Source organism: Tistlia consotensis USBA 355 (genome assembly GCF_900177295.1).
Taxonomy (GTDB): domain Bacteria; phylum Pseudomonadota; class Alphaproteobacteria; order Kiloniellales; family DSM-21159; genus Tistlia; species Tistlia consotensis.
The window spans coordinates 51,677-165,306 of record NZ_FWZX01000003.1 but is presented as its reverse complement, the minus strand read 5'-3'; the positions used below and the strand labels follow the sequence as shown (position 1 = coordinate 165,306).

At 72.5% G+C, this 113,630-nt stretch carries 95 protein-coding genes and 1 pseudogene (1 of these 96 cut by a window edge); 39 read left to right on the top strand and 57 right to left on the bottom strand.

Annotated features, from left to right (window positions below; genetic code table 11):
* The 12 genes and pseudogenes from rpiA to B9O00_RS06130 form a co-directional block, all read right to left on the bottom strand.
* Positions 1–252, bottom strand: partial view of a ribose-5-phosphate isomerase RpiA gene (rpiA, locus tag B9O00_RS34110; protein WP_085121591.1) — the start only. Its footprint begins 1,008 nt before the window's first position; the window shows 252 of its 1,260 coding nt (coding positions 1–252); its start codon is at positions 250–252; its stop codon lies beyond the left edge, outside the window.
* The gene (rpe, locus tag B9O00_RS06180; RefSeq protein ID WP_085121590.1) at positions 249–932 is read right to left on the bottom strand and encodes a ribulose-phosphate 3-epimerase; all 684 of its coding nucleotides are present in this window, start codon (positions 930–932) and stop codon (positions 249–251) included. Before rpe ends, rpiA begins: the two co-directional genes overlap by 4 nt.
* A gap of 62 nt (positions 933–994) precedes the next feature.
* The gene (pgl, locus tag B9O00_RS06175; RefSeq protein ID WP_085121589.1) at positions 995–1,720 is read right to left on the bottom strand and encodes a 6-phosphogluconolactonase; all 726 of its coding nucleotides are present in this window, start codon (positions 1,718–1,720) and stop codon (positions 995–997) included.
* A complete protein-coding gene (locus B9O00_RS06170; RefSeq protein ID WP_085121588.1) occupies positions 1,717–2,547 on the bottom strand; it encodes a Cof-type HAD-IIB family hydrolase in 831 nt (276 codons plus the stop codon). The genes pgl and B9O00_RS06170 overlap by 4 nt, the downstream gene beginning before the upstream one ends.
* Before the next feature lie 130 nt (positions 2,548–2,677).
* A pseudogene (zwf, locus tag B9O00_RS06165) lies at positions 2,678–4,135 on the bottom strand (glucose-6-phosphate dehydrogenase); the annotation flags it as partial.
* Positions 4,136–4,210: 75 nt separating this feature from the next.
* On the bottom strand, positions 4,211–6,268 hold the full coding sequence (gene tkt / locus B9O00_RS06160) for a transketolase (protein WP_085121587.1): 2,058 nt from the start codon (positions 6,266–6,268) through the stop codon (positions 4,211–4,213).
* Positions 6,265–7,311 carry a phosphogluconate dehydrogenase (NAD(+)-dependent, decarboxylating) gene (gnd, locus tag B9O00_RS06155; protein WP_085121586.1) on the bottom strand — a complete coding sequence of 349 codons (1,047 nt, stop codon included), beginning with the start codon at positions 7,309–7,311 and terminating at the stop codon, positions 6,265–6,267. The genes tkt and gnd overlap by 4 nt, the downstream gene beginning before the upstream one ends.
* A 10-nt stretch (positions 7,312–7,321) precedes the next feature.
* Positions 7,322–8,290, bottom strand: a complete 969-nt coding sequence (locus B9O00_RS06150) for a 2-deoxy-5-keto-D-gluconate 6-phosphate aldolase domain-containing protein (protein WP_085121585.1) — start codon at positions 8,288–8,290, stop codon at positions 7,322–7,324.
* A complete protein-coding gene (gene pgi, locus B9O00_RS06145; RefSeq protein ID WP_085121584.1) occupies positions 8,290–9,927 on the bottom strand; it encodes a glucose-6-phosphate isomerase in 1,638 nt (545 codons plus the stop codon). The genes B9O00_RS06150 and pgi overlap by 1 nt, the downstream gene beginning before the upstream one ends.
* Before the next feature lie 54 nt (positions 9,928–9,981).
* Positions 9,982–11,073, bottom strand: coding sequence for a transaldolase (gene tal, locus B9O00_RS06140; protein WP_085121583.1), 1,092 nt, complete (start codon positions 11,071–11,073; stop codon positions 9,982–9,984).
* Positions 11,074–11,077: 4 nt separating this feature from the next.
* The gene (locus B9O00_RS06135; protein ID WP_085121582.1) at positions 11,078–11,617 is read right to left on the bottom strand and encodes a RidA family protein; all 540 of its coding nucleotides are present in this window, start codon (positions 11,615–11,617) and stop codon (positions 11,078–11,080) included.
* Between the two features lie 160 nt (positions 11,618–11,777).
* Positions 11,778–14,756: an ATP-binding protein gene (locus B9O00_RS06130; RefSeq protein WP_200808418.1), complete on the bottom strand. Its 2,979-nt coding sequence runs from the start codon at positions 14,754–14,756 to the stop codon at positions 11,778–11,780.
* An 87-nt stretch (positions 14,757–14,843) separates the two neighbouring features.
* On the opposite strand from B9O00_RS06130, the gene B9O00_RS06125 reads away from it, so the two are divergent.
* Both B9O00_RS06125 and B9O00_RS06120 read left to right on the top strand, forming a co-directional pair.
* Entirely contained in the window at positions 14,844–15,623 is a 780-nt protein-coding gene (locus B9O00_RS06125; protein ID WP_200808417.1) for a response regulator transcription factor, read from the top strand.
* Position 15,624: 1 nt separating this feature from the next.
* Positions 15,625–17,385: an MOSC and FAD-binding oxidoreductase domain-containing protein gene (locus B9O00_RS06120; protein ID WP_085121580.1), complete on the top strand. Its 1,761-nt coding sequence runs from the start codon at positions 15,625–15,627 to the stop codon at positions 17,383–17,385.
* A 47-nt stretch (positions 17,386–17,432) separates the two neighbouring features.
* Here the strand turns inward: B9O00_RS06120 and B9O00_RS06115 are convergent, their stop codons facing one another.
* The 3 genes from B9O00_RS06115 to B9O00_RS06105 are packed head-to-tail and all read right to left on the bottom strand — an operon-like array spanning position 17,433 to position 21,050.
* Entirely contained in the window at positions 17,433–18,380 is a 948-nt protein-coding gene (locus B9O00_RS06115) for an aldo/keto reductase (RefSeq protein ID WP_085121579.1), read from the bottom strand.
* Positions 18,381–18,429: 49 nt separating this feature from the next.
* A complete protein-coding gene (locus B9O00_RS06110; RefSeq protein WP_235017047.1) occupies positions 18,430–19,926 on the bottom strand; it encodes an MFS transporter in 1,497 nt (498 codons plus the stop codon).
* Entirely contained in the window at positions 19,923–21,050 is a 1,128-nt protein-coding gene (locus tag B9O00_RS06105) for an HlyD family secretion protein (RefSeq protein WP_085121578.1), read from the bottom strand. The genes B9O00_RS06110 and B9O00_RS06105 overlap by 4 nt, the downstream gene beginning before the upstream one ends.
* A gap of 234 nt (positions 21,051–21,284) precedes the next feature.
* Between B9O00_RS06105 and B9O00_RS06100 the strand changes: the two genes are divergently transcribed.
* On the top strand, positions 21,285–21,926 hold the full coding sequence (locus tag B9O00_RS06100; RefSeq protein ID WP_085121577.1) for a TetR/AcrR family transcriptional regulator: 642 nt from the start codon (positions 21,285–21,287) through the stop codon (positions 21,924–21,926).
* Between the two features lie 26 nt (positions 21,927–21,952).
* Positions 21,953–22,483 (top strand): G/U mismatch-specific DNA glycosylase, encoded by a 531-nt coding sequence (gene mug, locus B9O00_RS06095; RefSeq protein ID WP_085121707.1) that lies wholly within the window; start codon positions 21,953–21,955, stop codon positions 22,481–22,483.
* A 16-nt stretch (positions 22,484–22,499) separates the two neighbouring features.
* Here the strand turns inward: mug and B9O00_RS34340 are convergent, their stop codons facing one another.
* A complete protein-coding gene (locus B9O00_RS34340) occupies positions 22,500–25,646 on the bottom strand; it encodes an acetolactate synthase large subunit (protein WP_322111185.1) in 3,147 nt (1,048 codons plus the stop codon).
* Between the two features lie 332 nt (positions 25,647–25,978).
* Between B9O00_RS34340 and B9O00_RS06080 the strand changes: the two genes are divergently transcribed.
* The 7 genes from B9O00_RS06080 to B9O00_RS06050 all read left to right on the top strand — a co-directional run bounded on the left by B9O00_RS06080 (position 25,979) and on the right by B9O00_RS06050 (position 32,967).
* Positions 25,979–26,818: an enoyl-CoA hydratase/isomerase family protein gene (locus B9O00_RS06080; RefSeq protein WP_085121575.1), complete on the top strand. Its 840-nt coding sequence runs from the start codon at positions 25,979–25,981 to the stop codon at positions 26,816–26,818.
* A 239-nt stretch (positions 26,819–27,057) separates the two neighbouring features.
* Positions 27,058–27,528, top strand: coding sequence for a (2Fe-2S)-binding protein (locus B9O00_RS06075; RefSeq protein ID WP_085121574.1), 471 nt, complete (start codon positions 27,058–27,060; stop codon positions 27,526–27,528).
* 2 nt (positions 27,529–27,530) lie between these two features.
* Positions 27,531–29,738: a xanthine dehydrogenase family protein molybdopterin-binding subunit gene (locus tag B9O00_RS06070; protein ID WP_085121573.1), complete on the top strand. Its 2,208-nt coding sequence runs from the start codon at positions 27,531–27,533 to the stop codon at positions 29,736–29,738.
* A 53-nt stretch (positions 29,739–29,791) separates the two neighbouring features.
* Positions 29,792–30,502, top strand: coding sequence for an SDR family NAD(P)-dependent oxidoreductase (locus B9O00_RS06065; RefSeq protein ID WP_085121572.1), 711 nt, complete (start codon positions 29,792–29,794; stop codon positions 30,500–30,502).
* A 40-nt stretch (positions 30,503–30,542) separates the two neighbouring features.
* A complete protein-coding gene (locus B9O00_RS06060; protein ID WP_085121571.1) occupies positions 30,543–30,725 on the top strand; it encodes a hypothetical protein in 183 nt (60 codons plus the stop codon).
* A complete protein-coding gene (sdhA, locus tag B9O00_RS06055) occupies positions 30,722–32,518 on the top strand; it encodes a succinate dehydrogenase flavoprotein subunit (protein WP_085121570.1) in 1,797 nt (598 codons plus the stop codon). The genes B9O00_RS06060 and sdhA overlap by 4 nt, the downstream gene beginning before the upstream one ends.
* Positions 32,518–32,967: a cupin domain-containing protein gene (locus B9O00_RS06050; RefSeq protein WP_089229654.1), complete on the top strand. Its 450-nt coding sequence runs from the start codon at positions 32,518–32,520 to the stop codon at positions 32,965–32,967. The genes sdhA and B9O00_RS06050 overlap by 1 nt, the downstream gene beginning before the upstream one ends.
* A 155-nt stretch (positions 32,968–33,122) precedes the next feature.
* On the opposite strand, the gene nhaA is transcribed toward B9O00_RS06050, so the two are convergent.
* Genes nhaA through B9O00_RS06035 form a run of 3 tightly spaced genes read right to left on the bottom strand, consistent with a single transcriptional unit; the run spans position 33,123 to position 37,065 of the window.
* Positions 33,123–35,069, bottom strand: a complete 1,947-nt coding sequence (gene nhaA / locus B9O00_RS06045; protein WP_085121569.1) for a Na+/H+ antiporter NhaA — start codon at positions 35,067–35,069, stop codon at positions 33,123–33,125.
* A gap of 17 nt (positions 35,070–35,086) precedes the next feature.
* Positions 35,087–35,395 (bottom strand): UBP-type zinc finger domain-containing protein, encoded by a 309-nt coding sequence (locus tag B9O00_RS06040; protein WP_085121568.1) that lies wholly within the window; start codon positions 35,393–35,395, stop codon positions 35,087–35,089.
* Positions 35,395–37,065: an FAD-dependent oxidoreductase gene (locus B9O00_RS06035; protein WP_085121567.1), complete on the bottom strand. Its 1,671-nt coding sequence runs from the start codon at positions 37,063–37,065 to the stop codon at positions 35,395–35,397. Before B9O00_RS06035 ends, B9O00_RS06040 begins: the two co-directional genes overlap by 1 nt.
* 922 nt (positions 37,066–37,987) lie before the next feature.
* Here B9O00_RS06035 and B9O00_RS06030 point away from each other — a divergent pair.
* Positions 37,988–39,040 (top strand): sigma 54-interacting transcriptional regulator, encoded by a 1,053-nt coding sequence (locus tag B9O00_RS06030; protein WP_200808416.1) that lies wholly within the window; start codon positions 37,988–37,990, stop codon positions 39,038–39,040.
* A 117-nt stretch (positions 39,041–39,157) separates the two neighbouring features.
* On the opposite strand, the gene B9O00_RS06025 is transcribed toward B9O00_RS06030, so the two are convergent.
* Genes B9O00_RS06025 through B9O00_RS05915 form a run of 23 tightly spaced genes read right to left on the bottom strand, consistent with a single transcriptional unit; the run spans position 39,158 to position 72,118 of the window.
* On the bottom strand, positions 39,158–40,267 hold the full coding sequence (locus B9O00_RS06025; RefSeq protein ID WP_085121565.1) for a hypothetical protein: 1,110 nt from the start codon (positions 40,265–40,267) through the stop codon (positions 39,158–39,160).
* Complete coding sequence (locus B9O00_RS06020) at positions 40,264–43,122, bottom strand: eCIS core domain-containing protein (RefSeq protein ID WP_085121564.1); 2,859 nt, start codon at positions 43,120–43,122, stop codon at positions 40,264–40,266. Before B9O00_RS06020 ends, B9O00_RS06025 begins: the two co-directional genes overlap by 4 nt.
* A 42-nt stretch (positions 43,123–43,164) precedes the next feature.
* A complete protein-coding gene (locus B9O00_RS06015; protein ID WP_085121563.1) occupies positions 43,165–44,784 on the bottom strand; it encodes an eCIS core domain-containing protein in 1,620 nt (539 codons plus the stop codon).
* The gene (locus tag B9O00_RS06010) at positions 44,771–46,843 is read right to left on the bottom strand and encodes an AAA family ATPase (RefSeq protein WP_085121562.1); all 2,073 of its coding nucleotides are present in this window, start codon (positions 46,841–46,843) and stop codon (positions 44,771–44,773) included. Before B9O00_RS06010 ends, B9O00_RS06015 begins: the two co-directional genes overlap by 14 nt.
* Entirely contained in the window at positions 46,840–48,408 is a 1,569-nt protein-coding gene (locus B9O00_RS06005) for a hypothetical protein (protein ID WP_085121561.1), read from the bottom strand. Before B9O00_RS06005 ends, B9O00_RS06010 begins: the two co-directional genes overlap by 4 nt.
* Positions 48,409–48,412: 4 nt before the next feature.
* The gene (locus B9O00_RS06000) at positions 48,413–51,262 is read right to left on the bottom strand and encodes a hypothetical protein (RefSeq protein ID WP_085121560.1); all 2,850 of its coding nucleotides are present in this window, start codon (positions 51,260–51,262) and stop codon (positions 48,413–48,415) included.
* Between the two features lie 27 nt (positions 51,263–51,289).
* Positions 51,290–53,239 (bottom strand): hypothetical protein, encoded by a 1,950-nt coding sequence (locus tag B9O00_RS33420; protein WP_085121559.1) that lies wholly within the window; start codon positions 53,237–53,239, stop codon positions 51,290–51,292.
* Between the two features lie 34 nt (positions 53,240–53,273).
* Complete coding sequence (locus B9O00_RS33415; RefSeq protein WP_179243933.1) at positions 53,274–55,829, bottom strand: YncE family protein; 2,556 nt, start codon at positions 55,827–55,829, stop codon at positions 53,274–53,276.
* Positions 55,826–57,973 carry a phage tail protein gene (locus B9O00_RS05985; protein WP_085121558.1) on the bottom strand — a complete coding sequence of 716 codons (2,148 nt, stop codon included), beginning with the start codon at positions 57,971–57,973 and terminating at the stop codon, positions 55,826–55,828. Before B9O00_RS05985 ends, B9O00_RS33415 begins: the two co-directional genes overlap by 4 nt.
* Positions 57,970–59,940, bottom strand: coding sequence for a putative baseplate assembly protein (locus B9O00_RS05980; protein WP_085121557.1), 1,971 nt, complete (start codon positions 59,938–59,940; stop codon positions 57,970–57,972). The genes B9O00_RS05985 and B9O00_RS05980 overlap by 4 nt, the downstream gene beginning before the upstream one ends.
* A 3-nt stretch (positions 59,941–59,943) precedes the next feature.
* Positions 59,944–60,369, bottom strand: a complete 426-nt coding sequence (locus B9O00_RS05975) for a GPW/gp25 family protein (protein WP_085121556.1) — start codon at positions 60,367–60,369, stop codon at positions 59,944–59,946.
* Positions 60,366–61,142, bottom strand: coding sequence for a hypothetical protein (locus B9O00_RS05970; protein WP_085121555.1), 777 nt, complete (start codon positions 61,140–61,142; stop codon positions 60,366–60,368). Before B9O00_RS05970 ends, B9O00_RS05975 begins: the two co-directional genes overlap by 4 nt.
* Positions 61,143–61,157: 15 nt before the next feature.
* Positions 61,158–61,667 carry a phage baseplate assembly protein V gene (locus B9O00_RS05965; RefSeq protein WP_085121554.1) on the bottom strand — a complete coding sequence of 170 codons (510 nt, stop codon included), beginning with the start codon at positions 61,665–61,667 and terminating at the stop codon, positions 61,158–61,160.
* Positions 61,664–62,881: a phage late control D family protein gene (locus B9O00_RS05960; protein ID WP_085121553.1), complete on the bottom strand. Its 1,218-nt coding sequence runs from the start codon at positions 62,879–62,881 to the stop codon at positions 61,664–61,666. The genes B9O00_RS05965 and B9O00_RS05960 overlap by 4 nt, the downstream gene beginning before the upstream one ends.
* On the bottom strand, positions 62,878–63,600 hold the full coding sequence (locus tag B9O00_RS05955; protein ID WP_085121552.1) for a CIS tube protein: 723 nt from the start codon (positions 63,598–63,600) through the stop codon (positions 62,878–62,880). The genes B9O00_RS05960 and B9O00_RS05955 overlap by 4 nt, the downstream gene beginning before the upstream one ends.
* Positions 63,597–63,806 carry a hypothetical protein gene (locus B9O00_RS05950; RefSeq protein ID WP_085121551.1) on the bottom strand — a complete coding sequence of 70 codons (210 nt, stop codon included), beginning with the start codon at positions 63,804–63,806 and terminating at the stop codon, positions 63,597–63,599. The genes B9O00_RS05955 and B9O00_RS05950 overlap by 4 nt, the downstream gene beginning before the upstream one ends.
* A 23-nt stretch (positions 63,807–63,829) precedes the next feature.
* Positions 63,830–64,393, bottom strand: coding sequence for a phage tail protein (locus tag B9O00_RS05945; protein ID WP_085121550.1), 564 nt, complete (start codon positions 64,391–64,393; stop codon positions 63,830–63,832).
* Positions 64,393–66,345 carry a phage tail sheath C-terminal domain-containing protein gene (locus B9O00_RS05940; protein WP_085121549.1) on the bottom strand — a complete coding sequence of 651 codons (1,953 nt, stop codon included), beginning with the start codon at positions 66,343–66,345 and terminating at the stop codon, positions 64,393–64,395. The genes B9O00_RS05945 and B9O00_RS05940 overlap by 1 nt, the downstream gene beginning before the upstream one ends.
* 18 nt (positions 66,346–66,363) lie before the next feature.
* On the bottom strand, positions 66,364–66,804 hold the full coding sequence (locus B9O00_RS05935; protein WP_085121548.1) for a phage tail protein: 441 nt from the start codon (positions 66,802–66,804) through the stop codon (positions 66,364–66,366).
* A gap of 38 nt (positions 66,805–66,842) precedes the next feature.
* A complete protein-coding gene (locus tag B9O00_RS33410; protein WP_085121547.1) occupies positions 66,843–69,983 on the bottom strand; it encodes a phage tail sheath subtilisin-like domain-containing protein in 3,141 nt (1,046 codons plus the stop codon).
* Between the two features lie 60 nt (positions 69,984–70,043).
* Positions 70,044–71,195 (bottom strand): hypothetical protein, encoded by a 1,152-nt coding sequence (locus B9O00_RS05925; protein ID WP_085121546.1) that lies wholly within the window; start codon positions 71,193–71,195, stop codon positions 70,044–70,046.
* Positions 71,192–71,827 carry a Pvc16 family protein gene (locus tag B9O00_RS05920; protein WP_085121545.1) on the bottom strand — a complete coding sequence of 212 codons (636 nt, stop codon included), beginning with the start codon at positions 71,825–71,827 and terminating at the stop codon, positions 71,192–71,194. The genes B9O00_RS05925 and B9O00_RS05920 overlap by 4 nt, the downstream gene beginning before the upstream one ends.
* Positions 71,828–71,854: 27 nt before the next feature.
* A complete protein-coding gene (locus B9O00_RS05915; protein WP_143596161.1) occupies positions 71,855–72,118 on the bottom strand; it encodes a hypothetical protein in 264 nt (87 codons plus the stop codon).
* Between the two features lie 310 nt (positions 72,119–72,428).
* Here B9O00_RS05915 and B9O00_RS05910 point away from each other — a divergent pair, with 310 nt between their 5' ends.
* Positions 72,429–73,025 (top strand): GNAT family N-acetyltransferase, encoded by a 597-nt coding sequence (locus B9O00_RS05910; RefSeq protein ID WP_085121543.1) that lies wholly within the window; start codon positions 72,429–72,431, stop codon positions 73,023–73,025.
* Here the strand turns inward: B9O00_RS05910 and B9O00_RS05905 are convergent.
* Positions 73,006–73,899, bottom strand: coding sequence for an NAD(P)H-binding protein (locus B9O00_RS05905; protein ID WP_085121542.1), 894 nt, complete (start codon positions 73,897–73,899; stop codon positions 73,006–73,008). The two genes, B9O00_RS05910 and B9O00_RS05905, sit on opposite strands and share 20 nt — an antisense overlap.
* Before the next feature lie 115 nt (positions 73,900–74,014).
* Between B9O00_RS05905 and B9O00_RS05900 the strand changes: the two genes are divergently transcribed.
* Complete coding sequence (locus tag B9O00_RS05900) at positions 74,015–74,422, top strand: winged helix-turn-helix transcriptional regulator (RefSeq protein ID WP_085121541.1); 408 nt, start codon at positions 74,015–74,017, stop codon at positions 74,420–74,422.
* Positions 74,423–74,429: 7 nt separating this feature from the next.
* Here B9O00_RS05900 and B9O00_RS05895 read toward each other — a convergent pair whose 3' ends face one another.
* Complete coding sequence (locus B9O00_RS05895; protein WP_085121540.1) at positions 74,430–75,092, bottom strand: HAD family hydrolase; 663 nt, start codon at positions 75,090–75,092, stop codon at positions 74,430–74,432.
* Positions 75,089–75,763: a TetR/AcrR family transcriptional regulator gene (locus tag B9O00_RS05890; RefSeq protein ID WP_085121539.1), complete on the bottom strand. Its 675-nt coding sequence runs from the start codon at positions 75,761–75,763 to the stop codon at positions 75,089–75,091. The genes B9O00_RS05895 and B9O00_RS05890 overlap by 4 nt, the downstream gene beginning before the upstream one ends.
* 114 nt (positions 75,764–75,877) lie before the next feature.
* Between B9O00_RS05890 and B9O00_RS05885 the strand changes: the two genes are divergently transcribed.
* Positions 75,878–77,560, top strand: coding sequence for an acyl-CoA dehydrogenase family protein (locus B9O00_RS05885; RefSeq protein WP_200808415.1), 1,683 nt, complete (start codon positions 75,878–75,880; stop codon positions 77,558–77,560).
* A gap of 129 nt (positions 77,561–77,689) precedes the next feature.
* Here the strand turns inward: B9O00_RS05885 and B9O00_RS05880 are convergent, their stop codons facing one another.
* Complete coding sequence (locus B9O00_RS05880) at positions 77,690–78,346, bottom strand: glutathione S-transferase (RefSeq protein WP_085121538.1); 657 nt, start codon at positions 78,344–78,346, stop codon at positions 77,690–77,692.
* Between the two features lie 99 nt (positions 78,347–78,445).
* On the opposite strand from B9O00_RS05880, the gene B9O00_RS05875 reads away from it, so the two are divergent.
* The gene (locus B9O00_RS05875; protein ID WP_322111184.1) at positions 78,446–79,678 is read left to right on the top strand and encodes a polyhydroxyalkanoate depolymerase; all 1,233 of its coding nucleotides are present in this window, start codon (positions 78,446–78,448) and stop codon (positions 79,676–79,678) included.
* A 16-nt stretch (positions 79,679–79,694) separates the two neighbouring features.
* Here B9O00_RS05875 and B9O00_RS05870 read toward each other — a convergent pair whose 3' ends face one another.
* Both B9O00_RS05870 and B9O00_RS05865 read right to left on the bottom strand, forming a co-directional pair.
* Positions 79,695–80,042: a response regulator gene (locus B9O00_RS05870; RefSeq protein ID WP_085121536.1), complete on the bottom strand. Its 348-nt coding sequence runs from the start codon at positions 80,040–80,042 to the stop codon at positions 79,695–79,697.
* Between the two features lie 115 nt (positions 80,043–80,157).
* Positions 80,158–82,245: an ATP-dependent helicase gene (locus B9O00_RS05865; protein WP_085121535.1), complete on the bottom strand. Its 2,088-nt coding sequence runs from the start codon at positions 82,243–82,245 to the stop codon at positions 80,158–80,160.
* Between the two features lie 155 nt (positions 82,246–82,400).
* Here B9O00_RS05865 and B9O00_RS05860 point away from each other — a divergent pair, with 155 nt between their 5' ends.
* On the top strand, positions 82,401–83,219 hold the full coding sequence (locus B9O00_RS05860; protein WP_143596159.1) for a hypothetical protein: 819 nt from the start codon (positions 82,401–82,403) through the stop codon (positions 83,217–83,219).
* A gap of 94 nt (positions 83,220–83,313) precedes the next feature.
* Positions 83,314–84,894, top strand: coding sequence for a 4-hydroxyphenylacetate 3-hydroxylase family protein (locus B9O00_RS05855; protein WP_200808414.1), 1,581 nt, complete (start codon positions 83,314–83,316; stop codon positions 84,892–84,894).
* A 20-nt stretch (positions 84,895–84,914) separates the two neighbouring features.
* Here the strand turns inward: B9O00_RS05855 and B9O00_RS05850 are convergent, their stop codons facing one another.
* Together B9O00_RS05850 and B9O00_RS05845 are read right to left on the bottom strand one after the other, a co-directional pair.
* The gene (locus B9O00_RS05850) at positions 84,915–85,142 is read right to left on the bottom strand and encodes a hypothetical protein (RefSeq protein WP_085121533.1); all 228 of its coding nucleotides are present in this window, start codon (positions 85,140–85,142) and stop codon (positions 84,915–84,917) included.
* A 78-nt stretch (positions 85,143–85,220) separates the two neighbouring features.
* Complete coding sequence (locus B9O00_RS05845) at positions 85,221–85,838, bottom strand: CC0125/CC1285 family lipoprotein (RefSeq protein ID WP_085121532.1); 618 nt, start codon at positions 85,836–85,838, stop codon at positions 85,221–85,223.
* A gap of 428 nt (positions 85,839–86,266) precedes the next feature.
* On the opposite strand from B9O00_RS05845, the gene B9O00_RS05840 reads away from it, so the two are divergent.
* Positions 86,267–87,583, top strand: a complete 1,317-nt coding sequence (locus tag B9O00_RS05840; RefSeq protein WP_085121531.1) for a hypothetical protein — start codon at positions 86,267–86,269, stop codon at positions 87,581–87,583.
* 15 nt (positions 87,584–87,598) lie between these two features.
* Here the strand turns inward: B9O00_RS05840 and B9O00_RS05835 are convergent, their stop codons facing one another.
* Complete coding sequence (locus B9O00_RS05835; protein ID WP_085121530.1) at positions 87,599–87,916, bottom strand: ArsR/SmtB family transcription factor; 318 nt, start codon at positions 87,914–87,916, stop codon at positions 87,599–87,601.
* Positions 87,917–87,994: 78 nt separating this feature from the next.
* On the opposite strand from B9O00_RS05835, the gene B9O00_RS05830 reads away from it, so the two are divergent.
* Positions 87,995–89,014, top strand: a complete 1,020-nt coding sequence (locus B9O00_RS05830) for a threonine/serine dehydratase (protein ID WP_085121529.1) — start codon at positions 87,995–87,997, stop codon at positions 89,012–89,014.
* Here the strand turns inward: B9O00_RS05830 and B9O00_RS05825 are convergent.
* Positions 89,011–89,439 carry a hypothetical protein gene (locus B9O00_RS05825; RefSeq protein WP_085121528.1) on the bottom strand — a complete coding sequence of 143 codons (429 nt, stop codon included), beginning with the start codon at positions 89,437–89,439 and terminating at the stop codon, positions 89,011–89,013. The two genes, B9O00_RS05830 and B9O00_RS05825, sit on opposite strands and share 4 nt — an antisense overlap.
* Before the next feature lie 138 nt (positions 89,440–89,577).
* Entirely contained in the window at positions 89,578–90,258 is a 681-nt protein-coding gene (locus B9O00_RS05820) for a helix-turn-helix domain-containing protein (RefSeq protein ID WP_085121527.1), read from the bottom strand.
* 405 nt (positions 90,259–90,663) lie between these two features.
* Between B9O00_RS05820 and B9O00_RS05815 the strand changes: the two genes are divergently transcribed.
* Positions 90,664–91,176: a GcrA family cell cycle regulator gene (locus B9O00_RS05815; RefSeq protein WP_085121526.1), complete on the top strand. Its 513-nt coding sequence runs from the start codon at positions 90,664–90,666 to the stop codon at positions 91,174–91,176.
* Positions 91,177–91,373: 197 nt separating this feature from the next.
* Here B9O00_RS05815 and B9O00_RS05810 read toward each other — a convergent pair whose 3' ends face one another.
* A complete protein-coding gene (locus B9O00_RS05810) occupies positions 91,374–91,943 on the bottom strand; it encodes a TMEM165/GDT1 family protein (RefSeq protein WP_085121525.1) in 570 nt (189 codons plus the stop codon).
* A gap of 615 nt (positions 91,944–92,558) precedes the next feature.
* On the opposite strand from B9O00_RS05810, the gene urtA reads away from it, so the two are divergent.
* The 12 genes from urtA (at position 92,559) to ureG (ending at position 103,987) form a co-directional block, all read left to right on the top strand.
* A complete protein-coding gene (urtA, locus tag B9O00_RS05805) occupies positions 92,559–93,815 on the top strand; it encodes an urea ABC transporter substrate-binding protein (protein ID WP_322111183.1) in 1,257 nt (418 codons plus the stop codon).
* A 96-nt stretch (positions 93,816–93,911) separates the two neighbouring features.
* A complete protein-coding gene (gene urtB, locus B9O00_RS05800; protein ID WP_322111182.1) occupies positions 93,912–95,600 on the top strand; it encodes an urea ABC transporter permease subunit UrtB in 1,689 nt (562 codons plus the stop codon).
* Complete coding sequence (gene urtC / locus B9O00_RS05795) at positions 95,597–96,802, top strand: urea ABC transporter permease subunit UrtC (protein ID WP_085121523.1); 1,206 nt, start codon at positions 95,597–95,599, stop codon at positions 96,800–96,802. The genes urtB and urtC overlap by 4 nt, the downstream gene beginning before the upstream one ends.
* Complete coding sequence (gene urtD, locus B9O00_RS05790) at positions 96,799–97,575, top strand: urea ABC transporter ATP-binding protein UrtD (protein WP_085121522.1); 777 nt, start codon at positions 96,799–96,801, stop codon at positions 97,573–97,575. Before urtC ends, urtD begins: the two co-directional genes overlap by 4 nt.
* A 4-nt stretch (positions 97,576–97,579) precedes the next feature.
* Positions 97,580–98,275 (top strand): urea ABC transporter ATP-binding subunit UrtE, encoded by a 696-nt coding sequence (urtE, locus tag B9O00_RS05785; protein WP_085121521.1) that lies wholly within the window; start codon positions 97,580–97,582, stop codon positions 98,273–98,275.
* Entirely contained in the window at positions 98,250–99,140 is an 891-nt protein-coding gene (locus B9O00_RS05780) for an urease accessory protein UreD (protein WP_085121520.1), read from the top strand. Before urtE ends, B9O00_RS05780 begins: the two co-directional genes overlap by 26 nt.
* A 45-nt stretch (positions 99,141–99,185) precedes the next feature.
* On the top strand, positions 99,186–99,488 hold the full coding sequence (locus B9O00_RS05775; RefSeq protein WP_085121519.1) for an urease subunit gamma: 303 nt from the start codon (positions 99,186–99,188) through the stop codon (positions 99,486–99,488).
* Positions 99,489–99,741: 253 nt separating this feature from the next.
* Positions 99,742–100,047 carry an urease subunit beta gene (locus tag B9O00_RS05770; RefSeq protein ID WP_085121518.1) on the top strand — a complete coding sequence of 102 codons (306 nt, stop codon included), beginning with the start codon at positions 99,742–99,744 and terminating at the stop codon, positions 100,045–100,047.
* Between the two features lie 2 nt (positions 100,048–100,049).
* The gene (gene ureC / locus B9O00_RS05765) at positions 100,050–101,762 is read left to right on the top strand and encodes an urease subunit alpha (RefSeq protein ID WP_085121517.1); all 1,713 of its coding nucleotides are present in this window, start codon (positions 100,050–100,052) and stop codon (positions 101,760–101,762) included.
* A 195-nt stretch (positions 101,763–101,957) separates the two neighbouring features.
* Positions 101,958–102,464 carry an urease accessory protein UreE gene (locus tag B9O00_RS05760; protein WP_085121516.1) on the top strand — a complete coding sequence of 169 codons (507 nt, stop codon included), beginning with the start codon at positions 101,958–101,960 and terminating at the stop codon, positions 102,462–102,464.
* Positions 102,454–103,170 carry an urease accessory protein UreF gene (locus tag B9O00_RS05755; RefSeq protein WP_085121515.1) on the top strand — a complete coding sequence of 239 codons (717 nt, stop codon included), beginning with the start codon at positions 102,454–102,456 and terminating at the stop codon, positions 103,168–103,170. Before B9O00_RS05760 ends, B9O00_RS05755 begins: the two co-directional genes overlap by 11 nt.
* 187 nt (positions 103,171–103,357) lie before the next feature.
* On the top strand, positions 103,358–103,987 hold the full coding sequence (gene ureG, locus B9O00_RS05750; protein WP_085121514.1) for an urease accessory protein UreG: 630 nt from the start codon (positions 103,358–103,360) through the stop codon (positions 103,985–103,987).
* Here ureG and B9O00_RS05745 read toward each other — a convergent pair.
* The 3 genes from B9O00_RS05745 to B9O00_RS05735 form a co-directional block, all read right to left on the bottom strand.
* Entirely contained in the window at positions 103,965–104,309 is a 345-nt protein-coding gene (locus B9O00_RS05745; RefSeq protein ID WP_085121513.1) for a putative quinol monooxygenase, read from the bottom strand. The two genes, ureG and B9O00_RS05745, sit on opposite strands and share 23 nt — an antisense overlap.
* Before the next feature lie 89 nt (positions 104,310–104,398).
* Positions 104,399–105,337 (bottom strand): cation diffusion facilitator family transporter, encoded by a 939-nt coding sequence (locus tag B9O00_RS05740; protein ID WP_085121512.1) that lies wholly within the window; start codon positions 105,335–105,337, stop codon positions 104,399–104,401.
* 11 nt (positions 105,338–105,348) lie between these two features.
* A complete protein-coding gene (locus tag B9O00_RS05735; protein ID WP_085121511.1) occupies positions 105,349–106,113 on the bottom strand; it encodes a 3-keto-5-aminohexanoate cleavage protein in 765 nt (254 codons plus the stop codon).
* A 71-nt stretch (positions 106,114–106,184) separates the two neighbouring features.
* On the opposite strand from B9O00_RS05735, the gene B9O00_RS33660 reads away from it, so the two are divergent.
* The 6 genes from B9O00_RS33660 to B9O00_RS33400 form a co-directional block, all read left to right on the top strand.
* Positions 106,185–106,775, top strand: a complete 591-nt coding sequence (locus B9O00_RS33660; RefSeq protein ID WP_085121510.1) for a CGNR zinc finger domain-containing protein — start codon at positions 106,185–106,187, stop codon at positions 106,773–106,775.
* Between the two features lie 66 nt (positions 106,776–106,841).
* Positions 106,842–107,618: a TetR/AcrR family transcriptional regulator gene (locus tag B9O00_RS05725; protein WP_085121509.1), complete on the top strand. Its 777-nt coding sequence runs from the start codon at positions 106,842–106,844 to the stop codon at positions 107,616–107,618.
* The gene (locus B9O00_RS05720) at positions 107,615–108,790 is read left to right on the top strand and encodes an efflux RND transporter periplasmic adaptor subunit (protein WP_085121508.1); all 1,176 of its coding nucleotides are present in this window, start codon (positions 107,615–107,617) and stop codon (positions 108,788–108,790) included. The genes B9O00_RS05725 and B9O00_RS05720 overlap by 4 nt, the downstream gene beginning before the upstream one ends.
* On the top strand, positions 108,787–111,927 hold the full coding sequence (locus B9O00_RS05715; protein ID WP_085121507.1) for an efflux RND transporter permease subunit: 3,141 nt from the start codon (positions 108,787–108,789) through the stop codon (positions 111,925–111,927). Before B9O00_RS05720 ends, B9O00_RS05715 begins: the two co-directional genes overlap by 4 nt.
* A gap of 171 nt (positions 111,928–112,098) precedes the next feature.
* Positions 112,099–112,332, top strand: coding sequence for a hypothetical protein (locus B9O00_RS05710; RefSeq protein ID WP_085121506.1), 234 nt, complete (start codon positions 112,099–112,101; stop codon positions 112,330–112,332).
* Positions 112,333–112,610: 278 nt separating this feature from the next.
* On the top strand, positions 112,611–113,630 hold a 1,020-nt coding region (locus B9O00_RS33400), incomplete at its 3' end, for a PAS domain-containing protein (RefSeq protein ID WP_235017045.1).

The following is a 113,630-nucleotide window of genomic DNA, read 5'->3' as shown; positions in this document are numbered from 1 at the left end:
ATGCTCGGCGAAGGTCGTCAGCGGAAGGCCTGCCGCCCGCGCGGCCGCGGCCGTCCGCTCGGAGGTCGGAATGCCGAGGAAGCGCAGTCCCTGCCGGTGGCGCCGGGCGAGCGCCTCCAGCGCGAAGGCGGCCGTGGAGCCGGTGCCGAGGCCGACCACCATGCCGTTCTCGACCAGCTCGACCGCCGCTTCGGCCGCCGCGCGCTTCACGGCGTTCCGCCCCGCATCGGCCGGAGTCCCGGACGCGCTCATCGGCCAGCTCCCGCAGCCGCCGACTTCGAGCGGATCTTCTCGATGGCCGCCGGGTAGTCGCCGCTGCCGAAGATCGCGGAGCCGGCGACGATGGCGTTCGCCCCGGCCGCCGCGGCCCGTGCCGCGGTGGCTTCGTCCTCGCCGCCGTCGACCTCGATGACGGGCTCGAGGCCGGCCTCCGCGCACAAGGCCCGGACGAGCCGGATCTTCGGCAGCATTTCGGGCAGGAAGCGCTGTCCGCCGAAGCCCGGGTTGACCGTCATCACCAGGATGATGTCGCAGAGCTCCAGGACGTACTCGATGAGCGAGAGCGAGCTCGCGGGGGAGAGCACGACCCCGGCCTTCCTGCCGAGCGCACGGATCTGGCCGAGCACCCGATGCAGGTGGATCGTGGCGCCGGGCTCCGAGTGGACCAGCAGATGGTCGGCGCCGGCCTCCGCGAAGGCCTCGAGGTAGCGCTCCGGCTCGACGATCATGAGATGGACGTCGAGCGGCTTGGCCGTCGCCCGGCGGATCGCCCGGACGACGGCGGGTCCCAAGGTGATGTTGGGCACGAAGCGGCCGTCCATCACGTCGACGTGGATCCAGTCCGCGCCGGCGGCATCGACGGCCCGGACCTCCTCGGCGAGCCGACCGAAGTCGGCGGACAGGATCGAGGGGGCGACGAGAATCGACGGCATGGTGGCTTCCTCGCGTGCGCTTGTTCGAGGCGGCGGCCGGGCGGAGCCGGCGTCGGCCCGTGCTAGCCGGTGCCGGCCGCTGCCCGGTCGACGAACCAGACGAGCTCGCCCAGCGGCCTGACGCGCGCCGCCGGCAGGGAGCCGTCGCCCCTACGGATCGCCCCGAGGATCGCCGCCTTCTCCTTGCCGGAGACCAGGAAGGCGACCCGGCGGCTGGACTCGAACGCCGGGTAGGTCAGCGTCAGGCGCGCTTCGGGGCGGCCGCGGGCGACCGCCGCGACCCAGCGCAGGCGCTCGTCCAGCACCGGCTGGCCCGGCAGCAGCGAGGCCGTATGGCCGTCGTCGCCCAGCCCGAGCAGGACGATGTCGAAGAAGGGCCTGGCCGGATCCAGCGTCCTGGCGCCGTAGATCTTCTGCAGGGTGCACTGGTAGCGCGAGGCGGCCTCTTCGGGCGTGCCGTCGTCCGGCATCGCGTGAATCTTGTCCGGCGGCACCGGCGCCCGCGCGAGCATCGCCTCGTGGACCATCCGGTAGTTGCTCGCCGGATCGTCGTGGGAAATGAAGCGCTCGTCGCCCCAGAACCACGACACGCGCGGCCAGGGGAAGCGCCCGAGGAAAGGCTCCGTCGCGAGGAGCCTGTAGAGCGCCTTCGGCGTCGAGCCGCCGGCCAGCGCGATCCGGAAGTCGCCCGTCGCCGCCAGCGCCGCCGCCGTCATCCAGTCGGCGACGTGCGCCGCAAGCGACGCCGGATCCGCGAAGGTCTCGATCCGTCCCTGTATCCCGCTCATGGCGCCGCCTCGGCCGGCACCCCGAGAACGAAGCGCTCCATCGCCTTGGCGAAGCCCTCGTCCTGATGGGAATCGGTCGTCACGCTGGCCTGCGCCTTGACCGGATCCGGGGCGTTGCCCATCGCGATGGAGAGGCCGGAGCGCCTGAACATGAGCACGTCGTTGGGCTGGTCGCCGATGGTCGCGATCTCCTCGGCCGGCACGCCGAGGTGGCGCGACAGGAAGTCCACGACCGAGCCCTTGTTCGCGTCTTTGTGGGTGATGTCGAGATAGTAGGGCTGGGAGCGGCTGGCGGTTGCGCTCGCGCCGAAAGCCGCCTGGGCGGCGGCCTCGCAGCGCTGCACTCTGCCGAGGTCGTCGCCGACGCCGACGACCTTGACGATCTGGTCCAGGCGGTCGCCGACATCGGGGACGACTCTGGGCTGGAACTGGACGGTCCAGGCCTCGCGGGCGACATGGGGGGCGTCGGCCCGGCCGATCAGCCATTCGCTGTCGCGGTAGACCCAGGGGTCGAGGCCGTGGTCACGGATCAGCTCGATCGATCGGGCGGCCACTCCGCTCGCCAGCGTCCGGCGCTCGATGACGGTCAGCTCGGGCGTCACGAAGAGCCCGCCGTTGAAGCCGGCGAGCGGCGTTTCGAGGCGCAGGCTGTCCAGCAGCATCGCCATGCCGAGCGGCGGCCGTCCGCTGGTGATGGCGAAGCGGATGCCCGACTCCCGCAACGCCGAGATCGCGTCCCGGGCGCGCCTCGTCAGGACCTTCTCCTCGGTCAGCAGCGTGCCGTCGACGTCCGCTACCACGAGGGAGATCTTGCGATCGGCTGTCATCGTCGTGTTCCTTCTGCCGGTCAGGCCAGCGCGCGCCAGGCGCGCCCGTCGCGCGCCAGCAGGGCATCCGCCGCGGCCGGGCCGTCGCCGCCGGCGGCGTAGATCGGGATATGCTCGGCGGCGCCTCCGCCCAGACGTCCAGGATCGGCTGGACCGCCCGCCAGCCCGCCTCGATGTTGTCGGCGCGCTGGAACAGCGTCGCGTCGCCCGTCATGCAGTCGTAGATCAGCGTCTCGTATCCGGTGCGCGGCGCCATCTCGAAGTGGCTCCGGTAGGCGAAGTCCATGCTGACGCTGCTGAGCGCGACGGCCGGGCCGGGGCGCTTGGCGGCGAACTCCAGCGCGATGCCCTCGTCCGGCTGGATGCGCAGGATCAGCCAGTTGGGATGCATCCGCTCGACGTGCGTGCCGCGGAACAGCGTGTAGGGCGCCTGGTGGAAGCGGACGGCGATCTCCGTCCAGCGCTTTCGCATCCGTTTGCCGGTGCGCAGATAGAAGGGCACGCCGGCCCAGCGCCAGTTCTCGATCTTCAGCTTGCAGGCGACGAAGGTCTCGGTCGCCGAGTCCGGCGCCACGCCGGGCTCCCGGCGATAGGCCTCGACGGTCCTGTCGAGCACGGTTCCGGCGTCGTACTGGCCACGGACGACGTCGCGCAGCACGCGCCTCCGGCTGAGCGGGCGGATCGCCTGCAGGACCTCGGCCTTCTTGTCGCGGACGGCATCGGCGTCAAAGGAGATCGGCGGCTCCATCGCCGTCATGGCCAGGAGCTGGAAGACGTGGTTGGGCACCATGTCGCGCAGGGCGCCGGTCCGCTCGTAGAACCCGGCGCGGTGCTCGACGCCGACGGTCTCCGCCGCGGTGATCTGGACGTGGTCGATGTGCTGGCGGTTCCAGAGCGGCTCGAAGAGGCCGTTGGCGAAGCGCAGCGCCATGATGTTCTGGACCGTCTCCTTGCCCAGGAAATGGTCGATCCGGTAGATCTGGCGCTCCCGCATCATCGTCAGGATCTTGGTGTTGAGCGCCCTGGCCGACGCCAGATCGCGGCCGAACGGCTTTTCGATGACCACGCGACGCCAGCGGCCGCGCGCCTCGGCAAGCAGGCCGGCGGCGGCGAGGCCCTGGACCGCGACACCGAAGAAGCGCTCGCCGACGGCGAGGTAGAAGAGGCAGTTGCCGGCGGTGCCGGCGCTCCGCTCGAGCTCGGCGAGATGTTCGCGCAGCCGGGCGTAGGTCTCCGGATCGTTGAGGTCGCCCTCGAGATAACTCATGCGCTCGCAGAGCCAGCGCCAGGCCGTCCCGTCGATGGCCTCGGCCTGGAACTCGGCATCGCTGCCGACCGAGTCCCGCAGCTGGTCCAGAAGGCCCTGGCGCCATTCCTCGACGCTGCGCCGGTTATGGTCGACCCCGACGAGCCTGAAGCCCTCGGACAGCCGCCGCTCGCTCACCAGGTTGTAGAGCGCCGGAACGACCAGGCGCTTGGTCAGGTCGCCGGCGGCGCCGAAGACCACCAGGGTGCAGGCCGGCGCCGGCCCGTTCCCGCGCGGCGCGGCGGCGCCGGCTCTCCGACTCTGACCCTGCTTACCCGGCATGCTGTCGGTCTCCTGTGCGTCGAGGGTGCGGTCGCGCCGCGGTGAGAGTGGCCGGCCCGTGCCGCCCGCGTCCGGTCACTTGCGCCCGAGCAGGCCCGTCGCCGCGGCGACGATCCGCTCCGGCTCGAAGCCGAACCGGCGCTGCAGATCCTTGAGGGGGGCGGAGGCGCCGAAGGTCTTCATGCCGATGACCAGCCCCCCGGCGCCGACGTAGCGCTCCCAGCCCAGCGTCGAGCCCTGCTCGACGGCGATGCGCGCGGCCGGCTGCGCCGGCAGCACCTCCTGCCGATAGGCCTCCGGCTGCTGCTCGAAGATCTCCCAGGACGGCATCGACACGACCCGCGACCGGATGCCCCGGGCCGCCAGCTCCTCGTGCGCCGCGACGACCAGGCAGACCTCGCTGCCCGAGGCGATGAGGACCAGCTCCGGCTGGCCGTCCGGCGCGTCGGCCATGACGTAGGCGCCGCGCGCGAGGCCCGCGGCCGGCGCGTAGCGTCGACGGTCGAAGGTCGGCAGCGGCTGGCGCGACAGCATGACCACCGCCGGCCGGTGGCGCAGCTGCAGGACGTAGCGGTAGGCCTCGACGACCTCGTTGGCGTCGGCGGGCCGCAGCACGACCAGTCCGGGGATCGCACGCAGGGAGATCAGCTGCTCGACGGGCTGGTGGGTCGGGCCGTCCTCGCCGTCGCCCATCGCGTCGTGGGTCAGCACGAGGACGGTCGGCAGTTCCATCATGGCCGAGAGCCGGAGGGCCGGACGGGCGTAGTCGCTGAAGATCGCGAAGGTCGCCCCGAAGGCGCGCAGCTTGGAGAGCGACAGGCCGTTGACGATCGCCGCCATGGCGTGCTCCCGGACCCCGAAGTGGAGATTGCGTCCGCCGGGGCTCTCGGCGCCGAAGTCGCCGGCCCCGGGGAACGTCAGGGTGGTCCTGTTGGAGGGTCCGAGGTCGGCCGAGCCGCCGAGGAGCCAGGGAACGCGGCGGGCGAGCGCGTTCAGCACCCGGCCGGAGGCGTCGCGGCCGGCAAGGCCCCTGGCATCCGGCGGGAAGCTCGGCAGGTCGGCGTCCCAGCCGGCCGGCAGCTCGCGGCGCTGCATCTGCTCGATCTCGGCGGCGAGCTCGGGAAAGCGCTCGCGATAGGCGTCGAAGAGCGATTCCCAGCGCTGCCAGGCCTCGGCCCCGCGGGCGCCGATGCCCGCGTCGAAGTGCTCGCGGACGCCGTCCGGCACCAGGAAGCTCGCGTCCTCCGGCCAGCCGTAGGCCCGCTTGGCGAGACGGACCTCCTCCTCGCCGAGGGGCTCGCCATGGGCGGCGGCCGTGTCGATCTTGTGCGGCGAGCCGTAGCCGATGTGGCTGTCGAGGACGATCAGGGTCGGCCGGCCGCGGGTCTTCCGGAACCGGCCGAGCGCCTCCTCGATCGCGGCAAGGTCGTTGGCGTCGGCGACCTGCAGCACGTTCCAGCGGTAGGCCCGGAAGCGGCCCGCGACGTCCTCGGTGAAGGCGAGGCTGGTCGGCCCCTCGATGGTGATCCGGTTGTTGTCGTAGATCCAGCAGAGGTTCTCGAGGCCGAGGTGGCCCGCGAGCGAGGCCGCCTCCGAGCCGACCCCCTCCATCAGGCAGCCGTCGCCGCAGACCGCGTAGATGTCGTAGTCGAAGAGCGCGAAGTCCTCTCGGTTGTAGCGTTCGGCCAGCCAGCTGCGGGCGATCGCCATGCCGACGCTGGTCGCGATGCCCTGGCCGAGCGGTCCGGTCGTGGCCTCGACGCCGGACACCCAGTGGTACTCCGGATGCCCGGGCGTCCTGCTGTCGAGCTGGCGGAAGCGGCGGATGTCGTCGAGCGTGACCGACGGCTCGCCCAGACGCTCGTACTCCGCGTTCACCGCGTGGGTGCCGGACAGGTGCAGGACCGACCACAGCAGCATCGAGGCGTGGCCGTTCGACAGCACGAAGCGGTCCCGGTTCGGCCAGATCGGATCCTTGGGGTCGAACCGCATGACGCGATTCCAGATCGCGTAGACCAGCGGTGCCAGCGCCATCGGCGTGCCCGGGTGGCCCGACTTGGCCTGCTGGACCGCGTCGATCGACAGCGTGCGAATCGTCGCGATCGCGAGCTGGTCCAGGGCGTTCCCGGTCATGACCGGGATTCCTTCGCGGCCTGGCTCGGGCGGTCCCGATCCGGCCGCTTCTCCTCATGGCCGCCGAACTGGTAGCGCATCGCCGAGAGCAGCTTGTTGGCGAAGCCGGCCTCGCCACGGGAGCTGAAGCGTTCGTAGAGGGCGGCCGACAGCACGTACGCCGGCACGCCCTCGTCGATGGCCGCCTTGACCGTCCAGCGGCCCTCGCCGGAGTCGGACACGCGCCCGGCGAAGGCCGCCAGGCGCGGGTCCTGGGCCAGGGCCGCGGCGCAGAGGTCGAGCAGCCAGGACGAGATCACGCTGCCGTGGCGCCAGACCTCGGCGATCTCCGCCAGGTCGAAGTCGTAGCGGTAGTGCTCGGGATTGCGCAGCGGCGTGGTCTCGGCGTCGACGGCGCGGACCTCGTTGCCGATGTTGGCCGCCTCGAGGACGGCCATGCCCTCGGCGTAGGCCGCCATCACGCCGTACTCGATGCCGTTGTGCACCATCTTCACGAAGTGGCCGGCACCGCTCGGCCCGCAGTGCAGGTAGCCCTGCTCGGACGTCCGCTGCGGCGCCTCCGGGTCCGATGCCCCGTCCTTGCCGGGGGCGAGGGTCGCGAAGATCGGATCGAGATGCGTGACCGCGTCGCGATCACCGCCGATCATCATGCTGTAGCCCCGCTCCAGCCCCCAGACGCCGCCGCTGGTGCCGACGTCGAGGTAGCGGACGCCCCGGGCGGCGAGCGCGCCGGCGCGCCGGATGTCGTCGACGTAGTGGCTGTTGCCGCCGTCGATCAGGATGTCGCCCGGCTCGAGGTGGGGCAGCAGCGCCTCGACGGTCGCATCGACCGCCCCGACCGGCACCATGAGCCAGATCGCCCGGGGCCTTTCCAGCTGCCCGGCGAGCTGCTCGAGCGTGGTGGCGCCGGACGCCGTCTCGGCGACCAGGGCGGCGACCGCCTGCTCAGAGCGGTCGAAGACCACGCAGTCGTGGCCGCCGGCCAGCAGCCGGCGCACCATGTTCGCTCCCATCCGGCCCAGGCCGATCATTCCCAGCTGCATGCGTCGTTCCTCATTGGACAAGCGGTTGGTCGACCCGGCTCCCACGGGGCATGCCGGGCAGGCGAAGCAGGGCCTCCTTCTCGAAGAGGTCCACGAACTCGGCGAAGCGCGCTGCGATCTCCGCGACGGCCCGTTCGCGGGTCGCCTTGCCGGCGAGCCAGTCGACCAGCGGCCTCCAGAATACGGTCCGGCCGATCGCGAAGCCGACGAAGCCCGGTACGCCGGCCGCGACCGTCAGCCATTCCCGGACCTTCTCGCCGTCCGCGCCGCGCCCGAGGACGATGCAGCCGACCTTGTCCCGGCCGCCGGCGCGCGCCGCCGCGACGATGGCACGGCAATCCTCGCGGCTGTCCAGGCCCTCGACCTTCCAGAGGTCGGGCTCGACGCCGGCCTCCTGGAGCTCGTGGATCGCTTCGACCATCAGATCGGGCCTGAGCTCGCGGTCGTAGGCCTCCAGGTCGCCGCCGAGTCGCTGGAGCTGGCTCTTCTCGGCGGGCACCAGCAGCTCGAACAGGAAGCGGCTGCGGCCGCGGGCCGCGAGGAAGTCCGACAGGCGTTTCAACCGGGCGGCCTGGCGTCGGTTCAGCGCCCGGTCGCCTCCTGGGTTGTAGCGGACCAGCACCTTGCAGAAGGTCGGATCGAAGCGCTCGACGTGGCGTGGGAAGTCCTCGCCGTACTCGAAGGCGAACTCGTTGCGGCCGCTCTTTTCCTGCGGGCAGGCCGTCGCCACGCCCCTGCCGGCCGCATCGCGCAGGAGCGCCGCGCCGAACTGCTCGTCGACCAGGATGCCGGTCTTCTGCGCCGGCACGCCGCCGGCGAGCGCCCGCAGGAAGCCGTCGTAGATGATCCGCTTGGCATCGCAGACGGCAGCGGTCTGCGCCTCGTCCAGCGGCGGGTGCCACCCGAACAGCCCGGTCTGGAAGGAGCCGCGATGGTCGAACGGCAGAAGGTAGAGCGGACGCTCGTATCCCCGCGGCATCAGGCGGCTCCTCTCGTCGCGCGGTAGCGCCGGATCAGCGCGTTGGTCGAGCTGTCGTGGCCGAGCTCGGGCTCCCCGGCGCAGTCCAGCTCGGGCAGGATCCGCCGGGCGAGCACCTTGCCCAGCTCGACGCCCCACTGGTCGAAGGAGTCGATGCGCCAGATCGCGCCCTGGGTGAAGACGCTGTGCTCGTAGAGCGCGACCAGCTTGCCGAGGGCTTCCGGCGTCAGCTCGTCGAGCAGGAGCATGTTCGAGGGCCGGTTGCCCTCGAAGACGCGGTGCGGCACGAGCCGGTCGGGCGTGCCTTCGCCCCGGACCTGCTCCTCGGTCTTGCCGAAGGCCAGCGCCTCGGCCTGGGCGAAGACATTGGCGAGCAGCATGTCGTGGTGCCTGCCGAGCGGGTTCAGGGGCCTGGCGAAGGCGATGAAGTCGCAGGGCACGAGCCGGGTGCCCTGGTGGATCAGCTGGTAGAAGGAGTGCTGGCCGTTGGTCCCCGGCTCGCCCCAGTAGATCGGGCCGGTGTCGTAGTCGACGGTGGTGCCGTCGAGGGTGACGTGCTTGCCGTTGCTCTCCATGGTCAGCTGCTGGAGATAGGCCGGGAAGCGCTTCAGGTACTGCTCATAGGGCAGGACGGCGATCGTCTGGACGCCGAGGAAGTCGCAGTACCAGAGCGCGAGCAGGCCCATCAGCACCGGCAGGTTGCGCGCGAAGGGCGCGCTGCGGAAGTGCTCGTCCATCTGCCTGAAGCCATCGAGCAGGGCGCGGAAGTTTTCCGGGCCGATGGCGATCATGGTCGACAGCCCGATCGCCGAGTCCAGGGAATAGCGGCCGCCGACCCAGTCCCAGAAGCCGAACCTGTTGTCGCGGTCGATGCCGAAGCCCGCGACCGCCTCGGCATTGGTCGAGACCGCGACGAAATGCCTCGCCACTGCGGCCTCGGCGCCTTGCAGCCCCGCCAGCAGCCAGGCCCGCGCCGACTGCGCGTTGGTCATCGTTTCCTGCGTCGTGAAGGTCTTGGAAGAGACGATGAACAGCGTCTCCGCGGGATCGAGGTCCCGCAGGGCCTCGGCCAGGTCCGTGCCGTCGACGTTGGAGACGAAGCGGAAGGCGATCGCGCGATCGCTGTAGTGGCTCAGCGCCTCGTAGGCCATGGCCGGGCCGAGGTCGGAGCCGCCGATGCCGATGTTGACCACGGTCCGGATGCGCTTGCCCGTGTGGCCCTTCCAGCGCCCGTCCCGCAGCCGCTCGGCGAAGTCCGCCATCCTGTCGAGGACGCCGTGCACTTCGGGCACGACGTTGCGGCCCTCGTGCTCGATGACGGCGTCGCGCGGCGCGCGCAGCGCGACATGGAGCGCCGCACGATCCTCGGTGACGTTGATCCTGTCGCCTCCGAACATCGCCTCGATGCGGTCGTGCAGGCCCGACGCCTCGGCGAGCCGGACCAGCAGCCCGAGGGTCTCCCTCGTGACCCGGTTCTTGGAATAGTCGAGGTAGATGCCGGCGGCCTCGACGGCGAGGTGTTCCCCGCGCGCCCGGTCCTCCGCGAAGAGCTGCCGCAGGTGCAGGCCGGAGACCGCCCGGCTGTGGGTCTCCAGCGCCCTCCAGGCGGGGCAGTCCCGCAGGCTCGTCTTGCTCATCGATGGCTCCCTAGCGGTCTCGCCGCGCTGGCTGGTGGGACGGGCACCGGTCGGTCAGGCCTGGCCAGTCGCCGCGATCGCGGCGCTCTTCGATGCGATGCGGTCGAGCAGGTCGTGCCACGACGCCACGAAGGCGGCGGCGCCCTCGTCCTGGAGCCGGGCGCCGAGCGCCTCGACGTTCACGCCCGCGTCGGCGAAGCGGGCCAGGACGGCGTCGCAGTCGCCGCCGTCCGGCGGCATCAGGGCGCCGCGCGTGCCGTGGTCCGCGAAGGCGAGCAGCGTGCTCTCCGGCAGGGTGTCGACGGTGAAGGGCGCCGCGAGCGCCGTCACGTAGAGCGTGTCCGGCGCCGCCGGGTTCTTCGTGCCGGTGCTCGCCCACAGCAGGCGCTGGGCGCGGGCGCCGGCATTGGCCGCGCGCTGGAAGCGCGCCGAGGACAGCAGCTCGCGATAGCCCCTGTAGGCCTGTCCGGCAACCGCGATGCCGAGCCGGTCGAGCAGCTCCTCCGGCACATTGCCGCGGACCGCGACGTCCCAGCGGCTGACGAAGAGCGAGGCGACCGAGGCCACGGCCGGGTTGAGGCCGGCCTCGATGCGCCGCTCGATGCCGCGCAGGTAGGCTTCGGCGGCGGCGCGGTACTGGGCCGGGGTGAAGAGCAGCGTCACGTTGACCGGCACGCCGGCGAAGATCGCCTCCTCGATGGCGGGCAGGCCCTCGGCGGTCCCCGGAATCTTGATCAGGAGATTGGGCCGGGCGGCGCGCCGATGGAGGTCGACGGCGGCTGCCAGCGTGGCCTCGGTCTCGCGGGCGAGCAGGGGCGAGACCTCCAGCGACACCCACCCGTCCACGCCGTCCGTCCGTTCGAAGGTCGGGCGGAACAGGTCGGCGGCGCCGGTCACGTCGGCCAGGGCGAGCTCGAAGAACAGCGCCTCCGGGGAGCGACCGGCCGCCGCCTCGCGCCGGATCTGCTCGTCATAGCTGCCGCTGCTCCGGATCGCGTGGTCGAAGATCGTCGGGTTGGAGGTCAGGCCCGTGACCGAGAGCTCCTCGATGTAGCGCTCCAGGCTGCCGCTCTGCAGCAGCTCGCGCGTGATGTTGTCGAGCCACAGGCTCTGGCCGAGATCGTGGAGCTTCCGGGTCGGCTTCATCGGATCACCGCGAGGCCGGTGGCGGAGCCGAGCGAGACTGCTGCTCCTCGACGGCGAAGATCACCTCGAGCTCGACCGCCGCGCCGAGCGGCAGGCTGGCCACGCCGAGAACCAGCCGGCAGGGGTTCCTGTCCGCCCCGAAGACCTCCTGGAACAGCTCGGAGGCGCCGTCTGCGACCTTCGGGTGCTCGCGGAAGTCGCCCGCGGTCGCGATCGCCACGCCGAGCCGGACGACCCGCGCCACCCGGTCGAGCGAGCCGAGATGCTGCCGCGCGACGGCGAGCGCATTCAGCGCCGCCAGACGCGCCGCCTGGCGCGCCTGCTCCGGGTCGAGCTCCGCGCCGACCCGGCCCGTGAAGGTCGCCGTTCGGCCCTCGGTCGGAAGCATGCCGGTCAGGAACAGCAGCCCGCCCGCCTGCACGGATTCGACGTAGGCACCGAACGGCTCAGGGGGGCTCGGCAGCTCGATCCCGAGGCGTGCCAGGCGCCGCTCGGGGCCACCGGGAGGATCGCGGCGCGTCGGAGAGGTGGGTCTTGGCGCCATGAAAGGCCTCCTTCGAGGGTCGTGACGCCGCTGCCGGCGGCATCTCGTGTCCTCTCAAGTCGGCGCGCGACGGCACCCGGGCGATTGCACGATGGTATTGGCGACCCTTTGGTATCGGCCGATGCTCCCGACGCGTTGCCGTCGGTCCGTCGACCTGCCGTCAGGCCAACCGATCCAGCAGGGCCCTGGCTCGCTTGACCCTCGGCGCCGACAGGCCTTCGGTGAGCCGGCCGTAGACCGGGGAGAGCACCGCCCCTGCCTCTGCCTGCCGGTTGTGACGGCACAGGTGCTCCGCCAGGCTCGTGGCCGACGACAGCTCCCAGTAGGTCGCCTTCTGCGCCCGCGCCTGGGCCATCGATCTGCGGAAGAGGTCCTCGATCGGCGCCGGGTCGTCGAGCCCCCGTCGCGCGAGCAGCTCGCCCTTGATCCTCAGGATCTCCGGCACGAACCAGAGATAGCCCGACGTTTCCGCGAAGCGCAGCGCCTCGTCGATCTCGCCCAGGCCGTCGTCCAAGAGACCGCTCGCGGCCAGCGCGGCCGCCAGCTCGGCCCGAAAGAACGGATAGAACAGCAAGTAGACCGCGCGCGCCATTTCGGCGAGGCCCGACCGCAGGGGAGCCACGCCGCCCTCGGGATCGCCGCGCCGCGCCGCCAGGGCTCCCTGCACGCAGAGGCCGACCGCATGGAAGGGATGGAGCGCGTGCCTCTCGGCGTGGTCGACGAGCTCCTCGCCGCAGCCCTGCGCCAGCTCCAGCTCGTCCAGGCTCAGGAAGACGAAGCCGGCCGCCCAGGCCAGGGCGACGCAGAGCACGGTCGGCTGATTCGTGCGCCGAGCCTCCTCGATCGCGCTCATGGCCGTCTGCGACGCGGCCGCGACCAGACCCTGCGACAGCAGATTGACCGTGTTGTGACTCATGGCCGAGGCACGCAGGTCGCTGGCGAAGCGGATCATGTCCCGGCGACGCCGTTCGACCGGATAGTGGTCGATCGCCCATCGGAGCCGCTCGCCGGCTTCGTCGTGCGCGGCCAGATAGGTCTGCGGGATGCCGACCAGCCAGGCGGCCATCGCCCGGGACTGGAGACCGCGAACGCGGGCGACCTCCTCGTACTCGCGGGCGAAAGCCAGCGCGTCATCCAGCGCCATCGCGCGGGCGGAGAACAGCCAGAGACCGTAGGTCGCGCGCTGCTGATAGTCGAAGTCACCGGATTGCCGCGCGAGCGAGAGAGTGCGTATCAGGGCCTCGCGCGGCGCGGCGCCCATCCCCTGGGTGAAGATCAGGGCGAAGCCGAGACCGCACTGCAGGACCATCTCGTGATACGTTCCCGCGGCCTCGCCGAGCGCCGCCAGCGCCTTGCCGGCCCACTCGCAGCACTCGGCGACCAGCGAGACGGCGACCCAGAAATCGGTCGCCGTGGCGGCGAGCGCGACCCCCAGAGACGTGTCGCCGCACGCCGAAAAGGCCCAGCTCAGGGCCGCCCGCAGATTGTCGACTTCCCGGCGGAAGCGGGCGAGGTCGTCGATAGCGGCCTGCAGCTCGCCCTCGACGGCGAAGGGAGCGAAGAGAGACAGGCAGAATTCGGCATGGCGGCGCACGACCTGTCCCTGGTCCCCGCTGTCGGCGAGCTTCTCGAACGCATAGACGCGGACCGTCTCGAGCAGCCGCCAGCGCCGGGCGGCCTCAGATCCGTCCAGGGCGACCAGCGATTTCGTCACCAGGCTCGAGATGCCGAGCGCGACGCTCGATTCGCTGTCGCCGGAGACGGCCATCGCGGCCTCGAGCGTGAAGCCCGCCGGGAAGATCGCGAGCTGCCGCAGCAGGCGCCGCTCCGGCTCGGGCAGCAGCTCGTAGCTCCAGTCGAGCGTCGCCCGCAGGGTCTGGTGCCGCGGCAGTGCCGTGCGCCGGCCGCCGGTCAGCAGGGCCAGGCGATCGTCCAGGCGTCCGGCGACCTGCTGGATGCCGAGCGTCGCCGCGCGGGCCGCCGCGAGCTCGATGGCGAGGGGAATGCCGTCGAGCTGCCGGCAGATCGACCCGATCACCGGAAGCTTGTCGGCCTGCGGCTGGAAGTCCGACCGCAGCGATCTCGTCCTTGCGACAAAAAGCTGCACCGCGCTGTGCTCGAGCACCTCGTCCGATGCCTCCAGGTCCTCGGCCGGCACCTCCAGCGGCGGAACGCGGTAGACGACCTCGCCCTCGATGCGCAGCACCTCGCGGCTCGTCGCCAGGACTGTCGCATGTGGGCAGAGGCGCAGGAGCGTCTCCGCCATGGTCGCCGCCGCGTCGATGACATGCTCGCAGTTGTCCAGGAGCAGCAGCACCTTCCTGCCGCCGAGCGCGCGGGCAACGGCTGCCGGGGACATCTCGTCGCCGCGCAGCTGCAGATCCAGGGTCGAGGCGACGGCGGACGGCACCAGCTCCGGATCCGAGAGGGAGACGAGCTCGACGAGCAGGACGTCGCTCTCGAGGGCCGGGACCAGCCTGCGGGCCACCTCGGATGCCAGCACCGTCTTGCCGATTCCGCCCGGGCCCGCCAGCGTCACGACCCGGTAGGCGGACAGCAGGTCGCGCAGGTGCTGGACGGCGGTCTCCCGCCCGATAAGGGCCGAGGCCGCGACCGGTACGTTGGTCAGGAAGGGGTGGGAGGCCGTCCGGACCTGACTGCCCGACGGCCGCTTCGCCGGCGCGCTCCGCTCCCGGATCGTCCAGTCGCCGAGCAGCCGGTAGCCGCGGCCGGCCACGGTCTTGAGCATGCCGCGATCGGCGCCGAACGCCCTGCGGATCGCGGAGATATGGACCTGGAGCGTGTTGTCCCCGACGATCGCGCCGGGCCAGACGCGACTCATGAGATCGTCCTTGGTGACGAGCTCCCCGGCGGATCGCACCAGTGTCTCGATGATCTCGAACGCCCGGTTGCCGATCGGCACCGGGCTGCCCCGCGCGCGCAGCTCCCGCCGTGCGAGATCGATCTCCCACCCGCGGGACTCGAAAACCACTGGTTCGCACTGCGGCAAGGAGCGAGCACCCGGGGTTCTGGACCAGCAAGTTGTAGTGAAGAGGTTCCCGACGGACAAGCAGCCGTAGACCGGCTGGTCCGCGCCTCGGGCGGGCGCCGCGAGCGCCTGAACAGCATTCTTCAGCACTATTCAGGTCCGCTTCAGGACTCGCGACCGGCGACCGTCCGATGATTGGGCCGTGGAAGAGCCCTGACGCATCCGAGGAGAGTCCCGATGACCGTCATGAGCGACCTGGTTGCAGCCACCGCGACGAGCCGAGACCTGCGATTGTCGCGGGCCACGCCGACGCTCGCCCCGCCGTGCCGGATGCCGACCGTCTTCGTCGTCGGCGACAAAGTCGCGGTCCGCGACTTGCTCGGCATCCTGCTGCGCCCTTCGGGCTGGCAGGTCGAGATCTTCGCCACCCTCGAGCAGTTCCTGTCTCGTCCGCCGGTCCCGGGTCCGAGCTGTCTCGTCGTCGATGTCGCCCTTCCGGATCTCAAGGGCCTCGAGTTCCAGCACCGCATCGCGGCCGACCACCGCGAGACGCCCGTCGTCCTCGTCAGGGGCCACGGCGAGGTCTTGATGGTCGTCCAGGCGGCGAGCGACAGAGCGAGCCGGATCACCTCCGAGGGCCCCCACGGGGGCGACCTGCCGAGCGCGATCGGGCATGCCCTGGAGTGCAGCGAGGCGGCGTTGCGCCAGGCTGCGGAGCTGCAGGAGCTTCGACGGCGCTACGCGGCGCTGAGCCGCCGCGAGCAGGAGGTCATGGCGCTGGTCGTGGCCGGGCTGATGAACAAGCAGGTCGGCGGCGATCTCGGGATTAGCGAGATCACCGTGAAGGCGCACAGGGGCCGCGTGATGCGCAAGATGGAAGTGCGCTCGCTCGCCGACCTCGTCGGCATCGCGGCGAGGCTGGGCGTGCGGGCTAGCCTGGCGGCCGCGCGCCGGCCCCTCCTGGCCCGGCGCGTGGTCCCGATGACCACCAGCGTCCTCCGGGAGCGAGCGAGGTGACATGGCTCGACTGTTGTCGGTAAACGTCGGACTTCCGCGCGACATCGAGTGGAAGGGTCGCACGGTACGCACCGGGATCTGGAAGCGTCCCGTGCCTGGCCGCTGTCGGGTCTGCCGGCTGAATCTCGAAGGAGACGGGCAGGGCGACATGGCCGGACACGGTGGCGAACATCGCGCCGTCTTCGTCTACCAGATCGACTCCTATCGCCATTGGCAGAAACAGTTGCAGAGGGCCGACTTCGTCCCCGGCCAGTTCTGCGAGAACTTCACGGTCGAAGGGCTGCCCGACGATGCTGTTTGCATCGGCGATCGCTACCGGATCGGAAGCGCGCTGTTCGAGGTCACTCAACCGCGCGTAACTTGTTATCGCGTCGGCATTCGGATGAACGAGCCCCGGATGCCGGCATTGCTGACATCCAGCGGGCGCACCGGCTTCTACTTCCGCGTGGTGCAGGAGGGCGAGGTCGGCGCCGGCGACGAGATCGTGCTGGTCGGCGAGGCCCGGGAGCGAATGACGGTCGCGGAGATCAACGCGCTCCTCTATTCACCCGAGCATCCGCGCGATCGCCTGGAACGGGCCTTGCGGGTCGACGCGCTTTCGCCCGGATGGCGCGCGTCGTTCGAGGCGCTGGTGAAGAGCCAGCCGGCTGCAGGACGCGGCAATGCGGGGCTTGCGCCGGCGGCCGCCATGCATCCGGTTGCACCCGGGTTCCGGCCGCATCTCGTCATGGCGATCGACGAGGAATCCGCTGACGTCATCTCGCTGACGATGCAGATGGCGGACGGCGGACCGCTGCCGAGGCCTCTGCCCGGCCAATTCGTGATCTTGCGTCTCCAGCGCTCCGCGGTCGGCGCGGCGTTCTTCCGCAGCTATTCGCTCTCGGGCCCTGCGTCGGCCGAGCGATATCGGATCAGCGTGAAGCTCGAGCCGAACGGGGCGGCGGGGACCTACCTGCGGGAGCATGTCCGCCCGGGCGCCGTGCTCGATGTCAGTGCCCCGCGCGGAAGCTTCGTTCTTCAAGGCGGAAATCGGCCGGTCGTCCTGCTGAGCGCGGGCATAGGGGCGACGCCCGTTCTGGCCATGCTGCATGCGCTGGCGGCCGATGCCTCGGCTCGGCAGGTCTTCTGGCTGCACGCCGCCCGCGACCGCCGGCATCATCCCTTTGCCGCCGAGGTCCGTCGCCTGCTCTCCACGCTCCGGAACGCGCGCAGCTACGTCTGCTACAGCCGGCCGGGCCCGGACGACGAACCAGGCGTGGACTTCGACGCCGCCGGCCGCCTCTCGCGAGCGGCCCTGGAGAAGCTCGGCGTGCCGCGAGAGGCCGACGTCTACCTCTGCGGACCGCCCGGGTTCATGGCGGACATGAAAGAGGCGCTCGCGGCCCGGGGCACGGCGCCGGAGCGCATCAACGTCGAGCTGTTCAGCGGCACGCCGTCGAAGACGCCCGGCGTCGTCGGCAGGGCGGCACGCGCTCCGCACCGCCCCGAGGACGACGCCGACACCGGCCCGCTCGTCTCGTTCGCGCGCAGCGGCGTCGCCGCGCATTGGAAGGCGTCCGCCTACGGGTCCCTGTTGGAGCTGGCCGAGGCCTGCGATGTCCCGGTGCGCTGGTCGTGCCGGGCGGGGGTCTGCCACAGCTGCGAGTGCGGCCTGGTTTCGGGGCAGGTCGTCCATGAGCCCGAGCCGCTCGAGCGGCCTGCCGGCGGCAACCTCCTCATCTGCTGCGCACGACCGGTGAGCGACGTCGTCATCGACCTGTGAAGGCTGATCGGACATCGCCCCTCCAGACCGTCGCGCAGCTCCTCCGGTCAGTTTGACCCTGCCCGGGGGATGAACCCGGGCACGCCGGTCTCGACGACGGCGTTGAAGCGATTGCGCGTCGTGACGCCGTCCCGGATCTCCCTGAGGGCGTCCTCCGGCAGTGCCGCTATCTCGAAGTTCTCCCGGATATGGCGAGGTGACGTCGACGTCGTCAGAAAGGCGGTGCCGCGCTGCACGGCCCAGGCCAGGGCGACCTGGGCCGGGGTCCTGCCGACACGCCGCGCGATCGCCGTGATCACCGGGTCGTCGATGACCTTCGGCTCCATGGCGTGCCCCAAAGGGGCAAAGGCCTGCAGCACAATGCCGTGCGCCCGACAGTAGTCGAGCAGGTCCCATTCGGGGAGATAGGGATGGGACTCGACCTGCACCACGGCCGGCTTGATTCGCGCAACCGCAACGATCTCGCGCAGCTTCTCCAGCGTGATGTCCGACAGGCCGATCGCCCTGCATCGCCCCTCGTCCACGAGGCGCTCGAGGCCCTGCCAGGTCTCCAGCAGGGTCACGCCGGAATCGTAGATCACCCGCCCTTGTCCGTCCGTCGGATGGAACTCGTCGCCGGGTTGGAAGGCAAAGGGCGTGTGAATCAGATAGCAGTCGATGTAGTCCAGCCGCAGCCTGCGCAGGCTCGCCTCGAAGGCGGGCGCGATGCGCTCCGGCCGATGATTGGTGTTCCACAGCTTCGTGGTGACGAAGAGGTCCTGCCGGCGGATCGCGCCGTGCCCGAAGACCTCCTGCATGGCATTGCCGACCGCGTCCTCGTTGCCGTAGCGCTCCGCACAGTCGAGATGGCGAAATCCCACCTGCAACGCAGCTTTCGTGGCCAGCCCGGTCGCGACGGGGTCGGGAATCAGCGTGCCGAATCCGACGGCCGGAAGCGCGCCGGATCCGTCGCTGAGAGGAATCCTCGTATCGCGAAGCGTGTCCTCGGTTGTCATGTCCTCTGTCCTTTGCCCGGGTTGCGCCGCAAGACCATCGGAGCCGGGCCTATCTCGTCGGGGGAGGCTGTCTGCGGAGGAACAGGACGAGCGGGCTCGCGACCAGCATGACGATCATCAGGATCTTGAACTGGTCGATGACCGCGATGACCGCCGCCTGGCCGGTGACCAGCTCGTTGAGCCCGGCCAGGGCCTGCTTCGACAGGGAAGCGGCACCCTGGAGGCCGGCGCGATGCGGCGTCAGGTGCCTGGCGAGCGCCAGATGCACGGCCTGGGTGTTGTCGTAGAAGAAGATCTGGACGACGGCGATGCCGATCGTGCTGCCGTAGAGGCGCGCCAGGTTGAAGACCGCGACGCCTTCGGGACGGAACCTCGGGTGGAGCGTCACGAACGCCGTCCTGGCGAGCGCGGGCATCATGATGCCCAGGCCCGCGCCCTGGACGAGCCCTGCCGCCGCCACCGGCCACCAGTCCATCGTCGGCGAATAGCCGAGCATCCGCCAATTGGCATAGACCACGAGAGCCGTTCCGCCGGCCACGAACGGCCGGTTGTCGAGTCGGGCCGGCAGGAAGCTCATCAGCACCAGCGCCCCGACGAGCGCGATGCCGCGCGGTATCGTCATGTAGCCGGCGGTGTCGACCGGATAGCGGAGCAGTTCCTCCAGCATCGGCGAGGTCAGGGCCAGGGTCGGCAGCAGGACGAAGCCGAGGGCGAAGTACATGATCGTCGAGAGGACGAAGTTGCGATCCCTGAGCAGCGCCTTGTCGACGAAATGCGTCTCCGCCGTCAGGACGTGCACGGCGAAGAAATAGAAGCCCAGCGCCGCGGCGAGGGCCTCCGCCCAGATTTCCGGCGAGGCGAACCATTCGAGGCGCTCGCCGCGGTCGAGCAGCATCTGCAGCCCCGTGATGCCGAGCGAAGCGGTACCCAGGCCGAAGAAATCGAACGGCAAGGTCTGCGCCGGCCTCTTCTCGGGAAGCGACAGGGCCACCACCAGGAGCACGAACGCCGTCACCGGCAGGCTGACGTGGAAGATCGACGGCCAGCCGTAGTATTCGCTGAGCCAGCCGCCGATCGCCGGGCCGGTGCAGATGCCGAGCAGCAGGAGCACCGTCCACGTCAGGTTGACCCGCGGATGGCGCACCGGCGGCAGCACGTCGAGCAGGATCGCCAGGGACAGGGGAGCGATGGTGCCGCCCGCGAGCCCCTGGACGATCCGGGCGAGCACGAACTCGATGCTCGTCGTCGCACGGACGTCCAGCACCAGGCCGAGGGCGAAGACGGCGAGCGAGACCTGGTAGACTGCCTTTCTGCCGAAACGTTGTGCGAGCCAGGGCGTCATCGGCAGGACGGCGACCCCCGCCGCGATGTACGAGGAGAAGATACAGCCGACCTCGTCGTCAGCCATCGAGAGCGAGCCCTGCATGTACGGTAAGGCCGCGTTCGGCAGGGAAATGTTGACCGCCTGCATGTAGGTCGCCAGCAAGGCCGCGACCGTCAGCGCGCGATGGCCGCCGGCGGCGCCCTCCGGCCGGGCGGCGCTCACTCGACGACTCCCGCCGGCAGCACGGCGGCGAGCAGGCGGCGCCAGGAGCGGTGGTAGCCGGTATCGACCCGCGCCGTGACGCTGATGCCTGAGAACAGGGGGCGCTTCGGATCCATTTCGTCGAGCTCGAGCCGGACGGTCAGGCGCTGGACGACCTTGACCCAGTTGCCGGTCGCGTTCTCCGGCGGCAGGATCGCGAAGTCCGAGCCCGTGCCCGGGCTCATGCTTGAAACGTGCGCTTTGAAGGTGACGTCCGGGTAGGCGTCGACGTCGATCGTCGCCGGCTGGCCGAGCCGCATGTGAGCCAGGCCGGTCTCCCGGAAATTCGCCTCTATCCAGACCTGCCGGCTCGACAGCAGCGAGAAGACGGCGGCGCCCGGGCTGACGTAGTCGCCGACCTGCAGATCGTCCACCCTGGTGACGGTGCCGTCCTCCGGCGCCCGCACTTCGGCGTAGGAGAGATCCAGCTTCGCCCGGTCGAGCCGTGCCCTGGCCGCACGCACCGTGGGGTGACGCGCGGGCTCGATGTTCGGATCGCCGCTCAGGGCGGCGACGGTGCTCGCGATCTGCTGTTCGATCGCTGCGCTGTTCTGGTTGGCGACCTTGACGTCGGTCTCGGCGCGCTCGAGCACCGCCCTCGAGGTGAATCCGGAGGCGATCAGCGCCTTCTTGCGCCGGTACTCGTGCTCGTCGAAGGCCGCCGCATGCTTCGCCGCCCGCAGTTCGGCCAGCTGCTGCAGGTATTTCGTCTTGAGGGCGTCGATCTCGAGGCACGTCCTGTCCAGGTCCGCCTCGGCCTGCTCGACGGCGATCCGATAGGGCTCCGGATCGAGCCGGAACAGCAGCTGGCCCTTCTGGACCTGCTGGTTGTCGACCACCGCGATCTCGACCACCTGGCCGGCGACCCGTGCGTTGATCGAGTACATCGCGGCACGCACGAAGGCGTCGTCGGTCGTGACGTAGGGCTCGTCCGCCAGGTACCTCGCGCCGCCTGCGACGGCCAGCACGATCGGGAAGGCGGCGATCAGCGGCCGGCGCGCGCGCTGCCTCAGGGGCCTGCGGGGCCTGGCGGTGCGGCGCCGGGACCCGGCTTCGAGCGCTGCACCTTCGACGTGCATGTCCATCGCGTGACGTTCCACATCAGCTGGAGCGGTCCGGGCATCCGCAAGCGGCGGTGCCCTCCCCGGATCGCTGGGATCCCCGCCCGGGCGCCGCAAGCGCATGGCCACCGAGGTGGTGCGCCCGGGCTACCGGGGCCATTGGACCAAGGTGTCGGCCTTGGCGCCGGCGGCCTTGATTTTCTTACCGTGTGGTACAAATATTGACCGCAGGAACGTAGCGCAAGGAATTTTTACCGGATGGTACAGAAAAAGCAGGACGCGGAGCCGAGGCGCCGTGGACGGCCTCCGGCCTACGACCCGCGCACGGCGCTCGGTCGTGTCACGGAGGCCTTCTGGAGTGCCGGCTATGCCGGCACTCCGCTCGCCGAGATCTGCGCCGCGACCGGCATGAACAAGCCGAGCCTCTATGCGGCCTTCGGCGACAAGCACGCGCTCTATCTCGCGGCGCTCGAGCAGTACTGGCAGAGCACGCTCGCGGCGATGCGCGGGAGGCTCGCCGAGGACCGGCCGCTGCGGGACAGGCTGATGCGTGTCTACGAGGATGCGCTGACGATCTACTTCTCGGGCGACGGCAGCCCGCGCGGCTGCTTCGTGATCGGCACGGCGGTCACGGAGGCCCTCGGCGACCGCGACGTCCGTGACAGCCTCGCGGCCGGGCTGCGGACGCTGGACCGCGATTTCGAAGCCTGCTTCCGCGCGGCGCAGGAGCATGGCGAGCTGGGAGGCGACGCCGATCCCGCCGCGCTCGCCGTACTCGCCATCGCGACGCTGCAGACCATCGCGGTCCGCGCCCGCGCCGGCGCGTCGCGGGCCAGCCTCCGCAAGCTCGCGGGCAAGGCCGTCGGCGCGATCTGCGGATCGCGCGGGGCAGCGGAATGACCGTAGGCGGTCCGGAGCGGCAGGTCGTGGCGGCGCCGCTGCCGGACATCCTTGCCCCAGGCCTCGCGGTCGTCTTCTGCGGCATCAATCCCGCGCTGTCGGCCGCCGCCGCGGGCCATCACTTCGTCGCGAGGACCAACCGCTTCTGGCGCGCCGTCCACCTGGCAGGCTTCACGCCGGAGGAGATCCGTCCCGAGAACGACCGCACGATCCTGCAATACGGATGCGGGCTGACGGCGGTGGTCGGGCGGGCGACGGCGCGGGCGGATGAACTGTCGGCCCGGGACTTCGCCGATGCCGCCGAGCGGTTCGAAGGAAAGATCGCCCGGGCGGCGCCGCGCTTCGTCGCCTTTCTCGGCAAGGCTGCCTATGCCGCCCTGGTCGATCGGCGGGACCTCGCCTGGGGACCGCAAGCCGCGACCTTCGGCGGCGCCAGGCCGTGGGTGCTGCCCAATCCCAGCGGGCGGAACAGGGCGTTCAGCCTGGACCAGCTGGTCTGCGCCTATCGCGAGCTCCAGCGAGCGTTGCACCGGACGGGCTCTCACGCCGAATCGTAGAGGCCGCGGCGAGCCGCTAGGTCACCGGCAGCCGCTGCTGCAGCTCGTCGACCAGGACCCGCTTGTTCTCCGAATAGTCGATCGGCACGACGACGAGATGGACGCCGCCGCCGGCGAACGCCGCCTCGAGCGCCGGCTGCAGCTCCTCGATCCGATTCACCCGCGTTCCCGAGGCGCCGTAGGCCTCGGCGTATTTCACGAAGTCCGGGTTGTCGAAGGTCATGCCGAAGTCGGCGAAGCCGTCGACCGCCTGCTTCCAGCGGATCATGCCGAAGGCCCGGTCCTCGATGACCAGCACGACCAGGTCGAGCTCGAGCCGGACGGCCGTTTCCAGCTCCTGGCTGTTCATCATGAAGCCGCCGTCGCCGCAGACCGCCATGACGCGGCGGTCGGGATGGAGCAGGGCCGCCGCGATCGCGGAGGGCAGGCCTGCGCCCATGGTCGCGAGGGCGTTGTCGAGCAGCAGCGTGTTGGCGACCTGGGTGCGGTAGTTCCGCGCGAACCAGATCTTGTACATGCCATTGTCGAGGGCGAGGATGCCGTCCGGCGGCATGACCTGCCGGACGTCGTGCACCAGCCGCTGCGGGGTCAGGCGCGGCTCGGTCGCGCGCGCCGCGATCCGGCGCAGGATCCCTTCGCGCAGCGGCAGCAGCGCCTGGGCGTTCGGGAGCTTGCCCGCCACGCGGTCGGCGAGGAGCCGCAGCGACGGGCCCAGATCGCCGACGACCTCCGCCTGCGGGAAGTACACCTGCTCGACGCTCGCCGGCTGGTAGCCGATGTGGACGACCTGGGGGCCTTGCGGGCCCATGATGAATGGCGGCTTCTCGACCGTGTCGTGGCCGATGGTGATGATCAGGTCGGCCCGCTCGATCGCCTCGTGGACGTAGTCGCGCTCGGACAGTGCCGCCGTGCCCATGTAGAGCTCGGTTCCGCCCGGCACGGTGCCCTTGCCCATCTGGGTGGTGAAATAGGGGATCCGGGACTCGACGACGAAGCGGGCGAGATCGGAGCTCGAGCGCGGTCGCGACGCCGCGGCACCCAGCATGACCAGCGGTCGCCGGGCGTTCACGATCAGCGCCGCCGCGCGATCGAGCGCCGCATCGCTCGCGAGCGGAAGCTCGACCGGATGGGGCGGGATCGTGCCGGTCTCGGTCGTCTCCGCGGCCGCGATGTCTTCCGGCAGCTCCAGGTGGACGGGCCCCGGACGCTCCTGCTCGGCGACCCGGAAGGCCTCGCGCACGATCGTCGGCACCGTGGCGGGAGACACGATCTGGCGCGACAGCTTGGTGAGCGGCTTCATCACCGCGACCACATCGACGATCTGAAAGCGCGCCTGCCGGGACGACAGGATGCTCTTCTGGCCGGTGATCATGATCATCGGCATGGCGCCGAGCTGCGCATAGGCGGCCCCGGTCGTGAGGTTGAGAGCGCCCGGGCCCAGCGTCGTGAGGCAGACGCCGGGCCGGCCGGTGAGCCTGCCGTGGGTGGCGGCCATGAAGGCGGCGGCCTGCTCGTGCCGCGTCAGGACCAGCTCGATGGACGATTTGCGCAGCGCCTCGACGACATCGAGGTTCTCTTCCCCCGGGATGCCGAAGATCCGCTCCACCCCCTCGTTCTCGAGGGCGGCGATCAGCAGGTCGGCGCCTTTCGGCATGAGCGGTCTCCCTGTCCGTGCTTGCCCCGCCGACGTGGCGAGCCGCGATTTGCGTCGGCGCGGCCGGAGGCGCAACGGCATGCCCCGTCGGGGCGTACCGCAGCCCGGCGTCCCGGCCCGCCTGGCGCAGCCTATTCCATGAGACGGAGGCCGCCCAGCATGGTCGGGATCAGCTCCGACACCGTCGGGTGGATGTGGACGGCACGCCGGATCGCCGGGTAGGGCGCATCGGCATACATCGCGTCGAGCAGCGAGTGGACGACCTCGTCGCCGCCGATCCCCAGGATCGCCGCACCGAGAACGCGGTCCGTCTCGGCATCGACCACGATCTTCATGAAACCCTGGGTCTCGCCGCGCTCGCGCGCGCGCCACCTGCGTCATCGCCAGCTTGCCGATCAGGGCCTTGCGCCCCGACGCCCGCACTTCCCGCTCGGTCAGTCCGACGCGGCCCAGCGGCGGATCGATGTAGAGCGCATAGGCCGTGATCCGGTCCGACACCCGGCGACGGTCGTCGCCGAACAGGTCGGCGGCCAGGATCTCGTAGTCGTTGTAGGAGGTATGGGTGAAGGCACCGCGGCCGTTTACGTCGCCCACGGCCCAGATGCCGGGCACGCTGGTCCGAAGCTGGTCGTCGACCACGATGTAGCCCCGCCCGTCGGTCTCTACGCCGGCCGTGTCGAGGCCGAGGTCGTGGGTGTTCGGGCGGCGTCCGACGGCCAGCAGCAGATGCGAGCCGATCACCTCGGGCGGCCCGTCCTTGCAGGAGAGCCCGACCGCCACCTTGCCGGCCTGCCGCGCGACGCCGACGCACGCGGCATCGAGGCGCACCTCGACGCCTTCGCCCTCCAGGATTTCCTTCACCGTATCCGACACGTCCTCGTCGTCGCGCCCGATCAGGCGGGGGCCCATCTCGACGACGGTCACGCGGCTGCCGAACCGCCGGTACATCTGCGCGAACTCCAGTCCGACATAGCTGCCCCCGACGACGACGAGATGCTCGGGCAGGAAATCGACCTCCATCATCGTCGTGCTGGTCAGGTAGTCCACTTCCCTTAGGCCCGGCATGTCCGGCACTGCGGCCCGGGCGCCGACATTCAGGACGATCCGTTCCGCCTCCAGCAGAGCGCCGTCGATCCTGACGTGGCGGGGGCCCTCGAGGCGGCCGTGGCCCCGGTAGACCGTCAGGTTCTCCATCGCCCCGAGCCATCTCGCGAGTCCTTCGCGGGACCGGCGGACGACGGCATCCTTGCGCGCCTTCACCCGGGCCATGTCGACCGCGACCTCGCCGCCGACGATCACCCCGTAGTCCGCGGCCCGGCGCGCCACATGCGCGGCACGGGCGCTGGCGATCAAGGTCTTGGTCGGGGTGCAGCCGGAATTGACGCAGGTGCCGCCGAACGCGTCGCGCTCGACGATCGCCGTCCTCATGCCCTCCCCGGTCAGGCGGGCCGCGAGCGGAGGCCCGGCCTGGCCCGTGCCGACGATGATCGCGTCGTATCGTTCGCCCATGCCGCCCTCTCACCTTGCGGTGTTCTCAGATGGCAGGCGGCGGCAGCCCGTGCCATTGGACGAAGGTGTCGCCGACCCCGCTCCGCCGCAGACCGCTGCCATCGCGGCGGCAGGGAAGGCGGTGCCGGCAAGGCGGCTCTCCTCGTCTTCCGGGCACCGGCGAAGGCTTACGGCCGCGTCGAAGGATCCCCGGGGCGGGCCATGGCGGCAGCCTGCCGCCGCGGCCGACACGAAGGTATCGTCGATACCTTGGTCCGATGGACCCGGGTGGCGCGTGGCGCGACCCTCTGCCTCCAGAGCCGTCGCAACACGTCAGGAATCCGGAGGCAACGATGCACGACCTGCAAGCCGCGCGGCAGATCCGCCTCGAGCGGCGTTCGCCGTTCTACTGGCGCGTCATCCTCGACAACCCGCCTCTCAACATCTTCGGGCCGACGGCGATCCCGCAGCTCGGCGAGGTCGTCTCGGCGCTCGAAGCCGATGCGGAGGTCAAGGTGGTGGTCTTCGACAGCGCCGTCGAGGGCTTCTTCCTGACCCACTACGACTTCCTCGCCGATCCCGAAGAGACCACGAGCCTGCCGCCCGGGCCGACCGGCCTGCCGCCGCTGCCCGACCTGCTGGTGCGCCTCAGCCGCGCGCCGGTCGTCTCGATCGCCTCGATCCGCGGCCGCGCCACGGGCGTCGGCAGCGAGCTGGCGCTCGCCAGCGACCTGCGCTTCGCCAGCCGCGAGAAGGCGATCCTGTCGCAGTGGGAGGTCGGCGCGGGCCTGGTTCCGGGAGGCGGGCCGATGGCCCGGCTGCCCCGCCTGATGGGCCGCGGCCGGGCCCTCGAGGTGCTGCTCGGCGCCGACGACATCGGCGGCGCGCTCGCGGAGCTCTATGGCTACGTCAACCGCGCCCTGCCGGACGCCGAGCTCGACGGTTTCGTCGAGGCGCTCGCGCAGCGGATCGCCTCGTTCGACAAGCAGGCCATCGCCGACACCAAGCGCCTGGTCGACCTGGCCAGCCTGCCGCCCGATTCCGAGATCGCGCCAGAGTGGGGCGCCTTCCTCACCGCCTTCGGCCGGCCCGCGGCCCAGGCGCGGATCAGGACCCTGATGGAGCGCGGCTTCCACCGGGCGGGCGACGTCGAGGAGCGGCTCGGCCACCACGTCGGCCAGCTCGGTCTCTGACGTTCGCTTCCGGTCGCGCCGACCGGCCCGTCCGGTCGGAGCGGCCGGTCGCGGGGCGCTGCTGGTCCCGAGCGATCGTGATCGCGCAGTATAAGAAAGTATATACGATACCTTTGTCTGATATTTTATTGCGATTTTTTGTGCGAGCACTGTGAAACGTCCTGTGATTTTGAGATCTCGGGCGTTCGAGTTCCTGAATTTCGACCGGCTCTGACGAGCTTCCACGACGGGAGGCGGCCTTGGCCTACGACATCACAGTCAACGGAACGACCCATCACGTCGACGTCGACGGCGACACCCCGCTGCTCTGGGTGCTGCGCGACGTCCTGGCGATGACCGGAACCAAGTTTGGCTGCGGGGCAGGGCTCTGCGGCGCCTGCACCGTGCAGCTCGACGGCGTCGCCACCCGCTCCTGCATCACCCGCGTCGACAGTCTCGGCGACGCCGCGGTCACGACGATCGAGGCGGTCGGGGCGACGGCGGCCGGCGCCAGCGTCCAGAAGGCCTGGCTCGAGGGGCAGGTGCCCCAGTGCGGCTACTGCCAGTCGGGCCAGATCATGTCCGCCTCCGCCCTGCTGGCGCGCAATCCGGACCCGACCGACGCCGAGATCGACGTCGCGATGGCGGGAAACATCTGCCGCTGCGGCACCTATCCCCGGATCCGGGCGGCGATCAGGGCGGCGGCGCGCTCGAACGCGAAGGGAGACTGACCATGGCCGGCAAGCACTGCACCGCCCGATCCGCCGAGCGGCTGACCTCGACCTGCGCGGTCCGGGTCTCGCGCAGGAGCGTCCTCTGCGCCGGCGTCGCCTTCGGCGGCGGCCTGCTGCTCGGGCTGCGCCTGAGCCTGGGCACCGCGGCGGCCGCGGCCGCCGGCACCGGCGATTTCGCGCCCGACGCCTACATCCGGATCGGCCGGGACGGCCGGGTCGCCCTGGTCATGCCCTTCGTCGAGATGGGCCAGGGCACCTATACCGCGATCCCGATGCTGATCGCCGAGGAGCTGGAGGTCGATCTCGATCAGATTCGCCTGGAGCACGCGCCGGCCGACGAGAAGCTCTACGGCAATCCGCTGCTGGCCGGCGTGCAGGCGACCGGCGGCTCGACCGCGATCCGGGCAGCCTGGCTGCCGCTGCGCGAAGCCGGTGCCGTTGCCAGGACCCTGCTGGTCTCGGCCGCGGCGGCACGCTGGAACGTCGAGCCGGGCGCCTGCCGGGCGCGACGCGGGGCGGTGGTCCACGAGCCGAGCGGGCGGAGCCTGGGCTATGGCGAGCTGGCCGCCGACGCGGCGCGCCTGCCGCTGCCCGGCAAGGTCGCCCTCAAGGCCCCGGCCGAGTTCCGGCTGATCGGAACGCCGGTCAGGCGCCTCGACGCGCCCGGAAAGGTCGACGGCACCGCGGTCTTCGGCATCGATGCCCGGCCGGCCGGCGTGAAGATCGCGACCCTGGCGCAGTCGCCGGTCTTCGGCGGCCGGGTGAAGAGCCTGGACGACCGGGCCGCCAGGGCGGTCAGGGGCGTGCGCCAGGTCGTGCGGCTCGACGATGCCGTGGCGGTGGTGGCCGATCACATGGGGGCTGCCCTCAAGGGACTGGCCGCCCTTGCGATCGAGTGGGACGAGGGGCCGCATGCGCGGCTCGACTCCGCCGCCATCCTGGGCGAGCTCGAGAAGGCGACCGACGGCCCCGGCACGGTCGCGCAGACGGTCGGCGACGTCGGGGCTGCGCTGGCCGGTGCGGCATCCCGGGTCGAGGCGACCTACCAGGTGCCCTTCCTGGCCCACGCCACGATGGAGCCGATGAACTGCACCGTCGATCTTCGTGAAGACGGCTGCGACGTCTGGGTCGGCACCCAGGTGCCGGCGCGCGCCCAGCGGGCCGCGGCGCAGGCCGCCGGCCTGCCCTTGGACAGGGTCGCGCTGCACAACCACCTGATCGGCGGCGGCTTCGGCCGGCGCCTCGAGGTCGACGGCATCGTCCGCGCCGTCGAGATCGCGCGGCACGTCGACGGTCCGGTCAAGGTGATCTGGAGCCGCGAGGAGGACATCCAGCACGACCTGTACCGGCCGGTCTTCTTCGACCGGCTGTCGGCCTGCCTCGGCAGCGACGGCAGGCCTCTCGCCTGGAGCCACCGCTTCGCCGGCTCCTCGGTCATCGCGCGCTGGCTGCCCCAGGCCTTCAACGACGGCCTCGACCCCGACACGACCGACGGCGCCATCGACCTGCTCTATGCCCTGCCGAACCTGCGGGTCGAGTACCGCCGGGTCGAGCCGCCGGGCGTGCCGACCGCCTTCTGGCGCAGCGTCGGCCCGTCGCACAACGTCTTCGTGACCGAGAGCTTCATCGACGAGCTCGCCGCCGCGGCCGGGCAGGATCCGGTCGCCTACCGCAGCGCGTTGCTCGACCAGGCGCCGCGTGCCAGGGCGGTCCTCCACCTCGCGGCCGAGAAGGCCGGCTGGGGCCGGCCGCTGCCCGCGGGCGTCGGCCTCGGCGTCTCGCTGCAGTTCGTCTTCGCGACCTACATGGCGCAGGTCGCCGAGGTCGAGGTGTCGGGGGACGGCAGCGTCCGGGTGCGCCGGGTCGTCTGCGCCCTCGACTGCGGCAGCGTCGTGAATCCCGACACGATCGAGGCCCAGGTCCAGGGCGCGGTCGTCTTCGGCATCACCGCCGCGCTCTACGGCGAGATCACCATCGAGAACGGCCGGGTCGTCCAGGCCAACTTCGACAGCTATCGCATGCTGCGGATCGACGAGGCGCCGAGCGTCGAGGTGCACATCGTCCGGAACAGCGAGCCGCCGGGCGGCATGGGCGAGCCCGGGACCTCGGCGATCATGCCGGCGGTCGCCAACGCGATTTTCGCGGCCACCGGCAAGCGGCTGCGCAAACTGCCGGTCGATCCGGCGGCGCTGAAGCACTCGGCGTGACCGAGACAACGCGCCCCCTGACAACGCGCCCCCTGGGCGGAAGGAGATCCGAGATGAGTGCCGACAAGAAGGTTGCCGTCATCACCGGCGCGTCGCAGGGCATCGGAGCGGCCCTGGTCGAGGCCTACCGCGGCCAGGGCTACCGCGTCGTCGCGACGGCCCGCTCGATCGAGCCGGCGAACGACGCCGACGTCCTCGCCGTGGCCGGCGACATCGCCGAGCGCAAGACCGCGGAGCGCGTCCTGGCCGAAGGCGTCGAGCGGTTCGGGCGCATCGACACGCTCGTCAACAACGCCGGGGTCTTCATCGCCAGGCCCTTCACCGGCTACAGCGAGGCCGACTTCGCCTCGATCGTCGGCGTCAACGTCGCCGGCTTCTTCCACCTGACCCAGCTCGCCGTCGCCGAGATGGAGAAGCGCGGCAGCGGCCATGTCGTCCAGATCACCACCAGCCTGGTCGGCCACGCCAGCTCGAAGGTGCCCTCGGTCCTGGCGTCGCTGACCAAGGGCGGCCTGGACGCGGCGACGCGCTCGCTTGCCATCGAGTACGCCCGGCGCGGCATCCGCGTGAACGCGGTGGCGCCGGGCGTCATCAGGACGCCGATGCACCCGCCGGAGACCCACGAGGCGCTCGCCGCCCTGCACCCGATGGGGCGCATGGGCGAGATCGCCGACATCGTCCAGGCGATCCTCTACCTCGAGGCCGCGCCCTTCGTGACCGGCGAGATCCTGCACGTCGACGGCGGCCAGAGCGCCGGCCACTGATCCGGCGCCGAACCGTTGCCCCCGACCCGGGAGACCTGCCATGGAGTCCAAGGTAGCCTCGATCGTCCTCGCATTCGCCATCGGGCTGGTCGTTGCCGGCGGGGTCGTGACCGCCCTGAGGCCCCTGCATGCCGTGGCAGGCGCGGGCGCCGGGCGAGTGCGGGCGCTGCACGAGGCCGACGCCTCGCCGGGAACGATCGCCGTGTTACGGGAACGGCCATGACCGAGGCATACGAGATCCAGGAGCACCTCTACGACGTGCTCATCGTCGGCGCCGGCGGCGCCGGGCTGCGCGCCGCCCTGGGCATGGCGGCGTCGGGCCTCAGGACCGCCTGCGTGACCAAGGTCTTCCCGACGCGCAGCCACACCGTGGCGGCCCAGGGCGGCATGGCCGCCTCGCTCGGCAACATGGGCGACGGCGACGACTGGCGCTTCCACATGTACGACACGGTCAAGGGCTCGGACTGGCTCGGCGACCAGGACGCCATCGAGTACATGTGCCGGGAGGCCGTGCCAGCGGTGCTGGAGCTCGAGCACTACGGCGTGCCCTTCTCGCGCACCGCGGACGGGCGGATCTACCAGCGGCCGTTCGGCGGCCAGACCATCGGCTACGGCAAGCAGATGGCGCAGCGCACCTGCGCCGCGGCCGACCGCACCGGCCATGCCATCCTGCACACGCTCTACCAGCAGTGCCTGAGGCACGGCACCGAGTTCTTCGTCGAGTACCTGGCGCTCGACCTGCTGATGGACGACGACGGCGCCTGCCGGGGCCTCGTCGCCTGGAACCTGGAGGCCGGCACGCTGCACCGTTTCCGCGCCCACCGCACGGTGCTGGCGACCGGCGGCTACGGCCGGGTCTACTTCTCCTGCACTGCGGCCCATACCTGCACCGGCGACGGCAACGCCATGGTGCTGCGCGCCGGCCTGCCGCTGCAGGACATGGAGTTCACCCAGTTCCATCCGACCGGCATCTACGGCTCGGGCTGCCTGATCACTGAAGGCGCGCGCGGCGAAGGCGGCTACCTCACGAATGCCGAGGGCGAGCGCTTCATGGAGCGCTACGCCCCGAGCGCCAAGGACCTGGCCGGACGCGACGTCGTCTGCCGGGCGATGACGATCGAGATCAACGAGGGCCGCGGCTGCGGGCCGCTGAAGGACCACATCATCCTGCATCTGGAGCATCTCGGCGCGGAGCTTCTGCACCAGCGCCTGCCCGGCATCAGCGAGACCGCGCGGATCTTCGCCGGCGTCGACGTTACCCGCGAGCCGATCCCGGTGCTGCCGACCGTGCACTACAACATGGGCGGCGTGCCGACCAACCTGCACGGTGAGGTCGTCACCAGGCGCGACGGCGATCCGGAAGCGGTCGTCGCCGGGCTGATGGCGATCGGCGAGGCCGCCTGCGTCTCGGTTCACGGCGCGAACCGGCTCGGCTCCAACTCGCTGCTCGACATCATCGTGTTTGGCCGCGCGGCAGCCGCACGCGCTGTCGCGACGCTGCGGCCGGGCGAGCGCCATGCGCCGCTTCCCCAGGAAGCGACCGACCGCGCGATCCTGCGCTTCGACCGTATCCGCTGGTCGAAGGGTGGGGTCGGCGCGGGGACGATCCGCCCGGCGCTGCAGCGGGTCATGCAGCGCCACTGCGCCGTGTTCCGCGACGGCCCCCTGCTGGAAGAGGGCAGGGAGCGGCTCGCCGAGATCGCGGCGAGCCTGCGGAGCGACATCGGCGTCACCGACCGCTCGATGATCTTCAACACCGACTTGGCGGAGACGCTCGAGCTGGACAACATGATGGCCCAGGCGACGGTCAGCCTGCAGTCGGCGATCGGCCGGACCGAGAGCCGCGGCTCCCATGCCAGGCAGGACTTTCCGAAGCGCGACGACGAGGGCTGGCTGAAGCACAGCTACGCCTGGCTGGACGAGGAGGGCGGCGTGCGGCTCGACTACCGCCCCGTCCATCTGCAGCCGCTCTCGAACGAGGTCGCCTCGATTCCCCCGAAGGAGCGGGTCTACTGATGAGCCAGCGAATCCCCGAGGCCTGGAACCGCATTGCCCTTGTCGACGAGGCCGCCTTCAGGTCGATCCTGCCGACGGACGTCGAGTGGCGGGCCTTTCCGGCCTTTCCGCCGTCCGTCCGCCTCGCCGTCCTGCTCGGACAGCCCGCGCGGAGCGGCCTCTACGTCGTCCGCGTGAGGGTGCCCGCCGGCGTCAGGCTGATGCCGCACCGCCACCCGGAGGACCGGATCTACACGGTGATGTCCGGCGTCTTCTACATCGGGCTCGGCGAGCGCTTCGACGGCGGCAGGGTGCAGGCCTATCCGGCCGGCACGGTCATCGTCCTGCCCGGCGGCACGCCGCATTTCCATTGGGCGAAGTCCGGCGAGTACGTGACTCAGGTCATCGGCGCCGGGCCCCTCGGCCTCGACTACCTCGACCCCGCCGACGATCCGCGCGGAGCCCCCTGACGCACGGTGTGTGCGGTTTGCTGCGGCCATGATGGACACGGGCGAGGTCGCCCGTCCGTTCACCGTCCCCTGCATGACCACTCTGCCATCGAGCCATCGCATTGAAATCATGCGACTATTTTGGGCCGTTCCGAGAGGCTTCCTGGCCAGGGCAGCTAGCGGTTGTTCTCGGCGATCGCTGGGTCCTTGCCGTCGAGGACGACCTGGTCGGACGCATTCGTCCGCGCGGCGGCCGGTCGCGTCATCAGCACCAGGGTTCCGAGTGCTGCGGCCAGAACCGATCCGGCGAGCACGCCCGACTTGGCGACCGCGGCATAGCCTTCGTCGGGGAAGGCCTGGTCGGCGAGGAGCAGGGCGACCGTATAGCCGACGCCGCAGAGCATGGCAGCGCCGACGAAGCTGCCCGGTGCTACGCCCACCGGCGCCACCGCCAGGCGTGTCTTGACCGCGGCGAGGGAGGCGAGCGCGATGCCCACCGGCTTGCCGACGACGAGTCCGAGCACCATGCCGGCGAGCACCTGCCCGGCGTCCGGCGCCGCCATGTCGAGATCGAGCCGGACGCCGCTCGCGGAGAAGGCGAAGAGCGGCAGGATGACGTAGGTGCTCCAGGGCGCGATCGCCCGCTCGACCCGGTCCGCCGGCGAAAGCAGCCGGTCGCTGGCCGCGGAGAGGTTCCGGCTCGCCCATTCCCACAGCGGTTCCCCGGCGATGCTGACCGGTCCGGCGCTCGTTCCCCGCGCCTGCTTCTCGGCGTGCTCCAGCGTCGACAGGGCCGTCGCGGCCTGGGCCAGCAGGGGCGCGACCGCCGGCGCGGGCCGCGTCGGCAGGAAGGCGGCGAGCGCGATGCCGGCGAGCGCGGCGTGGACGCCGCTGGCATGGAGACAGACCCAGAGGAGTGCGGCGGTCAGGAGATAGGGCCAGGCCGCGTAGACCCGCGCCCGGTTGAGCAGGAACAGCAGGCCGACCGCGGCGGCAGCGGGCAGCAGCCAGGACGGCTCGAAGTCCTGCGGGTAGAAGACGGCGAGCGTCAGGACCGAGAGCACGTCGTCGACCACGGCGAGCGCGGCGACAAAGACCCGCAGGCTCGCCGGCACCCGCGGTCCGAGCAGCGCCAGGATGCCGATCGTGAAGGCGATATCGGTCGCCGTCGGCACCGCCCAGCCTTCCGGCAGGCCGTCCGCATTCAGGCTCAGGTAGATCAGCGCCGGCGCGAGCATGCCGCCGAGCGCGCCGACCACCGGCAGGATCGCCGCGCGCAGGCTGGAGAGCTCGCCGGAAGTCACCTCGCGCCGGATCTCGAGCCCGATGAGCGTGAAGAACACCGCCAGAAGGCCCTCGGAGAACCATTCCGCGAGGTTCAGGGACAGCAGCTTGCCGGGCGGGCCGATGCCGACGTCGAGGCCGATGAAGGCCCGGTAGAAGGGGGCCAGGGCCGTGTTCGCGAAGAGCAGCGCCGCGGCGGCGGCCAACAGCAGCACGAGGCCGCCGGAGGCCGGGAGGTTGGCGAAGGCGCGCGCGGAGCGCCCGAGGCGCGAGGCCATCGGCAGCTGCAGGGCTTCCAGCATCGAGTGGAAGTCCCAGGCGCCGTCGTAGCGCTCGCCGTCGAGGAACAGCGTCGGCGTCCCGGTCACGCCGTTCCGGCGGCCTTCGCTCAGGTCGCTCCCGACGCGCCGTCCCGCCTCCTCGCTCTCGAGATCCTGCCGGAAGCGGTCGAGGTCGAGGCCGAAGGCGCGGGCGGCGTCCTGCACCTGCGCCTGCGGCTCCGCCAGGGGCAGCTCCTGCTCGTAGATCCAGTCGTGCATCTCCCAGAAGCGGCCCTGCCTGCCGGCGGCCTCTGCGGCGCGTGCCAGGAACGTCGCTCCGGGGTGCGCCGCCTCGTTCGGGAAGTGGCGGTAGACGTAGGCGAGTCGCCCGCCCAGCGCTTCGCGCAGTCGCGCGAGAACGATCCTGAGGCGCCGGCAGTAGGGACAGAGATAGTCGCCGTAGAGGACGATGGTGGTCACGCCGGCCGGGGCGGTGCCGCCACGGAGGTGGTCGCGCTCCGGATCGACGGGGCGCTGCAGGCGCGCCCGGAGGCGTTCGGGGATCTGGCCCTTGGTCATGGCCCTGCGGTCCCGGGTCAGATGAAGCGCGGGATCGGCGTGCGCTGCGGCGTGGTGTCGCCGCCGAGATCGATGACGAGCTCGTCGAGGTAGCACCAGCCCCAGCCTTCGGGTGGGTCGTAGCCCTCGATGACCGGATGCCCGGTCTCGTGGAAATGCCGGGTCGCGTGCCGGTTCGGCGAGTCGTCGCAACAGCCGACGTGACCGCAGGTCCGGCAGATCCTCAGGTGGACCCACGGAGACCCCGTCTTCAGGCACTCCTCGCAGCCGAGGGCGCTCGGCGTGACCTTGCGGATCAGCTTCGCGTGAGCGCAGCCCGCGGTCATCAATGAACTCCTGCGGCGAGCATTGGCGCCGTGCCCGCGGGGGTGCCGGGAAGGCGGCCGTGGAGCGCGGCGACCACCTGCGCGCCCTCGCCGACGGCGGCCGCCACGCGCTTGATGGAGCCGGCGCGGACATCGCCGATCGCGAAGACGCCGGCCCTGCTGGTCTCGAGCGGATGGCCGCCGCCGGCACCGGTGACGACGAAGCCCTTGGCATCCAGCTCCACGCCGCCATCGCGCAGCCAGTCCGTGTTCGGGTCTGCCCCGATGAAGAGGAAGAGGTGGCGGACGTCGCAGGTGCCCGTCCTGCCGTCGCGGCTTCGCCAGCGCACGCCTTCGAGCAGGCCGCCGCGTTCGACGAGGCCGCAGATCTCGGTTTCCGCCAGGACCTCGATGTTCGGCTGGGCCAGGATGCGCTGCACGAGATAGCGCGACATCGTCGCGCCGAGGTCGCTGCGGCGGACGAAGAGGCAGACCTTCTTCGTCTGGCTGGCCAGATAGACGGCTGCCTGGCCGGCCGAGTTGCCGGCGCCGACCAGGGCGACCTCCTGTCCCTTGCAGAGCTTCGCCTCGATCGGCGAGGCCCAGAAGTGCACCGAGGTGCCCTCGAAGCGCGCGGAGTCGGGCAGGCCGAGCCGGCGGTAGTGCGCACCGCTGGCGATCACCACGCTGCGCGCTCCGACCGTCTCGCCGCCCTCCAGGCGAAGGGCATAGCCGTTGTCGCCGCTCTCCAGGCGGATCGCCTCGTCGGGGATCGCGAAGGCCACGCCGAACTTCTGCGCCTGGCTATGGGCGCGCCCCATCAGCGCCATGCCCGAGATGCCGGTCGGGAAGCCGAGGTAGTTCTCGATCCGCGCCGAGGCGCCGGCCTGGCCGCCGAAGGCCTGGCGGTCGAGCACGATGACGGACAGGCCTTCCGAGGCGGCATAAACGGCGGCGGAAAGGCCCGCGGGGCCGGCACCCACGATCGCGACGTCGTAGCTCAGGTTGCGGTCGATCGGCCGCAGGAGGCCGAGGCAGCGCGCGAGCTCTCGCTCCGAGGGACTGCGCAGCACCTTGCCACTCGGGCAGAGCACGATCGGCAGGAGATGGGGGTCGATCTCGAAGCGCTCGACGAGGATCTGCATGCAGGAATTGTCGCCTGGATCGATCACCCGATGGGGCTGTCCGTTGCGGCGCAGGAAGGTCTGCAGCCCGAGAACCCGTGCGTCGTCGGCCGGTCCGATGACGATCGGCCCGGCGCTGCTGCTTTCCAGCAGCCCGACCCGGCGCAGGATCAGCGCGCGCATGATGCGCTCCCCGAGCTCGGCCTCCTGCACCAGGAGGTCGCGCAGGCGCCCCGACGGAATGACCAGGGCGTCGAGCGGCTCGAGCGTGACCGCCCCGACCAGGGCCGGGCTGTCGGAGAGCTGTGCCAGCTCGCCCAGGAACTCGCCGGGGCCATGGACGATGATCGTCTCGCGGCTTCCCCCTTCGAGACCGGCCGCGACCCGGATCCTGCCGGCGCGGACCAGGATCAGGCCAGGCGCGACCTCGCCCGGCCTCAGGAGATGCTCTCCGCCCCCATAGGATGCCGGCGTGCCGAAGCGCTGCAGGCGGTCCATGTCGGGCGCGCCGAAGACGGGGAACATCTGCTCTCGGCGCGGATGGGTCGCCTGCCCGCCGGTCGTCATCGACGGACGATCCCTCTGGCGCCGCCTCCGGAAGGGGCGGCGGGAAGCCCGTCGCCTGCTCTCACCCGACTCATGGCGGCCTCCTCATACGGTCCGGCGACTCTCGTCCGAGCCCAAGTTATCGCCTTCTTCGCGGCAGGGAAGACCATGGCCGGTAAATTCAGGTGAACAGCCCCCGGGGCGGTCCGGGCCCAGGGACCGCGCGGCCGCTCGTGCGTCGTGGCGTGCGCCGCTCTCCGGCGGCCGGCCGGCGGCTGACCGGTCTCAGCCACACCTGACGCCTACCACCGGCTTGGTCGCGGTACAGTTTGGACGAGCGCGGAAGTGGCCCGGATCGCCCCGACGGGATGAGACTGCCCCTTGCCGCCCGGCGCCGGTGTCGACGCGGCGGTCTGCCGTTTTGCACATCACGGTAGTTTCACGGGCCGTGTGAGACAGTCCGTTTCAGTTGCAGCGCGAGGCTGGTCGCGAGTCGGCTATGTCACTGGGCCATGTCACTGGCCTGCCCCGGGCACGCCGGAGAGAACGAGGCCGGGCCGGTGGCTTGCGGGAGCTTCGGATGCAGGTCTCCGCTGGCTCGACGTCGAAAAAGGCGTCATGCTATCAAGAGTGTTATTAAATTGACCAACCGGCACCTGTCCGGTGTGCGTTCGCGGCGGACAGGCTGCCCAGGAAGAAGAGGAAGGGAAAACCGCGATCGCCTTTTGGGGGCTGCATCCAGGCGCGTCGACTTCTGCGCTCCGCGAACCTCGTCTCCGTTGGACCGCAGGTCGGCCGGCGTCGTTGGGCGACGCGTCGACCGGTCGTCGCGAGGTCGCGCAGCGGCGGGACCGACGAGCTGCATGTTGTGGGCTGCATACGACGACTTTGACTCTCCGGCCGCACTGAACCTGGTGGGACAATGCTGTCTGAGGGGGCGGCCGTGGCTGACAACTCTCTTTTCTCGGATCTCGGGATCGTCGGACGTTCGCCGTCGTTCCTGCGCATCCAGACCTCGGTGGCGCGCTACGCGGAGTGCGACGTGCCGGTGCTGATCCATGGCGAGACCGGCACCGGCAAGGAGCTGGTGGCGCGGGCCCTGCACTACCTGAGCGGCCGGCGGGACCGGCCCTTCGTCCCGGTGAACTGCGGAGCGCTGCCCGACTCGCTGGTCGAGAACGAGCTGTTCGGCCACCGCCGGGGCGCCTACACCGATGCGCGTGCCGAGCAGAGGGGCATGGTCGCGCTCGCCGAGGGCGGCTCGCTGCTGCTCGACGAGGTCGACGCGCTGGACCGCCGCGCCCAGGTCACCCTGCTGCGCTTCCTGCAGGATCGGCAGTACCGGCCGCTCGGCGCGGAGGCTCTGGTCCAGGCCGACGTGCGCATCGTCGCGGCGAGCAACGCGGATCTCAAGGGGCTGGTCGAGGCCGGCGCGTTCCGGCAGGATCTGCTGTTCCGCCTGGACGTGGCCGCCGTCGAGGTGCCGCCGCTGCGCGAGCGCGGCGACGACGTGCTGCTGCTGGCGGAGCATTTTCTCGACCGCTACGCCCGCCAGTACCAGCGCCGGCCGCCGACGCTCGGGCCGGCGGCCCGCCTGCTGCTGCTCGGCCACGACTGGCCGGGCAACGTCCGGGAGCTCGAGAATGCCATGCACCGGGCCGCGATCCTGGCCGATCAGGGACGGCTCGACGAGCTGCCGCCCGGCGTGCTGCCGGAGCCCGGGCAGACGGCGGCGACCGAGGCCGGCGCCGCCGTCGAGGATCCCGATTACCGCGGCGGCCTGAAGCGGGCGAAGGCGCGCTGCCTGCAGCAGTTCGAGCGGCGCTATCTGGAGTGGCTGCTGTGCCAGACCCGGGGCAACGTCTCGGCCGCGGCGCGCACCGCCGGCACCGAGCGCCGGCACCTCGGCCGCATGATCAAGCGCGCCGGCCTGTCCGCGGAGATGTTCCGGGGGGCCGAGGCCGATGCGTCGTCGGGTCGCGCGCTCAGGGGCTGACGGACCGGCCCCGACCGTGCGCCGGGCCCGGAGGTCGTCGCCGCTGTCGATGGGCAGGTCGGCTCCGCTCGGCGCCGGGGCGACGCTCGGCCGTGACGTCCCGAGCTTCGCTCCCGATCAGCCCAGCGCCCGGCGGGCCTTCTCAAGGGCGGCGGTGGGCGCGATGCCGCCCTGGCGCCAGCGCTCGACGCCGGCGTGGGGATAGAAGGGCGCGCGGCCGCCGAGCAGCACCACCAGGCTCGCCGGGAAGGGCACCGTCGGATCGAGCAGCCTGAACCAGGCGCCGCCGAGCGTCACGGCGGCCTCGCCGACGAAGGCCGAGAGCTCCTCGCCTTCCTCTGCCGAGAGGGCGCTCGGATCGGTCCGCGCCTCGATCGCCGCCGCGGCGGCAGGATCGCAAGCCTGAATCCCGGTGCGATCGGCCAGCCGCCTGGCGAGCAGCTCCTGGCGTCGCTTCAGGCGCGCCGAGACCGGGCGCAGCGGCGCAGCCTCGCCGCCGGGCGCCGCCAGCCATTGCACCGGTGGCGGGGTCCAGCTCTCCGAGAGCGCCGGCAGGGCGGCCCGGAGCGTCTCCGGCTCGAAGCCGGCCCCGCCGAGCAGCGCCACCGCGCCGGTGATGCTGCGGTGCAGCTCGACCGTCGGCAGCGGCGACGCGAGCGCCTCCAGGTCGGTCAGGAGATCGGGCCCGCGCCAGGTGAAGCGGGAAAGCGGCGGCTGTCCCTGGAGCTGCCCCCGGATCTGTCCCTGGAGCTGTGCGGCGACCTCGCCGCAGGGGCCGGCGACCGCCCAGTCGGCCAGGCAGGCGTCGAAGAGGCCCAGAAGCAGGCGCAGCGCGGCTTCGGCTCCGAGGTCGAGCCGCCGCGCCGCGCCGGCGGCGAGGCCGGGCTCCAGCGGCAGCGTCATCGCCCAGCCTTCCCCCTCGACCTCGATGGCCAGAGCCTGCGGATCGGCGGCCGCGCGTGCGATCGCGGCCGGCGACGGATCGTGGGCCGGCCCAGGGGCGTGGCTGCGGACCTCGGCGTCGAGGCCGACGGATGCCATGACACTGGCCAGCCCGAGCGCGAGGGCGTCGTTCTCCGCCGCCCCGGGATCGTCACGTCGGCGCAGGCGTAGCGCGCCGGGGGCCAGGCCGGCATGGTAGGCGAGACCGACGATGCGCTCGGCGAGGCCCGGCCGGCGCAGGCCGAGGGCCGCCGGCCCGAGGAACGCCTGCGGTCCGTCCGTCATGGCTCGCGGATCACGGTGCCGCCGCGGATCTGGTAGGGCCGCTGCGTCGACCAGTGAATGCGTTCGACCACCTCCATGATCTCCGTGTTGGTGAGCCCCTGTCCTTGTAGCCAGCGAACGAACTCGCGGACTATGAGATTGTGCGTCTCGGCGGACAGCGACTGGCTCGTCACGACCTCGAGCGTCGCCCCGGCCGCGGCCGGGTTGATCTGTGCCTCGATGCCGGCGGCGCGATACATGCGCTGCAGCGATCCGGCGGCGTCCATGGCCTGCATCCGCCCGAGCCCGGGCAGGGTGAAGTCGCGGTGCTTGACCTCGGTCAGCACCGCACCCTCGTCCGGCATCGGGCCCAGGCGTCCGGTGCGCGCGATGTCGGGAATCACTTCCGACTGAGGCGCGCTGCGGCCGCTGAAGGTCTCCTCGCCGGGCAGCTGGTAGTGGACCTGGGTCTCGCCGGGCAGGGCGCCGCGCCGCTCGGCCGCCATCAGCTCGTCGATCTGCCAGACCTGCATCCGCTGGCCGGTCGCGGCGTCGCGCATGGTCCAGTTGCCGCCGTACTCGGCCCAGCGGGGGTCGCCCCAGAGCTGCATCGCGACCTCGGGCGGCTGCGGCTGGTAGCCGCCCGCCGGCAGCTCGGGAAGCTGCGGAACGCCGGGCAGCTGCGGCTCGGCGGGGCGGCCGGGCAGGCGGATCGGGCCGCCCGGGCCTTCGATGACCATCGGCGGCTCGGCCGCGCTCGCCGCGGCGGTGGACCCGCCGCCGGGGCCGAGCAGCCCGCGGGTCCGGCCGGCGAGCTGGCCGTCGACGATGCTGTACATCTCGCCGTTGCCCCGGAGCAGGTATCCGGTCCCGCTCTCGGCGTGGCCGACGATCGTGACCAGCTCGCCGTCGGCCATGCGCAGGGCGACCGTGCGGGCCCCCGAGGCCGCGTCGTCGATGGTGTAGAGGACGTCGAAGGGCGTCCGGCCGGGCTCGGGCATGCCGAGGCGCGCCAGCGGGCTCTCGCCGGCCAGGACGATCGGCGCGTCGGCGGCGGCGCCCCGCTCGAGCAGGGTCACGCCGCCCCCCGCCGCCGGCGGCGGGAAGAGGAAGTGGCCACCGGCGCCGAAGCCGGCGCCCATGCCGAAGCCCATGCCGAAGCCTTCGAGATACTGCTCGGGGGTGTAGGCGCCCCTGCCCCAGATGGCCTGGGCCGCCGGGTTGGCGAAGTCGCGCTGGCTGGTCAGGAAGTGCTCGCTGCCCATGACGCCGACGTTGACCAGGCCGCCCTCGACGCCGAGGCTGAGCGCGCTGAAGGCCAGCGTGCCCTCCGTGGCGAGGCCGAGCCCGCCGACCACGGCGCCGCCGATGCCGGCGGTCGCGACCGTGAGCGCCACCGTCACGACGCCGATGACCGCGGTGCGGACCGCCGCGCAGTACTGCAGGTCCTCCATCTCGTTGTACGAGACTTCGCCCCGGTCGTAGGCCTCGGCGATGTCGCGCTGGGTCCGCCCGCCGAACAGGTCGATGAGGGCCATGCTCATCGCGTTGGCGTTGGCGCTCTCGCCCCAGGCGCCCGCCGCCATGTAGTTGCCTTCCGCCAGCATCTCACTTTGCGCATCCAGTGCCTGCGTGGTGCGCCGCTCGGCCTGTTCGCTGCTGGTGACGTCGCGGGGATGCTCCCGGCGCCAGGTCTGGAGGTCCGACAGGACGCCGGCCAGGGTCGTCACGTAGCCGTCGAGCGTGCCGTCGAGGCCGCTGACGAAAGCCGAGGCCGGCGCCTGGTTCGACAGGCGCCTCGCCTGGTCGCGGGCCTGCTCGACCTGGCTCTTGAAGCCCTCGACCTCGGCCAGCCGGGCGTCCGCGAAGCTGCCTCTGACTCGCGTGGCGAAGCGGGGCACCCGCTCGCCGAGAGCTTCCGCCTGAGCCTGGAGCGCGGCCGCCTCGCCGACCTTGTTTGCTTCGTCGCTCGCTTCTGCTGCCAACTGCTCCAGGTCGCTCGCCCCGAAGGCCTCGGCGAGCGCCTGCAGCGTGATCTGCTCGCCCGTCACGGTGATCTCGTGGCCCTGGATCCGATAGGTCCGCCGGGCCGGAAGGACGGTTGGTCCGGGCGGCGTCTCGGTCGCGATCTCGACCATCTCGGTGGCCGGGTCGATGCCGTGGGCATCGTACCAGCGGCGCGCGATCAGCCGCCGGATCATCATCCCGGCGAGCTGTCCGCTGCCGTGGTTCCGGAAGATGTTGTAGACGAGCTCCCACGGGTCCTCGGCCTGGTACTCTGCGTCCGGCGCGACGAGGTCGGCCAGCGGCCTCTCCTGGCTGTCCGTCGAATCGCCGGTCGTCTCCGGGCCGTCGTCGCGCTGCAGGCCGGCGGAAGGCCTGGCTCTCGGTGCCAGCACCGGACCCGGCGAGAAGACCTGCCCGGCCAGATCCCGGGCCTCGATCTCGTCCGCATCGCGGCGCCTGCCGACCGGAGACGAGGAGGGCGTGTCCGCCGAGCGGGCGCGCTGCGCGACGTGCACGAGCTCATGGGCCAGGATCGTCCGGTCGGGCGTGCCGCCGGCCTGGACGTCCGACCGGAAGGCGATATGGCGGCCGTCGGTGACCGCACGGGCGCGAAGCCGCCGGGCGAAGGCGTCCGCGGCGGCGTCGGTGTGCAGCCGCACCGCCGCGAGCGAGATCCCGAGCCGCGCCTCCGACTGCCTCCGGATCGCGGGATCGAGCGGCGTGCCGGCGGCGGCGACGGACTGCATCATCTGGTTGCTGAGGCCGCCAGGCCCGGTCTGTCCCTGCCGCAGCGCCTCCGGCTCGGAGTGCCGCCCGGCGGGACCGGTGGCCGCGGCCTTGGCCGGGGCCTCCTTGGCGGGTCCCGTCACCGTGCCGCTCCGACGGCGGGGCGACCTCCGGTCCGCAGCCGTTCAGCCATAGCGGTTCGGCCCGCTCGGCAGGGGGAAGTCGCCGGCGCCGGATCCGACCTGGAAGATCTGCTTCAGGTCGATGCCGGGGATCGCGTCGGCGTTGTCGATGATCAGCTGGCGGATCGCGCTGGTCAGCGCGGAGTTCACCATGGCCAGGGTCAGGCCGCGTACGAAGCGGGGCTGCAGCGCCGCCTCGGGGTCGATCTGGCTGGCGGCGAGCCGGTCGCTGGGCTGCCCGCTGCCGAGCAGGGCCAGCAGGCCGATGAAACGCAGGCCGCTCTCGACGCCGGCGGCACTGGCCGCCGATCCCAGCGGCTCGTAGCGCGTCACCTGGACCGCGCCGCCCGGTGAGACCGTCAGGCTCTGGACGCGCAGCGCGTCCTCGCCGCCGGACTGCAGGATGATGCCCGAGGTGTTCAGCGTCAGCTGCGACACGCGCGGCGGCTCGTCGCCGCCGAGCTGCGCGGCCGTGCCGGCCATGCGCGCCGAGACGGAGATCGTCGTTCCCGGAGGGATGACGACGCCGCTGTCGCCGCTGGCGTAGCGGATCTCGTGGGCGGTCGAGAAGCTGCCGCCCAGGGTGACGTTGGTGACCTGCTCCGGCGTCAGGGCGCTGCCGCCGCCGCCGCTCGGCAGCGACTGGAAGTTCTGCTGGATCTGCCGCAGCGTGGCGGCCGGATCGGCGTCGGTCAGCGGATCGTAGCCGGCGCTGGCCGCGGGGGTGCCGGCGACGAGGCTGCTGACCATGCCCGAGACCGTGCCGGCCAGTTCCGGCGCGACGACGCTCTGGCCGCCGAGGTCGCTGACGCCGACGCTGACGCTCGTGCTCGCCGTCGCGAAGTCGTAGTGGGCGCCGGACCAGGTGATGTCGTTGGCCATCACCAGCTCGATCATCCAGTTGAGGTCGAGCAGCAGGGCCGGCGAGAAGTGGATGTCGAGCCCGGTGCGGCTCAGGGTCAGGGTCACGGTCGTCGGGTTCACCGTCTCCAGGTCGCTCGCGAAGCTGGACTGCAGCTCGAGACCGCCCGGCAGGTCGAAGCTGATGCTGGCGCTGATGCTGTCGGGATCGACATCCGGCGGCACCGACTCGAGCGCCTGGCGGCGGATCACCTCGTCGTCGCCCTCGGCGACGTGGGCGAGCTCGTGCGCCAGCAGCGCGTCGTCCGGCCCGCCGGCCGGCGCCGCCGCGCTGTTGACGCCGATGTGACTGCCCAGGGTGAAGGCGGCGGCGCCGAGCATCTCGGCCTTGTCGTCGACCGTCTGGCCGCGGTGCAGCCGCACGTCGGCGAGGCTGCGCCCGAAGGCAGGCTCCAGCCGGCCACGCGTGGCGGGGTCGAGCGGCCGGCCGGGCTCGCCGAACAGCCGCGCGCCGGGCTGCGAGACCCCGCCGCCTGCAGCCGCGGGCCCGGAGGGCGCGCCGCGGCCCCCGCCGACGCGGGCCGGCAGCGAGTCGGCCGCCTGCCGGGCCCGGGCTTCCTCGGGGTCGTGCAGGCCGCCGACGCGCAGCCTCTGGCGATGCAGGTTGCCGCCGCCGTCCTGCCGGGGACCCGGCGCGCGCGGCGCGGAGCCTCCGGCCGGTCCGGCGGCGTTGCCACGGGTCGGTCGGTCATGCCGGGCCATCGTGCGCCTCCGTGCGGCTGCCGCCGCCGACGGCCGGCGTTGCGGCGTGGCCGTTCGTGCCGCGCCGGGCCGGGGCGCCGGGCAGCTGGCCGCGTTTCATGAGCTGGCGCCGGATCGCCGTGTCCAGCGCCTCGCGGTCGATGCGGCCGCCGCGGCCGGCGGCCAGGAAGGCGGCCTCCAGCGCCGCGGTGCGGATGTCGCCGCCGCTGAGCTCGAAGCGCTGCGCCAGCTCGGCGAAGTCGACCTCGGGGCAGAGCGGCGCCCGGACCGGGATCGCCTTGCGCCACAGCTTCGCGCGCGCCGCCGCGTCGGGCAGCGGGAACTCGATCACGAAGGGCAGGCGGCGCAGGAAGGCCGTGTCGAGGTTGCGGCTCAGGTTGGTCGCCAGGATCACGACGCCGTCGTGGTCCTCCAGGCGCTGCAGCAGGTAGGCGATCTCGATGTTGGCATAGCGGTCGTGGCTGTCCTTGACCTCGCTGCGCTTGCCGAACAGCGCGTCGGCCTCGTCGAAGAACAGGATGGCGTTGGCGGCGCCGGCCGCGGAGAAGACCCGCTCCAGGTTCTTCTCGGTCTCGCCGATGTACTTGCTGACCGTCGCCGAGAGGTCGAGGCGCCAGAGGTCGAGCCCGACCTCGGCGGCGACGATCGCGGCGCTCATCGTCTTGCCGGTGCCGGAGCCGCCGGAGAAGAGGGCCGCGAGCCCTCGGCCGGTGCCGCGGCCGACGCCGTCGAAGCCCCAGAGGTCGAAGACCTTGCCGCGCAGCGCGACGGCCGAGGCGAAGTCCTTGAGCTGCGCCAGCGCGCCGGCGGGCAGGACCAGGTCGGACCAGCCGGCGTCGGTGGCCACGGGCCTGGCGGTGCCGGAGAGCTCGGCCGTGCTCTCGGCGCGTGCCGCCGCGACGAGCGCCGGCAGGTCGGCCCGTGGCGCCTCGTCCTCCAGCCCGAGCCGCCGCGCGGCCCGGACGATCGCCGGCTCGCCGAGCGCGAAGCGCCCCGCCACGGCCTCGATCGCCCGCGGCGCCGCCTTGCGGCCGCAGGCCGCGAGCGCCCCGCGCCACAGCGCGGCGCGGGCCGGGGTGTCCGGCAGCCGCTGCCGGCGCTGCTGGACCAGGCGCGGCGCCAGGGCCGCGGTCCAGCCGTCGGGCCGCTGGACGAGCAGGGCGACGGGCCAGCGGGGGTCGAGGCCGTCGAGCGGTGCCGGGCGCTCCGATCGGCCCAGGTCGATGACCAGTGCGGCACGGTTGAGCTGCGCGCTCAGCGCCGCTTCGCGCAGGGCCTCCGGTGCCGGCACCCCGCTGGCGGGCGTCGGATCGTAGAGCAGGGCACGCAGGCCGAGCCGCCCTGCCCAGGCGGCGGCCGCCGCCCGCCGGCCGCTGCCCGGCGGGCCGGCGACGAGCAGGGCCGGCGCGGCGGTCTCGACGGTCCCGGCGGGCCGCTGCGCGAGCCCGTCCGGCGGCCCGGGCAGCCAGGCGAGCTGGGACAGCGGCAGGCCCGGCTGTCGCAGCAGGTGATGGACGAGCGCCGGCGCGCAGCGCCAGCCGCGCAGCAGCAGCGGCCGCGCGGGCTCGTCCGGCTCGGCCGGCAGCAGCAGCCCGCCCGCGGTCAGGCCGCCGGCCGCCGTCGGCAGCGCCGGCGAGAGGATCGCCCGCAGCCGTCCGGAGGCTGCCGCGTTGCCCGGGCCGGCGAACAGGCGCTGGGCCAGCTCCAGGCTGGGCCAGCGGCGCGTCACGTCGTCGTTGAGATAGGCGAAGAGCGTCGGGTAGCGGGCGTCGAGCTCCGGCGCCAGCGCGAGCATCACGAGGCCGCAGCCGAGCGGGCAGAGCCCGAGCGCCCGACCCGCCTCGGCGACCGGCGCGACCAGGGAAGCGGAGAGGCGGGGGGCCGTCTCCGGGATCGCGGCTCCCTGCCGTGCCAGCAGCGCGTCGACCAGGGCGTCGGAGACGTAGAGGCCGCGGAACTCGTCGAGCGACAGGGCGTAGCGGGCCCGCAGACGCTGCAGCTCGACGGCGATCAGCCGGTCCAGGGCGGCGAGCGCCGGGGTGAAGTCGCCGGCGCTCACGGGCTGCGCTCCAGGACCAGGACCCGGCCGTCGGCGAGCCGGGCCTCGCACTCCGCGAGGCCGGTCATGCCGAGCAGCACGTCGAGCGGTGGCCGGTCGAGGCGAACGCGGACCTGCCGCCGCCCGATCAGGGCGCTGCCGCCCGCGCCGAGCAGGTTGACGCGCAGGAAGTCCGGCGAGGCGCCGGCGAAGCCCGGCAGGCGTCGGGCCAGCTCCAGCAGCAGGCGGGCGGCGACCGCCCCGAGCGCCGTCCGTGCCGCCTGGCCGGAGATCAGGGCGCGCGGCAGGGCGCGTGGCAGGGCACGCGGCAGGCCGGGCACCGGCTGGCCCGCTTCCGAAAGGGCCCGGGCGAGACCGCGCCAGGCGGCCGGCGGGACCCGGCGCGCCCAGTCCGCGAGCGCGGCCTCGTCGAACGGGCCGGGCAGGCCGTGCAGGTCGCGCCACAGGGGCGCGCGCCACAGCGCCCTGTCCCTGCCAGCGCAGGCCGAGAGCAGCAGCAGGCGGACGAGATCGGCGGCGGCGAGGGACGGAGCGGGGGCCGGCCAGTCCCGGACCGCGGCATCGATCGGCAGCGCGTGCAGGGCCGGCAGCAGCAGCGCGAAGCCGAGCAGGGGCGAGGTGCGCCAGCGCTCGCCCTGTCCGGCTTCGGATCCGGCGGTGGCTGCGGCGAGCGCCTGCCGGAGCGCCTTGAGCAGGGGCGTCGGCAGCGGCGGCAGGCCGACCGGCGGTGCGGCGCCCGCCGCCTCGCCGCCGGACGCGCGGTCGAGCGAGGGGCCGGCCTTGGCGAAGCCGTTGCGCAGCGCGGGCCGCAGCGCGGCGGCCCGCGCTGCGACCGGCACCAGCCAGCCGATTCCCCTGCTGTCCGGCGTGGCGGCGACCTCGGCGACGACAGCGAGCGCCGCCACGGCGTCGGGCAGGTCGGCGCCGTCGAGCAAGGCGCGGGCGGCCGTGGTCCAGGCCGCGGGCGTCGGCGCGCCGGCCGGGCCGGCGGCCAGCGCGGCCAGCACGGCCGCGGCGTCCTGCGGCGTCAGCGCGGTCCAGAGGCGCGCGCGCACCGCCGGGGGACAGGCGGCGAGCACCGCTGGAGCGGCGGCCCAGTCGCGCGACAGGACCGCGCGTACGGCGGCCCCGACGGGCAGGGCGGCCAGGCCGGCGAAGCCGCGGAACCACCAGCGGCTCCAGGCCGAACCGTCGAGCAGCGCTTCCAGGAAGGCCGCCGTGTAGGCGGCGCGGCTGGGGAAGCACAGCCCTCCGGCCCGCGCCGCTGCGGCGCGGGCGACGCCGGCGGCGATCGCCTCGGCCAGGCGCTCGGCGAGCGCCTCGAGCGGATCGGCGGTCGAGTGGCTGAGCTCGACGGTCAGGCGCCGGATCAGCAGGACCGGCTCGCCCTCCGGGCCGTCCCTGGCGGCGTCCCGGGGGCCGTGCTCAGGGAGGCGTGCGGCGAGCCGCTCGTCCAGGGTGCTGGCCAGCAGCGTCGCGGCTTGCCGCGCCGTCCGCTCGGCCGGCCCCGGCGGGCAGTCCAGGGCCAGGCGCAGCCGGTGGATGGCGAGCCGAGGTGCGACCACGGGGCTAGCCCTTCTGTTCGTCGGCGGCGCCCAGAACCGCCTGCAGCGCTTCGCCCAGCCGGGTGATCTGCCGCTCCTGGGCGACCAGGGCGGCGCTGAGCGCAGCCATGGCGTCGGCGCCCTGGACGCCGACCGCGACGGTCACCGGCCGGCTGTCGTCGGCCGGCCGGTCCTGCCAGGCGCGGCCGATCACCTGCCCCGCGAGGGCGGGCGTCAGCTCCGAGATCGGCACGGCGCGCCCCTCGCCGTCGTTGCCGCCGGACGGGACGATGAAGTCGCCGGAGCGGACCGCGCCCGCGACCTGCAGCCTGACCTGGCCGACCAGGGCCACGGTTTCGGACGGAGCCGCGCCGCTCATCGGCACGTTGCCGACGACGACGGCGCGATCGGTCGTGACCAGCAGCGACTCGGCGCCGTCGGTGGTCAGCGACACCCGGCCGCCCCGGACGCCGACGATGCGGCCCGGTCCGATCGCGCCAGAGGCCTCGGCGCGCGGCAGGCACTCGGCGAAGTCGGCGCCGCCCGAGATGAGCCGCAGGAAGTTGCCGGCGTCCGTCGGGTTGTCGCTGGCAACGGCCGTGCTGCGCTCGATCCGGCCGATCGCCCCGCTCGAGTCGAAGAAGGTGATGAAGTTGTTCGAGGCGCCGGCGCCGCCGCCGGCGACGCGCAGGGCCAGCACGTCGGCATTGGCGCCGGCCATGTTCTCGACCAGCGCGACGTGGCTGTTCAGGTTGCCGGCATCGCCGGCGATGTTGCCGCGCACGTGCAGGTTGGTGGTCGGCGAGGCGCTGCCGAGATTGATGCCGACCCGGTTCTCGCGCAGCGTCACGCCGACGTCGCCGTCGTTGGTCAGCAGGGTGCGCTGGCTGGCGACGTCGTACTCGATGCTCGAGCGCGTGCCGGAGGCGACGGCGAACTCGACCCGGGCGGCCGATCCGCCGCCGGTCACGTCCAGCGTCAGCTCCGGCGCGCTCTTCGCGATGTGCAGGGAGGAAGACGGGCTGTCGGTGCCGAGGCCGACCCGTCCGTCGCTGGCGACCGCGAGGTGGCTCGACGCCGCCGTCGAGCCGTGCACGCGCAGGCCGCCGCCGTTGCGCTGCAGCTCGAGGCGCGTCGGCGCGCCGCCGTCCTCGGCGCGCAGCGCGCCGGCGTCAAGCTTGAGCGCCAGGCCCGAGCCCGACTCCCGGATGTCGAGGCGGGCGCTCGGGCTCTCGGTGCCGAGGCCGAGGTCGCCCTGGGCGTCGAGCGTCGCGCGCACGGCATTGTCCGTGCCGAGGTGCAGCCGGTTGCCGGAGTGCGCGTAGCGGAGGAAGCCGGCGCGGGTCTCGTCCGGACCGGCGAGGCCGTCGGCGAAGTGAATGTTGGAGGTCGCGGAGACGGCCGAGAGCAGGGTCATGCCGACGTTGCCGTTGGGGTTCTGCACGACTAGGTCGTTCGCATCGGCATGGAGCGAGGCCGGGTCGTCCGTGCGGATGCCGACGTGGCCGCTCGCGGTGAAGGTGGTGGCGTTCGCGAGGTCGCTGCCGACCCCGACCTGCAGCCGCTCCTCGGCGTCGTCGTAGACGAGCTGCGCGGCCTCGCCGAGCGCGGGCAGGGTCTGGAAGGCGATCCTCGCGATCGCGTCGGGATCGGTCGCCAGCGCCACGGTCAGGGCGTCGCCCCGGCTGAACAGCACGTGGTCGGTCTTCAGGTCGTCCGGCAGGTCGAGCCCGGCGGCGAGCACGCCGTCGGTGCGCACCAGGAAGCGCTCCTCCAGGTCGCCGTAGCCGGCGGCCGGGCCGACCGCCAGCCGGTCCTTGCCGTCGCTGGCGCTGCCGATGACGATCTGGAAGTCCTGGCCGGCCGCGGGATTGTTGGGGCTGACTGCGCGGCGCGCGTAGAGCGGCACGCCGGCGGCCTCGTCGCCGGCGGCGTCGCGCAGCTCGAGCCGGGTGCCGAACAGGCGCACCTGTCCGGTCGCGCGCAGGTTGCCTTCGACCCAGACCAGCTCCCTGCCGATCAGCCGGTCCGTGGTCTTGGTCGAATCGTCCCGGTCGGGCTCGTTGACCAGGTCGTCGACCGCGATGCGGTCGGCCTGGCAGAGCGTGTCGGCCGCGTCGCCCGTCTTGAACTGCGTGAAGCGGTCGCGCAGGCGGATCACGCCGTCCGCGGCGAAGAGGTTCTCGGCCACCGCGCCGGCCAGCTGCCGCAGCGTGCGGCCGAGCTTCAGCGCGTCCGCGGTGCGCGGCTGCAGCCGGCCCGGCGTGCCGGTCACCCAGTTGCCGACGCCGAGCGGCACCAGCCAGCGCGCGCTGTCGGCCGGGAAGTCCTGGTGCGGCACCGAGCCGTCGCACAGCAGGGGCGCCGTGTCGCCGAGGCTGCGCGCCGCCAGCCGCGCGTCCTCGACCGGCCGGCCGGCGAGCGTGATGCCGCTCTGCCGGTCGCGCAGGCGGGCGAAGGGGCCGACCTCGATGGCGAAGCTCTCGCGCACGCGGGCGAAGGCCTCTCCCGCCCCGCAGGTCTCGAAGCCCTCGCGCAGGCCGCGGAACGGCGTCTCGTCGTAGCGGATCCAGACCTGCTGGTTGCCGGTCGGCAACCCGCTGAACGTCTCGAGCGGCACCTGGGCCGGTGCCAGCAGGACGATGGTGCGGCCGTAGCCGTCCCAGGCGAAGCCGGGCATGACGAAGAGGTCGACGGCACCGGCCTCCTCGGCCGGCACCTCGACCAGCTCGAGTCCGGTCGCGATGCCCCAGGTATGGGCGGCGAGCGCGTGCTCGCGTCCCAGGCCGCGGGCGTAGGTGACCAGGGCGGCGAGGTCGGCGGCGCCCAGGAACTGCCCCTCGAAGAAGCTGGGGCGCTCGAGTCGGCTGGCCATCGCGGGTCTCCTCAGGCTGTGCCCGGCTCAGGAGCCGGGCTTGGTGGTCCGCGTCCGGCTGGTGGATTTGGGCGCAGTCCCGGCGTCCAGCCGCGCCTTCAGGGCCGCGATCTCCTTCGACTGGGCGTCGAGGCTGCGCTTCATCTCCGCGAGGTCCGGGCTGGCCACGGCCTGCGCGACGGCACCCGCCGCCGTCGACGGCGCGAGCCCCGACGGCAGCAGCCCTTCGCTGCTGCGCGCGACCTCGGCCAGCATCTTCACGAGCCCGCTGCCGGCCAGCCGCGTCGTCAGCTTCTCCTCGTCCGCCGGATCCAGCCCCTCGGCGGTCGCGAAGGCCGGGCGGCGCAGCAGCAGGTCGAAGAGGTCGCCGCGGGTCACGGCCGCGCCCCCGGCGCTCTCGGGCTGCGCGATCTGGCGGGCGAAGGCCTTGGCGAGGACGGGGTCGGCGACCGCGTCGAAGCTCCAGGACAGGCCGGCCGGCTGGGCGAAGGCGTCGCCGGCGGTCGCGGTGGCCGCTTTGACGGCGGCGGCGTTGGCGAAGGTGGCGCTTTCCGTCGTCGTGTCGGCATTGGTCACGTCGGGCTTCCCGTCGCGGATGACGTCGCCGAACTGGATGACCTGGCAGCAGAGCTGCTCCATGAGCTGGCGCAGGATGCGGCGCAGCGGAATCCAGCCGAGCCAGTAGCCGAGCGTCGGGAAGGTCACGACGTGGCGGCGCAGCGGCGTCCAGTTGCAGACCTTGACGATGTGGCAGTCGCGCTTGCGGATGGTGACGGAGGCCAGCGGCACCCGTGGGTCCTCCGGCGGCGGGCAGGGCGGCAGGACGTTGCTGCAGATGCAGTGCAGCATCGCCTCGAAGGCCGGCCCGAGCATGGCCAGGACCGACTGCTGCAGGGCCGCCCTGAAGTCTTCGAGCGGCAGGTCGGGGCTGGGGCAGGTCGCAGCGCCCAGCCTGTCGATCGCCTCGCAGTCGGTGCCGCCGATGCGGGCGAAGTAGCCGGACAGGCCGGAGCGGACGGCGCAGCACCAGCGGAACCAGGCCTGGCGCTCCGCCTCGGTCATCGTGGCGAAGTTCCCGGGCGGCAGCGGCAGGGCCTTCTCGATCTCGCGCAGGCAGCAGGCGATGCGCGCGGCCATCTCGCCTTCCAGCTTGTCGAAGAAGCCGGCCAGGCTGGCGACGATGACGCCGGCGGGATTGTCGCCCTTGCCCGGGTCGCGTCCGCCGGGGTCGCGCGGCTTCTCCTCCGGCTTGCGGAAGACCTCGTAGCGGTAGCTCTCGCAGGTCACCGTCGGCTCGCAGGTCGGCGGCGCGCCGCGGCGCAGGCGCGGCTGCTGGGTGCTCGCCGTCCCGGCCGTGGTGCCGGTCGCGGCCGCCGAGCCGGAGCAGCCGCAGCTGCCGCCGCAGGCGCAGCCCTTGCCCTTGCAGCCGCCGGAGCCGCAGGCGCAGCTGCTCGGGCCGGCCATGGGTGTCTTGGGCGCGCTCGGCCGCTCCAGGTAGCGGATCGCGAGGATCCACTCCTCCTCGATGTCCTCGCAGGGATCCTGGCCGGCGTAGGGTCGGCAGTCGGGCTCGTCGATGTCCCGGCAGCGGGAGATCAGCGAGCAGATGTCGACGCTGTCGGGCTTGCAGACGACGATGTCCTCGCCGCAGGGCGAGAGGGCGTAGCCGGGGCTCACGTTGACCAGCTCGTCGCAGGGCGCGCAGGTGACCGCGAGGCCGCAGACCACGCCAGAGCCGAAGAGGTGCCGGTTGTGCAGCTTCTGCTTCTCGACGATGTAGTGGTCGAGCCGGTTGAGGTCCTGCTCGGTCAGCAGCTGCCCGGCGAAGAAGCGCGGCCGGCACAGGCATTCCAGGCCGCCGCAGTCCGGACAGGGCTGGCAGCTCGGGTCCGGTCCGTAGCCCTTGGCCTTGGTCGCGGCGCTCGCCGTCCAGCGGATGGTGCCGCTGCCGCCGGCCGTTCCGTAGTCGTGTGGCATCGCTTGTCTCCTCCAGGAGCCGCCTCGGCGCGGCTCAGCCGCGCACGACGGTGAACCAGCTTTCGAACAGGCCCCCTTCGACGCCGTCGCCGGACCGGCGACCGCCGGACACCCAGGGCGGCAGGTGGTTGCCGTCGAGGCCGCGGCCCTTGTCGTCGCGCACCAGGTCGCCGTGGAGCAGGACGCGCACGCGGCCACCCTGCTTCTCCAGTGCCGGCGGCGTGGCGTTCGGCATCCAGCGAACGCCGTCGACCAGCGGGGCACTGGTCACGTCGAAGCCGGCATCCGGGTTGCAGGGCTCCTTGAAATCGAGCCCCCTGATGATCTCGGACGGCCAGTTGCACCAGCAGACGACGCGGTTCTGCGCGTCCTGGACCTCGACCTGGACTTCCAGGCTGAGGTTGTCGATGTCGGCGGTCTGCAGCGGCCGGTCGAAGCCGATCACCAGGCCCTGCCGCATCAGGTCGTCGAGGAGCAGCTGGTCGCGGTGCTTCCAGCTGATCCAGCAGACGTGAGCGAGCGTCGGGTCGAGCCCGCTGTCGCCGGGTGGTCCCTGCGGCCCCTCCGGTCCCCGCGGCCCCTCCGGCCCGGCCTGCCCGCGTGGCCCCACCGGTCCCGGCGGCCCCTGTGGTCCCTCTGGCCCCTGTGGTCCCTCCGGCCCCTGCGGTCCTTGCGGCCCCGCAGGACCTTGCAGCCCGGTTGCCCCGGCCGGCCCCGGAGGACCCGCCGGCCCGGCCGGTCCCGCGCTCCCGGCCGGCCCCTGCGGGCCCGGAGGACCCTGCACGCCGCTGCCGCCGAGGCCGCGATCCATCAGGCAGAGCAGGGCGTTGGCGATCGCCTGGGTGCTCGGCAGGTGGAGGCGCCCGAGCTCGTTGTTCAGGCGGGCGATGCCGGCCGCCTGGTCGGCCGCCGGATCGGGGGTGACGGGCGGCATGTCCTCCAGGCGCAGGCCCGGCCGCCAGCTCTCTATCGTCGCCAGCACGACGCAGTCGGCGGTGACGCAGCCGGGGCAGTCGCCGCCGCGCAGCGCCGCCGCGCAGTCGATCTGCTCGATGTCGAGCACGGCGACACCGCCCGCGCTGGCGACCGTCAGGTCGCCGGCATAGGGAACGTAGGCGAGGCCGCTCGCACCGGCGAGGGCGAGCGCCTCGGCGCCTGTACCGACCTCGACCGGCACGGTCGGGCTCGCCGTGCCGGCGGTCTCCAGGGCCTGCAGCGACAGCCCCTGCACGAAGCGGTCGTCGCCGTCGGCGACCAGGACGAGCGCCCAGCTGCCGCCCTCGGCCACGGCCGCCGCGACCGGCGCGTGGGCCAGGCTCGCGCTGCCGAGCAGGTTGCCGCCCGCCGGATCGAACAGCAGTGCCGCACCGGCGGTGGAATCGAGGAGCAGCAGCCGGTCCGGCCCGGTCGAGCGGGCGGCCGCGCCGCCGGCCAGCGCGACCGCCGCGGGCAGGCCGGCGATCGCCGTCTCCGGCAGGCCGGCGGTCGCCGGATCGACGGAGAAGAGGCTCGCGGTCCCGGGGGCCGCCAGGTAGAGCGTGTCCGTGGCCCCGCTGCCCAGCAACCGGCGGGCGGCGCCGAGGTCGTTGCTGTCGTCGGGGGCCGCCGGATCGGCGACCGCCGCGCTCCACAGGCGCAGGGCGCCGCTCGCGCCGGCCAGGGCGACCAGGCGGCCGTCGCTCAGGACGAGCAGCTCGAGCGGGCTGTTGCCGCTGCCCGGCACCGCGTCCTCGCGCGCGGCGCCCGCGCCGATGCCGCCCGCCGCGTCCGGCTCGAAGACCGCCAGCCGGGCCTCGTCGGCGGGCGTCGCAGCGTCGACCGTCGCGACGTAGACCGCGCCGCCGTCGGGCGCGACGGCGAGCCCCGTCGCGCGCCCGGCCAGCGGCGCGCTCGCCTCGACGGCATGGTTGGCCAGGCTGACCTGGTAGAGCGTGCCGACGTCGTCGCCGGTCGCGACGAACAGGCGATGGCCGACGGCGTCCACCGCGACCAGCCGGGCGTGGGCGAGACCGATGGTGTTGGTCCAGGCGATCGCCGCGGCGCCGGGGTTGAAGCTCGGCGGCGCCGGATCGATGCGGATGTCCAGCCCATAGGACTCCAGGATCCGGTTCGGCGCGCACTGCGTGTCGTCGCAGCCGCAGTCGTCGAACAGGACCGGGACCTCCTCGGTCGGGCACTCGCGGTAGCGGAGGCAGACCTGGAGCGTGTGCGCTTGCGCCGCGCCCGGATTCGCCGCCGCCGCATCGATCAGCGCCTTGACCGACGGGAAGGCGGCGAGCTCGATCGTCTCGGGGGCGACGACCAGGATGTCGTGGCCGCAACAGTCGATCGCGCCGCCCGGCTGCAGGACGAAGAGCCGGTCGCGGCAGGCCGGGTTGGGGTGCTGGGCCAGCTCCAGTCCGCAGACCACGCCGACGCCGTGCAGCCGCTGATGGTGGAGCCGGAGCTTTTCGCGGAAGTAGTGCTGCTCGTCGGTGAAGTCGCGCTCCACCAGGAGCTTTCCGGTGAAGTAGTGGTTGCGGCTCAGGCTGTGCGGCTCGCACGGCTCGAGGCAGCCGCAGGTGCCGGGATGGTCGGCATGGTCGGTCATGACTGGGCCTCACCGGATGGAGGGGAGGAAGCGGGGGCGCCGGGTCGCAGCCGGCTGTCGCGGCCGAGCCGCGGCGGCAGCCCGCCGGGGCCGCCGGCGCCGGGCAGCACGCTGGCCCGGCCGAGCGTGACGGCACCGAGTGCGAAGCCGTCGCCGGACAGGCTCGGCGGCCAGCAGCCGACGACGCTGTCGAAGCCGAGGCTCGCCTGGATCCCGATCCGCATGCGCGGCGCCACCGGCACCAGCTGCGCCTTGACGTGGGCCGGCAGCTGCTCGGCGAGCAGGCGATTCAGCGCACCGCGCCCCTGGGGCGTCGCGACGGCATGGGCCGGGACGAACAGGCTGGCCCGGTGGGCGTCGACGTGGAACGGCCCGCGCAGCGGATCGCGGGTGACGTCGAGCCGGGTGACGTCGGCCCGGGCCGTGGCGTCGAGCTGGCTGTTGCCGAGGATCCTGGCGCCCCACAGCTCGGCGGCGTCGCCCAGCCGGCCGGCGCCGAGGAACAGCCAGCGCCGCAGCTTCCAGTGCTCGAGCACGAGCGGCGGCAGGGGCGGGCAGGCGGCCGGCGGCGAGCAGGCAGGCGCGCAGGCGGCCGGCGGATGGGCGAGGCCTTCCAGGCGGTCCCAGCCGAGCCACAGCAGCACCGCCTGGCGCAGGCCCGGCCAGGTGCCGCGGCAGGCGAACAGCCGGGCCGCCGAGCGCAGCAGCCGCCGGCGCCGCGCCACGGGCCAGCGCTTGTCCAGGGTCACGCCGACCCAGGTGGCGAGCCAGGACAGCATGTCCCTGCCTGGTTCGGCCGGCGTCGAGCGGGGATCGAAGAGGGCCGCCTGGTCGTCGACCGTCGCCTCGAGGTCGCGCAGGCCGCGGTCGAAGATGCCCAGGAAGCGGTCGAGGAAGGCCGCGGAGAGCGGGTCCCCGCCGAAGGCGGCGGGCAGGTAGCGGCGCAGGCTGATGCGCGGATACTCGATCTCGAGGGCGCAGAGCACCGGCGTGGCGGCGCCGTCGCCCGTGAGCGTCAGGCGCAGCCAGAGATAGCGGCCCGGCGGGCTGAGGATCAGCGCCTCCTTCGCGCCCGGAGCCAGCGGCAGGGCGGTCCAGGCCGCGTCGGGCAGTTCGGCGACCATGCTCTCGGGCAGGTCGGTCTCGGCGGTCGTGGTCTCGATGCGAAGCGCGCCGTGCGTCGGCAGGCTCGCGTCGAGCCGGATCCGGTGCCACTGGCAGCGGGCGATCCGGCTGTCGAGGGCCCGGGTGAGCGCCGCCGCACCGGTGACGTAGGACGGCCCGCCCGCCGGGGCTGCGACCGGCTCGCCCGAGAGGTCGAACCAGCCGGCGTCCGGACAGAGGCCGGACAGCTCGACGGCACCGTCGGGGGCGACCGGGATGATCGGCTCCGGGAAGCGGTCCGCCACCGCACCGGGTTCGCCAGGCTGGCCGAGCAGACGGCCGTCGCGGCTCCTGACATCGACCGACTCGCGGCCCGGGACGACCGCGTAGAGCCGCCCCTCGCAGTCGAAGGCGAGGCGGGAGACCGCGCCGACGTCGGACTGCGCGCCGCGCCAGCCGCCCCAGGGCGCGAAGCGGTGCAGGGCGCCGTTCGCGGCGTCCGCGACCCAGAGCGTGCCGGCCCGGGTCGCGACCGCCGTCGGCTGCCAGGGCTGGGCGGTCGCCGCGGCGGGCGGCGACCAGACGGCACGCAGGGTGAGACTGCGGGCGTCGAGCACCAGGACGCGGCCCGGCGGGCCGGCGTCGACCAGGTAGAGCCGACCGCGCTCGATCGCGACGGCGCGCGGATCGGCCAGGGCGACGCCCTGGCAGGGCAGGTCGCGGAAGCGGCAGGCGCAGCGGTCGAACAGGCGGAGCCGCTTGCGCCGGCGGTCGAGCAGCCAGAGGTTGCCGGCCTGGTCCAGCGCCAGGGTGCCGGGCAGGACCAGGCCGCCCAGGCTGCCCGTCGGCTCGCCGAGCGTGCGCGCCGTGCCGGGCAGCGCCGGCAGCACCAGGGCGCTGCTCGCGGCGTCGGTCGCGAGGCGCGGCAGCGCGGCGACCGGGCGCTCGGCGAGGCGCCAGCCCGTGCGCGGACCCAGGCTCTGCCAGAGCGGGTCGTGCGGCGGCCGCGGCGGCGGCGGCAGGTAGGCGGCGGCGGTCATGACAGCCCCTCCGGCGCGTCGGCGGAGCGCACCGACACCGTCACCGAGTCGACCCGGATCAGGGCGCCCTTGGGCAGGGCGACGTCCTGGCAGGGCGGCTGCTCGACGCCTTCCAGGGTGACGACCAGCTCGGGCAGGCGCGCGACGCCCGGCAGCAGCGCCCGGCGGTAGAGCTCGCCGTAGAAGATCATGCCGCCGAACGGCCAGCCCTGGCCGTCCGCGCCGCCGGTCAGCGGATGCAGGTAGCCGCGCAGCGCGTCCTCGACCTCGATCGTCAGCGCCGCCGCGTCGGCATCGTCCGCCGCGACGACCTCCAGCCGCAGCTCGACGCCGACGTAGGTCGGGCCGATGACGTAGAGCTCGGTGGTCAGCAGACGCCGCCTGTCGAGGTGGGCGCAGACGGTCTGCGCCAGGGCCTCGCTCGGGCTCGGGGCCGGTCCCGGCGCGTCGGGCACGATCAGCAGGGTGACGACGCCCGGCACGTCGATCCCCGGGAACTCGGGATGCACGAGCGGCATCGCGTGGGCGCGGCGGATCGGGCCGGCCTGCCTGGCCAGCATCTCGAAGTCCTCGGCCGTGACGGCGCGGTCGTGCGCCTTGAGCGCGACGGGCGCGCGCGCTGCCGCGGCCTCCAGGGTCTCCTCCTCGGTGCCGCCCTCGGCCGGCAGGGGATTGGCGACCTTGCCGACGTCGATGCCCGGCAGGGAGCGCCGCAGCGTCGCGATCCCGCCGGCCGGCAGGTTGCCGCGCGTGCCGCCGCCGAAGCGGTAGAAGGCGACGACGATGTTGGACTGCGGCGAGGCCACGTTGGCGACCGGGATGCGGCCGCGCTTGCCGTTCCCGAAGCGGACCTCGCCGGTCGCCCGGTTCAGGACGTAGTGCCGGTCGTCGGGGCCGGAGCCGAAGAAGTCCTCGACCTCCTGCCAGGGCTCGAAGCTGCCGGTCTCGTCGACCTCGAGGCGCAGGGTGCCGGCCAGCACCGGCGCGTTGGCGAGGCGGAAGACCTGGTCCGGCGTCCCCTCACTGCCGCCGAGCACCTCGCGGGCGACCGACTGGGCCTGCTGCACGGGCACCGCGTTGCCGCGCACGCCGAGCAGGGCCGGGGGTATCTCGTAGGCCGCCTGCTCCAGCCGGGCGCGCAGCCAGAAGCGGGCCTTGTCCTGCTTCTTGCCGAGCTTGGCCGCGACCGCCTGGCCGGGCGGCGGGGTGCGCAGGCGCACGAAGCCGGAGCGGGTCAGCGCCAGGGTGTCGTCGGACAGCAGGGTCAGCGGCCGCCACTCGCTGCCGGCCCAGAACTCCCAGACCAGCCGGGCCGGCGCCGTCACCGGCACCGCGCCGCCGCCGCAGGGGGCCGGCGGCGGCACCGGCCGGTCGCCGGGCGGCCAGAAGGCGAGCGAGAGCTCGACCGAGGGCGGCAGGGCGGCGTCGCCGGAGAGGCCCAGCAGCAGGGCGCTGCCGGCCTTGGCGAGCGGTCCGAAGGGCTGGAAGCCGGTGGCGAGGTCCGCGTTGGCCGCCGAGACGTCCGCGTAGGCGTAGCCGTCGAACACCTGCAGGCCGTCGAGCTGGGCCTTGAGGGCGGTCAGCACGCGGTCGGTCTCGAACAGGATCGGGCCCTGCTCGTCCGGCTCGGCGGCGGCGACCGGCGTGCGTGCCGGGACCGTCACCAGGCTGCCCGCGAAGCTCGGCAGGACCGGGAAGACCAGGACGGTCCCGGCCGGCCGCGCCGGCGTCAGCTCGATGCCGATCAGCTCGAGGAACTTGAGGTAGTTGAGCTCCGGCACCCGGCCGATGCGGTAGAGCAGCAGCTCGCTCATCCAGGCGAACAGCTCGACCAGCGCGAAGCCGGGGTCGCCGGCGTTGTAGTCGGTCCATTCCGGCGTGTACTGCGGAATGCGCGCCCGGGCCTCGACCACCAGGTCGGCGAAGCGCCGGTCGTCCAGCTTGGGGATGTGGTCGGCGAGCGGCATGGCCTAGACCCCTTCGCGGATGAAGAAGGGGTAGACCAGGTTGGTCATCGCGTTGTTGCTGCGCAGCCGGTAGTCGATGCGGATCAGCAGGACGTTGCCGTCGCTGGCCGGCAGCTCCGCCGTGACCTCGAGCACCGCGATGCGCGGCTCCTGGTCGGTCAGGCAGCGGCGCACCTGGTCGACGATGCGCATGACGGTCGCGCTGTTGGCCGGCCCGAACAGCTCGTTGTGGGCGGCGCAGCCGAGGGAGGGGCGCATGACGCGCTCGCCGAGCGCGGTCGAGAGGATCAGCCAGATCGACTGCTCGACCTTGGCTTCGCCCGCGGTGGCGGCGAGCCTGCCGTGGGGCGTCACGGCGAGCGGGAAGGCGAGCCCCTTGCCGAGGAAGGCGCGCGGCTCCGGCGTCTGCGAGGGGAAGGTCGTGGTCATACCGGGATGGCCTCCGCGGCACCCTCGATGGCCTGGACCACCTGCTCGAGGGTCGTGAGCGTCTGCTTCAGGCTGTCGAGCGAGGCGTCCGAGGCGAGCTGCGGCAGCTGGATGGTCGGGGCGCCGGGCAGCAGCCCGAGGAACGGCTCGGCGAGCGCCAGGATCGTGGCGATCGGGTCGATCGACTGCATCGCGCCGTCGGCCGCCAGCATGGCGTTCTCCTTGGCGCATTCGAGCTGGGCGGCCAGCGCGTCGTTGCCGTTCTGCGCCGCCGACGCGATCTCCAGCTCCAGGCCGTCGAGCAGCTCGACGATGCTCGTCAGCGACTGCAGCATGCACTTCAGCATCTTCGCGATCATCAGCAGCAGGTCCTTGATGAACTGGCCGAAGGGGATCGCGGGGGAGGCGACCATGCCGATGCATTCGGCGACGTCGGCGCCGGCCTTCGCGATGTCGCCGAGACCGCCGGGGATGCCGGCGACGTTGCCCGTGCTCAGGTTCTGGAAGGTCTTGATCAGGACGCCGAGGAACTTCAGCACCTTCAGCAGGCATTCCATGCTGGCCATGATCGGCGCCACCTGGAGCGCCAGCGAGACGTTCATCGAGCAGTCGCTGGGGATGCCCTTGGTGACGTCGGCGATGCCCTTGATCGTGCCGCCCGTCGGCAGCCGCAGCTCCGGGAAGCTCGCCTTGGGCAGGCGCAGGTCCGCACAGCGCGGCTCTTCCAGCGCCTTCGTGAGCGCTTCGGGGAGCGGGATGTCGAGGGTCGGCATCGAGGTCTCCTCCGCTCAGATCGGGTTGGCGCCGGGGGTGACCGGCCGGCCGTTGATCACGATGCTCGCGCCCTGGATCACCAGCGTGCCGACGGCCTGGACCAGCAGGTGCGTGTTGGCCATGACGACCTTGTTGCCGTGGCCGTCCTCGATGATCAGCGCGCCCTTGTCGCCGGCGCTCGGCGTCGAATCGACGAAGCGGATGGTGTGGCCGTTGACCGAGCGGATCATGCGCTGGCGCGGGTCGTCGGACGGCGCCCTGGCCTGGCCATTCCAGAGGGCGCCGAGCACGACCGGATGGTTGAAGTCGCCCTGCAGGAAGCCGAGCACCATCTCGTCGCCGACCTCCGGCATCATGTAGAGGCCGCGGTCGTTGCCGGCGAAGGGGGCCGCGACCGGCACCCAGTCGCTCTCGAGGCTCTCGTCGAGCCAGGGGAAGGTCACCTTGATGCGGCCCTGCTTCAGCGGGTCGTCGACCGCCGTGACCGTCGCGAGCACCAGTCCGGGCATCCGACCGGATCTCATGAGCCGGCCTCCCCCAGCTGCTCGCGACGCGCCTCGAAGCGGACCGTATAGCCGGCGTCGGTCAGGCCGTGCCCGGTCTTGGTCACGAGGTACTCGCCGGACAGGCGCGCGCCGAGATGGCCGATGTAGACCTTGGTGCCGGCCCTCAGGTCGGGCAGGCCGACGCTGGTGCCCTTGGCCTTGACGACCGAAGCGGCGCGGTCGCGCAGGATCGACCGCGCCAGGTCGCGCGCCTGGTCGCGCGAGAACATCGGGCGGTCGACGACCAGCTCCTCGCGCGGGTCGCACTGCACGAACTCGCGCAGGTCGGCGTTGAGGCGACGCAGCTCGGGGTCGTCGAAGTTGACGGTCTCGCGGATCGGCCGCTGGGCCTGGCGGTCCCAGCCGTTGACGGTCACCGACTTCCACTGGTTGTGGCTGGTGATCGTCGGCTCGAACTCGATCAGCGTGCTGCCCCAGTCGAGCCGGAAGTTGACCGGCGGCCGCGCCGAGGCGCCCGGCCCGAAGTAGAGCTGGCGCGGCGTCCCGGCCTCCTCGTTGGCCTCCTGCACGACCAGCTCGTAGCCGTGCTGGCGCGCCAGATTGAGCAGGAAGTCGACGTCGTACTGGCTGGTCTGGGCGGTGTAGTCGAGCGCCGGCTCCCGGCCTTCGGCCTCGGGGTCGACGGCGATCGGCAGGGGGAAGCGCGGCTGGCCGTGGTCGCGCAGCGTCGCGATGTTGCGCGCGATCCAGCTCGGCGTCCTGCTGACCCAGGCCGTCGTGTACTTCTTGCGCCGCAGCTGGTGCAGCACGTTGAGCCCGGTCACGGTCAGGGTCGGCGCGGCGCTGGCGGGGAAGTGCGGCTCCATCGTGGTGAAGTTGGCGAGCATCATCGTGACCAGCTCGTCGGCGTAGCCGAGCCGGATCTCGACGGTCTTCTCGCAGGGCTGGAACAGGCGGTAGAGGCGGGTCGCGGCGTCGCCGCCGGTCATGTAGTCGGCCGGCTCGGAGCCGATGAACTTGAAGCTGCGGCTGTCCGGGTCCCAGTTGTTGACGGTGATCTCGAAGCTGTCGATCTCGGTCAGGCCGTCGACGTACTTGAGCTCCAGGACGTCGCGCAGCACGTTCTGCGGCAGGTTCTCGCCGTCGATCCGGACCTGGAAGGCGGGCGCGTAGAAGAAGCGGTTGCCCGGCCGCGCGGCCTCTTCCAGGACGGTGCGAAAGGCGGCGGTCATCGGCTGCGCCTTCCGCCGTCGATGGCGGGCACCGCCAGGCGCAGGCCGGCCTCGAGCCGGCGCGGGTCGGCGAGGCCGTTGGCCTCCGCGATGCGCCGCCACTCGGCCGGCCGGCTGTAGTAGCGCTGCGCGACCGACCAGAGCTGGTCGCTGCTGCTCAGGACATGGCTGTGGGTGCGGTCGGGCGAGGAGAGGTTGAGCTCGTCGAGCTGATTGCCGAGGGTCTTGTACTCGTTGATCGTGAGCGCGAGCTTGGCGCGCAGCGGCACGCCGCCGGCCGAGAACAGCGTGAAGGTCTGGCGGATGCTGGCGATGACGCCGGTGAAGCTCTCGCGGAGCTGGCCTTCGAGCTGATCCGCCAGGTTCTCGCCCGGAAAGCCCGCGCCCCAGTGGAAGGTGACCGGCGGCGGCGCATGGCCCGAGGGCTCGATGCGCGCCAGGGAGTAGATCTTGTCGGTCTCGGTGGTGACGCTGGTCGCCTGCGCCCCCATGCCCTTGTCGGCGGTGTCGAAGAACAGCTCGACCGTCAGGACCTCCGCCTGGCCGCGCACGAACTGCTGGAGCGGCGCGGTGAGGCCGGGGATCGCGATCTCGGCGAACTGGACGCGCTTCTCCAGGACCAGCTCGGTCGGGTTGTACTGCACCGGGATCGGGTCGCTGTCGCCGACGTGCCAGTGGGCGACGAGGTAGGCCCGTCCCGGAGGCGCTGCGGCGGTCATGGCTGACCTCCCGTCTCGCGGCTGATGCCGCCGCGGCCGTCGTCGGCGACGTCGGTCGCCAGGCCGCGGCGGCGCTCGCGTCCCAGGCGGTCGTCGACGGCGCGCAGCACCGCGTCGATCAGGCGCTGCAGCTCGCGGGCGCTCAGCCCCGAACCGCCGTCCGTGACCCGGATCCTGCTGACCACCTCGTCGATCTCCACCTGCATCTCGCCCTCGTCCTCTCCGCGCCTCAGAAGATCGCGCCGAGGATGCTGCCGACGGCGGCGCCCAGGGCGCCGCCCGCGTCCTCGCGGCGGATGCCCTCGTGGGCGATCTCCAGCGATTCGACGGCCACCTCGGAGCGCCCGGCGTTGAGCGTCGGGCCGACCCAGCGGGCCGGCAGCCCACGCCGGAACGACCAGACGTGGACCGGGCTGCCGTCGGGCTGGAGCAGCGTGACCAGCCCGTCCTTGCGGGTGCCCCGGCCTTCCAGGAAGTCGTTGAACCAGGTCCAGAGGTCGGTGTCGTCGAGCGGGTCTCGCCGGCCGACGACGCCGCGCTTCAGGACCAGGTTCGACCAGCGCACCCGGCCGGGGAACTTGAGCACGGCGTCGTTGACGCCGCCCGCCTCGTAGTCCTCGACCGCCATGGTGAGCTCGAGGCCGGAGACCTCGGAGAAGCCGGCGTAGCTGCGCGTGCCCGCGGTCGAGAGCGCGATGGTGCCGGTGCCGGGCCCGTCGGCGCTCTTCGAGGGCAGCAGCGCCACCGAGAAGTTGTAGCCGAGGACGGGATCGCGGCGGATGGCTGTCGGCATCAGACCGCTCCCACGCTTTCGACGGCGAGCGCACCCTGTTCGGCGAGCTCGAAGGCGTCGTCGCGGCGACCCAGGCGCAGCAGGATGAACTCCAGGGGCCGGGCCGGGGCCACGGCGATGTCGACCACGAGCTCGCCCCTCGCCCGGGCCGAGGGCGGGTTGTTGGACTCGTCGCAGCGCACGCGGAAGGCGTCGGCCGGCCGATCCCCGGCCAGGGCGCCGCCGCGCCGCAGCGATTCCAGGAAGATGCCGATGGACTGCACGAGCAGGGCGCGCGTCTCCGCGCTGTTCGGCTCGAAGACCGCCCACTGCGTCGCGCCGTCGAGGGCGCGGCGCAGCATCGAGACGAAGCGGCGGACCGGCAGGTAGCGCCAGGCCGGATCGCTGCTCAGGGTGCGTGCGCCGAGGATGCGCAGGGGCCGTCCGTCGCGCGCGGCGATGACGTTCACCCCGGCACCGTTGAGCAGGCCGTGGCCGGCCGCGTCGACGGCCAGGCTCGCCGCCTGCGCCCAGCCGAGCGGCGTGTTCGCCGCGGCCTTGTGCGGGCCGGTCGCGAGGTCCGTCGCCGCGAGCTGGCCGGCGACGTGCCCCGAGGGCGGGATGCTGCGGGTCGGGGCGAGGCCGAGGGGATCGGGCACCGCCAGCCAGGGCAGGTAGAGCGCCCCGAAGGCGCTGTCGAAGCGACTGCGCCAGGCCTGGACCAGCCCCAGACCGACCGCGTCCGCGTGCACCGCGCGCCACGGCGGATCGATCAGGGCGACGCGGTCGCGCAGCCTCTCGCACTGCTCGATCATCGCGGCCTGGACCTCGCCGATCGCCTCGTCGGAGAAGCGGGGCGGCAGCTCGGCGGCCGGCGGCGGCAGCGGCTCCGCCGGCGGCACCGGCTGCGGGCAGACCGGGCAGGGGTCCTCGGCCGGCGGGCTGTAGGGCAGCGTCGGCCGCCGCAGCGGCTCGATCAGGATGTCCGGCACGGCCAGGATCGAGACCTCGCGCTGTGCCTCGAGCGCCGCCAGGCCGGCCTTGAAGTCGGCCGGCGCCAGCTCGGCGAGGCCGTCGCGCCCGCCGCTCAGCGGCAGCGGCACGCCGGCGACGACGTCGAGCGGCAGCGGCACCGCGGTCGCCGGTCGTTCCATGACGGTCACGGCGATCGGCGGCGGCGCGCTCGGCAGCACGCCGTCGCGATCGGGGACGAGCGGCTGCAGGAGGTCGCCGATGTAGCGCGGCGCGCCGGCGACCAGGCCGAGGCCGGCATGGACCGAGACCGGCAGGCCGTCGCGGGCGACGGCAAGGTCGTAGTCCAGGCGCTCGATCCGCAGCGGCACGGCCGGCTGCAGGGCGGTCAGCGGCGCCTCGGTCGGCCGCCTGAGGGCGGGCTCCGGATGGACGAAGTAGAGCCGGCGCGCCGCCGGATCGACGGCGGCGAGGATGCGGTACTGCGGCGGCGAGCCCGCCTGGCTGACGCGCAGCAGCTGTCCGGCGGCGAAGGTCCCGGTCGCCGGCACGGTCAGGGCCGTCGCCGTGACGGGCGGGTCGACGACGATCGTCTCGGCGCGCCAGGCCGGGTTGATCGCGACGCTCAGCCCGTTGCCCCAGCTGCCGGGGCTCGAGGCGGCGATCTCGAGGGCAGGCGCGCCGCCGCTGTCCAGGACGATCCGCGAGGCGGCCTCGGCGCCGACCGCCGGGTCGTCGTCGGCGACGCGCACGACCAGGCAGCGGCGGCCGCCGTTCTCGAAGAAGGCGCGGACGCTGTAGGCCAGGTAGGCGCCGCCGAGATAGCCGCCGAACAGCGCCGCGAACTGCCGCATCGTCTCGACGCGCACCGGCCGGCCCAGGGGTCCCTTCTCGGCGAGGCCGACGAAGCCCGTGACGTCCGTGCGCACCACCGCCACGCCGGCGCCGCTGCGGTCGCTGCGCTGGATGTAGACGCCGGGGGTGTCGGGCAGGCCGAGCATCGCTTCGCGTCCCTCCGGCTAGACGTCGATGTCCAGGCCCTCGTGGCAGAGCTCGACGCTCTCCATGACGACCTCGTTGCTAGTGGCGTTCAGGCTCGGGCCGGTCACCTTGTTCGGCCAGGCGCTGCGGAAGTTCCAGCGCAGCACGTCCTCGCGCGCCTCGTTCATCAGCACGATCGTGCCGTCGCGCCGGTCGGCGACGCCGTTGGCGATGTTGCGGTACCAGGCCCAAAGCTCCTTGTTCTGGGTGATGCCGCGCTTCAGCACGATGTTCGGGTACTTGCGCAGCCCGGGCAGCTTGCGCACCCAGTTCACGCGGTCGGTGCCTTCGCGGTAGTCGACCGGGTCGCCGTCGGCGTCGAGCCCCGAGGCTTCGGTGAAGGCGGCGACGGTCAGGCCGCCGATCTCGATGCGGAAGTTGAACCCGCGGTAGGGGTCGTTGCGGTCGCCGGTGGCCATGGCGGTGTCTCCCTGTCTGGCTGATCAGGTCCGGCCGGTCAGCTCTCGGCCGAGGCCGTCATCAGGCCGATGCGGATGATCACGAACTCGGCGGGCTTGACCGGCGCCACGCCGATCACGCAGATCAGCCGGCCGTTGTCGATGTCGGTCTGGGTCATCGTCGTGCGGTCGCACTTGACGAAGAAGGCCTCGTCCGGCTTGGTCCCCTCGAGCGCGCCGGAGCGCCAGACGTCGGTCAGGAAGTTGCCGGTGGTGCGCCGCACGCGGGCCCACAGCGCCTCGGCGTTCGGCTCGAACACGACCCACTGCAGGCCGCGCTCGATCGACTGCTCCAGGAAGATCAGCAGCCGCCGCACCGGCACGTACTTGTAGTCGCTGTCCGAGGTGATGCAGCGCGCGCCCCACACCCGGATGCTCCGCCCGTCGGGCCGGAAGTCCCGGATCACGTTGATGTTCACCGGGCTCGGGTTGAGGATGTCCTGCTCGCCCTTGTCGAGCCGCCGCGACAGGCCGGTGATGCCGCGCACGACCTCGTTGGCCGGCGCCTTGTGCACGCCCCGCTCCTCGTCCGTCCGGGCGAAGATGCCCATGACGTGGCCCGAGGGCGGCAGGTGGTAGTCCCGGATCAGCGCCAGGTTGTCCGGCATCGGGTCGGGCACAGTCAGCCAGGGGTAGTAGAGCGCGGCGTACTTGGTGTCGAAGGCCTGGCGCTGCGCCTGGACCTCGGCCAGCGTCGCCTCGGCGGTTGCCGAATCGAGCACGGCGAAGCGGTAGCGCATCAGCTCGCAGTGGGCGATCAGCCCGGCCTGGAGCGCCGGGGACGCCTGGCCCGGGATCGACACGATGCTGACCTGCGCGATGTTGCGGAGCGCCTGCAGGCCGGTGCGGTCGAGCGGCTCGGCGGCGTCCGCGCCCAGGTAGGTGGCGTCGACGAGGGTCGCCAGGGAGTCGTCGCCGCCGGCCAGCGCGTGGCGGGCCGCCCGCTCGACGCCGGACGGCAGCAGGTCGACCAGCGCCTCTGGGCCCGGCCGGATCGCCTCCGTGGCGGCCGCGTCGGCGGCGCGGTCGGCGACGCGGAGATAGCGCGACTCGCCCTCCGGCCGGCCGTCCTCCAGGCGCGGCGGGCCGGCGCGGTCGCCGATCACGCTCGGGAAGTAGCGGCTGTGGCGATGGTCCATCGACAGATGCCGGAAGGTCTCGGAGTCCTGGATCTGGTCGTTGCGCGAGGGCACGGCCGGGTCCGGCCGGCGGCGCAGCCACACGGTCACGCGGAACTCGCGGCTGCGCACCTCGAGCGGCCCGCCGATCGGCCCCAGCGCGGCGAGCGCCGCGGCGTCCAGGCCCGGCCCGTCGAGCGTCACGCTGCCGTTGGAGGCGTCGGTGCGCCGCACCTTGAGCAGGACCGAGGCGCCGGTGCCGGGGTTGGCGAGCTCCAGCAGCGTGCCGGGCTCGACCCCGGTCAGGCTGGTCAGGCGCATCTGCAGCGGCGGGTTGAGCGCCACCGTCTGCGCACGGGCCAGCAGGCCGCTCGCCTCGTCCTCGACCGAGACCAGCAGCCGGTTGCCCCAGGCGCCGACGTCGAGCGCCTCGACGTCGATCAGCGCGGCGCGCTCGATCACCGTCTCGCCCATCTCGTGGGTGCGGGCGAGCCCGGCGCTCAGGGTCACCAGGCCGGTGTTGGCCGGCGCGACGCTGCCGCCGATCCGATGGTAGCTGGTGGCGCCGCCGGGCAGCCGCAGGCGGACGCCGTCTCCGGCCGCGTAGCTCTGGCCGGCCGCGACCAGGATGTCGCCGTCGCCCGCCGCCGCGGCCAGCACCGTGACGGTCGCCTGGTGGCCGCCGCCGGGGAAGGCCGGCGCCTGCTGGACCCGCAGCGCGGCGCCCGCGGCGTGGCTTCCCGACAGCCCGTGCGCCAGGGTGACGCTGCCGGCATCGGGGGCGGCGCCGCGCTCGCCCGGAACGGCGATGATCGTGCCGAACTCCTCGTCCAGTCCGGCGCCGATCCGCACCACCTGGCCGACCGCCAGGTCGACGCGGTTGTCGAGCGCCAGGACACGGCTGCCGGGGCCGGCGGGCGCGGTCAGCGCCTTGGCGCCGATGCCGCCGTCGTCGGCCAGGGTGACGTGAGACAGCACACTGCCTGCCGGCGTCCCGGCCGGCAGCGGCTGCGCCAGCGTCAGGCTCCGCAGCTCGCCGGCGACCCGCACTTCATGGTTGGCCGTGCCGCGGTCCAGCTCGACGACGAGGTTGCCGAAGGCGATGTTCGCGTCGGCATAGACGATGACGTCGCCGGGCGCCGCCGGCACGGCGAGCGTGTTCGCGCCCGCCGCCGAGGTGAAGAGCCCGACCGCCGTCGCGGCCGGGTAGGCCTGTCCCAGCCGCTCGTTCAGCGCGACCCGGAACTGGCCGCCGCCCAGGGCGACCGGGGCCGTGCGCACGGCGACGATGTCGGTGTCGCCGCCCGTGCTCATGCGCAGCAGGAACGGCAGGGCCTGGGCCGCCAGGTTGGCCGGGCTGGCGACCACGATCACCTCGGCGCCCGCCGTCGCGTCGGCGCCGAGCGAGAAGGGGCCGCCGGCGATCGCGGCCGGCGCATGGATGGAAAGCGCGTTCGCCGTCGTCGCGTGGGCGCGGGCGAGCGGGCGGCTGAGCGGCACGTGGCGGTCGGCAGCGACCGGCGCGGCCGCGACCTGCAGGTACTCGGCGCGGCTGCCGTCGCCGATCCGCACGAAGCCCGCGCCGACCAGGGTGGTGTCCAGGACGTAGAGGGGCGAGGCGGCGAGGCCGTCGCCCTGGCCGGCGCGCCGGAGCAGGACGGTCCCGGCATCGTCGGGATCGCCGCGGTCGAACAGCGCGCCCTGGGCGCGCCGGGCCTCGTCCGGCGCGACGCGCACGACGTAGAGGCGCTTGCCGCCGTTGGTGAAGAAGCCGCCCACCGCATCGGGCAGGTAGCAGTGCGCCCGGTCGGGGTCGGCCGGGTCGGTGAACTCGTCGATCGGCAGCGGGCCGCCGAACCAGCGCGAGAACTCGCCGGCGCTGGTGACCAGGATCGGGCGGTTGAGCGGCCCGCGTTCGGCCAGCCCGACCATGCCGGCGGTCGAGGTGCTGACCCCTTCGATCGGCTTGGCGCCGCTGTCGATCTCTTCGACGTAGACACCGGGCGCGAGGTACTCAGCCATGGACGGTCTCCTTGGTGTCAGGGCGCAGCGCGTGGGCTGGCGGGCGGTGCATGTAGGCCCTCACGGGAAGACGAGATCGGCGACCGCCTCGGGGGCGCCGGACAGACTGACGACGCGGCGCGCCGGCTGCGGCTGGCCGCCGCCGCTCGCGGTCAGCTCGAGGTGCGCGACGCGGTGGATCGGCGGCAGGTTGAAGCGCCCGTCCGGGCCGGTGACCGTCCGCCAGAGCGCGACGCCGTGATGTTCGTCGGGCGCCGGCCCGCCGGAGATCTCGATCGTCGTGTTGGCCGGCGTCAGGCCGGCGAGGCCCGCGGTCAGGAGGCTCTGGTCGCCGCGTCGGCCGGCGCTGGTCAGGGCGTTGGCGGCGCCTGGCGCGTTGAAGGCGGTGCGGACCACCTGGATGCCGGCCGGATGCGCCCGCGCGAGCGGATGGTGCAGGGTCACCCAGGCCGGCTGGTCGGCGCTGGAGCTGCCGTCGATCGCCGCGGCCGCGAGGTACTCGGTGCGCTCGGGGTCGCCCGGCTCGATCGCCAGGGGGCGGTCGAGCAGCAGCGACTGCCGGTCCGAGAGCCTGATCCTGGTCTGGCCGGCCGCGGCCGGCTGCACGAGGGTCTTCGGGCCGGCCAGCAGGGTCAGGGTGCGCCGCTGCGCGGTCGCGCCCGCCGGCCTGTCGGCATAGAGCCCCGGCCAGAGGCTGAGGCCGTTCGGCGCGGCGGCCGGGTCCGGGAGGGCGTCCGTCGTGGTCCAGATGCCGGTCACCGCGACGCTTGCGCCGGCCACGGCCGCGCCGGCCGCGTCGACGGCCCGGCCGCTCAGCCGCGTCGGCCGGCGGTGCAGCGCCACCGTGCCGAAGTCCTGCCGCACGAAGCTGGCGGGGAAGCCGGGCTGAGGCGGCAGCTCGGCGGCCAGCGGCAGCGCCAGGAAGCCGTCGGCTTCGGCCAGCAGCGACACCGAGGGCGACACGACCGGCCAGGGGTCCGGATAGAGCGCCGCCGGCCGGCCGGCGAGGCCGACCAGGCCGCCGGCGCTGGCCCGGGCGACGAGGCCGCCCTGGGGCGTCGACACGCGCAGCGGAACGCGCGGCGGCAGGCCGGTCAGCTCGTCCACCAGCTGGGCGACGGCGATCGCCTGGTGGCGCGCCGCGGCCGGCAAGGCCGGCTCGGGCCGGTAGCGCCAGTCGAGTCCGGCGGCATTGACCAGCGTGCCGGTCACGGCAGCGCCCCCGCCGGATGGAGGAGCGGGCTGGCCTGGCCGAGGCCGGGTTCGGACTGCAGGACCGGCGGGCCATGGGCGTCGGGCCGGTCGCTCTCGACCTCGACCACGCTCACCTCGTAGCAGAGGCTGGCCCGGTAGGGCTGGTCCAGCGTGTCCCAGACGCGGGCGAGCTCGTCGATCGGCGGGCTTTCGAGGTTGACCCGGATCCGCTGGTCGGTGCCGCGCAGCGATCCGGCCAGCGCCGCGCCGCTCAGGCTCGGCTGCCGATGGAAGGTCCGCAGGATCGCGCCGAGCACGTGCTGGTCGGTCTCCGGCGCCGGCTCGCCGGCGTTGCCGCGCATCATCGGCGTGACGAGGTAGTGCAGCCGCATCGGCAGCGGCACCGCCTGCAGCCGGTCCGGCGGCAGGCGGCGCGGCGGCTGGTTGAGCAGCTGCTCGTCGCGGACGACACGGTAGAGCCAGATCGAGACGCCCGTCTGGTCCAGGGCGACCATGCCGTCGGGCGTCGCGAGCGAAACCACCGAGGCTCCGAGGGGCGGGAACAGCACGCCGAGTGCCGTGTCGGCCTGCAGTGCCGCGAGCAGCACGGCCTGAACGGACTGGCTGGCGGCGAGCAACGCCGTGCTCATGTCGGCGTTCCGTCGCGGCGGCCGGGGCTAGGCCTCGCCCGCGCCCGGGGGGGCTGCGAACCAGAGCACCGTTCCGTCCGGATTGGTCCTGCAGCGGACCAGCCCGGCCCGCGCCAGCCGCTCGAGCGCCGATTCGACCTCGCCGGCGACCGGACGCGGCTGCAGGCGGGCGAGCCACCATTCGCGGACCCCGCGGGCCGTGTCGACGGCAGAGGGCCGCATCCGGAGATAGGCCAGGATCTCGCTCTCCACCCTGCCTGGTGCGCTGTCGCCAGCATCGGACTCAGTCATCCTCCGGGTTCCCTGCTGCTCTGGGTCCGCAAGCGCCATGCCAAAGGCGAGAGTGCAATCTTTTCAGAGGCTTGACCTGGCGCTCTCGGACGAGGTGGGACCGCGCGCGCCCACCGGCTGCAGCCCGTCGATGCGGCCGTCGGCGCGCCGGAAACGGCGGAGTCCGGCCCTGCCGAGGGGGGCGGAGAGGGTGGGTGCCGATCGGCGCAGTGGGTCTTTTGCGACCCGGCGGCCGTCGCCTCGCCTCGATGTTCCTTCTTTGTTCGTTCGGTGGTAGGGTCTTCCCGACGTCGCTACGGGAGACTGCCGCATGCCCCTCGCCGAGGCTTCCACGGGATCCGCATGGCGCATCGAGCCGGCGACGGCGGAGCGCTGGGACGACTTCGAGGCCCTGATGGGGCCGAAGGGCGGCTCGGGCGGCTGCTGGTGCCTGCTCTGGCGCCTGCCGCGCCCGGCCTTCCAGGCCGGCAGCGCCGAGAACGGCGCCGGCAACCGCCGGGCCATGCAGGCCCTGTTCGACGGCCCGGTGCCGCCCGGCCTGCTGGCCTACGACGGTGCCGAGGCGGTCGGCTGGTGCTCCCTGGCACCGCGCGCCGCCTTTCCGCGGCTGGCGAGCTCGCGGCTGCTGAAGCCGGTCGACGACGTGCCGGTCTGGTCGGTGACCTGCTTCCTGGTTCGCCGCAGCCACCGCAGGCGCGGCCTGGCGGTCGCCTTGCTGCGGGCGGCGGCGGACTTCGCGCGGACGCACGGAGCGGCGATGCTGGAAGGCTACCCGATCGAGCCGGCGAAGGCCGACTACCCCCCGGTCTACGCCTGGACCGGCTTCGCCGCGGCGTTCCGCGACGCCGGCTTCGCGGAGGTCGCCCGGCCCTCGCCGACCCGTCCGATCATGCGGCTGCGGCTGTGAGCGCGGCCCGGTTGGCGGCGAGGAAGTCGGGCAGGCTCGTCGGGCGGCGGCCGGTCAGCTGCGCAACCGTCAGCGTCACGACGGCGTGGTAGCCCTGGGCGGCAGCGACATCGAAGTCGACCAGGCCCTCGGCCAGGATCGGCGGCAGGCCGGCGCCGAGCAGCCCCTGCCGCAGGTCCTCCGGGCCGACCGCGACGTGGCGCAGCGGCCGGCCGGCCAGCTCGGCGACCAGCGCCGCCAGCGCGTCCTGGGTCACCGCGGCGGGGCCGGTGACGTCCCAGACCGCGCGTCCTTCCGCCGAGGCCAGGGCGGCGGCCGCGGCCCGGGCGCAATCCTCGCGGCTGACGTAGGAGCGGCCGGCGCCGGCGGTCGCGCTGAACAGCTGGCCGGTCTGCAGCGCGTGGCCGATGCCCATCAGGATCACCTCGGCGTAGAGGTTGTTGCGCAGGACCGTCCAGTCGAGCCGGCTGGCGAAGAGCGCCGCCTCGGTCCAGAAGTGGTCGTCGAGCAGGCCGCCCGCCGGCTTCGACAGGGGCGCGACCGAGGAGGTGTAGACCAGGTGGGAGACGCCGGCGCGCTCGGCGGCGGCGATCGCGGCGCGGTGCTGGGCCAGGCGCTGACCCGGCGTCAGCAGGGCGCCGGTCGAGACCAGCAGCAGGCGGCCGGCTCCGGCGAAGGCGGTCTCCAGCGTGGCCGGCTCGTCGAGGTCGGCGCGGCGCAGCGTGACGCCGCGGGCCGCGAGGTCGGCGAGCTTCTCGGGGCTGCGGGTCGCGGCGATCACCGGTCCGGCCTCGGCCTCGAGCAGCAGCTCGACGACGCGGCGGCCGAGGGCGCCGCCGGCGCCGGCGACGAGCAGGGGCGTGGAAGCGGGCATGGCAATGTCCTTCGGTTTTGGTGCGAAAACGAGTGCTGGTCTCAAATAGAGACTCGCGGATCGCCGCAGAAGGAGGCAGTTTTCCGGGACCTGGTGAGCTGGAGGTAACCCTGTCATGGCTGACGAGAGCCTGAGCGAGCGCTACCGGGCCTGGCAGGCCGAGGGTCTCGATCCGGGCGGCTGCCCGGTGCGCGACGTGCTCGACCAGCTCGGCGACAAGTGGTCGACGCTGATCGTCATCATCCTGGCCGGTGGCGCCCACCGCTTCAGCGCGCTGCGGCGGGCGATCCCGGACATCTCCCAGCGGATGCTGACCCAGAGCCTGCGGGACCTGGAGCGCGACGGCCTGGTGCTGCGCACGGTCTTCCCGACCAAGCCGCCGAGCGTGGAGTACCGCCTGTCCGAGCTCGGTCGCTCGCTGCTGGAGCCGCTGGCGCCGCTGGTCGGCTGGGCCGAGGCCAACCACGGCGCGATCCGGGCCGCGCGGGCGCGCTACGACCGGGAGCAGCAGGCGGCGGAGTAGCGCCGTCTCAGTCCAGGGCCGCGATCGCGGCCGGCAGCTCGGCGTAGCCCGGGACGATCGCCACGGCGCCGGCCGCGCGCAGGCGCTCGCCGTGGTCCGCTCCGCAGTGGCTGCCGCCCGTGAAGCCGACGATGCGCATGCCGGCGGCCCGTGCCGCGGTGACGCCGGCGATGCTGTCCTCGATCACCAGGCAGCCGGCCGTCGTCGCGCCCAGCGCCGCGGCCGCGTGCAGGAACAGGTCGGGGGCCGGCTTGCCGTTGGCGACCAGGACCGTCGAGAAGAGGTGCGGATAGAACAGCTCGTAGAGCCCGGTCTCGACCAGGCCGAGCGCCAGCTTGGCCGGGCGGCTGCTGCTGGCGACGCAGCGCGGGAAGGGCAGGGCAGCGATGGTCTCCGCGGCCCGGGGCAGGGCCCGCAGCTCGCTGCGGTAGAGCGCCATCGCCTTGGCCTCGCAGCGGGCGTGGAAGCCCTCCGGCAGCGGCCGGCCCATCTCGCGCTCCAGCTCCGCCAGCGCGACGGCGCCCGGCACGCCGGCGAAGCGCCGCGCCATCTCCTCGCCGGTGATCGGGTAGCCGATCCGCGTCAGCTCCTCGGCGTCGGCGTTGCAGACCAGCGCCTCGCTGTCGATCAGCACGCCGTCGCAGTCGAAGATCAGCAGCTCGGGCGTCATGCGGGGCCGGCCGGGCCGGTGCCGAGGCGCTCCAGCTTCTCGTCGAGGTAGCTCGCCATCAGCCGCGGCGCCGAGGCGCCGAACATGCGGATGCGGCCGGTGTGGGCGAGCAGCAGCAGGCCGGCGGCATGGGCGAAGCACTCGACCATCAGCCGCTCGGCCTCGGCGCGGCCGGCGCCGAGCTCCTCGGCGGCCAGGGCGATCGGCTCGAGCAGGGCGGCGAGGGCGGCGTTGAGCGCCCGGTCGCGCTCGGCGCCCAGGCCGCGCGGCTTCATGCCGCCGCGGAACAGGTAGAAGCCGAGATCGAGGTCGCGCGGGTTCTTCTGGTAGAAGTCGAAGAAGCCCATGGCGGCCGCCCGCAGGCGCTCGGCCGGGCTCTTCGCCCGGGCGGCGCGGCGAGTCATGGCGGCGCCGAGGCGCGCCATCGAGGCCTGCAGGACCTCGGCGTAGATCGCCTCCTTGGACTCGAAGTGGAAGTAGAGCGCGGCCGGCGTATAGCCGGCCTTGGCGGCGATCGCGCGCAGCGAGGCGCCGTCGAGCCCCTCGGACTCGAAGACCGCGCGCGCCGCCTCCAGGATCAGGCCGCGCTTCAGCTCGCCGGCCGCCGTGCGGCGGCTGCGCCGCGGCGTGCCGGTGCCCTCGCCATTCGTCTTCCGGCCGGGAAGCCCCATGACCCTCGATTTCCGCCTATACCGCCACGATCCTTGACGGCGAATTTAACGATGTTCGATCTTTCGGCAAAGGCCGGCGGCGGCGGACCGTGCGGAAGACCAGCGGAGGATGCCTTGAGCGAGATCACCACCCCCGTCATGCCCAAGCCCGCGCCCGTAGCGGCGCCCTTCGCCGCCGCCAACCAGGCCCGGCCCGCGACCGGCTGGAACGCCTTCACCGGGGACCGCCTGCTGGCGGCCCTGGCCGGCAGGTACGCGCCCTGGGTCGCCGGGCGTGCCACGGCGCTCGGGGCGCTGGCCGGCGACGCCGAGGTGCAGGAGCTGGCACGCCTCGCCAATCGCCACACGCCGGAGCTCAGGACCCACGACCGCTTCGGCAACCGCATCGAATGGGTCGAGTTCCATCCGGCCTGGCACCAGCTGATGGGCCTCGCGGTCGGCCACGAGGTCGCCTCGCTGGCCTGGACGACCCGGGAGCGGGGCGGGCACTTCGGCCGCGCCGTACTGTCCTATCTCTGGAACCAGGTCGAGCAGGGCGTGGCCTGCCCGATCGGCATGACCTACGCGGCCTGGCCGGGCCTGCGCCAGCCGGAGTTCGCCGCCTGGCGCGCGAAGATCATCTCCGGCGCCTACGACCCGCGGCCGCTGCCCCTGGCCGAGAAGCGCGGCGTCACGATCGGCTACGCCATGACCGAGAAGCAGGGCGGCTCGGACCTGCGCGAGACCGTGACCGAGGCGCGCTTCCTGGAGGACACGGCCGAGGGCCGGGTCTACCTGCTGAGCGGGCACAAGTGGTTCTTCTCGGTGCCGGTCTCCGACGGCTTCTTCACGCTCGCGCGGACCGCCTCGGGCGTCTCCTGCTTCTTCGTGCCCGGCTTCCTGCCGGACGGCAGCCGCAACCGCCTGCGCCTGCAACGGCTCAAGGACAAGTGCGGCAACCGCTCCAACGCCTCCAGCGAGGTCGAGTACCACGACACCCTGGCCTGGCTGGTCGGCGAGGAGGGCCGCGGCATCCGCGAGATCCTCTCGCACTCGCACCTGACGCGCCTCGACTTCGCGGTCGGCTCGGCCGGGCTGATGCGCCAGGCCCTGACCCTGGCGCTGAACCATACGGACAGCCGCAAGGGCTTCGGGCTCGCGCTGTCGGACCAGCCGATGATGACCAACATCCTGGCGGACCTGGCGGTCGACTGCGAGGCCGCGACCCTGCTTGCCTTCCGCGTGGCGCGGGCGACGGACGGCATCGAGACCGACGAACAGGAACGCCTCTTCGCCCGCCTGACCACGCCGCTCGCCAAGTTCTGGAACTGCCGGCGGGCCGCGCCCTTCGTCGTCGAGGCCCTGGAGTGCCACGGCGGCAACGGCTTCATCGAGGAGAACCCGATGGCCCGGCTCTACCGCGAGGCGCCGCTCAACGCGATCTGGGAGGGCACCAGCAACATGATGGCCATGGACGTGCTGCGCACGCTCAGGAAGGAGCCGGCTTCGGCCGAGGCCGTCATGACCGAGCTGGAGGCCGCGCGCGGCGCCGACGCCGACTACGACCGCTGGCTCGACGGCCTGGCCGGCGAGCTGGCCCGGCCGCGCAACGACGACGGCCACGGCCGGCGCCTGACCGCCCTGCTGGCGACCGCCCTGCAGGCCGCCGCGCTGCATGCCGACGGCCATCCGGACTCCTTCCAGGCCTTCTGCCGCTCGCGCCTCGCCGGCGACCGGCTCGGCTGGGGGCAGGTCTATGGTACCCTGGAGGACAGCCCGGAGATGCGCGCCATCGTCGAGCGGGCGCGGGTGGCGTAGGCGCCGGCCGGCGGCGAGCTCATCGACATTCCGCTCTCTCGTTCGTCATTTCCGCGAAGGCGGGAATGACGGGAAAAGGGGGAGCGGAAACGACAGAACGGAGGGGACGTCGGCGGAAGAGGCCAGCCCTCAGAACTCGACCTCGAGCTCGATGATCTCGTCGGGCTCGGCCAGGGCGCCCTCGGTCCATTCCTGCAGCAGCGGCCAGTCGAAGACCGTCTGGCAGTAGGTCTCGAGCTCCGGCTCCAGCGCGACCGCGTAGGTGCGGAAGCGGGTGCAGACCGGGGCGTACATGGCGTCGGCCATGGTCGGCGCCTTGCCGAACAGCCAGGGGCCGCCGTAGGTCTCCAGGCACTCGGTCCAGATCGTGCGGATCCGCTCGACGTCGGGCCGGGCGCCGGAGAAGATCTTGAAGGCCTTGTGGCGCGCCTTGAGGTTCATCGGCAGCGCCGAGCGCAGGTTGTAGAAGCCGGAGTGGATCTCGCCGGAGACCGCGCGGCAGTGCGCCCGCGCCGCCCGGTCCTTGGGCAGCAGCCCGGCCTTCGGCTTGATCTCGGCCAGGTACTCGGCGATCGCCAGGGTGTCCCAGACCGTGACGTCGTTGTGGGTCAGGCGCGGCACCAGCACCGAGGGCGAGAGCAGCAGCAGCTCCTGCCGGGTCTCGGGATGGTCGAGGTCGACGGGTGCCTCCTCGAAGTCCAGGCCGGCCATGCGGCACAGCAGCCAGCCGCGCAGCGACCAGGAGGAGTAGTTCTTCGAGGAGATCGTCAGAGTCGCCCGCGCCATGCGTTTCGCCCGTTCCTGTCGCCGACGACAATCCTCTCGCAATGCAGCATGGCTTGCACTAGCATTTTTTGCGCTGCGGCATCGGCTGCGGCGGAGAGGATGCCGCGGGCGGGGGCGATGCTCTACGAGAGCTACCAGTTGCAGGACGACCTTGTCGCGCCGTTCCGGTTGATGGCGCAGAACCTCCGGGTGGCGACCGGCTTTGCCTGCTGGGGCCTCGGCGACGGGTTGCGCCGGCAGTTCGCGGCGGCCCTGGAGATGGTCTCGCGCTTCGAGCTGAGCCATACGCGGCCCGACTTCGCCATCGAGTCCGTCGAGAGCGGCGGGCGCCGGGTCCCGGTCTCGCTCGAGGTCGCGCTCGACCTGCCGTTCGGCAAGCTGCTGCGCTTCGCCAAGAAGAGCGACACGGCGCAGCCGCGGGTGCTGGTCGTCGCCCCCCTGTCGGGCCACTTCTCGACCCTGTTGCGCGGCACCGTGGAGACGCTGCTGCGCGACCATGAGGTCTATGTCACCGACTGGGCCAACGCGCGCGACGTGCCGCTGGAGGCCGGCAGCTTCGGCATCGACGACTACGTCGACTACCTGATCCGCTTTCTCGAGGAGATCGGGCCGGGCGCGCACCTGCTGGCGGTCTGCCAGCCCTGCGTCCAGGCCCTGGTCGCGGTCGCCGTGATGTCCGAGGACCGCAATCCGGCGACGCCGCGAACCATGACCCTGATGGCCGGTCCGATCGACCCGCGCGAGAGCCCGACAGAGGTCAACGAGTTCGCCGTCAAGAAGTCGCTCGCCTGGTTCGAGCGCTACGTCATCACCCGCGTGCCGCAGCGCTATGCCGGCGGCGGCCGCCGGGTCTACCCGGGCTTCCTGCAGCTGGTCGCCTTCATGTCCATGAACATGGACCGGCACCGCAAGGCTCACCAGAAGCTCTACCGCCATCTCGCCGCCGGCGAGACCGAGGAGGCGGCCAGGATCAAGGACTTCTACGACGAGTACTTCGCGGTGCTCGACCTGACCGAGGAGTTCTATCTCGAGACGATCGACCGGATCTTCCAGAAGGCGGAACTGGCGACCGGCGACTACCGCTATCGCGGCCGGCCGGTCGATCCAGGCGCGATCCGCCACACCGCGCTGCTGACCGTCGAGGGCGGGCGCGACGACATCTGTGCCCTCGGCCAGACCGCAGCCGCCCACGACCTCTGCCGCTCGCTCAGGCCGCACCTCAAGCGCCACCACCTGCAGGCCAACGTCGGCCACTACGGCGTGTTCAACGGCAAGCGCTGGGAGCGCGAGATCTATCCCGTGGTCCGCAACCTGATCCTGGCGATGGAATAGGCGGCGCCCGCGCCGGTCAGTGCAGCAGGTCCCTCAGCGTGCCCTGCAGCTCGGCGGCGGCGAAGGGCTTGTTGAGGACCGGCGCGTCCGGATAGATCTTCGGGGTGATCAGGTCCGGGTTGGCGGTCACGAAGGCGAAGGGGATGCCGCGTTTCTGCAGCACGTTGGCGACCGGGAAGACCGTGCCGCCCTCGATCCGGATGTCGAGGAAGGCGGCCGCGACGTCGGCGATGCGGGCGACGTCCCAGGCCGCGGTCAGGCGCCGGTGCGGGCCGAGCACCTCGTAGCCGGCGGCCTCGACGATCTCGCGGATCTCCAGGGCCAGCAGGAAGTCGTCCTCTACGATCAGGATCTGCCGTCTCATTCCCTTCATCCAGCGCGATGCCGCCGCCCCGGAAACGGGAGGCTCGACGAATCCTGCGCGGCCTTTGCGGTCGGAGCGCGGCGGCAATGCAGCAGGGCCGGCGCCCGCCAGCAGCCTAGCGCCACATTGCGCGCATCCGTGCGCCGACGTCCAGGCGCGGTGCCTGGGGCGCGGGGCCTACGGCAATTGGTCCGGAGGCGGCCGGCGGCCAGGCGGTCCGCTCGAAGAGATCGAGCAGCTCGCGCGGGATGAAGCGGGTCCGGCCGGCATAGACGTGGCGGTCGCCCTGGGCGCTCTGGTTGTGGGTGAAGAAGCGCTGCGGCACGACGAGGTCCAGCGCGTCGCGGGCCCGCGTCATGGCGACGTAGAGCAGGCGCCGCTCCTCCTCCAGCTCGGCGCTGCTGCCGACGCCGAGGTCGGAGGGGATGCAGCCGTCGACGACGTTCAGCACGAAGACCGACTTCCACTCCTGGCCCTTGGCGGAGTGGATCGTCGAGAGCACCAGGTAGTCCTCGTCGAGCAGCGCCGGGCCGGCCTGGTCGCTGGTCGCGTCCGGCGGGTCGAGGGTCAGCTCGGTCAGGAAGCGCTCGCGCGAGGCGTAGCCGCCGGCGATCTGCTCGAGCTGGGCCAGGTCGGCGCGGCGCACGGCGGCGTCCTCGTGGATGCGCTCGAGGTGCGGCTCGTACCAGAGCCGCGCGCGCTCCAGCTCGGCCGGCCAGCCGGCGCCGGCGCCGCCCAGCGCCAGCAGCGTCTCGACGAAGGCCGGCCAGTCGGCGCCGGCGCGCGGCGGGACCGGGGCGGCCGCGAGCGCGGCCAGCGGGTCGAGGGCCGAGGCGATGTGGTCGAGCGCGCGTTGCGCCGAGGCCGGGCCGACACCGGGCAGCAGCTGCATCAGGCGGAAGCCGGCGACCCGGTCGAGTGGGTTGCTCGCGAAGCGCAGCAGGGCCAGAAGGTCCTTGACGTGGGCGGAGTCGAGGAACTTCAGGCCGCCGAACTTGACGAAGGGAATGTTGCGGCGGGTCAGCTCGACCTCGAGCGGGCCGCTGTGGTGCGAGGTGCGGAACAGCACCGCCTGCTGCTTCAGGGCCAGGCCCTCCTCGCGCTGCTCCAGGACGCGCTCGACGATGTAGCGGGCCTGGGCGGCCTCGTCGGCGAGCCCGACGAGGCGCGGCCGGGCCGCCGACTCCCGCTCGCTCCAGAGGTTCTTGGTGAAGCGCTCGGCGGCGAGGCCGATGACCGCGTTGGCGGCTTCCAGGATCGGCCGGGTCGAGCGGTAGTTGCGCTCCAGGGTCAGGACCGCCGCCGGCGGGTCGAAGGTGCCGGGGAAGTCGAGGATGTTGCGCACCGTTGCGGCGCGGAAGGAATAGATCGCCTGGGCGTCGTCGCCGACCACCGTCAGGCCCCGGCCGTCGGGCTTCAGCGCCAGCACGATCGAGGCCTGCAGGCGGTTGGTGTCCTGGTACTCGTCGACCAGGACGTGGTCGAACAGGCCGCCGATCTCCGCGCCCAGGGCCGGATCGGCGACGGTCTGGGCCCAGTAGAGCAGCAGGTCGTCGTAGTCGAGCACGTTCTGGGCCTGCTTGGCCTCGACGTAGCCGGCGAAGAGCCGCCGGAGCTCCTCGGTCCAGTCGGCGCACCAGGGGAAGGCTTCGCGCAGCACCGCGTCCAGGGGCGCCTCGGCGTTGACGCAGCGCGAGTAGATCGCGAGGCAGGTCGCCTTGGTCGGGAAGCGCCGCTCGGTCTTCGAGAAGCCGAGCTCATGGCGCACCAGGTTCATCAGGTCCGCCGAATCCTCGCGGTCGTGGATCGTGAAGCCGGGGTCGAGGCCGATCTCGGCGGCGTAGCTCCGCAGCAGCCGCGCGCCGATCGCGTGGAAGGTGCCGGCCCAGGTCAGGCCCCCGGCCAGGATGCCGGCCTTGCCGCCGAGCGCCTGGCCGGCGATGCGCTCGACCCGCCGGGTCATCTCGGCGGCGGCGCGGCGCGAGAAGGTCATCAGCAGGATGCGCCGCGGATCGGCGCCGGCGACGACCAGATGCGCGACCCGGTGCGCCAGGGTGCTGGTCTTGCCCGAGCCGGCGCCGGCGATGACCAGCAGCGGCCCGGCCGGGTCCGCGCTGTCGCCGGCGATGCCGTGTTCCGCCACGCCGTGTTCGACGGCCTGCCGCTGTTCGGGATTGAGCGCTTCCAGGTAGGCGGCGGGCATCGGCGGATCCGGCGGGCGACTCGGCGGTGGGAGCCGACCACTGAATCAGTTTCCCCTTTCGTTCGCAAGGCGCGCGCTCGTCCCGCAGGCGCGCCGGCCGCCGGTTCCGCTATGGTGACCCCAGATGGCCGGCGGGACTGGAGAGGAGGGACGAGGTGGTCTTGTGGCTCGCGGTCGCGGGGCCGCTGTTCGGCGCCGGGGTGCTCGCCTTCTTCTGGCTGGGCGAGGCCGGGCTGAGCCCGGGCGAGCGGCGCGACCTGGCGCGTCGCCTGAGCGGCGGCCCCGCCGCGGCGTCTCTCGCCGAGCGCGCGCAGGTCTTCGGCCGGCTGTTCGACGGCCTGTTCGGCATCGACGCCCTGCGCTGGCGCTTCCTGCTCGGCGCCGGGCTGACGTCGCTGCTCGCGGTGGCCTTCTTCTTCGCGACCTTCCTGATCCGCTATCCGGTGTTCGCCGACAGCTTGGTCGGGGACTCCTTCCAGCGCCTCGCCGTCGGCCGGCAGCTCGGCCCGGCGCCGCTGCTGCTGAGCGCGGTCGTCGACTTCCTGTGCCTCGCCTGGTGCCGCGAGATCGCCTCGCAGCTGCGCCGGCCGGGCGGCCGGGCGCAGCTGGCCGGCTGCCTGCTCAAGGATCTCGGCGTCAAGCTGGTCATCTTCCTGCTGGCGATGGCCCTGCTGTTCCTGACCCTGGCGGGCGAGGGCGGCTTCGGCGGCGACAGCGCGACGGCGCTCCGGGCGATCCCGCCGACCTTGCTCGCCGCCGCCGGCTTCCGGGGCCTCGGGGCGGTCTACCTCTACGCGGCGCTGCTCAGCTCGTTCTGGCTCTGGAGCTTCCTGCTGGCCTGGCCGCTGGCCGCGCGCGCGGCGGGCGCCCTGGCGCGGCACCTGCCGCTCGAGAGCCATCCGGCGCGGGTCCTCGGCCTCGTCGCGGCGGCGCTCGCGACCCTGGCCTACTGGCTGGCTCTCGCCGCCAGCTGAGGCCCCGGCGCCGGACGCTTGACCAAAATCTAACACTGTTAGATATTTCATGGAGACGTCGGCGCCGCAAGCCGACCGCCGGAGGAGCGCCGCCATGCCGATGATGTCCGCCGCCGACTACCGCGAGTCCCTGCGCCGCCTGAAGCCGCGGGTCTTCGTCAACGGCCAGAGGGTCGAGAGCGTCGCCGACGAGCCGCTGCTGGCGCCCGGCATCAATGGCATCGGCGTGTCCTACGACTACGCCCTCAGGCCCGAGTACGAGGTCCTGATGACGGCACGGCAGGGGACCTCGGGCAGGACCGTCAACCGCATGCTGCACGTCGACGAGTCCTCGACCGACCTGCTCTACAAGCTGGAGGCGGTGCGCCTCTTGTGCCGCGAGACCGGCTGCGCCCAGCGCTATCTCGCCCACGACGGCTTCAACGGCCTGTTCCAGGCGACGAAGCGCGCCGACGAGGCGCACGGCACCGCGTACCACGCGCGCTTCCTGGAGTACCTGCACTGGTTCCAGGACAACGACCTTTCGATCGGCATCTGCATGACCGACGCCAAGGGCGACCGCTCGCGGCGCCCCGGCGCACAGGCCAACCCGGACGTCTACGTCCACGTCAAGGAGCGGCGCGCCGACGGCATCGTGATCCGCGGCACCAAGGCGATCGTGACCTCGGCGCCCTACATGCACGAGCTGCTGGTCATGCCCTGCCGGACCATGACGCCGGAGGACCGGGACTTCGCGGTCTGCTGCGCGGTGCCGGTCGATGCCGAGGGCGTCACGATCGTCTCCAAGCCGGCCGGCCGGCCGGGCGAGGCGGCGGCGAAGTTCTCGGCGAAGTACGGCCAGTCGGTCGCCGCCGTGCAGTTCGATGACGTCTTCGTGCCCTGGGAGCGGGTGTTCCTGGCCGGCGAGCACGAGGAGGCCGGCTTCGCGACCACCGCCTACGCGACGCACCACCGCCACTCCTGCATCGCCGCGCGCGCCGGCTTCGGCGACCTCTTGATCGGCGCCGGTACCCTGATGATCGAGGCCAACGGCCTCGACCCCGAGCGCCACGGCCATATCCGCGAGTCGATGGTCGACCTGATCCGCATCGTCGAGGGCTTCTTCGCCTGCGGCGTCGCGGCCTCGGTCTACTGCGCCAAGGACCCGGCCGGCTCGGTCATGCCCGACGCGGTCTTCGCCAATGTCGGCAAGCTGCTGCTGGCGACGCAGATCTACGACATGCACCGCCTGGCGCACACCGTCTCGGGCGGCCTGGTCGTGGCCCTGCCGGGGCCGGAGGAGGACCACAACCCCGAGACCGCCGGCTCGCTGGCGGCGGTGCTGGCCGGCCGGCCCGACATCCCGGCGAGCCAGCGCAGGGAGGTCGCGCGGCTGATCGAGGACCTGACGGCCTCCGACACCGGCGGCTGGTACTCGGTGATCTCGCTGCACGGCGGCGGCTCGCCGGAGGCGATGAAGCGCGAGATCTGGCGCAACTACCCGGTCGCCGAGCGCGCCGAGCTGGTCGAGCGCCTGCTCGACCGCGGGGCGCTCGCCCAAGGCGAGGGCGAGAGCCGGCGCCTGTCGCGCCAGCCCGGCCGCTGCTGCGCGACCGGCTGCGAGGTGCCGGCGCTGCCCTCGCGCGGGCTCGGCGAGCCGGCCCCGCTGCGGGAAGATCCGGCCGCGCGCCGCTAGGCGCCTTCGGGAACCGCCCTTCAGTAGCCGGCGGTATAGCCCTCGGGGCCGCTCAGCTCGTCCAGGTCGTCGAGGTTGTAGAAGGGCGCCGGCCGGAACGGGTAGCCGCTCGCGTAGACCTTCTGCTCCGGGCCGGCGGTCGCGGTCGTCGGCGACACGGACCGGGCACAGCCGCCGACCAGGCCCGCGGTCAGCAGCAGGACGCCGGCGAACGCTGGCAGCGTCGCGGAAAAGCGTCGGTCCGCCATGGCGGCATTCCTTCGTCAGGAGCTATCCGAAAGCTGGAATATGGGCCGCGCGCCCGACCGCGAAAAGGGGGGCGGCGCTCACTTCGCCGGCGATGCCGGCCGGCCGACCACCGGCGCCAGCCGGGTCAGCACCTCCTGCGTCGCATAGACGTCGCTCGCCGGCTCGGCCGGCAGCGCGTCGAGCAGCTCGATCTCGGCCGAGGCGTTGTAGTGCGTCACCGGCCGCCGATAGACCTCGCGCGGGCCGCCGAGGAAGCCGGGGCTGTAGAGCGGCCCCGGCACGAAGGCATAGCCGAGCGGCCGGCCGAGGCCGCCGCCCATCCCGCTGCCGATCTCGCCCCCGGCGCCGCCCAGGTAGGTCGTGGCGTAGCGGGTCACGGGCACGACCTCGCGCGCGACGACCCGGAAGCCGGGCGCGTGCCGGTGGCCGGCCAGCTCCGCGGCGCGGAACAGCAGGTAGTCCTCGACCGTCTCCCGGCTGGTCGCCTCGTTGCCGGAGACGGTGATGCGGTAGCGGTCCTCGGCCAGCTTCTGCTCGGCATAGCCGTCGCGCGGGCTCCTGCCGTCCGGCCCCTTGGCCTGGTAGGGCGTCGGCTCCGCGCAGCCGGCGAGCAGGCCGGCGGCCAGCAGCAACAGGCCCAGTGCCGCGGCGAGGCGGGCGGGCGAGGGCAGGGCGGGGCGACGCGGGCTGGCCATGGCCGGGGCCTTCTTCTTCCGGACAGTGACGATGGTTGGGATATGGGGCGGGTGGAGGCCTGCGGAAATGCCGTCGTGCGCGCCGCGGTCCACCAGGCCGGCGGAGCGGGGCGGCGGACCGCGGAGGCCGTCCGCCGCGGGGTTGCGACCTTCCGCCTCACAGGCCCGGGATCCCGGATGCGGCGAGTCATTTGACCTTATCTCATTGATTCCTATCAGAAATATCGACGTCGCCTCGGGCCGGACGCTCCGGGGGGCTGTCGCTGCCGCCTCGTTGTGTCGGCAACTCGCGCCTCCTACAATATTCGCGATAGAAATACATAAAATGCGGGGGAATTATTGCGATGCGGCGAACATCTGCAGAATGTTCGGGCAATTGGCGTTGGGCCTACTGCCCACTCGGGGCGCGGATATTTGATATCGGCGGATTGTCGATATTTCTGGTTCTCGTCCTCCTGATCGCCTCGGTGCCGGTCGATCGCGCGCGGGCCATCCCGCCCTTCGCGCGCCAGACCGGCGAGCCGTGCAGCGCCTGCCACACCGTCTATCCGCAGCTGACCCCCTTCGGCCGGCAGTTCAAGCTGAACGGCTACACCGAATCGACCGACAGCTCGCCGATCTACGAGCGCCTGGGCGCCTGGCTGCAGGGCTCCTTCACCCACACCGCCAGGGCCCAGCCCGGCGGTGCGGCGCCGGACTTCGGCGACAACGACAACTTCGCGATGAACCAGGCGAGCCTGTTCTACGGCGGCAAGCTGGCCGACAAGATCGGCGCGTTCCTGCAGGGCACCTACGACGGCGTCGAAAAGCAGTGGGCCTGGGACAACATGGACCTGCGCTTCGCGGACGAGGCGACCATCGGGTCGCACGACCTGACCTACGGCGTCAGCCTGAACAACAATCCCGGCGTGCAGGACCTGTGGAACTCGACGCCGGTCTGGGCCTTCCCCTTCGACAGCTCGGCGCTGGCCCCGGGGCCGGCCGCGAGCACGCTGATGGAGGGCGGGCTCGGCCAGATCGCCGGCGGCGGCAGCGTCTACGGCATGCTGGACGAGAGCTACTACGGCGAGATCGGCCTCTACCACACGCTCTCGCGCGGCGCGATCGACACGCTCGCGGGCAGCGCCGACGGAACGCCCCGGTCCGACGGCGTCGCGCCCTACTGGCGCTTCGACTGGCAGAAGGACTTCGGCACCAACAACAACATCGCCGTCGGGACCTCGGGCCTCTACGCGGCGCTCTACCCGGACGGCGACAAGAGCCAGGGCTCCGATTCCTTCACCGACCTCGGCCTCGATGCCCAGTACCAGTACCTGGGCAGCCAGAATAACGTCACGGCGCGGGCGAGCCTGATCCACGAGTCCCAGAGCCTGGACGCCAGCCAGGCGCTCGGCGGTGCCGACAACGCGTCGAACGAGCTCTGGTCGTTCAACTCCAGCGTCTCCTACACCTACGATCAGACCTGGAGCCTGACCGGCGGGGTCTCGCACCTCTGGGGCAGCAGCGATGCGGCCTACTACGGCACGCCGAGCGGCTCGCCCGACACCACGGCCTTCACGGTGCAGGGCGACTGGGTGCCCTTCAACAAGGCGCCGATCTCCTTCTATCCCTGGTTCAACCCCAGGCTCTCGCTGCAGTACGTGCACTACGCGCAGTTCGACGGCAGCTCGAGCAACGTCGACGGCAGCGGCCGCAGCGCCTCGGACAACGACACGCTGTTCATGCTGATGACCGTGACCTTCTGAGGCCGGGCTTCCAGGCTAGAGGCTCTCGGCGAGGCGGCGGGTCGCTGCGGCGACCGCCGCCTCGTCGCGCCGGTAGAAGGTCCACTGGCGGATCCGCTTCTCGCGGACCAGGCCGGCGCGCAGCAGCAGCTTCATGTGGCCGTGCACCGTCGGCTGGCTGAGCCCCAGCTTCTGGGCGATGAACAGGCCGCAGACGCCGTCCTCGACCAGGTCGCCGTCGCGCTGCGCCGGGAAGTGCGCGCGCGGATTCTTCAGCCAGTCGAGCACCCGGAGGCGCTTGTCGCTGGCCAGGGCCTTCAGGATGTCGAGCAGGGCGTCGTCGCCGTCGGTCATTATTTCGGGACTTTGCAAATTTCCTAAACAGTGCCATGACTGCCGTCGTGCTGTCGAGGCGGAGCGGAGGGCAGGGGCATGGACGGAACGGCTGCGGGGCGAGGCGAGACGATCGAGGAGCGCGCGGTCGACGGCGAGGCGATCGAGGGCGAGGCGATCGACCGGGCGGCGATCGCCGAGACCGAGGCGCTGATCCGCCCCCACGTCCGGCGCACGCCGCTCCTGGAGGTCGCCGCCGGCGACTTCGGGCTGGCCGGCCGGCCGCTGACCCTCAAGCTCGAGTTCCTGCAGCATTCCGGCTCCTTCAAGGCGCGCGGCGCCTTCGCCAACCTGCTGCTGCGCCAGGTCCCGGAGGCCGGCGTCGTCGCCGCCTCCGGCGGCAACCACGGCGCCGCCGTCGCCCACGCGGCCAGGGCCCTCGGCGTGCGGGCGCGGATCTTCGTGCCCAGCGTCGCCTCGCCGGCCAAGATCGCGCGCATCGAGGCGAGCGGCGCCGAGCTGGTCGTCGGCGGCGACCTCTATGCCGACGCCCTGGCCGCCGCCGAGGCCTGCATCGCCGAGACCGGTGCCCTTTCGGTCCATGCCTACGACCAGCGCGAGACGCTGCTGGGCCAGGGCACGGCCGGGCTCGAGCTGGAGGCGCAGGCGGGCGCGCCGGGAGCGTCCGGGGTCGACACGCTGCTGGTCGCGGTCGGCGGCGGCGGCCTGATCGGCGGCGTCGCCTCGGCCCTGGCCGACAGCCCGATCCGGGTCGTCGGCGTCGAGCCCGAGGCGGCGCCCACGCTCTACCGGGCCCTGGAGGCGGGCCGTCCGGTCGACGCGCCGGCCGGGGGACTCGCCGCCGACTCCCTGGCGCCGAAGCAGGTCGGCCGGCTGATGTTCCCGATCGCCCGCGACCACGTCGAGCGTGTCGTGCTGGTGCCCGACGAGGCCATCGCCGAGGCCCAGGCCGCGCTCTGGCGCACCCTGCGGATCGCCAGCGAGCCGGGCGGTGCCGCCGCCTTCGCGGCCGTCCTGTCGGGCGCCTACCGGCCGGCGCCGGACGAGCGCGTCGCCGTCCTGCTGTGCGGCGCCAACACCCACAAGGTCGACCTCTAGTCGCGGGCCGCCCGGCGCAGCAGGCGCTCGGCGGCCTCGGCGGCGAGCACGCGCCCGAGAGCGCTGTCTCGTGCCTGCTCGACAAGCCGGACCGGCGCCTCTGCGGCGGCCGGCAGCAGGGCGGCGAGACCCCAGGCGCGGCGGGTCACCTCCAGCTCGCGCTGCAGGGTCCGGGCAGCCTCCGGCTCCGACGCGCTGCGTCGGAGCGCCAGCCAGCCGGGGCCGCGCGGATCGCCGAGGATCTCGAAGCCGGGGCCCGCGGCGAGGCCCGGCACCGCGTCGTGCAGCAGTCGGGCGTCGAGCGCGCGCGGCCGCCAGCCGGCCCGCCAGCCCTCCGCCCGCATCGCCCGCTGCAGCGCCTCGAGGTCCAGGCCCGCCGGCTCGGCATCGGGGTTGGGGGCGAGGCGATAGCGGAGCCGGGGCATGGGCGTTTCCTGGCCGGAGGGCGATTCCGGCAGGGTCGGTGCCGCCGGGCTGACAAGCAGCCTAGCAAGCGTCCAGGAACACAACAAGAACACTTGTGACGACAGAAACGGGCGTGCCGCGCGGTTATCCACAACCGCCTAGGGCCGGATCAGCATCACCGGCGCGGCGCTGGCCAGGCGGACAGTGACCCGCCTGCCGTCGAAGCGGTCGAGCCGGAAGCTGTCGAGCCGGTCGCCGGTCTCGACCACGGCCAGGCGCTCGCCGCGCCCGCCGCGGCTGCGCACCACGGCGAGGCGGCCGACGGCCGCGGCCTCGACCCGCTCGCTCGGGGCGTAGAAGAAGGTCCAGCCGTCCATCAGGCTCTCGGGGTCCTCGAGACGCAGCGCCACCAGGCCGGGGTGCCGCGCGGCGCCGCCGCCCAGCGGCAGCTCGATGCGCTCGTCCAGGCTCCTGTCGGGCAGGACGCGGCCGGCGCCGTCGATACGCCCGACCAGCGGCACGAGATGACCCTCGGGCGCCAGGCCCTCGGCCGAGACGCCCGCGTGCTCCAGCACCTCCAGCAGCGGCACGCGCAGGAAGCGGGAGAGCTGCTCGGCCTCCTCGAGGCGGATGCGACGCACGCCGCTCAGCATCTTGCTGACCGTCGAGGGGTCGGCCTCCAGGAAGCGGGCGAGGGCACGCTGGGTCTCGCCGATCTCCGAGAGGCGGCGCAGGAACCAGGCCGACTGCACGGCCGGCGCCGGTCCCCGAGGCCGCTGGCGCCGGACGCGCGTGGCACCGGCTGCCGACCCGGCGCGGCCGGCCTTCCTGACAGCCATGGCGGCGATCCCTCCAACCGCATTGCGATTTCGTCAAGGAGAGACTAGCCGCCTGCTTCGCGCCGGGGCAAGAGCGGGCGCAGCGGCGACTGCGGCTGCGGTCGGGACGGGGGCGAAAAAAATGGGCGCCGGTTGGGAGCCGGCGCGGAGGTCGACGGCGGGCCGGGGGGAGCGAGCCCGCCGCATCGAGGAGGCTGCCGCCGGGTCCCGGCGGGCTGCTCGTCGGACTGCCAATCTGCCGTATCGCTGCCAACAAGCACCTAATCCGCTCGCGCCGGCCGACCGTGGCGCGCAGCGACGACGACAAGCGAGCTTGTCATTTTCATTGACGAATTCGCATCGCTCTGCACATCCTCGCAAGATGGGAACAAGTCATGAACATCGACGATATGAGAGGAACGGGCCATGAGGCGCAGTCCGATACCGAGCGGCCGGGCCGGCGGCCGCGGCTTCTGGACGGCGGAGCGGATCGCCGAGCTGGAGCGGCTCTGGGCCGAGGGGCTGGCGGGCAGCGCGATCGCCGAGCGGCTCGGCACGACCAAGGACGCCGTGGTCTCCAAGGCGCATCGCCTGGATCTCGAATCGCGCCTGCCCGAGACACCGGCCGAGCCGCAGCCGGGCCGACTGCAGCGCCGCCTGATGGCGCTGGCGGCGGCGACCGGCACGACGGTCGAGGCGTTGCTCGGCCTGCGCCGCCGGCACCGTCCGCTGCCGCGCGGCGCGGCGCTGTTCCGAACCTGCCAGTTCATCCTCGGCGACCCGCGGGACGGCGGCCGCCCGTGCGGCGCGCCGGTGGTCCGTCAGCGCGACGGCTGGCCCTACTGCGCCGAGCATCTGGCCCGCTGCCGCGAGCCGCGCCGGAGCCCGGCCGGCGCGGCGGGCGAGACGGCCGCGCAGCCGGTCGAGCGGGCCGCCTGACGCCGGCCGACGACGACCGCCGGGCCCTGATCGGCGAGGCGCGGCGCCTGCGCCTCTGGCTCTCGAGCCTGGCCGACCTGCTGCTGGGTGCCGACGGCCTTGGCCTCTGCGGTGCCGCCGAGCTGGCCGCCGAGGCGCTGGCCGCCGCGGAGCGCTTCGACCGGGCGCTGTGGCGCCTGGAGCGTGGCCGCGATCGCTCAGACCAGGCCGCCGGCCTCGGCCAGGATCCAGAGGCCGAGCAGGGCGAACAGCAGGGCGGCGCCATAGCGCAGGGTCTTGACCGGCAGCACCCGGAGCAGTCGGTTGCCCAGGAACAGCGCCGGGGCGTTGGCCAGCATCATGCCGATGGTCGTGCCGGCGGTGACCCAGAGCACGGAATGAAAGCGGGCGGCGAGGGCGATGGTCGCGACCTGGGTCTTGTCGCCGATCTCGACCAGGAAGAAGGCGACCAGGGTGGTCAGGAAGGCGCCGTGGCGGCTCGCGGTGCGCTGGTCGTCGTCGAGCCGGTCGGGAACCAGGGTCCAGGCCGCCATGGCCAGGAAGCCGCCGCCGACCAGGTAGCGGAACCAGGGGCCGTCGAGCCAGCCGGCGAGCTCGGCGCCGGCCAGGGCGGCGAGGCCGTGGTTGGCCAGGGTTGCGGCCAGGATGCCGGCGGCGATCGGCCAGGGTCGCTGGAAGCGATAGGCGAGCAGCATCGCCAGCAGCTGGGTCTTGTCGCCGATCTCGGCGAGCGCGACGACGAGGGTCGAGGTGAGAAGGATGTCCACGAGCAGCGATCCTGAGGCCGGGCGTTGTTGGCCAACGGCACCGTCCTCCCGCCCGACCCTTCGTCGGAGGCGCGGTGCCATTGGTCTCGCCTGAACCCGGAACGACCGCAGTCGTCCCGTCGCTCTTCCGCGCCACGGCGTGCCCGCCAAGCATGTTGACGCGGAAGCCGCCCGGTCACGCCGGAGCGCGGGGCAGGCGGCTGGCTACTCCCCAGATGACGGGCGGGGTCTTAGCCGTGGCCGCCGGCCGGGTCAAGCGGCGGCTGGTCCGGCGGCCGGAGGTCGGCGACCTGGGGGGGGCGCATCCGGGCTGGCCGAGCCGTGAATGCCTGAAAAGCAGGCAGGCATCCTTTTGATACCATTTTAGGCAACTGTCTTGATGCGCCGCACAAATGCAGGGCAGCGGCGGTGGCGCGGGCCGGACCGGCCGACCCGCCGCCGCCGGTCGCGCCGAGCGGACGGCTGAGCGATTCCGCGGCCCCTGCCGGGAGCTTCACGGCATGGCATGGCGCTTGCTTCGTTCGCTGCGCTGCAAACTTCTTTCCGTGGGGAGGCACCAACAAGATGAAGATGGGACGACGCAGCGTACTTCGCATGGCCGCGAGCGCGGCAATCATGGCCGCCGCGGCCCCGCTGACGGGCCTGCCCGCCTTCGCGGCGGACGAGACGATCAAGGTCGGCATCCTGCATTCCCTGTCCGGCACCATGGCGATCAGCGAGACCACGCTGAAGGACGCCATGCTGATGCTCATCGACGAGCAGAACAAGAAGGGCGGTCTGCTCGGCAAGAAGCTCGAGGCGGTGGTCGTCGACCCGGCCTCGAACTGGCCGCTGTTCGCCGAGAAGGCGCGCGAGCTGATCTCGGTCGACAAGGTCGCGGCGGTGTTCGGCTGCTGGACCTCGGTCTCGCGCAAGTCGGTGCTGCCGGTCTTCGAGGAGCTGAACAACATCCTCTTCTATCCGGTGCAGTACGAGGGCGAGGAATCCCAGCGCAACGTCTTCTACACCGGCGCCGCCCCGAACCAGCAGGCGATCCCGGCGGTCGACTACCTGATGTCGGTCGAGAGCGTCGAGCGCTGGGTGCTGGCCGGCACGGACTACGTCTATCCGCGCACGACCAACAAGATCCTGGAGGCCTACCTCAAGGACAAGGGCGTCGCCGCCGCCGACATCATGATCAACTACACGCCGTTCGGTCAGTCGGACTGGCAGTCGATCGTCGCCGAGATCAAGCGCTTCGGCTCGGCCGGCAAGAAGACCGCCGTGGTCTCGACGATCAACGGCGACGCCAACGTGCCGTTCTACAAGGAGCTCGCCAACCAGGGCATCAAGGCCGAGGACATCCCGGTCGTCGCCTTCTCGGTCGGCGAGGAGGAGCTGGCGGGCATCGACACGGCACCGCTGGTCGGCCACCTCGCGGCCTGGAACTACTTTATGAGCGTCGACACGCCCGAGAACGCCGAGTTCATCAAGAAGTGGCACGCCTTCATCAAGAACGACAAGCGCGTGACCAACGATCCGATGGAGGCCCACTACATCGGCTTCAACATGTGGGTGAAGGCGGTCGAGAAGGCCGGCACCACCGATCCCGACGCGGTGATCGACGCGATCATCGGCGTCGCGGTGCCGAACCTGACCGGCGGCTACGCGACCATGATGCCGAACCACCACATCACCAAGCCGGTGCTGATCGGCGAGATCCAGGACGACGGCCAGTTCGAGGTCGTCTACGAGACTCCGGGCCTGGTGCCGGGCGATGCCTGGTCCGACTACCTGCCGGACTCGAAGGACCTGATCTCGGATTGGCGCAAGCCGATGAGCTGCGGGAACTTCAACGTCAAGACAGGCAAGTGCGGCGGCAAGGGCACCTGAGTCTGCCCCGCCGCAGCGGGTCCGGCCAGTTCCAAGGGGTTTGGCCGGCCGGACCCGCCCTTTCCTGACGATCCCCTCCGCCGTATCGGAGCGACCGTGCTGTTCCGCCCGCCTGCCATCCGGCGTTCCCGGCGTCCCGCGACGCGCGGCCTGCCGGGCCTCCTGCTGCTGCTCGGCTGCCTCGCGCTGTTCCTCGCTGCCGGGGCGGCCCGGGCCCAGGAGGCCGGCGACCTGCGTCCGCTGGTCGACGCGCTGGGGCAGGGCGGCTTCGACTTCGACAAGACCGAGACGGCGATCGGCAGCCTGGCCGAGACCGGCGACCCGCGCGTCGTGCCGGCGCTCGAGGCGCTCAGCGAGGGCGACCTCTACGTCCGCAAGGCCGACCACGCGGTCTTCATCGGCAAGCGCGGCGGCGCGGGCTACCAGCTGACCGACCCGCTGACCGGGGAGGCCGCGGGCGAGGCGGCGCGCGGCGCCGTCGACAAGATCCGCGTCAACAACAACCTGCGCCGCGCGATCCGCACGGCGCTCGGCGGCCTGACCCTGCGCAGCCGCGACCCCGCGCAGCGCCGCGCGGCGGTCCAGTCGGTGTTCGACGCCGCCGATCCCGAGGCGCTCGAGCCGCTCGAGGCCGCCCTGGCCGCCGAGAAGGACCCCGGGATCGCCGAGCTGATGCGCGAGGCGCGCGCCCGCATCCTGCTGAACACGCCCTCGGCTGACGCCGGCGACAGGCTCGACGCCGTCGAGACGCTGCGCGCGCGCGGCGACCGCGACGCCCTGGCGGCGCTGTCCGGCCTGGTCGCTGCGCCGGACGGCAAGGTCGATCCCGCGCTGCGCGCGGCCGCCGCCAAGGCGGCCGGGGCGATCAAGGAGAACCTCGCGCTCTGGGAGGCGGCGCAGAACGTCTGGTACGGCCTGTCGCTGGGCAGCGTGCTGCTGCTCGCCGCGATCGGCCTCGCCATCACCTTCGGCGTCATGGGCGTGATCAACATGGCCCACGGCGAGATGGTCATGCTCGGCGCCTACACGACCTTCGTGGTGCAGCAGGCGATCCGCGGCTGGGCGCCGGAGCTCTTCGCCTGGTCGCTGTGGATCGCGCTGCCGCTCGCCTTCCTGGTCTCGGCCGCGGTCGGCGCCGCCATCGAGCGCTGCGTGATCCGCTTCCTCTACGGCCGGCCGCTGGAGACTCTGCTCGCGACCTGGGGCCTGTCGCTGATGCTGCAGCAGGCGGTGCGCACGCTCTTCGGCCCGACCAACAAGGAGGTCGGGGCGCCCGACTGGATGTCCGGCGCGACCCACGTCGGCGGCCTGCTGATCACCTACAACCGCCTCTACATCGTGATCTTCGCGCTGCTGGTCTTCGCCGCCCTGCTGGTCCTGCTGAAGCGCTCGGCCTTCGGCCTGCAGATGCGCGCCGTGACCCAGAACCGCCGCATGGCCGCCTCGATGGGCATCCGGACGCCCTGGACCGACATGCTGACCTTCGCGCTCGGCTCCGGGATCGCCGGCATCGCCGGCGTGGCGCTCAGCCAGATCGACAACGTCAGCCCCAATCTCGGCCAGGGCTACATCATCGATTCCTTCATGGTCGTGGTGTTCGGCGGCGTCGGCAATCTCTGGGGCACGCTGGTCGGCGCCTTCACCCTGGGCATCGTCAATAAGTTCCTGGAGCCCTACGCCGGCGCCGTGCTCGGCAAGGTGCTGGTGCTGGTCTTCATCATCCTGTTCATCCAGAAGCGCCCGCGCGGCCTCTTCGCGCTCAAGGGCCGGGCGGTGGACCAGTGATCACCGCCTTCCTGCTGCGCGGCCTCGACCGCCGCGCCCTGGTCTTCCTGGCCGTCCTGGCCGCGGTCGCGGTCGTCGTGCCGCTGCTCAACCTGGCGACGCCGGCGGGCTCGGGCCTGCACATCCCGTCCTACGCGGTCACGCTGCTGGGCAAGTACCTCTGCTACGCCCTGCTGGCGCTCTCGGTCGACCTGATCTGGGGCTTCTGCGGCATCCTCTCGCTCGGCCACGGCGCCTTCTTCGCGCTCGGCGGCTACGCCATGGGCATGTACCTGATGCGCCAGATCGGCACCCGCGGCGTCTACGGCAATCCGGTCCTGCCGGACTTCATGGTCTTCCTGAACTGGAAGACGCTGCCCTGGTACTGGCACGGCTTCGACCAGTTCTGGTTCGCCGCGGTCATGGTGCTGCTGGTGCCGGGCCTGCTGGCCTTCGTGTTCGGCTGGTTCGCCTTCCGCTCGCGGGTCACCGGCGTCTACCTCTCGATCATCACCCAGGCGATGACCTTCGCCCTGCTGCTCGCCTTCTTCCGCAACGACATGGGCTTCGGCGGCAACAACGGCCTGACCGACTTCAAGGACATCCTCGGCTTCCCGATCCAGGACGAGGGCACGCGCGCGGGTCTCTTCGTCGCGACCGCCGTCGCGCTCGGCCTCGGCTACCTGATCGCCTCCTGTGTCGTGCGCTCGAAGCTGGGCCGCGTGCTGGTCGCGGTGCGCGACGCCGAGAGCCGGACGCGCTTCCTCGGCTACCGGGTCGAGATGTACAAGCTCTTCGTCTTCACCCTCTCGGCCTGCATGGCCGGGGTCGCCGGCGCGCTCTACGTGCCGCAGATCGGCATCATCAATCCCAGCGAGTTCGCGCCGGCCAACTCGATCGAGGTCGTGATCTGGGTCGCGGTCGGCGGCCGCGGCACGCTGATCGGCGCGATCATCGGCGCGATCCTGGTCAACTTCGGCAAGACCTGGTTCACCGGCGTGCTGCCCGAGCTCTGGCTCTTCGCGCTGGGCGGCCTGTTCGTCGCGGTCACCCTGCTGCTGCCCAAGGGCATCGTCGGCACGGCGACGGCGCTGTGGCGCGGCCGGCGCTGGCGAGGGCCCGCCGCGACCGGCGAGGGCACCCTGGCCGAGAGCGGCGGGGATGCCGAGCCGCCCGCGGCGGCGCCGGCCGCTGGGCCCGCCGCTCCGGAGCGCGCATCATGACCCTGCAGGTTCCCGCCGCCGTGCCGCTCAAGGCCGGCGACACGCTGCTCTACCTCGACGGCGTCTCGGTCTCCTTCGACGGCTTCAAGGCGCTCAACGGCCTGTCCTTCACCGTCGCCGAGGGCGAGATGCGCGCCATCATCGGCCCGAACGGCGCCGGCAAGACGACCATGATGGATGTCATCACCGGCAAGACCCGGCCCGACGTCGGCGAGGTCTACTTCGGCGGCACGACCGACCTGACCAAGCTCGACGAGGCGGCGATCGCCTCGCTCGGCATCGGCCGCAAGTTCCAGAAGCCGACGGTCTTCGAGAGCCACACCGTCTGGGACAACCTGGACCTGGCGCTGTCCGGCCCGCGCCGGGTCTTCCCAATCCTCTTCGGCCGCACCGATGCCGAGGGCCGGCGGCGGATCGAGGAGATCCTGGAGACGATCCGCCTGACCCACCGCCGCGACGCGCTGGCCGCCGGCCTGTCGCACGGCCAGAAGCAGTGGCTGGAGATCGGCATGCTGCTGGCCCAGGATCCGCGCCTGCTGCTGGTCGACGAGCCGGTCGCCGGCATGACCGACGCCGAGACCGAGGAGACGGCGCGCCTGCTGCGCGAGATCGCCTGCGACCACTCGGTCGTGGTGGTCGAGCACGACATGACCTTCGTGCGCGACCTCGGCGTCCACGTCACGGTGCTGCACGAGGGCTCGGTGCTGGCCGAGGGCTCGCTCGACCACGTCAGCGCCGACGAGCGCGTCGTCGAAGTCTACCTGGGGCGCTAGAAAGATGCTGCAGGCCGAAGCGGTCGATCTCCACTACGGTGCCGCCCAGGCGCTGCGCCGGGTCTCGCTCGGTGCCGAGATCGGCAAGGTGACCTGCCTGCTCGGCCGCAACGGCGTCGGCAAGACCAGCCTCTTGCGCGCCGTCGTCGGCCAGCACCCGATCAGCGCCGGGCGCATCCTCTGGGAAGGCCAGGACATCGCGAAGCTCCGGCCCTTCGAGCGGGCGCGGCGCGGCATCGCCTACGTGCCCCAGGGCCGCGAGATCTTCCCGCTGCTGAGCGTGCGCGAGAACCTGGAGACCGGCTTCGCCGCGGTGCCGCGCAAGGACCGCAACGTGCCGGAGGAGATCTTCGAGCTCTTCCCGGTCCTCAGGCAGATGCTCGGTCGGCGCGGCGGCGACCTGTCGGGCGGCCAGCAGCAGCAGCTCGCCATCGCCCGGGCCCTGGTGACGCGGCCGCGCCTCCTGGTGCTGGACGAGCCGACCGAGGGCATCCAGCCCTCGATCATCAAGGACATCGGCCGGGTCATCGAGCTCTTGCGCGAGCGCGGCGGCATGGCGATCCTGCTGGTCGAGCAGTACTTCGACTTCGCCCGCGACCTGGCCGACTTCTTCGCCGTCATGGACCGCGGCGAGATCCTGCTCGCCGGCCCGCGCGACCAGCTCGACGAGGACGATGTCCGCCGCCACCTCACGGTCTGACCTGCCGGGTCCCGAACAGGGCGCGACCGGCGACGCCGACCTGCAGCGCGCCGCGGGCGCGGCTCGGGTCGTGCTGCGCCGCGGCCCGGCCGGGCCCGCGCTCGCCGTGCTAGAGCAGAAGAGCCCCTGCCGGGCCCTGCTGCCGCGGGTCGAGGGGCGCTCGGCCGCCGAGGTGGTCTTCGTCAACACCGCCGGCGGCGTCGCCGGCGGCGACCGCCTGGCCTGGGGCTTCGAGGCGTCGGGCGCGATCACCGCGCGGGCGACCAGCCAGGCCGCCGAGAAGCTCTACCGCGCGCTCGACCGGCCGGCGCTGATCGAGACCCGGCTGTCAGCCTCCGACGGCGCCCTGCTGGAGTGGCTGCCGCAGGAGACCATCGCCTTCGACGGCGCGCGCCTGGCGCGCGCCACGACCCTGGAGCTGAGCGGCGGCGCCCGGGCGACGGCGCTGGAATGGCTGCTGCTCGGCCGTGCCGGCCACGGCGAGACGCTGTGCCGAGGCGCGCTGCGCGACGTCTGGCGGGTGCGCCGCGACGGCCGCCTGCTCTGGGCCGACAACCTCAGGCTCGAGGGGCCGGTCGCCGCCCTGGCGGCGCGCCGCGCGCTGCTCGGCGGCGCCGGCGCCGTCGCGACCCTGATCCACGTCGCCGAGAGCGGCCTCGAGCCGCTGGTCGAGGCCCTGCGCGAGCGGCTCTACGGCTTCGCCGGGGTCACGGCCGGTGTCGGGGCGCTGCCCGGCCTGCTGCTCTGCCGCCTGCTGGCGCGCGAGGCGGCGGCGCTGCGCGCCGCCGTGGTCGAGGCCCTGGCCGTGCTGCGCGGCCTGGTGCCCGGCGCCGGGCCGGGGCTGCCCAGGGTCTGGTCGAGCTGAGGGTCTGGTCGAGTTGAACGAAGACGCCGAGGGGAGGGGCGGGGCATGCATCTGACGCCGCGGGAGCGGGACAAGCTGATGATCGCGATGGCCGCCGTGGTCGCGCGCCGGCGCCTCGAGCGCGGCGTCAAGCTGAACTATCCGGAGGCGGTCGCGCTGATCACCGACTTCGTCGTCGAGGGCGCCCGCGATGGCCGCCCGGTCGCCGAGCTGATGGCGGCCGGCGCCGGCGTGCTGAGCCGCGACCAGGTCATGGAGGGCATCGCCGAGATGCTGCACGAGGTGCAGGTCGAGGCGACCTTCCCGGACGGCACCAAGCTGGTCACCGTCCACCAGCCGATCCGGTGAGGCGTGCGGTAAGCATGCGTGATCTCGTCAAGTTTTCCCTCTCCGCCCCGGGGGGCGGAGAGGGCAGGGAGAGGTGGGGGATCCAGACCTTCCCGTCGCTCCCGACCTCCGACCTCCTCGCCGGCCGAGCCGCCGCTCCCCACCTCTCCCCGACCCTCTCCCCCCCGAAGGGGCGGGGAGGGAGAGCAGCCCCGGAGGGGCGGAGAGGGAGGACGGGCCCGGAGGGGCGGAGTGCGGGAAAGGGAGGAAAGCGATGATCCCGGGCGAAGTCATTCCGGCCGAGGGCGAGATCGTCCTCAACGAGGGCCGCGAGGCCGTGACCCTGACCGTCACCAACAGCGGCGACCGGCCGGTCCAGGTCGGCAGCCACTACCATTTCTTCGAGACCAACTCGGCGCTCGCCTTCGACCGCGACAAGGCGCGCGGCATGCGTCTCGACATCCCGGCCGGCACGGCGGTGCGCTTCGAGCCGGGCCAGAGCCGCGAGGTGCGCCTGGTCGCCTACCTCGGCGACCGCAAGGTCTACGGCTTCAACCAGGCGGTGATGGGGGAGCTCTGACCATGGCGACGAGAATCGGCCGTGCCGCCTATGCGGACATGTACGGGCCCACGGTCGGCGACCGGGTGCGCCTTGCCGACACCGAGCTCTTCATCGAGGTCGAGGAGGACCGCACGACCTACGGCGAGGAGGTCAAGTTCGGCGGCGGCAAGGTGATCCGCGACGGCATGGGCCAGTCGCAGGCGACGCGCGCCCAGGGCGCCGTCGACACGGTCATCACCAACGCGCTGATCCTCGACCACTGGGGCATCGTCAAGGCCGACATCGGCATCCGGGACGGCCGCATCGCCGCGATCGGCAAGGCCGGCAACCCCGACGTCCAGCCCGGCGTCGACATCGTCGTCGGCCCCTCGACCGAGGCGATCGCCGGCGAGGGCAAGATCGTCACGGCCGGCGGCCTGGACGTGCACATCCACTTCATCTGCCCGCAGCAGATCGAGGAGGCGCTCTACTCCGGCATCACCACCATGATGGGCGGCGGCACGGGACCTGCGACCGGCACCAACGCCACGACCTGCACGCCGGGGCCCTGGCACCTGGCGCGCATGCTGCAGGCCGCCGAGGCCTTCCCGATGAACCTCGGGTTCTTCGGCAAGGGCAACGCCAGCCTGCCGGCCGGCCTGGTCGAGCAGGTCGAGGCCGGGGCCTGCGGCCTGAAGCTGCACGAGGACTGGGGCACCACGCCGGGCGCCATCGACTGCTGCCTCTCGGTCGCCGACGACCTCGACGTCCAGGTGCTGATCCACACCGATACCCTCAACGAGAGCGGCTTCGTCGAGAACACGATCAGGGCCTTCAAGGGCCGCACGATCCACGCCTTCCACACCGAGGGCGCCGGCGGCGGGCACGCGCCGGACATCATCAAGGTCTGCGGCGAGGCCAACGTCATCCCCTCGTCGACCAACCCGACGCGGCCCTACACGGTCAACACCCTCGACGAGCACCTGGACATGCTGATGGTCTGTCATCACCTGGACCAGCGCATCCCCGAGGACGTCGCCTTCGCCGAGAGCCGGATCCGCAAGGAGACGATCGCCGCCGAGGACATCCTGCACGACCTCGGCGCCTTCTCGATCATCTCCTCGGACAGCCAGGCCATGGGCCGGGTCGGCGAGGTCGTGATCCGCACCTGGCAGACCGCCGACAAGATGAAGCGGCAGTTCGGGCGGCTGGCCGGCGAGACCGGCGAGAACGACAACCTGCGCGCCCGCCGCTACGTCGCCAAGTACACGATCAACCCGGCGATCGCCCAGGGCGTCGCCGGGCACGTCGGCTCGGTCGAGGTCGGCAAGCTGGCCGACCTGGTGCTCTGGTCGCCGGCCTTCTTCGGCGTCAAGCCGGCCCTGGTGCTGAAGTGCGGCACGATCGCCGCCGCCGTGATGGGCGACCCCAACGCCTCGATCCCGACGCCGCAGCCCGAGTACATGCGGCCGATGTTCGGCGCCTTCGGCCGCTCCCTGACCGAGAGCAGCGTGACCTTCGTCAGCCAGGCCGGCCTGGAGCGCGACCTCGGCCGCCGCTTCGGCCTCGCCAAGACCCTGCTGCCGGTGCGGAACACCCGCGGCGGCATCGGCAAGGCGGCGATGAAGCTCAACGACCTGCTGCCGGCCATCGAGGTCGATCCCGAGACCTACGAGGTGCGCGCCGACGGCAGGCTGCTGACCTGCGCCCCGGCCGAGGTCCTGCCGATGGCGCAGCGCTACTTCCTGTTCTGAGGGGGCCATGAACGCGGTTCCAATTTCCCTCTCCGCCCCCGGGGGCGGAGAGGGGCGCGGAGCGCGGCGTTATCGCGCGGAGAGGTGGGGGGCCTTCGGGCCTTTCGGCCGGCGCCGGCGCTTCCTTCAGAGTCCGCGACCCCACCTCTCCCCGACCCTCCGCCCCCCGGGGGGGCGGAGAGGGAGGTCTGCCGAGTGACCGACCCTCTTCCCAGGCTGGTCGAACACGCGCCGGCTGGGCACTGGCCCGCCGGCGAGGCGCTCGACAGCGTCACGCTCGACTTCGACGCGCGGCACCGGCGGCGCATCCGGCTGAGCGGCGACAGGGGAACGGCGCTGCTGCTCGACCTGCCGCGCGCCGTCGCGCTGGCCGAGGGCGACGGCCTGCGCCTCGAATCCGGCGGCTGGGTCGCGGTGCGCGCGGCGGCCGAGCCGGTCATGGAGGTGCGCGCCGGGGATCCCCTGACCCTGGCGCGCCTGGCCTGGCACCTCGGCAACCGGCATCTGCCGACCGAGCTGGCGCCGGAGGGGGCGGGCGCGGTGCTGCGCCTCAGGCCCGATCCGGTGATCGCCGGGATGCTGCGCGGCCTCGGCGCCACCGTGGTCGAGACGACGGCGCCCTTCCAGCCCGAAGGCGGCGCCTACGCCGGCCCGGCGGGGCAGGGCGGCGGCCACCATCATCACCACGACCATGACCACTGAGCCGTCCGCGGGGCTTTCGGAGACCGGGGCGCTGCTGCGCCTGCAGGCCTGGTTCTCGCCGGCCTTCCCGGTCGGCGGCTTCAGCTATTCCCACGGCCTGGAGGCAGCGCTGGAGGCCGGCTGGATCGGCGATCTCGACGGCCTGGTCGACTGGCTGGCCTCGGACCTCGCCGAGGGCACGTTGCGCAGCGAGGCGATCCTGTTCCTGCGCGCCCACCGCGAGACCGGTGCGGGGGACCGGGCGGCCCTGGCCGAGACGGCCGGGCTGGCGGCGGCGCTGCGCGGCTCGGCCGAGCTGGCCCTGGAGAGCAGCCAGCAGGGCAGCGCCTTCCTGGCGACCCTGCGCGCGGTCTGGCCGGCGCCGGCGCTCGACGCGCTGGTCGCGCTGCTCGCCGCGCGCGGCCTGCCGGCCAGCCTGGCCGTCGCAGCCGGGGCGGCCTGCGCCGCTCACGGCATCGCCGCGGAGCAGGGCCTCGCCTGCTTCCTGCAGGGCACGCTGGCCAACCTGGTCAGCGCCGCGTTGCGGCTCGGCCTGCTCGGCCAGACCGACGGCCAGCGCGCCCTGGCACGCCTGGAGCCGGCGGTCGCCGAAGCCGTCGCCGCGGCGCTCGCCGCCGATCCGGAGGACCTCGGCTCGGCCGGCCTCCTGGTCGAGATCGCGACCCTGGTCCACGAGACCCAGTACAGCCGACTGTTCCGCTCGTGACCGGCCGGCAGCCCCCTCTTATTCCGTCATCCCCGCGAAGGCGGGGATCCAGGGGCACAGGCTCCGAGCAGGCCGCTCTGGATCCCCGCCTTCGCGGGGATGACGGACAAGGGGGCGACGTCGTGGCGATCCGGCGAACAGCGCAGCCCGGTCACGCTGAGACCCTAGTCAACCGAAGAGGCCCTCCATGTCATCCACTCCCGGCCCCCACGATCATGGCCCCCTGCGCGTCGGCATCGGGGGGCCGGTCGGCTCCGGCAAGACCGCGCTGGTCGAGGCGCTCTGCAAGCACCTGCGCGACCGCCACGACCTCTTCGTCGTGACCAACGACATCTACACCAAGGAGGACCAGCAGATCCTGACCCGCGCCGGCGCCCTGCCGGCCGAGCGGATCATGGGCGTCGAGACCGGCGGCTGCCCGCACACCGCGATCCGCGAGGACGCCTCGATCAACCTGGTCGCCCTGGAACAGATGCGCGCGCTCTTCCCCAAGGCCGAGCTCTGCTTCATCGAGTCGGGCGGCGACAACCTGGCCGCCACCTTCAGCCCCGAGCTGGCCGACCTGACGCTCTATGTCATCGACGTCTCGGCCGGCGAGAAGATCCCGCGCAAGGGCGGCCCCGGCATCACGCGCTCGGACCTGCTGATCATCAACAAGATCGATCTCGCGCCCCTGGTCGGCGCCGACCTTGGCGTGATGGAGCGCGACAGCAGGCGGATGCGCGGCGAGCGGCCCTTCCTCTTCACCAACCTCAAGGCCGGCCAGGGCGTCGCCGAGGTCGCCGACTTCGTGCTCAGGCAGGGCGGGCTGGCGTAGGGAGGCACAGCGGAGCGTAGGGGACGAAGGGCGTGCGCTCGCGCCGGGCGACCAGCTTCAGGAGCTCCGGGATCGCCGCCTTGAAGTGCGCGGTCGCCTGGTGCTCGGCCCAGGCGGCTTCGTCGCGGTAGAGCTCGTAGATGAAGAAGGATGCCGGATCGCTCGGGCTCCGGTAGGGCAGGAAGGCCTTCATGCCCGGCTCGGCATTCGAGGGCACGGCAAGATCCGCCAGCAGGGCGGCGACCCGGTCGGCCTCGCCGGGCTTGGCCTCGATCGCGATGGCGACGACGAAGCCCTCGTTCAGCAGCCTCGGGTCGAGCATGGCCGGTCTCCTTCTCTGATCGCCGCGGCGGGGAGACGGAGCCTGCCGGGCTCTCGGGCAGGAGTGCTTCGGCGACGGCCGAAGCAACGTCAGGGGTTGGCGCTCCCGTCGCCGTTCGCCACCTTGACGAAGACCCGGCGGACCGTCGGGCAGGCCTCGCGGATGCCGGCCTCGACGCGGGCGAGCGCGGCCAGGACCGCGTCGGCGGGCAGCTCCGGGCGGCAGTGGAGCTCCAGATTCAGCAGCACGGAGTTGCGGCCGAGCTGCATGGTCAGCGGCGGCTCGACGGCGGCGACCGCGGGGTCGGCCTCGGCGAGGCGGCGGATCTGCTGGACGACCTCCGCGTCGGCGGCCTCGCCCATCACCAGGGCCCGGCTCTCCCAGATCAGCAGCACCGCGACGAAGATCAGCACCAGGCCGATCAGGACCGAGGACAGCCCGTCGATCCAGGGCCGTTCGAGCCAGTGCGACAGGCCGACGCCGAGGGCGGCGATGACGATGCCGGCGAGGGCCGCGCTGTCCTCGCCGACGACCACGAAGACCGAGGGGTCCTTGCTGCGCTGGAAGGTGTCGAAGGCGTCGTCCCGGCCGCGGCGCGTCTTCATCATCTCGCGCACCGCGACCAGCCAGGAACCGCCTTCGGCCAGGAAGGCGACGCCGAGCACGACGAAGTTCCACAGCGGATCGGTCACGGCGACCGGCTGCCGAACGTGCTGGTAGCCCTCGTAGAGCGACAGGCCGCCGCCGATGCCGAACAGCAGCATGGCGACGATCAGGCTCCAGAAATAGAGCTCCTTGCCGTAGCCGAAGGGATGTCGTGCGTCGGCCGGCTTCCGGCTGCGGGAGAGCCCGAGCAGGATCAGCAGCTGGTTGCCGGTGTCGACCACCGAGTGGATCGACTCCGACAGCATGGCGGAGCTGCCGGTCGCCAGCGCGGCGACGAACTTGGCGGCGGCGATCACCAGGTTGGCGGCGATCGCGCCGTAGACGGTGATCGGGCTGTGGCCCGAAGAGGACGAGGACGGCATCGGCTCCCTTGCTACCTGCAGGACGGCAACTCGTCGAGCCTCTCCGGGTTCCGTCCGGCAGGGCCGGCCGCCTGCAGCGCCGCAGCGACCAGCTCGGCGTTGCCGGCGGCCGGGCGGCCGTCGGGCAGCCAGCCGCCGTCCTCGAAGCCGATGCGGCCGTCGAGGCCCAGCGCCAGGGACTCGCGGTAGAGTGGCCACTGGGTGGCGTCCTGGCCGTGCAGCAGGCGGGGCAGGGGGCAGGCCGCGGCGTCCAGCCTCGCCAGGATCGCGCGCGCCGTCGCCAGGGCCGCGGCCGGCTCCGGCTCGACGACCAGCTCGATCAGCACGCGGTGACAGGCCGGCGCCTCGGGCAGGGCGAGGAAGCGCTCGGCATCGGCCCGCGACCAGAGCCCGGCCTCGACCCCGATGCCCCGGGCCAGCATCAGGCGGACGACCTCCGGCGCGTCCGGCTCGCCCAGATTGACCGAGACGTAGTCCGGCCGCTCCTGCCAGGCGGCGAGCAGGGCCTGCCGCGCGCGTCCGCCCGGCGCGATCTGCCAGTGGGTCGAGAGGCCGAGCGGGACGCCGGGCACGGCCCGCCGCACCGCCGCCAGGGCGGCCGCGACGTCGTCCGGCGCCAGGCTCTCCCGGCCGGCGGCGTCGCGCGGGTGGAAGTGCAGCTCGGTGGCGCCCGCGGCGACCGCCGCCGCGGCCTCGGCGGCCAGCTCGGCCGGCGTCACCGGCACCGCCGGGTTGAAGGACTTCGTCCGATCGCCGTTGAGGCAGGCCTGCAGCATCGCACCCTCCGTTGGAACCGGTTTGACAGGTTCCAATTGTCTAGCACGAAGGAACCGGTTAAACCAGTGCCATGACCGAGCCCACCACGCTGAATCCAGAGGACTGGGACTTCCACTTCCGCGCGGGCCGCCTATGCCTCGACTTCCTGGCGACGGTCGGCGACCGCGAGGGACTGGCCTTCGACCGCTGGCGCCGGCCGGCGGATCTCGGCCGCTGGTGCCTCGAAGCGGGCGTTCTCGCCGAGGCGCCGGCGGTCTCCGCGGGCGAGCTCGCGGAGGCCCGGGGCCTGCGCGAGGCCATCCATCGCGTGCTGCGGGCGGCCCTGGAGGGCGCGCGGCCGGAACCGGCCGACCTCGCCCTGCTGAACGAGCGGGCCGGGCGGCCCGACCCGGCGCCGCAGCTCGCCGCCGTGGGGCGCCGGGCGGCACCGGTCGCGGGACGGCCGCTGGAGGCGGCGCTGGCCGCCGTCGCGCGCGACGCCGTGGCGCTCTTCGCCGAGGGACCGCTCGAGCGGGTCCGCCAGTGCGCCGCCGACGACTGCTCGGTCTGGTTCCTCGACAGCTCGCGGCCGGGCCGCCGCCGCTGGTGCTCGATGGCCGGCTGCGGCAACCGCGAGAAGAAGGCGGCCTTCCGCGGCAGGGCGGCCCGGCCGGGCCGCTGACGGCACGGCGCCCGGATCACCGAAACGAGACTCACGGGTTTCATCTGGAACTGCTAGGTTCCATTCATGATCAGATCCGCCACCGTCCGGGCCGCGCGCCTGGAGCCCTTCGATGCCGAGCCCGACGAGCCGAAATGGCGCACCGAACGTCGTGCGCGGATCCTGCGGGCCGCGGCCCTGCTGCTGCGCGGCCGCGACCTCGACGCGCTGCACATGGATGCGGTCGCGGCCGAGGCCAGCATCGGCAAGGCCACGCTCTACCGCTACTTCCCGTCCAAGGACGCGCTGCTGCTCGCCGTCTTGGACGCCGGCCTCGGCGAGCTGGCGGCACGCCTGCAGGACTGCGCGAGCATCGCCGACCCCCTGGCCCGGCTGCTTGCGATGGTCGAGGAGATCACCTCGGTCACCGGCGACCAGCTCGCCTGCCTGCGCCTGGTCGACGGCCAGCAGCGCGGCCTGACCGAGCAGTGGCGGCGCCTGTTCCGGCGCCACCGCGCGGCGATCGTCGGCGCGCTGCGCGGCGCGCTCGCCGAGGGGGCGGCCGGCGGCCGGCTGCGGCCGGTCGACCTGGAGGTGGCGCCCTCGCTGATCGTCGGCATGGTGCGCGGCAGCCTGGCGCCGGTGCTGCACGACGGGGCCAGCGCGGCGACCGGCCGCGAGCGCGTGACCGCCGCCATCAAGGACTTCGTCCTGACGGCCCTGGCGCCCGAGGGCCCCGACCCCGAGGGCCCCGGCCCCGAGACCGCCGACCCCGAGACCGCCGCCCCCGAGACCGCCAACCCCGAGACGGCCGGAGCCGAGGCCGTCCGAGCCCGCGCCGCAGAGAAGGCCCGCGTGCCATGAGCCTGCACCGCTCCCTCCTGACGCTCGTCGCGCTCGCCGTCGTCGGCGGACTCGCTGCCGGCCTGCTGCTGCCGGATTCCGGCGGGCGGGCCGAGGCCGCCGGGCCCGCGGGCAAGGCCGGCCGGACCGCCCCGGTCGTCGTCGCCAAGGCGGAACGGCGCGACGTGCCGGAGCTCGCCCGGACCATCGGCACGGTCGAGGCGGCGGCGACGGTGCAGATCAAGTCGCGGGTCGACGGCCAGGTCCAGGAAGCCTTCTTCACCGAGGGCCAGACGGTCAGGAAGGGCGACCTGCTGTTCCGCCTCGACCCGCGCTTCTACCAGGCGTCGCTCGACCAGGCCGAGGCCGTGCTGCAGCGCGACCGGGCGCAGGCCGAGAGCGCCAGGGCCGACCTCGGCCGCTACGGCAGCCTGTCGAAGAAGGGCTATGCCTCGGCCCAGCAGTTCGACCAGGCCGAGGCGGCCTCGAAGGCGATCGCGGCGACCGTGGCCGCCGACCAGGCGGCGGTCGAGCTGGCCAAGCTCAACCTCAGCTACACCGAGATCCGCTCGCCGATCGACGGCAAGACCGGCGTCATGCTGGTGCAGCCCGGCAACCTGGTGAAGGCCAACGCCGACACCGCGCTGGTCGTGGTCACCCAGATCCGGCCGGTGCGCGTCTCCTTCACCCTGCCGCAGCAGGACCTGCCGAAGCTGCAGCAGCGCCTCGCCGGGCCGGGCCTGGAGGTCGAGGTGCGCATCCCCGGCGACGACCGGCCGCCGCTGCGCGCCAAGGTCGACTTCATCGACAACCAGGTGAACAGCGCGGCCGGCACGATCGCCCTGCGCGCCAGCTTCGACAATGCCGACGGCCGGCTCGTGCCCGGGCAGTTCGTCAACGCGGACCTGGAGATCACCCGCTTCCGGAACGCCGTGACGGTGCCGCGCGATGCCGTCAACACCGGCCAGGACGGGCCCTACGTCTACGTCGTCAAGGACGACCAGACGGTCGAGGCCCGGCCCGTCGTTCCCGACTACGAGACCGACGAGATCTCGGTGATCGGCAAGGGCCTGGAGGCCGGCGAGACGGTGGTGCGCGACGGCCAGCTGCGGCTCGCGCCCGGCATGAAGGTGACGATCGAGCCGGCGCCGCAGGCCGACGCGGGCGCCGCGGGCAAGGCGCCGGGCTCATGAACATCGCCGAGCCCTTCATCCGCCGGCCGGTCATGACCACGCTGGTCATGGCCGCGGTGCTGATCTTCGGCGTGATCGGCTACCTCAAGCTGCCGGTCAGCGAGCTGCCGGACGTCGAGTTCCCGACGATCTCGGTGACCGCCGAGCTGCCGGGCGCCGATCCGGAGACCATGGCCTCGGCGGTCGCGACGCCGCTCGAGAACGAGTTCTCGACGATCGCGGGCATCGATTCGATGACCTCGACCTCGACGCTCGGCCAGTCGCGCATCACCATCCAGTTCAACCTGGAGCGCAGCATCGACGCCGCCGCCCAGGACGTGCAGTCGGCGATCGCCGCGGCGGCCAACAAGCTGCCGGCCGAGATGACCCAGGCGCCGCGCCTGCGCAAGGTCAACCCGGCGGCCTTCGCCGTGCTCTACCTGGCCCTGGCCTCGCCGACCCTGCCGCTGTCCACCGTCGACGAGTACGCCGAGAGCCAGCTGGCGCGGCGCATCTCGACGATCGACGGCGTCGCCCAGGTCAGCGTCTACGGCTCGCAGAAGTTCGCGATCCGCCTGCAGGTCGATCCCGACGCCCTGGCGGCGCGCGGCATCGGCCTCGACGAGGTCGCCTCGGCGGCCCAGGCGGCCAACGTCAACCGCCCGACCGGCACGCTCGAGGGCAGCACGCGCGCCGCGGTGATCCGCACCGAGGGCCAGCTGCTCGACGCCAAGGCCTTCGCCCGCCAGATCGTCGCCTACCGCAACGGCGCGCCGGTGCGCTTCGGCGACGTCGGCCGGATCGTCGACAGCGTCGAGAACAACAAGGTCGCGAGCTGGTACAACGACAGCCGCGCCGTGATCCTGGCGATCCAGCGTCAGCCCGGCTCCAACACCATCGCCGTGGTCGACCAGATCAAGAAGGTGCTGCCGGCCTTCGAGGCGCAGCTGCCGCCGGCGGTCTCGCTCCACGTCCTCTACGACCGCAGCCAGTCGATCCGGGCCGCGGTCGACGACGTGCAGTTCACCCTGATGCTGGCCGCCGCCCTGGTCGTGCTGGTGATCTTCCTGTTCCTGCGCAACCTCTCGGCGACGATCATCCCCTCGCTGGCGCTGCCGATCGCCGTCATCGGCACCTTCGCCGGCATGGCGATCTTCGGCTACAGCCTGGACAACCTGTCGCTGATGGCGCTGACCCTGTCGGTCGGCTTCGTCGTCGACGACGCCATCGTCATGCTCGAGAACATCGTGCGCCACGTCGAGTCCGGCGAGAAGCGCTACGAGGCGGCGCTCAGGGGCGCGCGCGAGATCGGCTTCACGATCCTGTCGATGACCATCTCGCTGGCCGCGGTCTTCATCCCGCTGCTGTTCATGGGCGGCATCGTCGGCCGCCTGCTGCACGAGTTCGCGGTGACCATCGTGCTGGCGATCCTGGTCTCCGGCCTGGTCTCGATCTCGCTGACGCCGATGCTGTGCAGCCGCATGGTCGCCGACCACAAGGTGCGGCATGGTGCGCTCTACCGCTGGAGCGAGCGCTGCTTCGACGCCCTGCAGAACGGCTACGACCGCTCGCTGCAGTGGAGCCTGAAGCGCCAGGGCCTGATCCTGCTGGTCTTCCTGGCCAGCGTCGTCGCCTCGGTCTGGCTGTTCAGGGCGGTGCCCAAGGACTTCCTGCCGAGCGAGGACACCGGGCGGCTGATCGCCTTCACCGAGGGGGTCAACGGCATCTCCTTCGTCGACATGGTCGCCCACCAGCAGCGCGCCGCGAAGATCATCCTGAGGAACCCGGACGTCGAGACGATCATGTCGTCGGTCGGCGCCGGCGGGCCGCGCGCGACGTCCAACTCCGGCACGATCTTCATCCGCCTGAAGCCGCGCGGCGAACGCGACCTCTCGGCCGACCAGATCGGCCAGGTGCTGCGCAAGCAGCTGGCGAACCTGCCCGGGCTCAACGTCTTCATCCAGAATCCGCCGTCGATCCGCATCGGCGGGCGGCTGTCCAAGGCGGCCTACCAGTACACCCTGCAGGGCCTCGACCTGCACGCGCTCTACGACGCGGCCCAGCGCCTGACCCGCGCCCTGGGCGAGACGCAGGGCTTCCAGGACGTGACCAGCGACCTCGACCTCTCGACTCCCTCGATCCGGGTGACCATCGACCGCGACCGGGCGGCCGCGCTCGGCGTCACCCCGGACCAGATCGAGCAGGGCCTGGCGGCGGCCTTCGGCGGCCAGCAGATCTCGACGATCTACACGGCCTCGAACCAGTACGAGGTGCTGCTCGAGGTCGAGCCGCGCTTCCAGAAGGACAGCGGCGCCTTCCAGCGCCTGTTCATCCGCTCGGCCAGCGGCAAGCTGGTGCCGCTGACCGCGGTGACCCGCATCGACCGCAGCTCGATGGCGCTGACCGTGAACCACCAGGGCCAGCTGCCGGCGGTGACCATCTCCTTCAACCTGGCGCCCGGCGTCTCGCTTAGCCAGGCCGTGGCGCGGATCGCCGAGGTCGAGCGCCAGGTCAAGCTGCCGGACAGCGTGCAGACCGCCTTCGCCGGCACCGCCCAGGCCTTCCAGGACTCGCTGCAGGGCATGGGCCTGCTGCTGCTGCTGGCGGTGGTCGTGGTCTACATCGTGCTCGGGATCCTCTATGAGAGCTTCATCCACCCGCTGACCATCCTGTCGGGCCTGCCCTCTGCGGCGGTCGGCGCGCTGATCACCCTGGAGCTCTTCGACCTGCCGCTCAGCCTCTATGCCTTCGTCGGCATCATCATGCTGATCGGCATCGTCAAGAAGAACGCGATCATGATGATCGACTTCGCCCTGGAGCGGCAGCGCGGCGAGGGGCTCGCGCCCCGCGAGGCGATCTACTTCGCGGCGGTCGTGCGCTTCCGGCCGATCATGATGACCACGGCGGCGGCGCTGATGGGCACGCTGCCGATCGCGGTCGGCTTCGGCACCGGCTCCGAGGCGCGCCAGCCGCTCGGCCTCGCGGTCGTCGGCGGCCTGGTGATCTCGCAGCTGCTGACGCTCTACATCACGCCGGTGCTCTACATCCGGCTCGACCGCCTGGGCAGCCGCGTCGGCAACCCGCTCGCGCGCCGCGAGCCCGCGGCCCTGGGCGCCGAGAAGCCGATCGCGCTCGACAAGCCGGCCGCCGCCGAATAGGGCGCCTGTCCACCGGCCGGGCCGCCACCCTGTCCGAATGGACAGGGACACCGTCCGATTGATCGTCCGCCTAGCCGAACGGCCGGATATCGCCGGCGGCCGCGCTCCCTAGAATGGCCGACGACACAGACGACGGGGCCGCCGGCCCCCGGCCAACGAAGGGAGCGATCGATGACCCTGTCCAAGCCCTGCCTGGAAACCCTGCTCGACCTGGTCGAGATCAAGCTCAGCTGCATCGAGGTCTGGGACCGCGAGGACCGCTACGAGCTGCACTGCCTGGAACAGGCCCGCCGGGAGCTGCAGGCCCTCGCCGCGGGGGAGGCGCCGGCCGGCCGGCCCGCGCCGCGCCGTCGCGGCCGCCCGCCGTTGCGCCGGCCGGAGGCGCTGCAGGTCGGCGCCTGCTGAGGCGCGATCGCGCGGAGGCCGTCGGTGGGGCGGTCCGCGCGATGCTGCACCGCGAGAAGTAATGCTCGTCACGTTCGTCGCGTTGGTTGTGTTTTACAACCAAGTCACAAGTACAGAAGAATACTGTTCAATAGATGGCAAGACGAACGTGGTTTTAACAGGGAATTAAGTGCCTTCGGGTATCGATTTCTGCTGCAGGCAACATCGCTTGCCTCATCGCAAAGGGGAACGCAATGCTACGGATCGGCGGGGCCGCTGGAGGCCACGAGTTGGAGGCCATGCTGGCGGCGATCGGCCGCTCGCAGGCGGTGATCGAGTTCGGCCTGGACGGCAAGGTCATCACGGCCAACGAGAACTTCCTGAAGACGCTCGGCTACGAGCTGCCCGAGATCAAGGGCAAGCACCACTCGATCTTCGTCGATCCGGCGGAGCGCGGGAGTGCCGGCTACAAGGAGTTCTGGGCCAGGCTCGGGCGCGGCGAGTACCAGGCCGGCGAGTTCAAGCGCATCGCCAGGGACGGCCATGACGTCTGGCTGCAGGCCTCCTACAACCCGATCCTGGGACGCGACGGCAAGCCCTTCAAGGTCGTCAAGTTCGCCAGCGACGTCACCGAGCAGAAGCGGCGCAACGCCGACCTGGCCGGCCAGCTGTCGGCGATCGGCAAGTCGCAGGCGGTGATCGAGTTCGGGCTGGACGGCAAGGTCATCACGGCGAACGAGAACTTCCTGAAGACGCTCGGCTACGGGCTGGCCGAGATCAAGGGCAGGCACCACTCGATCTTCGTCGACCCGGCGGAGCGCGACGGCGCCGGCTACAAGGAGTTCTGGGCCAGGCTCGGGCGCGGCGAGTACCAGGCCGGCGAGTTCAAGCGCATGGCCAAGGACGGCCACGAAGTCTGGCTGCAGGCCTCCTACAATCCGATCCTCGACGCCGGCGGCCGGCCCTACAAGGTGGTCAAGTTCGCCAGCGACATCACGGCCGAGAAGCTGCGCAACGCCGACTTCGCGGGCCAGCTGGCGGCGATCGGCAAGTCGCAGGCGGTCATCGAGTTCAAGCTCGACGGCACCATCCTCACGGCGAACGAGAACTTCCTGGCCGCCGTCGGCTACCGGCTGGACGAGATCAAGGGCAAGCACCACTCGATCTTCGTCGAGCCGGGCGAGCGGGACAGCGCCGAGTACCGCTCCTTCTGGGACAACCTGCGGCGCGGCGAGTACCAGGCCGGCGAGTTCAAGCGCATGGCCAAGGACGGCCACGAAGTCTGGCTGCAGGCCTCCTACAATCCGATCCTCGACGCC

Bases quoted from the DNA above. Each gene is read 5' to 3' on its own strand.
- rpe (WP_085121590.1), bottom strand. From the start codon at position 932: ATGCCGTCGATTCTCGTCGCCCCCTCGATCCTGTCCGCCGACTTCGGT.
- pgl (WP_085121589.1), bottom strand. From the start codon at position 1,720: ATGAGCGGGATACAGGGACGGATCGAGACCTTCGCGGATCCGGCGTCG.
- B9O00_RS06170 (WP_085121588.1), bottom strand. From the start codon at position 2,547: ATGACAGCCGATCGCAAGATCTCCCTCGTGGTAGCGGACGTCGACGGC.
- tkt (WP_085121587.1), bottom strand. From the start codon at position 6,268: ATGACCGGGAACGCCCTGGACCAGCTCGCGATCGCGACGATTCGCACG.
- gnd (WP_085121586.1), bottom strand. From the start codon at position 7,311: ATGCAGCTGGGAATGATCGGCCTGGGCCGGATGGGAGCGAACATGGTG.
- B9O00_RS06150 (WP_085121585.1), bottom strand. From the start codon at position 8,290: ATGCCGCGGGGATACGAGCGTCCGCTCTACCTTCTGCCGTTCGACCAT.
- pgi (WP_085121584.1), bottom strand. From the start codon at position 9,927: ATGAGCAAGACGAGCCTGCGGGACTGCCCCGCCTGGAGGGCGCTGGAG.
- tal (WP_085121583.1), bottom strand. From the start codon at position 11,073: ATGAAGCCGACCCGGAAGCTCCACGATCTCGGCCAGAGCCTGTGGCTC.
- B9O00_RS06135 (WP_085121582.1), bottom strand. From the start codon at position 11,617: ATGGCGCCAAGACCCACCTCTCCGACGCGCCGCGATCCTCCCGGTGGC.
- B9O00_RS06125 (WP_200808417.1), top strand. From the start codon at position 14,844: ATGACCGTCATGAGCGACCTGGTTGCAGCCACCGCGACGAGCCGAGAC.
- B9O00_RS06120 (WP_085121580.1), top strand. From the start codon at position 15,625: ATGGCTCGACTGTTGTCGGTAAACGTCGGACTTCCGCGCGACATCGAG.
- B9O00_RS06115 (WP_085121579.1), bottom strand. From the start codon at position 18,380: ATGACAACCGAGGACACGCTTCGCGATACGAGGATTCCTCTCAGCGAC.
- B9O00_RS06105 (WP_085121578.1), bottom strand. From the start codon at position 21,050: ATGGACATGCACGTCGAAGGTGCAGCGCTCGAAGCCGGGTCCCGGCGC.
- B9O00_RS06100 (WP_085121577.1), top strand. From the start codon at position 21,285: ATGGTACAGAAAAAGCAGGACGCGGAGCCGAGGCGCCGTGGACGGCCT.
- B9O00_RS34340 (WP_322111185.1), bottom strand. From the start codon at position 25,646: ATGGGCGAACGATACGACGCGATCATCGTCGGCACGGGCCAGGCCGGG.
- B9O00_RS06080 (WP_085121575.1), top strand. From the start codon at position 25,979: ATGCACGACCTGCAAGCCGCGCGGCAGATCCGCCTCGAGCGGCGTTCG.
- B9O00_RS06070 (WP_085121573.1), top strand. From the start codon at position 27,531: ATGGCCGGCAAGCACTGCACCGCCCGATCCGCCGAGCGGCTGACCTCG.
- B9O00_RS06065 (WP_085121572.1), top strand. From the start codon at position 29,792: ATGAGTGCCGACAAGAAGGTTGCCGTCATCACCGGCGCGTCGCAGGGC.
- B9O00_RS06060 (WP_085121571.1), top strand. From the start codon at position 30,543: ATGGAGTCCAAGGTAGCCTCGATCGTCCTCGCATTCGCCATCGGGCTG.
- sdhA (WP_085121570.1), top strand. From the start codon at position 30,722: ATGACCGAGGCATACGAGATCCAGGAGCACCTCTACGACGTGCTCATC.
- B9O00_RS06050 (WP_089229654.1), top strand. From the start codon at position 32,518: ATGAGCCAGCGAATCCCCGAGGCCTGGAACCGCATTGCCCTTGTCGAC.
- nhaA (WP_085121569.1), bottom strand. From the start codon at position 35,069: ATGACCAAGGGCCAGATCCCCGAACGCCTCCGGGCGCGCCTGCAGCGC.
- B9O00_RS06040 (WP_085121568.1), bottom strand. From the start codon at position 35,395: ATGACCGCGGGCTGCGCTCACGCGAAGCTGATCCGCAAGGTCACGCCG.
- B9O00_RS06035 (WP_085121567.1), bottom strand. From the start codon at position 37,065: ATGACGACCGGCGGGCAGGCGACCCATCCGCGCCGAGAGCAGATGTTC.
- B9O00_RS06025 (WP_085121565.1), bottom strand. From the start codon at position 40,267: ATGACGGACGGACCGCAGGCGTTCCTCGGGCCGGCGGCCCTCGGCCTG.
- B9O00_RS06015 (WP_085121563.1), bottom strand. From the start codon at position 44,784: ATGGCCCGGCATGACCGACCGACCCGTGGCAACGCCGCCGGACCGGCC.
- B9O00_RS06000 (WP_085121560.1), bottom strand. From the start codon at position 51,262: ATGGCCAGCCGACTCGAGCGCCCCAGCTTCTTCGAGGGGCAGTTCCTG.
- B9O00_RS33420 (WP_085121559.1), bottom strand. From the start codon at position 53,239: ATGCCACACGACTACGGAACGGCCGGCGGCAGCGGCACCATCCGCTGG.
- B9O00_RS33415 (WP_179243933.1), bottom strand. From the start codon at position 55,829: ATGACCGACCATGCCGACCATCCCGGCACCTGCGGCTGCCTCGAGCCG.
- B9O00_RS05985 (WP_085121558.1), bottom strand. From the start codon at position 57,973: ATGACCGCCGCCGCCTACCTGCCGCCGCCGCCGCGGCCGCCGCACGAC.
- B9O00_RS05980 (WP_085121557.1), bottom strand. From the start codon at position 59,940: ATGCCGCTCGCCGACCACATCCCCAAGCTGGACGACCGGCGCTTCGCC.
- B9O00_RS05975 (WP_085121556.1), bottom strand. From the start codon at position 60,369: ATGACCACGACCTTCCCCTCGCAGACGCCGGAGCCGCGCGCCTTCCTC.
- B9O00_RS05970 (WP_085121555.1), bottom strand. From the start codon at position 61,142: ATGCCGACCCTCGACATCCCGCTCCCCGAAGCGCTCACGAAGGCGCTG.
- B9O00_RS05965 (WP_085121554.1), bottom strand. From the start codon at position 61,667: ATGAGATCCGGTCGGATGCCCGGACTGGTGCTCGCGACGGTCACGGCG.
- B9O00_RS05960 (WP_085121553.1), bottom strand. From the start codon at position 62,881: ATGACCGCCGCCTTTCGCACCGTCCTGGAAGAGGCCGCGCGGCCGGGC.
- B9O00_RS05955 (WP_085121552.1), bottom strand. From the start codon at position 63,600: ATGACCGCCGCAGCGCCTCCGGGACGGGCCTACCTCGTCGCCCACTGG.
- B9O00_RS05950 (WP_085121551.1), bottom strand. From the start codon at position 63,806: ATGCAGGTGGAGATCGACGAGGTGGTCAGCAGGATCCGGGTCACGGAC.
- B9O00_RS05945 (WP_085121550.1), bottom strand. From the start codon at position 64,393: ATGCCGACAGCCATCCGCCGCGATCCCGTCCTCGGCTACAACTTCTCG.
- B9O00_RS05940 (WP_085121549.1), bottom strand. From the start codon at position 66,345: ATGCTCGGCCTGCCCGACACCCCCGGCGTCTACATCCAGCGCAGCGAC.
- B9O00_RS05935 (WP_085121548.1), bottom strand. From the start codon at position 66,804: ATGGCCACCGGCGACCGCAACGACCCCTACCGCGGGTTCAACTTCCGC.
- B9O00_RS33410 (WP_085121547.1), bottom strand. From the start codon at position 69,983: ATGGCTGAGTACCTCGCGCCCGGTGTCTACGTCGAAGAGATCGACAGC.
- B9O00_RS05920 (WP_085121545.1), bottom strand. From the start codon at position 71,827: ATGAGCACGGCGTTGCTCGCCGCCAGCCAGTCCGTTCAGGCCGTGCTG.
- B9O00_RS05915 (WP_143596161.1), bottom strand. From the start codon at position 72,118: ATGACTGAGTCCGATGCTGGCGACAGCGCACCAGGCAGGGTGGAGAGC.
- B9O00_RS05910 (WP_085121543.1), top strand. From the start codon at position 72,429: ATGCCCCTCGCCGAGGCTTCCACGGGATCCGCATGGCGCATCGAGCCG.
- B9O00_RS05905 (WP_085121542.1), bottom strand. From the start codon at position 73,899: ATGCCCGCTTCCACGCCCCTGCTCGTCGCCGGCGCCGGCGGCGCCCTC.
- B9O00_RS05900 (WP_085121541.1), top strand. From the start codon at position 74,015: ATGGCTGACGAGAGCCTGAGCGAGCGCTACCGGGCCTGGCAGGCCGAG.
- B9O00_RS05895 (WP_085121540.1), bottom strand. From the start codon at position 75,092: ATGACGCCCGAGCTGCTGATCTTCGACTGCGACGGCGTGCTGATCGAC.
- B9O00_RS05890 (WP_085121539.1), bottom strand. From the start codon at position 75,763: ATGGGGCTTCCCGGCCGGAAGACGAATGGCGAGGGCACCGGCACGCCG.
- B9O00_RS05880 (WP_085121538.1), bottom strand. From the start codon at position 78,346: ATGGCGCGGGCGACTCTGACGATCTCCTCGAAGAACTACTCCTCCTGG.
- B9O00_RS05875 (WP_322111184.1), top strand. From the start codon at position 78,446: ATGCCGCGGGCGGGGGCGATGCTCTACGAGAGCTACCAGTTGCAGGAC.
- B9O00_RS05870 (WP_085121536.1), bottom strand. From the start codon at position 80,042: ATGAGACGGCAGATCCTGATCGTAGAGGACGACTTCCTGCTGGCCCTG.
- B9O00_RS05865 (WP_085121535.1), bottom strand. From the start codon at position 82,245: ATGCCCGCCGCCTACCTGGAAGCGCTCAATCCCGAACAGCGGCAGGCC.
- B9O00_RS05855 (WP_200808414.1), top strand. From the start codon at position 83,314: ATGCCGATGATGTCCGCCGCCGACTACCGCGAGTCCCTGCGCCGCCTG.
- B9O00_RS05850 (WP_085121533.1), bottom strand. From the start codon at position 85,142: ATGGCGGACCGACGCTTTTCCGCGACGCTGCCAGCGTTCGCCGGCGTC.
- B9O00_RS05845 (WP_085121532.1), bottom strand. From the start codon at position 85,838: ATGGCCAGCCCGCGTCGCCCCGCCCTGCCCTCGCCCGCCCGCCTCGCC.
- B9O00_RS05835 (WP_085121530.1), bottom strand. From the start codon at position 87,916: ATGACCGACGGCGACGACGCCCTGCTCGACATCCTGAAGGCCCTGGCC.
- B9O00_RS05830 (WP_085121529.1), top strand. From the start codon at position 87,995: ATGGACGGAACGGCTGCGGGGCGAGGCGAGACGATCGAGGAGCGCGCG.
- B9O00_RS05825 (WP_085121528.1), bottom strand. From the start codon at position 89,439: ATGCCCCGGCTCCGCTATCGCCTCGCCCCCAACCCCGATGCCGAGCCG.
- B9O00_RS05820 (WP_085121527.1), bottom strand. From the start codon at position 90,258: ATGGCTGTCAGGAAGGCCGGCCGCGCCGGGTCGGCAGCCGGTGCCACG.
- B9O00_RS05815 (WP_085121526.1), top strand. From the start codon at position 90,664: ATGAGGCGCAGTCCGATACCGAGCGGCCGGGCCGGCGGCCGCGGCTTC.
- urtA (WP_322111183.1), top strand. From the start codon at position 92,559: ATGGCCGCCGCGGCCCCGCTGACGGGCCTGCCCGCCTTCGCGGCGGAC.
- urtD (WP_085121522.1), top strand. From the start codon at position 96,799: ATGACCCTGCAGGTTCCCGCCGCCGTGCCGCTCAAGGCCGGCGACACG.
- urtE (WP_085121521.1), top strand. From the start codon at position 97,580: ATGCTGCAGGCCGAAGCGGTCGATCTCCACTACGGTGCCGCCCAGGCG.
- B9O00_RS05780 (WP_085121520.1), top strand. From the start codon at position 98,250: ATGTCCGCCGCCACCTCACGGTCTGACCTGCCGGGTCCCGAACAGGGC.
- B9O00_RS05775 (WP_085121519.1), top strand. From the start codon at position 99,186: ATGCATCTGACGCCGCGGGAGCGGGACAAGCTGATGATCGCGATGGCC.
- B9O00_RS05770 (WP_085121518.1), top strand. From the start codon at position 99,742: ATGATCCCGGGCGAAGTCATTCCGGCCGAGGGCGAGATCGTCCTCAAC.
- ureC (WP_085121517.1), top strand. From the start codon at position 100,050: ATGGCGACGAGAATCGGCCGTGCCGCCTATGCGGACATGTACGGGCCC.
- B9O00_RS05755 (WP_085121515.1), top strand. From the start codon at position 102,454: ATGACCACTGAGCCGTCCGCGGGGCTTTCGGAGACCGGGGCGCTGCTG.
- ureG (WP_085121514.1), top strand. From the start codon at position 103,358: ATGTCATCCACTCCCGGCCCCCACGATCATGGCCCCCTGCGCGTCGGC.
- B9O00_RS05745 (WP_085121513.1), bottom strand. From the start codon at position 104,309: ATGCTCGACCCGAGGCTGCTGAACGAGGGCTTCGTCGTCGCCATCGCG.
- B9O00_RS05740 (WP_085121512.1), bottom strand. From the start codon at position 105,337: ATGCCGTCCTCGTCCTCTTCGGGCCACAGCCCGATCACCGTCTACGGC.
- B9O00_RS05735 (WP_085121511.1), bottom strand. From the start codon at position 106,113: ATGCTGCAGGCCTGCCTCAACGGCGATCGGACGAAGTCCTTCAACCCG.
- B9O00_RS33660 (WP_085121510.1), top strand. From the start codon at position 106,185: ATGACCGAGCCCACCACGCTGAATCCAGAGGACTGGGACTTCCACTTC.
- B9O00_RS05725 (WP_085121509.1), top strand. From the start codon at position 106,842: ATGATCAGATCCGCCACCGTCCGGGCCGCGCGCCTGGAGCCCTTCGAT.
- B9O00_RS05720 (WP_085121508.1), top strand. From the start codon at position 107,615: ATGAGCCTGCACCGCTCCCTCCTGACGCTCGTCGCGCTCGCCGTCGTC.
- B9O00_RS05715 (WP_085121507.1), top strand. From the start codon at position 108,787: ATGAACATCGCCGAGCCCTTCATCCGCCGGCCGGTCATGACCACGCTG.
- B9O00_RS05710 (WP_085121506.1), top strand. From the start codon at position 112,099: ATGACCCTGTCCAAGCCCTGCCTGGAAACCCTGCTCGACCTGGTCGAG.